The following is a 115,343-nucleotide window of genomic DNA, read 5'->3' as shown; positions in this document are numbered from 1 at the left end:
GAAGCGGAAAGTGCGGTGATTGCTGCACTACACCAACACCCATTAGGGAAAGATGCAGCCACGATTGGTTGTGTGACTGAGCAAAAACAAGTCAAATTGGTTGGGATCTTCGGTACATCAAGGTTATTAGATTTACCCCACAGTGAGCCTTTACCCCGTATTTGTTAATTGAAAATGCCCTATAGATAAAACCTATAGGGCGTTCAAATCTATTAACGTCTTAACATACCTTTATCGATAATAAACTCGATAATGGTTTCTAAGCCGACTTTTTTCTTTAAGTTAGTAAACACATAGGGCTTTACTGGGCGCATTCTTGCGGTATCGGCTTCCATCACTTCTAATGAGGCGCCGACATAGGGTGCAAGGTCAATTTTGTTAATCACCAATAAATCGGAATGAGTGATCCCCGGGCCGCCTTTACGTGGGATTTTTTCGCCTTCAGCAACATCGATAACATAAATAGTTAAGTCTGCCAGCTCTGGACTAAACGTCGCGCTGAGGTTATCGCCGCCGCTTTCCACAAACACGATATCAAGGTTTTTATGGCGCATGGCTAACTCTTCAACTGCCGCTAAATTCATTGATGCATCTTCACGAATAGCGGTATGAGGGCAGCCACCAGTTTCAACACCAATAATGCGATCTGCATCTAATGCTTCGGCACGGGTTAAAATTTTGGCATCTTCTTGGGTGTAAATATCATTAGTGACAACGGCAATTTGGTAAGTGTCGCGCATGGCTTTACATAACACTTCTAATAATGCGGTTTTTCCTGAGCCGACTGGCCCACCGACACCAATTCTTAAGGGTTGATTATATTCTTGCATAGCATTTTTCTCATGAACGAAAAAGTCGTGTGTATTGGGTTTCATGCCGACTACTGGCAATAATTTGTGCAGGTGTAAAACTGCCAATATCGTCTATTGGCCAGATTGCCGATTGCGTAACCACTTCGGGTATGCGCTCAGCAAGGGTAAATAAAATATTTTGCCCTGCGCTTTGCCCTAAAGGGATAAGCTTAACACCGGACATCACCGTGTTTTCTAGCCAACCCCATGCATACGCGGTGCACAATTTTTCAACGTCAATCTGCCAATTTACTGCGGCGAGAGCGAAAGCCATTAGCTGGGTTTGTTTCACGCAGGTTTGCAGGTTAGCATCCAGTTCAATACCTAGCTGAGGAAGTAGTCGGGCAAAAGCAATTCCTCGTTGCCGTTCTTCTTGACGCAATTCTTTGGTTTCACGGCTGGCAATCATAAATTCACACCAATATTTCACCGCTTCAATATCACCAAGGGAAAGGGAAGTATGAATTTGCCGTAAAACAGGGAGTTCCAATGTCGCAATCGCATGGGTCATTTGTGCGGTTAGCCAGCCAGCAAGGGTATCAGGTGTCGTTACCCAGCCTTTTTCAATCGCCCATTCTAGGCCTTGTGAATAGGTAAATGACCCAACAGGTAAAGAAGGGCTAACTAACTGGTATAAGCGTAGATCTGCTAACATAGGCAAACTCCCTGAACCCGATTAGTGGTGGTGATCATCGTGGCCGTGATGGTGGTGATGACCACCTGATGAGCCGCCATAGGCCCCTGGTTCTGGTTGGTATTTTTCTAAACCAACACTGACGGTAGCGCCTAATCCACGGGCCATATCATCTAGCACATGGTCATGAAAATAACGGCACCAGCCCGCTTCAATTTGCAATGGAACATGGCGGTTACCTAAGTGATAGCAAACGCGAGCAAGCAACAGAGCGTCATCACTGTAAACCGTAGAAACTTGCTCTTTCGCGGCTTCGATGGTGACTAACTCGCCGTCTTCAGTGGATAAAACATCGCCTTCCTTCAGGATGGTTCCGCGCGGCAAAAATAGCCCCGCTTCTTGCCCATCGCTTAAAGTGACTTTTAAACGGCTTTTGGTGCGCTCATCCATGGTTAAGCACAGGGTTAACGCGGTTGGTGAATGCGGTTGTGGAGCAACCACTTTAATAAATTTTTTCATTCTCAGGCTCTTTTAATTAGGGGTCAGAATAAAAAGTAACGTTGTGCCATCGGTAACTCAGTCGCTGGTTCACACACTAGTGGGATGCCATCGGCTTTGACAATATAAGTTTGTGGGTCAAGTTCGATGTGCGGCACATAACTGTTGTGAACCATTGAGGTTTTGCTAATGTTTCGACAGCCTTCAACCCGGCCAATTTTGCTCTGTAGGCCTAATTTTTCAGGAACACCTGCTTCAATACCGGCTTTTGACATAAAAATCATCGAGGTATGGTATTTTGCTTTACCTAACGCCCCAAACATCGGGCGGTAATGTACTGGCTGTGGCGTCGGGATTGCCGCGTTAATATCGCCCATTGGCGCATAGGCGACCATTCCCCCTTTCATGATAAGGGCGGGTTTGATACCAAAAAATGCAGGGTCCCATAACACGATATCAGCTAATTTGCCGATTTCTACCGAACCGACTTCATGGGCGATACCGTGGGCGATAGCGGGGTTAATGGTATATTTCGCCACATAGCGTTTGATACGGTTATTGTCGCTATCGAGAGTGTCGCCTTCTAACGTCCCACGCTGTAATTTCATTTTATGAGCGCATTGCCAAGTACGAGTAATCACTTCGCCAACGCGTCCCATGGCTTGTGAGTCTGAAGACATCACAGAAATTGCACCCATATCGTGCAAAATATCCTCCGCAGCAATGGTTTCACGGCGAATTCGAGACTCAGCAAAAGCCACATCTTCTGGAATCGATGGGTCTAAGTGGTGGCAAACCATTAGCATATCCAAGTGCTCATCAACGGTATTGATGGTGTATGGCATCGTTGGGTTGGTCGATGCAGGCAGGATATTCGGTTCCCCAACAGATTTGATGACGTCAGGGGCATGGCCACCGCCAGCACCTTCAGTATGGAATACGTGGATCACTCGCCCTGCAATAGCTTTCACGGTTTCTTCATAAAAACCACCTTCATTTAGCGTATCTGAATGGATAGCCACTTGCACATCCATTTCATCGGCCACATTCAAGCAGTTGTGAATAGCCATTGGGGTAGCGCCCCAGTCTTCGTGAATTTTTAAGCCTATTGCGCCTGCTTCGATCTGTTCGCGAATCGCTTCGGGCTGACTGACACAGCCTTTACCAAATAGCCCGACGTTGATCGGCAGTTCATCAACGGCTTCTAACATGCGGTACATATTCCAAATACCGGGGGTGACGGTCGTGGCATTAGTACCCGCCACAGGGCCAGTTCCACCACCTATAAAGGTGGTAACACCGGAAACCAGACCTTCTTCTGCCTGTTGTGGGCAAATAAAATGAATGTGAGTATCAACGCCACCCGCGGTGATAATTTTACCTTCACCAGCAACCACTTCTGTACCGGGGCCGATAACGATATCGACATTGGGTTGAACATCAGGGTTACCTGCTTTACCAATTCCCGCAATACGGCCGTTTTTAATTCCGATATCCGCTTTAACAATGCCCCAGTGGTCTAAAATAATGGCATTAGTGATTAACACATCGACACACTGGTCACTGGTGACTTGGCTTTGACCCATGCCGTCACGAATAACTTTACCGCCACCAAATTTGACCTCTTCACCATAGGTGGTGAAATCTTTTTCGATCTCTAGAAATAATTCTGTATCAGCTAAGCGCAAGCGGTCACCGATTGTGGGACCAAACATATCCGCATACGCTTGACGAGAGATTGTTTTCATTATTAATTCTCACTCTCTAACTTGCCCATGACTTTGCCATGGAAACCATAAATTTCTCGTTTGCCACTAAAAGCGACGAGCTCAACAGTACGACTTTGTCCAGGTTCAAAACGCACCGCCATACCCGCTGGGATATTCAAACGAAAACCCAGTGTGCCTACGCGCTCAAATTTTAGGGCGTCGTTGACTTCATAAAAATGATAGTGAGAGCCAATTTGAATCGGGCGGTCACCATGGTTGGCAACTTGTATTGTTTGGGTTTCTCGACCTGCATTGAGTTCGATATCGCCTAAAGCGTGGTTGACTTTAATTTCACCGGGGATCATGTTGTTACCTATACAATCGGGTCGTGAATAGAAACCAGTTTTGTGCCATCAGGAAATGTACATTCCACTTGAATGTCTTTGATCATTTCTGGCACGCCTTCCATTACCTGCTCTGCGGTTAACACGGTTCGGCCTTCGCTCATTAATTGGGCAACCGTCTTGCCATCACGGGCGCCTTCCATAATCGCACAACTGATCAATGCGACCGCCTCAGGGTAATTGAGCTTTAATCCACGGGCTAAACGCCTTTCAGCAACGAGGCCTGCCGTAAAAAGCAATAATTTATCTTTTTCTCTGGGGGTTAATTCCATTTTTTGCTCCTAAAAAACGTTTAAGTTGCCCAAATACGCGGCGGATCAGGGTAATAACCTAACCAGTATTGTCTTGTTGCCTGCCAAATATGGGCGAAGCAAGCCATCATGGGCTCGGTTTGAGAACCTAATAACCGCAATACTAAAATACCGTCTACATCAGTCAGTCCATACTCAAGCGGCTTCACTTCCGTAGAGAAAAACACGGCCAAACTCTCGTGAAGTTCAGCTTTTAATTCATCGCTGGCGGGGTAGATATACAAGGAACCTACCATAGGAAATTCACGCATGACGGCTGACTGTTTTTGTGAACCCTCGATAAATATGGATTCTGCCAAGGTGAGTTTGTCATCAATATAAAACTGCAAGCGGCCCCGAATATCACCGTTGTCGAATTGCTCGTTTAATACGGGTCGGCCTAAACATTGGATTTCCCAGCCGATAAATTTTGATGAACTTGCGATTCGAACATGAGTCTCTAAGCGAACTTGAGCCTCAGGGAAAAAAATATTTTCTTGAGGTAACCATTCTAAGAACCCATTGGGCGCGACGGTTAAGCTTTGTAGTTGTCGTGCAACGCCGCCCGCACTACGATAAAATTTTGTTGCACCAGGCGTGGTCAATAACGCATGGGCATGTGGTTGAACATCAATATTGATAAGGAGTTTATCCCCCCCGACAACGCCACCGGGTGGATGAAGTAAATACGTGTGTGCAATTCCTTGCTCGGGGTAGAATGGCCGCTGAACCATTAAAGGGCCGATATGTTGTTTGTCCGTTAAGCGGGTGACGCCACGTTTTAGTTCATATCGTAAAAAAATTTCAGCTAACCAGCCTGATCCTGAAAAATCAGACATACTTTCTCCTGCAACTCAGTCAACTAAAAATACGCGAACATGTTTAGCTATACCCCAGCAAAAATTGGGTATTTATGATGTAAAAGCTAATGCAAGTAGGGTAGGGTGTGAGTGAATACCAAAATCATTATTATTATGCAGTGTTGTTGGCTGCATGTGTCTGCCGCGCGATTCTACACCTTATATCGAAAATTGCCTTTCAATTAAACAGCATTTTATTTAGAAAATATAACAACCATCAAAATAACAGTAAAAAATGAGCGTATATCTATATTGCGATTTCAGCGTAACGGGACTATATTCTCATCCGCACTGATATGGGGTTGATATGCTTTTGCTACGTGGCTTTATATCTATTCAACAATCCCTTTTCTTGGGAAGTCATTCTGACATTAACTGCAGTTTATAGAGATTATGGAATATAAATTCTTTCTTTCGGAAAGCCAAATGGTGTTAAAAGCGTTTTATATTGAAAACGCGATGATAGCCATGTTAACTGGCGCGAAAGGAAATGTCGTGATCAACGGTCAATCCATTGAAATTGAAACCGATGTCACCTTAATTATTCCTAAATATAGCCAAGTTTCTTGCAATATTGTGTGTAACACCGTGAATCAGCCGCTTGAATTACACACCTTGTCGATGTCAGAAGAAGAATTACAATCGGTATTTTTATTACTAAAAACATTGATGAAGTCGGGTGCGCCACTGACTAGCCACCAACCCATTTACCATGTTTCTCCCCCTGAAACGGTGAGAGATAACTTTAGTTTATTAAAACAATGCTTACCATTAAAAAAACAGAGTGAATCCCAAGAAGCATTGTTAATGAAACAGAGCCTATATTTTATTTTAATGGCGGTATATCAAGAGGGTATCGATATTCTTAACCTGTTTCGTTTTAATTATGATGAACCGAAAAACCAAGCAATTACCCATTTGATAACCCAAGAACCGCAAAAAAAATGGCATTTAGACGATGTCGCGAAAGCGTTATTTACGACACCTTCAACTTTGCGTCGCCATTTGAACCGTGAAGGGGTGTCATTTCGTCAATTACTGCTAGATGTTCGAATGGGAATGGCGTTGAATTATTTAACATTTTCGAATTATTCTGTTTTTCAAATTAGTCATCGTTGCGGTTTTGGCAGTAATGCCTATTTTTGCGATGTATTTAAGCGAAAATACAATATGACGCCTTCTCAATTTCGGTTGCAATCAAGGCAGTCGAACGACCCGAATTTTATTACCAATTTGTCCTTGCACTCTAACCCAATTGAATTTGACAAAGAAATTGATGAGTAGTTGTTAAGGTAAGTCAAATAACGGCTTAATTTTGACGGTTTCTCGAATAAATTCGCTGTTCTATTGATGTAGCGCCTAGCAATCAGGGCGTTAAATTTAATATAACTCATATTGGTTACTCTACACATAGTGAATATCTCACCAATAGCGACATTAATGAAAATAACGTCATTAATTATATGAAATAAAAAATAAAATCTGTCTATAGAGGGATGTATGATTAAAAATATCGTTGCCGCAATGTGCTTGATGGGGCTCACACTGCAAGCACAGGCGGCAGAACCGGCTCAATCACAAACTTTACGTTTAGCGATTGGCTCAGAGCCAACAGAGGGTTTTGACCCCATGCTCGGGTGGAGCCACGGCAGCTACCTACTGTTGCATAGCCCATTACTGAAACAAAAGGCTGACCTTTCATGGCATAGCTATATGCTTGAAAGTTATCAACATAATGCAGATGGTAAACAGTGGACACTCAAGCTGAAAAAAGGCTTAAAATTTTCCGATGGCTCACCGTTAACGGCAAAAGATGTTGTATTTACCTATAACAATGCTGCGGCAAGTGGCGGTAAGGTGGACATGGGGAATTTTGCCAAAGCAGAGGAAATTGACCCACTCACCGTAAAAATCACCTTATCTTCCCCACAAAGTACCTTTATTAATGTACTTGGTTCGTTAGGGATTGTTTGTGCCGATAAATATGATGCGAAAACCTATGCACATAACCCAATTGGCGCAGGCCCTTATCGTTTAGTTGCATTCCAGCCGGGGCAGCAACTGATTGTCGAGCAAAATCCGTATTATGCAGGGCCAAAAAATGACTTTGGTAAAATGGTCTTTGTTTTCCTTGATGAAGATGCGGCCTTTGCGGCGGCACAAAGCAATCAACTGGAAATTGTTCGTATCCCTGCTGCGGTAGCGGCGAATGCTAATGATGTGAAAAACATGAAATTGGTTGAGCGCTATAGCGTGGAAAACCGCGGCATTTCTTTCCCAATTCCACCTGCCGGTGAGAAAGATGCTCAAGGTAACCCTATCGGTAACGACATCACTTCAGATGTTGCTGTCCGTAAAGCCATTAACTATGCTCTTGACCGTAAACTATTAGCGGAATCCGTGTTGGAAGGCTTTGCCGTACCGGCTTATACCGGCGTTGCAGGGCTGCCATGGAATAGCCCAGACTCCGCTTTTAAAGATGGTGATCTTGAAAAAGCGAAATCCATTTTAGAAGATGCGGGATGGAAGCTGAATAAAGAGGGCTTACGTGAGAAAAATGGCAAAGTGGCAAAACTGACATTATGGTATGCCAGTGGTGATACCACACGTCGTGACCTTGCGCAGGCAATCCGTTCAAGCTTAAAACCGATTGGTATCGAGATGGATTTAAAATCGGGGAGCTGGGAAACCGTTGAGCTACACATGCATGCTAACCCAACACTTTTTGGTTGGGGAAGCTTAGACCCGATGGAAATTGTCCATAATTACAGTAGTAAAGCAGCAGGTGTTGGCTTTTATAACCCTGGTTATTATAAAAATGCAGCCGTTGATGAGCTAATCGAAAAAGCGTTAGCACAAGCTGACCAAGACGCGGCGATTCCGTTATGGCAACAAGTAGATTGGAACGGTAGCACGGGAGTTGGTATTAAAGGTGATGCTCCGTGGGCTTGGTTGATGAACCTACAACATATTTATTTACTGAATAATTGTGTTGATTTAGGTACCAGTGCTCCTGAAATTCACGGATCTTGGTCGGTGTTAAATAATGTCGATGAATGGGCGTGGACCTGTCAGTAATGCGAACCGCACTTGGGCTTTTATTGCGATTTTTTGGTTTATTAACCGTAACGGCAGCGGGGATTTTTATCCTGCTGAGTTACTCGCCTATCGACCCAATAAAAGCCTATATTGGCAATGACTTACTGCACGTGCCTCCTGAGCAATATGCGCTAATTGCTGCGCGATGGGGGCTTGATCAGCCTTTATGGGTACAGTTCTGGCGTTGGTTTTCACAAGTATTACAGGGGGATTTGGGCTATTCCATGCTCTATAATACCCCTGTAATTCAAGTGATTGCTGACCGCCTTGTGCCTTCTTTAGCATTGCTTATTTGTGCTTGGTTGTTTTCTGGTATTGTGGGTTTTGCGCTAGGGTTAGTCGCTGGGCGTTATTTAAACCGCTGGCCAGACAAACTTATCTCAACATTATGCTATTTACTTGCTTCAATTCCTGTTTTTTGGGTCGGTTTGCTGTTGCTGTCTTTGTTCGCGGTGACATTACAATGGGCTCCAATATGCTGCGCTTGGCCGATAGGCTTGGATGAGCAAACGGCAACTTTTTCACAGAAACTTCATCACCTAATTTTGCCTGTAATTGCGTTGGGTATGCTAGGCGTGGGTAATATCGCATTGCATACACGAGCCAAAGTTGTTGAGGTGATGAGCAGTGAATTTATTCATTACGCACGGGCTCAAGGGGATAATGGCTGGTCAATGATGGGTTTTCACGTGTTGAAACATGCCATCACCCCCGCAATTTGTTTGCAGTTTGCTTCTGTAGGTGAATTATTGAGTGGGGCATTGCTAGCTGAAAAAGTATTTGCCTATCCAGGCTTAGGTCAGGCAACGATAGATGCGGGGCTACGTGGAGATATTCCCTTGTTGATGGGGATCGTCATGTTATGCGCTACGCTAATATTTTTAAGCAATACGGTAGCAGACAGCCTGCTAAAAAAAGTGAATAAGGGAGTGATGAGAGGATCATGACCTATAACCCTAATCGCGCCTTATTTAAGTTAGCTTTCTCATTACTTTTATTGGTCATCGTTAGTATTTATGCGTTTGGCCTCTCCCTTAATGATATTGAAATGAATTTACTCGATAGGCGCTTGCCACCTTCGTGGGCGCATCTATTTGGTACAGATAATTTAGGGCGTGATTTATTTGCCAGAACCTTTCAAGGTGTGGCAACAAGTTTGCAAATTGGCCTTATGGCTGCCATTACCAGTGGTTCCATTGCTCTTGTCATGGCGGGGTTATCTTCAATAAGCAAAGTTATGGACTACGTGGTGCGTGGCATTATTGATGCTATGTTGGCATTGCCGCATCTTTTATTACTGGTATTGATTTGTTTTACGCTGGGTGGTGGAAAAATGGGGGTGATTTGGGCCGTTGCACTGACACATTGGCCAAAATTAGCCTTAATTTTACGTTCGGAGTTACAACGAGTTAGTCAGTCAGATTACATTATGTTATCTCAACGTATTGGTAACAGTGCGTTTTATCGTTGGCGTTATCATTATTTACCCATGATTTTGCCGCAATGGATGGTAGGAACGTTGTTAATGTTTCCCCATGCGGTTTTACACAGTGCGGCATTAAGTTTCTTAGGTTTTGGTTTGTCGCCCCATGAACCCTCACTGGGTATTTTATTATCTGATGCATTGCGCTACCTCAGCACAGGTGCTTGGTGGCTGGTGGTTTTCCCAGGCGTTGCATTAGTCGGATTAGTGTTATTATTTGACCAATTTGCTAAAGCCTTGCAGCAGCTATGGTTGAAGGGGGGCGTATGTTGAGTCTTGATAATCTCACCGTAGATGTCGCGCAGTTTCGTTGGTTAGGGCGTAAACGTTGGGCTCCGTTACTACAAGGAATTTCCTTAGATATTCAGCCCGGTGAGATGGTTGCACTCGTAGGTGGGAGCGGGGAAGGTAAGAGCTTGTTATTACAGAGTGTTTTGGGGTTACTTCCCCATAATATGCGCTGTCGTGGCGGTATTCACCTTAATGGTAAAAGGCTGACGGAACAAAACAAAGCTCAGCACCGTGGTAATGCATTATGCTATATTCCTCAAGGGGTTAGCGCGCTTAATCCGCTAATTCGTATCGGCCCACAATTAGAACGTGCCGCAGTGTTAAGTGGGCAGCATATTAAAATGCACGATGTTGCACGGCACTTACAGCAATATAATTTGCAAAGCTCACTAGTGTATAGCTACCCAAACCAGTTATCCGGTGGAATGGCAAAACGGGTACTCGCCAGCAGTGCGACACTTTCCCGCGCACAATATATTTTAGCGGATGAAATCTCATCATGGTTGGATGACGACCATGCGATGCAACTGCTCGAAAATATAAAATCACTGTGTCACGTTGGCCGAGGTGTTTTATGGGTCACCCATGATTTATCCATGGCTGTGCGTTTTGCTGACCGCATCGCCTTATTACGTAACGGAGAGTTGGAAGAAGTGCTAAGCAGCCAACAACTGCAACAAGGCGGTGGTGGAAAATGGCTACAATCGTTGTGGAATGCGTTACCTGAACATCAATTTATGGCAAGTAAATGAGTATTACTGAACCTATTTTACAAGTAAATAATTTATGTATTGATCAAGGTGGGCAACGGCTGTGGGATGACTTTAGTTTGTCACTGGCTAGCGGTGAACGCCTTGGAATATCTGCGCCCAGTGGTTTTGGTAAAACTACGTTAGGCCGAGTATTAGCTCAGTGGCAAAAAGCATCCCAAGGAACCATTCTATTTGACGGCCAACCATTGCCTCGACATGGTTATTGTCCGGTTCAATTAGTCCCTCAGCATCCAGAGAAAAGTTTTAACCCATACCGTAAGGTCGGTGCGAGTGTATTTGATGCTTGGCAGCCAGACTCTCACTGGTTAGCGTATTTTTCGATTAAACCTGCATGGCTAGAAAGGCTTCCCAGTGAGTTATCCGGTGGTGAGCTTGCTCGTATCGCCTTATTGCGAGCACTTGACCCGCGAACGAAAATTTTGATTGCTGATGAAATCACCGCACAGTTAGACGCCAATTTGCAAAAAGAGATTTGGCAGTTGTTAGTGAGATTATCGGAAGAGCGCCCATTGGCGATGATTATTTTTAGCCATAACAAAGCGTTATTAGAAAAAGTGTGTAGCCGTGTTTTTAGCCCAGATAAATAAAAGGTTATGTTATGCCATCGGTTATGACGGCATAACTATAATTCAATTATTCAGTAATTTGGGCCAGTTTATCAATTTCTTTTAATAAATCATTGACATTCGGGCGATAGCCAATCCCATCGTTAACACCTTCCGTATAGGTCGATTTTCTTATCAGTTCGCGCATTCCCCAAGCAGATAAAATAATTTGATGTTGTTTAGCATAGCCTTGAAGTAATGCTAATGCGCCTGCACACAAAGGAGTCGCACTAGATGTACCTGAGTAATCTTTTGTGTAATTGCGTTCATTACCGGGGTATTTTTGTAGTGAGCCATACCCTGTGGTTGTAACACTCCAATCTCCCCATGAATTAATTAATGAACTTTTTTGATTGTAATTAGAAAAATAAGCACGACTTCCAGTCTGATTATTACACGCGCCAACTAACATACTGCCATTATCACCGAAATCAGTCATAACTCCGGGTTCACTTAAATCTAACCCACCATTACCGGCTGCCAATATAACCGTTGCACCTTTGTCGACCATAATTTTGATTCTTTCCCACCAATTACGCACAGCTGTGGCAGGAAGTAATTTTTCGCCAAAAGAAAATTGAATGTCTAAGCTTACAATATCACCAGGCTGGGCATCATTAGTAAGTTGATCGAGATCATCAGTATCATAGAAATAAAATTGACAATTGTGTGCAATGCCAGTTACACCAAATGCATTTTTAGTGGCAATAATACAGCCTGTTGATGCGGTACCATGATTACAATCTTGGGTTTCAGGGCGGCTACTAACGACGATCAGATTTGAATTTTTGAGATCTTCATGGTTTTTGTAAACACCAAAGTCTAAATGGCGTACTACGGCTTGCGAACCATCAATGTTTTTTTCCCATGCGTTTCTCACATTCATACCCATTGGTGCATCTAAATATTTTTGTAAATAAGTGAAATTAGGGGTTATCTCATTGCTACTGGTGTCTTCTTCTAGAACTTGACTATTTAAAGGGAGTTTTGGCGGAAGATAGCCGGTCGTGTCAGGACAAATACAGCAATAGCTGACATAATCTAATTGTTCAATCTTTTGTGATAGTTCAAGTAAACGATCAAAATTATCTTCTCCATAAAGGTTTAGGTATTCATATTGTTTAACAGAGGATTCAATATTTGATTTGATTAATATTAATTTTGAATTCATTAGTTCATTTGGTAATATATCCATAATCAAATGCGAACTTTTTATTTCAGATTTAATTTCTAAAAAATATTTATTAATTCCATCTATTTTATGATTTATTGTTTTTGATTTGGATTCTTTTTTAATATTTTGCTTGGTTTTCTGTTGGGCGAAGTAATAGCTAGCAGGGCTATCAATTAGGTGGTGAATGTTTTTATTGCTATCTATAAATGAAATGGTTACGTGGTAGTTCCCCGATTTATCTACCTTGAAAAGATAATGGTCATTATTAGTTGATATGGTTTCTATATTTTCATTATCTAAAAATAAGCTAATGGTGACTGTTTTTTTGTTTCTATTATCAAAGTTAACGACAATGCCATTTGAATATTTATCGATAAATTTAAAGGTTTTTATATTCATATATTCTCTTTTTATATAACATATATTGATATGCTTTTAATTATTTAAGCATTAAGTTGGGTATGTTATTTAAAAGGGAAATTGTATTTACGACAAGATTGATAATTTAATAGAATTTAATGGAAACTATAATTTTAATATAAATAATAAATTAATTTATTTTGGTTTTGACAAATGTCATAGGGATATCTATACCCATCCTCTATTTTAAATCCCTCAAATGAAAATGATAACCATTACTATTATTGGGGTGAATATATGTCTTATCGTTTAAAACGGCACCAATTGGCGCATTGTATTGCACTCACTTTAGGCATAGGTACTTTGGCGACACCAATTGGGTTCGCTGCACCAGCAGGCACACCAGACAAACTGATCGTCACGTCTTCAACAGGCCAAAGCCGTTTGTCACCGAGTGAACAGCAAGAAAAAGATAAACTTGAAAAAGTAGCTGGTGGAACCAATTTAGTTGTTATCGAAAAAGAAACTCGCCTTGCTACCTTACAAGACGCCTTGGATTACCAGCCTGGGTTGGTTATCCAAAATTTCTTTGGGGGGATTGACCAGCCGCGTTTAAATATTCGCGGCTCTGGCGTGCAAAGTGCACCGCTTGCTCGTGGTGTATTGCTGCTGCAAGATGGCTTACCCGCAACGGATGCAGACGGCAGTTTTCACATCAGTACCTTAGAAATGCGTGATGCGCGGATGGTGAGCGTACGCCGCGGCGCAAATAGCCTTAACCCACAAAGTAACAGCTTGGGCGGTGAATTGGATGTGCTCTCTTACACTGGCCGAAGTGAGCAAGGGCGCCTACGTTATGAGTACGGCTCCCATGGGCGCGAAGGGCTACAAACTGCCTTCGGTGGTGTTTCTGATGATGGGTTATTTGATGGGCGTATTAATTTCACTTATGACCATTTTGATGGTTATCGCAAACACTCTGCTTCCCAACGTAAAACGTTACGCAGCAACTTTGGTTATGTGACTGATAACTTTGAAAACCGAACTTGGCTGAGTTGGACAGATTTGCGCTTTGACGTTGCGGGGCCAGTTTCTGAAGAGGTATTAAATAATAACCCAACAGAGGTGTACCCAATGGTTTGGTTGCGTGATCCTCACCGTAATGTTGAGCAATTCCGAGTGGCTAACCGCTCTGACTGGCAAGTGGATAACCAAGCAATTGGTGCAGGAGTTTGGCACATTCGTACTCATGATAATTTTACTACTCCCGCTTACTACCGGTTTAGCCGCAGCCACAGTGAAGGGCTGCAATTTACCTATAATATTGAAACTGAGCCCGTGACATATCGTACAGCTCTTGCATGGGACCAAATGACCTTGCAGACTGAATTAATGCAAAATCGTAAAGGGACACCCGCAGACAAAACAAAAATAGGTAAATATGATGGCCGAGCTGAAAACCTCTACGGCAGTGTTGGGGTAGACTTACATATTACGCCAACAGTGACCGTTAATTTAGATGTGAAAGGCACACATGCGCGCCGTGATGTAGAAAAACGACAGAGTCATTTGTCGTTAGACCAAAGTTGGACATTTTGGACACCAAAAGCGGGAGTGATTTGGCGACCAACGGAAAGCCAGCGTTACTTTGCTAATATCAGTGCGAGTGAAGAACCTGCAACATTTTGGGAAATTATTAACTCCAGCAATGGAAAATTGACGAAACTCTCACCACAAAAAGCCATTACTTATGAAATTGGGGGAGAAGGCGATGTCACCGATGGGTTGAAATGGAGCCTTGCGCTGTACCGTAGCCAAATTAAAGATGAGTATATTACCACTTATGACAGTGCAGGAACTGTCGTTGGTGTGTTTAATTATGCCGCGAAAACTCGCCATCAAGGCTTAGAAGCTGGGCTTACAGGACGTGTTGGCGCAGGTCCGGGGGATATCAATTACCGAGTTTCTTGGACTTATAATGATTTCCGTTTCATGGGCGGTGAATATAATGGCAACTATATCGCGGGTATTCCACGTAATATTGTTGCTGCCGAGGTGTTATATGAAATTGGGGATTGGAGTGTTGGGCCTAATATTCATTGGGCACCTACGGATATGGCAGTTGACCACCAAAACAACCTTGATATTCAAAAACGTAAACATTATGCCGTACTGGGGCTGAAAGGTAGTTATAAGCCTACAGAGCAGTGGTCTGTGTATTTATCGATGGATAATTTAACCGATGAGCGCTATGCAACAACATCGGTTGCCAACCAAACCGTCACAGCAAAAGACAGCACTTTATTCCCCGGTATGGGGTTTAATGTGAATGGTGGCGTAACCTATAATTTCTAATAATAAATAAACGCATTAATATTGGTTAATGCGTGGTTGTTAAAATGGGCGCTGTGCAGAAATAGATAATTGCGTTAAGTAGTTTTCATTATGGATATGCACAGTGTCTTTCTCGATATCAATAAACCCTTTTTGCCGCCACCCTGAAACCAACCGGCTGAGTGTTTCGTAGCGTATGCCTAATTTAGCGGCGAGCTGGCCCCGAGATAAAGGTAAAACAATATCTGAAGTTAGTTGTTTATGTTTTAAATCAAGAATATAAGCAGCCAAGCGTTGTTCAGCAGAACTTGAAGTTAGCCAATCAATATGGTTAATGTTTTCATACAGTTTGCTACTAAAACGCATGAGTAGCTTTTCCATAATTTGTGGGCAGGCATGGCAAAGCCGTAAAATATCACGTTTATCGAGTAGCAAGGCTTCACCGTCGGTTTTTGCCCGTAAACTCATAGGATAGCGGTTATGTGGCATAAAAACGGCTGCGATGGCAACAATTTCCCCTGTGCAAAATAAACCAAAAATTTTTTCCTCGCCCAAATAAGTGTGGCGATACACCTCGATTTGCCCGCTTATCATCAAAGGGCAATGCTTAAATGGTTCTCCTTCATGGTTCAGGATTTCACCACTTTTAAAGCGAATATGGCCACAATTTTCCAGCAGTAATGCCAGTTTTTCATCTTCTATCCCATTAAACAGTAAGCACGATTTTATGGCATTGAGTGATTGTGTATGGGGGAAAACGTTTTTGACAAATGTCATAGGTCATCCTCTTACGCCGTCTTAGAATGGCATAAGTATAAATGATAATCATACACATTATCAATTGAGATCTTAGCAGAGAGCTGAATAACCCTATGATAAATAATGCTTTTAGACTCATCGCCGTTTTTCTGACCTTGTGGGGGATGGGCAACGTATATGCATCACAAGCCGTTGATTTCACAGATATGTCAGGGGATAAAATTCATTTGTCAGCCCCTGCAAAACGTATTGTCGTGATCCCAATCCCTGCCGCTTCGATGTTAGTTGGTATGGATGAAAGCAGTGAAAAATTAGTTGGAATGCATCCTTTTGCAAAGGTTGCTGCGCGAGATGGCATGTTAAGCCAAATGTTTTCTTCTGTTTTACAGGTGAATTCAAATGTCGTAGGTAACAACTTTACACCAAATATTGAAGCATTGCTTAATGTGGAGCCCGATCTGGTATGGCAATGGGGTCATCGAGGGGATGATATTATTTCCCCTATGCGTGATGCAGGGCTGACTGTTGCTACGTTAGATTATGGGCAAGAACGCTATACGCAAGAGTGGGTTCGCCTAATGGGACAAACACTTGGCCACAATGATAAAGCACAGAAGATGATCCAGTGGCGCCAAGAAGTTGTCGATACACTCTCAGCAACTACCGCTGAAATACCAGAAGCGCAGCAGCCTCGTGTTCTGTATCTCTCCCATTTTAACCAGAGTATTCAAACATTTGGCTCAACATCACACAACAACGCGGATTTTGCATTGGCGGGTGGAGTGAGTTTAAACCGCGACCTCACTGGGCCAAGAACGCTCAATATTGAGCAAATTCTTGTTTGGGACCCTGACATTATTCTATTGGGTAATTTCGAAGAGGGGTTATCGCCAGCTGACGTTTATCGCAATCCCATGTTAAGCGAAGTCACTGCAGTGAAAAACCAGCGCGTATATAAGCTTCCTATTGGTGGTTTTATCTGGGATGCACCAAACCAAGAAACACCGCTGTATTGGCAATGGTTATCAATGATTTTTCATCCAGAAACGATGAAAATGCCATTGCGTGAGGAAATTCGCCTGAGATATCAGCAACTTTATGGCTATGACGTGTCTGATGAGCAAATTGACGGCATTTTGCAAATGGAGATGAACAAAAATAGCCAGCACTACATCTCTTTAATGGGGAAACCGCATGCGTAAGCCCCAATATCTTTGGCTCGTTTTCGCCATTTGCCTATTGTTGACGTTTGTTTTGGCACTAAGTTGTGGCCGCTACCCGGTTTCGTTTTCTGCGGTTTGGCATATTCTCTATGACACCATTTTGGGTAACGAGATGATGGGGAACTATAGTCGTACGGAACAAAATGTCGTGTTAAATGTGCGCTTACCACGAGTTCTGATAGCAGGTACAGCAGGGGCTGGGGTGGCGGTTGCGGGGGCGGCTTTGCAAGGCATTTTCCGTAACCCATTAGTTGGGCCGCAAATTATTGGCGTCTCATCTGGAGCCGCATTGGGTGGCGCGCTAGCTATTTTGTTATTTTCTTCTTTGTTGATCACCATTTCATTGGCTTTTGTCGGTGGGTTGTTAGCTATCGTGCTAGTTTTTTTACTCGGCTTGAATCGCCAAGGCAGCCAGCTATTAATGTTAATCCTTGCGGGGGTGATTATTAATGCTTTTTTTGCTGCATTAATTTCGTTAATTACCTATTTTGCAGACCCTAATAATACTTTGCAAACCATTGTTTTTTGGCTTATGGGCAGCTTTGCCAGTGCGTCTTATCTTAAACTTAATATTGTTTTTCCTGTTGTTATGGTCTGTGTTTTAGTCATTTTTGCACTGCGTTTTCGTATCAATGTGCTCTCCTTAGGGGAAGAAAATGCACAAGCCTTAGGGATGAAAATTAATAGAACCCGTTGGGCCGTGTTACTCAGCGTGACTTTGATCACTAGTGCGACAGTGGCGGTATCCGGCACCATCGGCTGGGTAGGGCTGATTGTTCCGCATATTGCACGGCTAGTGGTAGGACATGATCACCGGATATTACTGCCCGCTAGTGCAGTTATTGGTGGGATTTATATGGTAGCTGTCGACACCTTTGCCCGCAGTATGACGAATGCGGAAATTCCATTAAGTGTGATCACCGCACTAATCGGTGCCCCCATTTTTGCACTACTGATCCATACATTAAATAAAAAGGTGGCCGATTTATGATCCAAGTTGAACACCTTAATTTCAAAATTGCACAGCGCCAGTTATTTACGAATTTAACTTTTCAGCAGCCCAAAGGCAGCATTGGCGCGATTTTAGGGCCGAATGGCCGTGGAAAAACCACCTTATTAAAACTCTTGCTCGGTTTACAAAAAGGATCAACAGGCAATATTTCACTAAATGCCCCCGTCGCTTATGTTCCACAGCTTAGTGGTTCACTATTTCATTATTCTGTTCGCACCATGGTGAGTCTCGGGCGTATTCGTCACTTGCCGTGGTATGCCTCACCCAATGAAAAAGATAACCAAATTGTAGAGCGGTGTTTAGCGTACTTAGGCATAAGTAATTTTGCGGACCAACCCTTTAACTGTCTCAGTGGAGGGGAAAAACAAATGGTTATGATTGCGAGAGCATTAGCCAGTGAACCAAAAATTTTGATTCTGGATGAACCGACATCCGCGTTGGATCTTGCCAACCAAGACAGTGTGCTCAGCGTTTTACGTGATTTAGCCATACATCGCGGAATGACCATCTTATTTACGAGTCATTATCCACAGCATGCGCTGCATATCGCTGACTATTCATTATTGCTGTTTAACAGTAGCGGCTGTTTATTTGGTGAAACTGAACAAATTTTAACGGAAGAAAACCTGACACAACTGTACCAATTACCTGTTGCAATTATGCCAATGGACTATCAAGGCCGGCAGACCCAAGGGGTCATTCCGCTATTTAGATAACTGAATGAAAATGATTAAATTAAGGAATATAAACGATGAGCAATAACACAATAACACCCGCAGAAGCGCTGATTATCAATCAGTTAATTAATTATACCGAACAAGGTATTGCAAGCCGTGTATTAGCGAAAAATGGTGGGGGGAATATCACCTTATTTGCTTTTGATAAAGGCCAAGCGCTCTCTGAACACAGCGCCCCTTTTGACGCCATTGTGATGGTTGTTGAAGGGAGTTTACAACTCACCATCGAAGGTAAGCCAGTGACGGCTAAACCTGGGGAAATTGTCAGAATGCCGGCTAATATCCCTCATGCGGTAGATGCACTTGAACCCGCAAAAATGCTGTTAGTTATGTTACGTGAGCCTGAAATGGCTTGTACACACTAACTTGGAGGTGCAAATGGACCAATCATTTACTGCCCATGAAGCAGGGCACAAATTTCTAGCTCGTTTGGGGAAAAAACGCCTACGCCCAGGAGGGAAAGAAGCAACCGAGTGGTTACTTAGCCAATCAGGATTACATAAGAACAGCCAAGTTCTTGAAGTTGCGTGTAATATGGGAACCACAGCTATTGAAATTGCCTCTCAATTTCATTGCCATATTACAGGTATTGATATGGACAAACAGGCGCTTGCACAAGCACAAAAAAACGTTGCGAATAAAGGGTTAACAGAATTAGTGACAATTCAAATGGCAGATGCATCGAAATTACCGTTTGAGGATAACAGTTTTGATGTGGTCATTAATGAAGCCATGCTAACCATGTACGCTGATAAAGCGAAAGCAAAGCTATTGCAGGAGTACTATCGAGTACTAAAGCCAGGCGGATGTTTATTAACCCATGATATTGCATTTAAGGATGCCCAAGCTGTCCAAAATGTCGTTTCTCAAATGCAACAAGCGATTAATGTCAAAGCGCAACCATTACCGGAAACACAGTGGGTGGAATTATTCCAACAAGTGGGCTTTCAGCAAGTGGTATCCCATACTGGCCCAATGACGCTATTATCGCCAAAAGGGTTAATTTACGATGAAGGTGTATTCGGTGCGCTAAAGATTATCCGCAATGCATTGAAGAAAGAAAACCGTCCTCAATTTTTGCGTATGTTCCGTCATTTTCGGCAAAATCGTGGAAAATTGAATTATATTGCAGTCGTTAGCGTGAAGTAACCTATAGGAAGATCTTACGCAGGGATGCGTGATTTGTATTTTTATGTTGAATAACCTTATATTTTATATTGCTAATAATAATAATTCTTATATTTATCTTGATTCTTAGTTACTGTTGATAATAATTATTTGATAAAATAATAAATAGTAATTTAATCATGCATTGTGATTTATTTTTTAGATTCAATAACAGCAATTCTAATAATGTAAAGGTTTAATTTAATGAAAATAAAGCATTTTTTTATTATCTCTCCTTGCTTTTTCCCTTTTATTTCCCCCTCCGTATTTGCCGCTGATAAAAAAGAAGAATCCATAACCGTATCCGCTACACGTGGTTATAAAACCGTTTCAGAAATGGCGCAAACCACATGGGTGATTGATAATGCTGAAATTGAACAGCAAGCTGAAGGTGGAAAAGAGTTAAAAGATATTTTAGCGCAGCTTATTCCAGGAATGAGTGTCAGTGGCCAAGGGCGGACAAACTATGGCATGAATATGCGTGGCCGTTCAATGATTGTGATGGTGGACGGGGTACGCCTTAACTCTTCTCGTAGTGATAGTCGCCAATTAGATTCCATCGATCCTTTTAATATCAATCATATCGAGGTTATTTCAGGTGCAACGGCGATGTACGGCGGTGGCAGTAGTGGTGGCTTGATTAATATCGTGACGAAAAAAGGCCAAGAAGAAAAACAGGTTTCTCTGCAATTAGGTGGAAAAACAGGCTTTAACAATGGTAAAGATCACGATGAAAATGTTGCCGCAGCAGTAAGTGGTGGTAATGAGAACGCTCACGGACGAATTTCTGTTGCTTATCAACGCTATGGCGGTTGGTATGATGGCAAAGGTAATGCGATTAATATTGATAATACCCAAACAGGGCTGCAATTTTCTGATCGTCTTGACGTGATGGCATCAGGTACTATCAAAATCGATGAAAAACAACAGCTTCAAGCCGTTTATCAGCATTATAAAAGTGAGTCTGATGGTAAACACGGCCTCTATTTAGGAAAAGACTTTTCCGCGGTTAAAGGACAAGGTGAAGCTTATAACAGCAGTAAATTAAGCTCTGATCGTTTGCCAGGAACTGAGCGCAATTTGCTCAATTTACAGTATTCAAATGCAGATGTGTTTGGGCAAGATTTTGTTGCTCAAGTTTATTATCGTGATGAATCACAAAAGTTTTATCCCTTCCCAACCTTGACTGGCAAGGATGTTACAAGTATCAGCTCATCGGATCAAAAAACCAATTTTTATGGAACCAAGCTGACATTCAATAGCCAACCTATCGATGAATTAACGTTAACTTATGGTGTGGATGCAGAGCATGAGCAATTTCGTGCGAATCAAATGTTTTTTGATTTAGATAAAGCGAAAGAATCAGGAGGAATGGATTTAACTAAAGCTTTCCAAATCGGCCGCTATCCAAGTTATACCACCACCAATATGGCGACATTTTTACAAAGCAGTTATGACATTACGCCGATGTTCACGTTAAGCGGTGGTGTGCGTTACCAATATACTGAAAATAAAGTGGATGATTTTATTGGTTATGCGCAGCAAGAAGCGATTGCTAATGGTAAAGGTAAATCAGCGGATGCAGTACCGGGTGGGAAAACGGATTACAACAACTTACTGTTTAATGCAGGGCTGCTGGTTAACCTAACTGAAGAGCAACAAACATGGTTTAATTTCTCTCAAGGCTTTGAAATTCCTGATATTGCTAAGTATTACGGAACAGGTGACTATGCGAAGACCCCAGATGCCAATGGCCACTACCATCTCAATAAAAGTGTTAACATTAATGATACCAAGGTAAAAGGAATTAAGGTTAACTCGTTTGAGTTAGGATGGCGTTACACAGGGGAAAACCTGCGCACACAAGTTGCCACCTATTATTCGTTGTCTGATAGAAGTTATGGCATTAATAAAGATGATATGACCATCTATATGAAAACCGATAAACGCCGTATTTATGGGGTTGAAGGCGCGGTGGATTACTTCTTTGCTGATTCAGATTGGAGTGTAGGAAGTAATTTCAATCTACAAAAATCAGAAACTAAAGTGGATGGTAGCTGGGAAAAATGGAGCGTTGACTTCGCGAGCCCGTCAAAAGTGAATGCTTATATTGGTTGGGAACCGAATGATTGGGCACTACGCTTACAAAGCCAACAAACATTCAATTTAACGGATGCGGCAGGTAAGAAACTTGATGGTTATAATACCGTTGATTTATTAGGAAGTTATATGCTGCCAGTGGGTAAAGTCAGCTTTGCAGTGGAAAACCTACTAGATAAAAATTACTCCACAATTTGGGGGCAGCGGGCACAAAGTTTATATAGCCCGAAATACGGAGCTGCAAACCTGTACGATTATAAAGGCCGTGGTCGAACCTTTGCCCTTAATTACAGTGTGACATTTTAATTAATTGAAAATAAGTCACTATGTATTAGTGACTTATTTCTAGCAGATTATTAGCAATAAAAAGTAATGAGATATTCCATGAAATCATTTCTTATAGGGTTATTTTGCTTGCTCAGTTTTTGGTCGCAGGCAAAAACATCAACGGTGATCACTGACTTACAAGGTCGTGAAGTTACTGTTAATCTTCCCGTCGAAAAATTATTTTTGGTGGATAGCCGTGATATTTTGCCAGTGGATATTGCTGCTGGTAAAGAAGGGATATCACGCATTGCGGGTTGGAGTGATTCGCTTACGCAATACGCACCAGATTTAAAACAAGCTTATTTCAGTGTGTTGCCTGAATTAGGCAAAATACCCACGTTAAAGAAAACACGTGAAGCCGGTCTCCAAGTTGAAAAATTGATCGAGTTAATGCCTGATGTGGTAGTTATGCATAAGGCTAATTATGGTGCGATGCGTGATAGTCAAATTTTACCGCAACTCGAAGCTGCGGGTATCCAAGTCATTTTTATTGATTTTCGAATGGATATTGCGAAAAATACGCCGAAAAGCATTTTATTATTAGGAGAATTATTAGGAACACAAGAAAGAGCGGGGCAGTTTGCAACGCTGTATCAAGAGAAATTAGAGGCCATTGAAAGCCAACTATCTCAGCCATTTCCAACTGTTTTGATTGAAGCAAATGCCGGGCTATTTGCGGATAGTTGCTGTCAGCTTTATGGGCGTTCAGGTTATGGTGTTTTAGCATCCTTGGCAGGTGGAAATAATCTTGTTGCAGATAGCTTTCCTGCAAAAGGGGCTGAAAGCTCCATTGAGAATATTATTACATTAAACCCAGAATTCTATTTACTGACTGGCGCTGATTGGCACAATTTTAATCGTCGCTCGCTCGCAGTAAGCTTAGGATATAATGCAGATAAAGCTAACGTGCAGAAGCAGTTATCGGTATTAATGGATAGGCAAGGGATTTCATCATTAACGGCAGTTAAAGAAAAGCGCGTTATGGCGATTTACCATAATTTTTACAACAATCCGATGAACATATTTGCCATTGAAGCTATGGCTAAATTTATGCATCCAGAGCGATTTAGCGCATTAAATCCAGAACAAAACTTAATTGACTTTCAAAAGCAGTTTACAGAGATCCGAGAAACGGGGGTGTTCTGGGTGAATCTATAAAAATAGGATCGCTAACTTTTTGTCGGGAATAGAAACTAACAAAAAGTTAGGCGGCTAGTTTATCTCTATATAGCTTTCCATTCATTAACAAACTCTCTGAAATCCCTTGTTCTATCTTATCTCCCAGTTTTTTTATAAACTGGGATTATTGCTATGTTAGTCATGGCAACTAAAAATTTGTTAGCTAGAATCAAGATATAGATCACAAATTGCTCAAATCTTGATTGAGTCTCCATTATGATCTAACTAATATTTAGTTAGGCTTAAAATAAGTTTGGTAGAAAATGAAAATTATCCAAGACAACTTTGAAATGTTATTGGCAGTTATGAAAGGGATTGCGGGCCAATTTGGCGACACTTGTGAAGTGGTATTACATGACCATAGTAAAGGGCTAGAAAGCAGTATTGTTGCAATTATTAATGGTCATGTAACGAAGCGAAAGGTGGGAGACCCAAGTAGTAATTTAGGGCTTGAGGTATTGCGCGGCACTGATGTTGATGGCGACAAATACAATTATTTTACCCAAACCAAAGATGGGAAAATGTTGCGTTCAACTTCAATCTATTTACGTGATGAAACTGGCAAAGTTTCTGGGGCACTTTGTATTAATCAAGATATTTCAGAATTTATTGCTGCAGAAAAAGCTATTCAAGGCATTACACAGCGCAATAGCATTGAGCAGGATACGGTTAAGGAAGTTTTTGTCACGGACGTTAATGAAATATTAGATCACCTTATTCAAGAATGTATGCAGGTTATTAAAGTCCCCGTCATCAATATGGGAAAAAAAGAAAAAATGGATGCAATTAAATTCTTTGATGATAGAGGTGCGTTCTTAATCAAAAAAGCAGGTGAGAAAATCTGTGAATTTTTAAATATTTCCAAATATACCCTTTATACCTATTTAGCGGAATTAAAAGGGGAAGACAATAATGAAGAATAAGAGAGGTTTTTATGCCAATAACGCCTTATGTTGCTTTAGATTTACAGCAACTTGAAAAAAATGTCAGAGGCATGATAGGCAAGCTAACACAGCAAGATATTGAACACTGGCCACATATAAAAACGCATAAATCAGTAGAATTAGCAAAATTTGAGATTGCCTGTGGTGCAAAAGGAATTACGTGTGCCACATTGCAAGAAGCGACAGTTATGGCGGAAGGCGGAATTGATCATATTCTACTTGCTTACCCAATGATCGGTGAACAAAAGTGCAAGCAATTTATTGAGTTAGCTAAAAAAATCAGATTAAGAACAATTATTGATAGCCTACAAGGTGCTGAACAATTATCAGCAGCAGCAAAGCAAGAAAACCAAATTATTGAGGTCTATATTGCTGTTGATTATGGTGCTCACCGAGAAGGAATTCAATTAGATGACTTAGAGCCATTTGCACTGGCAATACAAAAATTACCTAATTTGAAAATTATTGGTGTATTTACTTATGCAGGAACAATATACCAATACCGTACAGAGCCTGAAATACGTAAAGCGGCAAAAGCAGAAGCAGAGCTTTTATTATCTTGCCAAAAACGGTTAGAGAAATTGGGTATCGAAGCGCCTCGGACATCTGGCGGCTCAACATTATCTTCATTCTATGCTGATGAATTAAAAGGGATTACAGAGTCACGGGCTGGGAACTTTATTTTTGGCGATATGAATGCTATCTATGGTGGTATTTATACGCCTGAAGATTGCGCTTTAACAATAAGAACAACGGTTGTGAGTATTCCTATTGAGGGGTATGCAACAGTAGATGCAGGGACAAAAACATTAACTTCTGATCAATCCGCAGAACCAGGGTTTGGTTATATAGTGGAAGACCCAAATATAAAACTAGTTAAATTAAATGAAGAGCATGGCTATCTTCGCTATGACCCAAAACAAATTAAATTAAATATTGGTGATGTATTAAATATTATACCGAATCACAGTTGTGTTATTCCTAACTTAACAAACAAAATATATGCATTAAATAATAATGAAATAGACCATATTATTATACCAGACGCACGATATTAAATATCGGAGAATAAAATGTATAAATTAAATGAACAGCAACAACATGAGTTGCTAGAGCTTCTTTGTGCCTTAATTCGGCATAAATCTGAAAACCCACCAGGGGAAGAACAACAAGTTGCTAAATTTATATATCACTACTTTAAACAAGAAAATATTGATGTTGAAATGCAAGAGGTTGCTCCTGGACGTCCAAATGTTATTGCACATTTAAAAGGTTCAGGAAAAGGTAAACATTTATTATTCAACGGTCATATAGATGTTGTGCCTTGTGGTTGTGGTTGGAGCACCGAGCCATTCGACCCAGTGATTAAAGATGGCAAAGTTTTTGGGCGAGGAGCCGCAGATATGAAGTCTGGTGTTGCTGCAATGATGTATGCGGCAACATTATTAAAGCGTAATCAAGATGCATTTTCAGGTAATTTAACATTAGTATTTAATGTGGATGAGGAGAGAATTAATCTTGGCATGCTGCATTACATTAAAGATGGAATTTCTGCAGATTATGCCATTATTGGTGAACCAACGTCTCTTGGTGTTTGTATCGCACATAAAGGCGTTAGCCGTTATAACTTAAGTACTAAAGGCACCGCGGGTCATGCAGCAAAAACTCGTTATCCTGATAGTGCCATTTCTAAGATGGCCAAAATACTACCTGCGATAGAGCAACATCGCACTTCTGTTGAGGAAATTAGTCACCCACTATTAGGAAATGCTTCAATGATTATTACCACCATAAATGGTGGTACAGCTCCGAATATCGTTCCGCAGCATTGTGATATTGAAATAGATAGAAGACTCGTTCCAGGGGAAGAAAAGCAAGAAATAGAGGCGAGATTGCATCAAGCTATTGCGCAATATAATAAAGGTGAAGAGATAGATTATCACTTAGATAATTACTTATTTATTCCCGCTTCAGATATCCCAGCAGATCACGAATTAACTAAAGTTGCATTAGATACAGTGAGCCGTTTTACAGAAAAAACAGCGCAACCAGAAATATTTGAAGCGACATGTGAGGCGCCTTTTTTCTCGGTTACCAGTGAGATCCCTACACTTATTATGGGACCAGGGGGATTAGCTCAAGCTCATGTTAAAGATGAGTTTGTTGAAATAAAAGAATTATACCTTGCTGCGGAAATTTATTATGACATGGCTAATATCTTGCTCAATAAATAGGAAAATTGAATGAATATTGAAAAAAAATTAGAAGATAAAGGGATTAAACTTGCCACACCAGGGACGCCAAAATTTTCATATGTATCCATTAAGCAGTATGGGGATTTATTATATACATCAGGCCACGATTGCCAAAAAGATGGCGTCTTAATTTATAGCGGTACATTAGGTAAAGAATTAACAGTTGAGCAAGGCCAAGAAGCAGCAAAACAGTGCATTGTTAATATATTTTCCTCGTTGAAAGCATATTTAGGAGATTTAGATAGAATTGATGAATGTATAAAATTATTAGGTTTTGTACAAAGTGCTAATGATTTTAAAAACCAACCACAAGTCATGAATGGAGCTTCAGATTTTTTAATTGAAATACTCGGTGATAAAGGTAAGCATGCACGTTCAGCAATCGGTACGAATACATTACCTTTTGATACGCCAGTGGAAATAGAATTAATATTAAAGTTAAAGTCGTAAATAATAGATAAAAAATAAAGATTATTAATAAAATAAATCTGCGGAGTAAATATTATTCCGCAGGGTCCTGTTACGTCTTAAAGGTACTTAATTATGTCACTACATGCGAGTAAAAGGCTAAAGCGCTGGCAGCTTATTGCGCTTACATTTTTGTTGATAGCAGGTATCATTAATTTTTTAGATAGAGCATCACTCTCTATTGCTAACTCTACAATCAGTAAAGAATTAGGATTTAGTGCAACCCAAATGGGATTATTGTTATCGGTATTTTCATTTGGCTATGCGTTATGCCAACTACCTATAGGTATGGTAATGGAACGCTTTGGGGTTAAAAAGATCTATGGCTTCGGTTTGTTCTTATGGTCATTAGCACAAACCGTGACAGGTCTATTATCTTCATTTACCCATTTAATTATTGCACGGGTTATTTTAGGTATTGGTGAAGCACTGCATTTACCGACAGGCGTTAAAGTCGTTAATGATTGGTATAATATCCGTGAGCGTGGTCTGCCAATGGGGATTGTAAATATGTCCTCTACTCTAGCTCAAGCATTAGCGCCACCTTTGCTCATCGCATTAATGTTAGCTTTTGGCTGGCGTACAATGTTTATTATTATCGGTATTAGTGGGATTATTCTGTCTATACTTTGGTTTATTTTCTATCGTAATCGTGAACAATTAGAATTAACAGATGATGAATTAAACTATTTAAATGACGGTGCTCCACCATCTTCAACGAATAAAGTTTCTTTCAAGGAATGGGCGTCATTATTTAAACAACGTTCTTTATGGGGAATGATCATTGGGTTTAATGGTGTGGGTTATATGGTTTGGTTATACCTCACATGGTTGCCTGCTTATCTTGAAAACTCCAGAGGTTTAAGTCTAGAAAAAACCGGCTGGGTTGCAGCAATACCCTTTTTATTTGGTGCGCTGGGAATGCTGGTAAATGGTGTTGTTGCAGACTATGTGGTGAAACGTGGTGCTGACAAAATGAAAAGCCGTAAGTGGATGATTTGCTTAGGCTTATTATTCGCTGCGATGTTTACATTGCCTGCCGCTTATACTGACAGTACCTTTTCAGCCGTTGCGTGTATTAGTATGGCACTATTTTCTATTCACTTTGCGGGGACTTCTGCTTGGGGATTGATTTTAGTTTCAGTGCCTTCTCGCTTAATCACTTCTGTGAGTGGCATTCAAAATTTCGGTGGTTTTATTGGAGGGTCGTTTGCTCCGATTATTACCGGTATTATTATTGACCAAACACATTCATTTACCTTAGCCCTTGTGGTTTGTGCAACTGTCGCATTCCTAGCATCATTGGTTTATTTCTTCTTTGTTAATGAACCAATTAAAGATCCTGCTGAGATGGAAGTAAAAACAGTCTAATTAAATAATCATAGCCACTTTGTATAAGTGGCTTTTTTATAAAAAAATATATCGTATATTGATGGTCTAATTAAGTAATTGTTCATAGTTATTTGTTTTTATTATTTATTATTCGAATTTTTGACTCGGTATAAATTTAATCATCAAAATTAGAATATGTAAGTTCCATAAATAATATGCTAATAATATTCCGGCACATGATTCTGTGTTTTTAATTTTCAAAGGAGTTCAAAATGAGAAAGGTTATTATATCTAGCGTATTACTTGCTGTATCTACAATTTCATTTAACTCAATGGCGGCAGACAAAAATACGGTTACACCTGAAAATATGACTTGCCAGCAATTTATTAATTTAGACCCTCAGAGCTGGGCACCTATTGCGTTATGGGTAACAAATCAAGAAACGCAATTTAAAGGTGGAGATTATGTTGCGCTAACAGAGCAAAGTGTTGCCGAAGTCCCTCAGATTGTTGAGTTTTGTAAGAAAAAGCCGGAAGGCACTCTACAAGATTATTTAGCATCTAAGAAATAAACAAACTATTATGCCATGGAGGGCATAATAGCCATTTCCGATTAGGAAAATAGCTATTATACTGTGGTAGATTAGAAATCTCTATTTTAGAAACATTGAACCGACCTATCTTTATTTCTTTGCCGCTAATTTATCGGTTAAGAAATCGATAAATGCACGTGTCTTAGCCGGTAAAACAAAAGTATTTGGGTAAAGTAATTGAATATTTTGTTTCGGCAAACGGTATTCAGGTAATACATGAACTAAGCGTTCATACCGCAAGTCATCATCAACCATCCAAGCTGGGCATATTGCAATACCTAATGAGGCTAACACCATATGGTGAATAACGGCGGCAGAATTAGACTCATATTGGTTTTTAATTAAAGGTAAGTAATATTTTTCATTTTTTGAATTCTGTAAAAAATATTGAGGATCTTGCCAGTTTAATAGCGCATGGTTAATCCATGGAACATTTGCTAAATCAGTGAGTTGTTTGATTGGGTGTTTTTTTAGAAATTCAGGGGTGGCAACTAAGTAAATTTCATATTCACCCAGTTTTTTCATTTTATGGGATGAATTTTTTAAATTACCTAACCGAATAGATAAATCGAGTTTCTCTGTGATAAGGTCATCTAAGGATGAGTTAAATGAATACTGTAACCTTAGCTTAGGATAAAGGCGGCAAAATTCAGGTAGTAGTGGCAAAATAAAACGTTGGCCAAATTCACTTGTTGATGAAAAGCGCAGCAAACCTACAATATTAGTTCCTAAATTTTGGCTTTTTTCGAAAGCTTCATCTATTTGACTTTGAATACGTTTAAAGTCGTCATAAAAATGTTTTCCCACCTCTGTTAATGCAATATTTCGCGTATTTCGTGTTAGCAAGCTTACATTAAGCTGAGCTTCTAATTGTTTGATATCGACACTCACCATAGAACGGCTTAGCCCTAAAATATCTGCGGCTTTAGTGAATGAGCCCGAATCAACAACTTGTAGAAAACTGATAATCTTTTTGAGATTTTTTTGCATAATAACAATGATTGTTCTTATTTATTAAACAATCATGTTACCTCCCTTGTATCGACAAAGAAAGGACTAAAACTTATTCTTTGCCACCGGAGGAAGTCCATGACTTATCGATACAAAACTGCCACAGTATTTTTACTTGGTTTCTTTATTGATTGTATTAACATTTTTATGTCAGCGATAGCATTACCTGATATTGCATCGTCCTTTTCAGTAAGCCAATCTCAAGTTGCATGGGTTGCCAATGCCTATATTTTAGGTCTAGTTTTAGTGATGCCAATCAGCTTATGGCTAGCAGGTAGGTTAGGCAATCAAAAATTACTGTGTTATTCCATGTTACTTTTTTCTGTTGCTGCTTGGTTTAGTGGAAGCAGTGGTTCAATTTATAGCTTAATTTTTTGGCGCTTTATCCAAGGTGCAGCAGGAGGGTTATTAATTCCGGTAGGTCAGGCGTTAGTTTTCGCATTATTTCCCAATAATGATCGCCAGCGTATATCAACATTGATTATGACTGTAGCGTTAATTGCTCCCGCATTTTCGCCTGCAATTGGCGGCCTAATTATTGATTCTCTGTCTTGGCATTGGGTGTTTTATTCTAATTTGCCTTTCTCATTACTAACAGCAGTTCTAGCCTGGAGTTGGATAAAAAATGAAGGAGTAAAAATAAGAGAAAAACCAGATATTTTGGGATTAATAATGGTGAGTTTAAGTTTGTTAAGCCTATTATTATCATTCTCTTTTTATAATGATTATCACAATTTATTATTGGCTTTGGTGAGTTTTTTTACTTCAGCCCTCGTATTTATTGTTTACCTTAAATACGCTAAAAAATGCCGAGAACCTATTTTAAATTTTCAGTTATTAAAGAATTCCAACCTACGCAACGCTTTTATTGTTTACTATGCTGTTCCCGGTATTTTTACGGGAGTTAATTTACTCAATATTTTTAATCTACAAGAAAATATGGGGTTCAGTGCGGCACAAACCGGGCTATTTATGGTGCTATATGCATTGGGGGCAGTAATATCAATGCTAACCGGTGGACGCCTTTATTTGCAGATAGGAAAAAAGCGATTATTTATTATTGGTATTACACTGCATAGCTTTGGTATTTTTCTGCTTTATTGGGTTTCATCTTCAAACCAGCTCAGTTTATTAATAATCGCTTATTTATTGATGGGGATGGGGGGGGGATTGAGCGCCAATACTGCACAAATTAGCTCGTTAATGGATTTTAAAGACAAAGATTTACTTCAAGGTAGCGTATTGTGGAATATTAATCGACAAGTCGCATTTAGTGTTGGTGCAGTCGTATTTATTTCTATATTTAGCTTAACGACTTTCTCGAATGATTTAATACGTTATCAATATACGTTTTTTATCGCATCAATACTCGGGTTACTTTCATTAATTTCAGTGATCAAGGAAAAATAAATGAGTGAAACAATGAAAAGAGCGCTGCAAAGCGTAGTGGATTTACATGTTTTAATTGAAGATGTATTTAAGGGACGAAATAGCGATAAAAGCTTATCTCTTTTATTAAGCAGTTTTGATGACAACTTCAAAATGGTCACAATACAAGGCTATTGCATTGGTTTAAATGACGTCACCACGTTATTTAGCCAAAATATTGGGACTCGAGCATCATTTACGACAAGATGTACTAATCTGGTTCCATTAAGAGAGGATAATGGCTATTGCTGGATTCAATATCAAGAGAAACAGCAAATTAGTGATATAGAAACATTACGAACTTCCGTTGTTTGCATTAGAGTGGAAGCGGAGAAATGTTATTGGGTTTATCTACATGAAACTCCGGTACTTTCAACTCAAACGGATTAAAATAAGAATAAAACGGCTAAAGGCCGTTTTTTCAAAGAGTAAAAAAATATAAGTGATAAATGATATCTATTCTCATTTTTATTGACCGTCGGTCGGTCGAATATTATCATATTGCTATGATCGATGATGAGGTATAAAAAATGAGACGGCTTTTTTTGATCCTAGCAGTTTGCTTGGGTACCTTTATGGCAACGTTAGATATCAGTATTGTAAATGTTGCACTACCTGCTATTGGGCGTGACCTCAAGGCTCATATGTCAATGCTACAATGGATTATTGACGCCTATGCGTTATGTCTGTCAGCGTTGATCCTATCTGTTGGCCCGATAAGCGACCGTTATGGGCGTAAAAAAATTTGGTTAACAGGGATTGTTATCTTTACTCTAGGATCTGCAATTTGTGCATTTTCTGCGTCGCCACACATGTTGATAGCGGGGCGGGTTATCCAAGGAGTCGCTGCTGCTGCTTTAATTCCAGGGGCACTTTCTATTATTACGCAAGCTTTCTCGAATGATATCGAGCGCATCAGAATTATTGGTATTTGGTCAGCAGTGAGTGCACTTTCGTTAATTATTGGTCCTATTTTAGGGGGCTTTTTAGTCGATAGCTTCGATTGGACAACGATATTTTTAATTAATATCCCGATTGGACTACTGACATTACTGTTAGGCTGGTTAGGTATACAAGAAAGTGCAGATCCAGATAAAGCCGCATTAGATCCAATGGGACAAGTTTTAAGTATCATTGCGTTAGGTGGGTTAACTTTTGCTTTAATCGAAGCTGGAGAACACGGTTGGGGCAGTTACCTCACATTGAGTGGGTTAATCATTGCGATTTTTGCATGCTTAGGGTTTATTTGGGTTGAACTTCACGTAACTCGGCCATTATTACCGCTTTTTTTATTCAAAAAAAATCCTTTTTTCTTTCAATATAATATGGCGTCTTTTGCTTTGGGTTTTGCAACTTACAGTAATGTATTCTTCATCGCACTATTTTTGCAAAAAGGCCAAGGGTGGGGGGCATTTGAAGCCGGGATCCGCATGGCTCCTGAGTTTATTGCCATGGCTATTTTTTCATTTTCTTTTGGTAAACTGTCTCGCCGTTTAAGCGTGCGAAACCTCATGATTTTGGGTTTTATTTTAATTGCATTGGCTTCATTATTATTAACTCGTGTGAATACTGAAACACCTTATATTCCTATTGCGATAACCTTATTTATTTTGGGGGCTGGAATGGGGATGTCTACCCCAGCAATTGGGGCACTGGTTATGGCGAGTGTTGATAAGGCCTATTCTGGTATTGCTTCTGCGGTCATGAACGCATTAAGGCAAACAGGTATGACCCTTGGCATTGCTTTTTTAGGGACATTGATGACACATCGCGCTGTAGAGCAGCTATTACAGGATAACAAGCTGGCCATGATGTTGTCGGCACAGGAAATCGAACGTTTGATTCAAACTTCCTCGGTGATGCCATCAACATTTATTGAGCAGGCAACGCGTTCTGCTTTTGTTTCCGGTTTTAATCTGGCGATGTTAGGTGGCGCGATAGCGATATTGATAACGTTATGTCTGATGGCAAGGAATAAATCAGAGAATTAGCGAATATTGGGTAGTAAGCATAAAAAAACACCTGCCGGAGCAGGTGTTTTTAGATATAAATGAATCAATTATTCGTCAAGGAAGCTGCGTAGCACTTCTGAGCGGCTTGGGTGACGTAATTTACGTAACGCTTTCGCTTCAATCTGACGGATACGTTCACGGGTAACATCAAACTGTTTACCAACTTCCTCAAGGGTGTGGTCAGTATTCATGTCGATACCAAAACGCATACGCAGTACTTTTGCTTCACGAGCGGTTAAGCCTGCTAACACTTCGTGAGTTGCAGAGCGTAAGCTTTCTGATGTTGCAGAGTCTAAAGGCAGTTCTAAAGTGGTATCTTCAATAAAATCACCTAAATGTGAATCTTCATCATCACCAATAGGGGTTTCCATTGAAATCGGTTCTTTAGCAATCTTCAGTACTTTACGAATTTTATCTTCCGGCATTAGCATGCGTTCTGCCAGTTCTTCTGGCGATGGCTCACGGCCCATTTCTTGCAGCATTTGACGAGAGATACGGTTCAGCTTGTTGATAGTTTCAATCATGTGAACCGGGATACGAATAGTACGTGCTTGGTCAGCGATTGAACGCGTGATAGCCTGACGGATCCACCAAGTCGCATAAGTTGAGAACTTATAGCCACGGCGATATTCAAACTTATCAACGGCTTTCATCAGACCGATGTTACCTTCTTGAATCAGGTCAAGGAACTGCAAGCCACGGTTGGTATATTTCTTAGCAATAGAAATTACCAGACGTAAGTTTGCTTCAACCATCTCTTTTTTCGCACGGCGTGCTTTCGCTTCACCGATAGACATACGACGGTTGATATCTTTAACTTGTTCGATTGTCAGACCCGTTTCTTCTTCAATTTGGCGCAGTCTTTGTAGGCAACGCAGAATTTCTTCTTCAACTTCAAGTAATTTTTCTGACCAAGGCTTGTTCATTGCTTTTGCAGCAGTTAACCAAGTTTCACTGGTCTCATTACCACTAAATAAAGTAATGAAGTTTTTCTTCGGCATTTTACATTGTTCAACACACAGTTTCATGATGGTACGCTCTTGTAAGCGAACTCGGTCCATCATTTCACGCATGTTATTGACCAAATAGTCAAATTGCTTAGGAACTAAACGGAACTCTTTAAATACTTCGGAAAGCTGCTCGATAGCGGCAGCCGTTTTCGCGTCACTACGACCATATTGTTTAATATGTTGACGCGTTTTTTCATATTGCTCACGAAGATCAGAGAATTTTTGACGCGCTAATTCAGGATCGATGCTGTTATCGTCATCGCTATCGCTGTCATCGCCGTCTTCATCTTCTTCGTCTTCGTCATCGTCTTTATCAAGCTCTTCTTGTGGTAATTCAGAGCCAACGTGAGTCGCTGTTGGTGCGAGATCTTCTTCCGCGTTAGGGTCAACAAAGCCGGTGATTAAATCAGATAAACGGCTTTCTCCTGCTTCAACACGGTCATACTGCTCAAGAAGATAGGTGATAGCCTCAGGGTATTCAGCTACAGAGCACTGAACCTGATTTATCCCATCCTCGATACGTTTTGCAATGTCGATTTCGCCTTCTCGAGTGAGAAGCTCGACGGTTCCCATTTCGCGCATATACATGCGGACAGGGTCGGTTGTACGGCCGATTTCACTTTCAACACTGGACAGCACTTGTGCAGCGGCTTCAGCTGCATCTTCATCAGTATCGGAAGTATTTTCAGCCAAAATTAAATCATCGGCATCAGGTGCTTCTTCCATGACCTGGATGCCCATGTCATTAATCATCTGAATGATATCTTCGATTTGATCTGAATCGACGATATCTTCCGGCAGATGGTCGTTGACCTCAGCATAGGTTAAGTAACCTTGCTCTTTACCCTTGGTTACGAGTAGCTTAAGCTGCGACTGCGGGTTTTGCTCCATAAGACGGTATCCACACTTCTGAGTATTTAGATTGGTGTCGGTCGGCGAAACATTCGGCCAACAAGAACATACAAAGGGAACATTTATTATTTGCTACGCCCTTTATTTTTCGTAGCATTTTACAGGCATCTGCCTTGTGTTTATCGGCACTTAAGCCGTTTAAAATACTAATTCTGTTTTGGGTTGATACTATGTTTTCACTCTAGAAAGAGTGATTAAGCGGACTTCTTCGCGCTCTTCTGGGGTCAGCCCTTCAGTTCGTTCTTTTGCTATTAAGTAGTCAAAACGTTCGTCGAGTGCGCTGTTAAATAGATGGTTTAAGGCATCTATAAAAGTATTTTCCGCTATCTCCTCTATTTCTATATCGTTCCACGTTGCGAGTTTTTCAAGCTGTTTCGCAAATTTATTATCACGATAACGCTCTAGCAACTGCCCAGTTGACATTCCGGGGGTGGAACGGCAGACATCGACCAATTCCTGAAATAGAGAAAGCCCCGGCATTTGAATATGGGCAATTCCCTCTAATGAGGGAACAAGTTCCGAAAAGTTCGGATTCTGTACCAACAGCGCGATAAGTATTCGCATTGTGGTTGGTTTTAATTTGGGCGCCTGATAGTTAACTTGTTCTGTGCTCTCTCTATCAATCATAGCAAGAACTTGAGAAATATCCGGTATACCAATAAAATTTCCTAGCTCTTGTGCCATATAAAGGCGCAGTGTTTCACCAGGTATTTGTTTAATCAAAGGGATAGCCAGTTTACTAAATTTTGCTTTCCCTTCTTGTGTTTTTAAATCTACCTGTGGCACAAGTGAATCAAATAAAAAAGCAGAAAGGGTTTGAGCATCTTTCATACGTTGCTCAAAAGCGTCTTTGCCTTCTTTTCGTACTAATGAATCTGGGTCTTCACCGTCGGGTAAAAACATAAAACGCAATTGACGGCCGTCAGTCAGATAAGGCAGTGCTGTTTCAAGTGCTCGCCATGCCGCTTCTCGGCCAGCGCGGTCTCCATCATAACAGCAAATAACCGTATCTGTTGAACGATAAAGTAACTGAATATGTTCTGAGGTTGTTGATGTGCCAAGTGAAGCAACCGCATAGCGGATATCGTACTGAGCAAGTGCAACAACGTCCATATAGCCTTCAACTACCAGTAATTTTGATAATTCATTACTGTTTTGTGTTGCTTCATAGAGGCCAAATAACTGACGGCCTTTATGGAAAATATCTGTTTCGGGGGAGTTTAAGTATTTAGGGAGAGCATCTCCTAATACGCGCCCACCGAAGGCAATCACACGACCGCGCCTATCCCGAATTGGGAACATGACACGCTCTCTAAAGCGGTCATAGACTCGGCCATTATCATTTGTCACTAACATGCCTGCATCATCAAGCTGTTTACGACTTTCTGGGTTTACAGCGAATTTTTTGAGCAAATTGTCCCAGCCCGCAGGGGCGAAACCAATTGAAAAATGCTCAATAATTTCGGCACTTAAACCACGTTGGCTTAAATAATCTTTCGCTTTATTAGCTGAAGAATGACTTAAGGCAGCACAGTAAAATTGATTAATTTTTTCCATCAACTGATATAAATTTTGTCGTTGATGAAGTTCTATTTGGCTTGAACCCGTTCCTTTTTCGTAAGGAACATCAAGGCCATGTAGTGCAGATAATTCTTCAATGGCTTCAACAAAATCGAGTTTGTCATAGTTCATTAAAAAATCGATAGCGTTGCCATGAGCACCACAACCAAAACAGTAATAAAATTGTCTTTCACCATTTACGGTAAAAGAAGGTGTTTTTTCATTATGGAACGGACAACAAGCGTGATGGTTTTTACCCTGTTTTTTTAACGGGACTTTTGCATCGACTAAATCAATGATGTCGGTTCTTGCTAACAAGTCATTGATAAATGAACGCGGAATTCGTCCAGCCATAAGCCTCTTTTTCGCCTGTTGATGAACGATAATAAGCCGCGCTTCCTTTAGGAAAGCACGGCCTTTAACTGCTTAGCTATGTACTACTACAAAAACTGGAGTGACTACAAGAGAAACTAAAGTTTTGTATTAGCTATCGTCTACAATGAATGCGGCTTTCACCGCAAACAATTAATACAGACGAGTACGGCGTGCGTTTTCGCGAGCCAGTTTCTTAGCGTGACGCTTTACAGCTGATGCTTTAGCGCGTTTACGTTCAGTCGTTGGTTTTTCATAGAATTCACGACGACGAACTTCAGCTAAAACACCTGCTTTCTCACAGGAACGTTTGAAACGACGCAGTGCAACGTCGAATGGCTCGTTTTCACGTACTTTAATTACCGGCATGTGCCTCTCACCTCAATAGAAATCGGTTTGTTGCTGGTACTGATTCACCAGCCTTCATTTAAAATGGTGCGGAATTTTACTTCAATGAGTACGGGTTTGTAAAGTGCCGTATAAAATTGAATCACACAAGATTACCTGATTTGCAGTTCATTTGATGAAAAAGCAAACAAAACCAGATAATAATGAGAATTAGCCACACGAAATTTTTATTACAGGGGACTGATTATAGACTATACAGTCAGGAAAGTCAGCCTTTTGACAACATTAATTACGCGATTGAACGAAAATAGTGATAGACTTGCGGTTATGCAATAAACAAGGGTAGTGCAATGCGTGTTTTAGGTATCGAAACCTCTTGCGATGAAACTGGTATCGCAATCTATGATGATGAGCATGGCTTATTAGCCAATCAATTATACAGCCAAATTAAAGTTCATGCAGACTACGGTGGTGTCGTGCCTGAATTGGCTTCACGCGATCATATTCGTAAAACAGTGCCGTTAATTCAAGCAGCGTTGAAAGAAGCCAATTTAACAAGTCAAGACATCGACGCTGTAGCCTATACTGCAGGGCCAGGTTTGGTTGGGGCTTTAATGGTTGGTGCAACAGTAGGGCGTTCATTAGCTTTTGCCTGGAACGTTCCCGCCGTGGCCGTTCACCATATGGAAGGCCATTTATTGGCACCGATGTTAGAAGAGAAAAGCCCTGAATTTCCTTTTGTCGCGTTACTGGTTTCTGGTGGGCATACTCAGCTTATCAGTGTGACCGGAATTGGTGAGTATGAGCTGCTAGGCGAATCCATCGATGACGCAGCAGGCGAAGCGTTTGATAAAACAGCAAAACTATTAGGTTTAGACTACCCAGGTGGCCCAGTGTTATCTCGCATGGCGGAGCAGGGTACTGCGGGTCGTTTTGTGTTTCCTCGCCCAATGACCGACAGACCAGGGCTGGATTTCAGCTTCTCTGGGCTAAAAACCTTTGCAGCCAATACCATCCGTGAAAATGCGGATGACGACCAAACTCGTGCGGATATTGCGAGAGCCTTTGAGGATGCCGTGGTCGATACTCTGGCAATTAAATGCAAACGCGCTTTAGAACAAACAGGTTTTAAACGTTTGGTGATGGCGGGGGGGGTTAGTGCTAATCGCGCACTTAGAGCTAAAATGGAAGATGTTCTCAAGCAGCGTGGCGGTGAAGTTTTTTATGCTCGCCCTGAATTTTGTACGGATAACGGCGCAATGATCGCGCTGGCGGGGCTTATTCGCCTTAAAGGTGGAACCACTACAGGGCTTGGGGTGACGGTTCGCCCACGTTGGCCTTTGGCAGAATTGCCCCCGCTAGAAAAATAGTGTTGTTGGTGTATCTCTATTTTTGTAAAAGGGCTGGGATGACAGCCCTTTTGTTATTCAGTTAAGTACTAATGTAAAATAACGACCGCATCTTCCAGCCGGCTTGACCGTTCTTTTACCATTTTCGATGTCTCTGTGCTTTGTTCTACCAGTAATGTGCTTTGTTGTGTGATGGTTTCGAGCTCACTGACTGCTTGGGTAATATCGGCTATCCCTGCCGCTTGTTCAGAGGTTGCTTGGCTAATATGGGTGATCAATTGCGTGACGTTTTGTATTTGGTCAACAATCTCCTTCATGGTATCCCCTGCCGTATGGACTTGATTTTTCCCTGAATTGACTTTCTTTTCACAATCATTAATTAATTCACGAATATCATTTACTGCACTTGCACTACGGCTTGCTAGGCTACGAACCTCATTTGCGACAACGGCAAAGCCTTTGCCTTGTTCACCTGCACGTGCGGCTTCTACCGCGGCATTTAACGCGAGTATATTGGTTTGAAATGCGATGTCTTTAATCACGTCAGTGATGGAGTTAATTTTGCTGGTGCTACTGACAATTTCATCCATGGTATCCACAACGGCTTCCATCATGGCGCCCCCATTCACTGCTGTTTTGCTCGTTGTATTCGAAAGTTGGTCAACTTGAATCGTGTTATCAGCATTCATTTTTACGGAAACGGCCATTTGGTTCATTGTTGCAACGGTTTGTTGCATATAGCCGACGGTTTGTTGAGTGTGAGTGTCTAATTCATGACAATCGGAGACTAAAGATTCACTGCCTTTGCGAACGTTATCAACTTGTTCGGAGACATCTTTGATTAACCAACGGCAGATTAGCCCAAGTTGCCCGATAGAACGTAATATTAAGCCAATTTCATCTGTGCGTTGCATATGGTTAACGCTATGTCGATTTCCTCGTGCAATACCAAGTGCCTGTTTGGTCATGTTTTCCAGTGGAGTTGCTAGCATTTTTTCAAGTATCACATCACCGACCAATAGTATGATAAATGTACAGGCACTCATCAGCAGTAGAGGCACGCTTGGCTGCAAAATAAAGCTAGCCGTAATGAGCCAAAGGATAAATAACAGACTCATGATGAGTCGGATACGTGAACGTGTTGAATATGTTGAGAAGTGAAATGGTAATTTTTTAGAAAGCACAATCCCCTTGAAAATTTTTTGTTGGCTTTTATTTTCATTCATTGCTGCATAGAGTGGTTCTACCGTTGCAATTTCTTGGCGTGTTGCTCGAGTACGAATGGACATATAGCCTGTAATAACGCCTTTGCGTTCCACTGGGACAATATTAGCTCGAACCCAGTAGTGGTCACCATTTTTCCGACGATTTTTCACAATGCCAGTCCAGGGTTCTCCTTTTTTAAGTGTTGCCCACATGTCGGCAAAAGCTTCTTTGGGCATATCTGGATGGCGGATAATATTGTGTGGACGTGTTAATAATTCATCTAATTCATAACCACTAACCTGCACAAAGAAATCATTAGCGTGAACAATGTTTCCTTGTAGATCGCTGGTTGTCATTAATGTGATGTTTTCATCTAACACATATTCATTTTGAGTGATATAAGGGGTTCTGCTCATTATAAATACCATTATTATAGTTTAATTTTCCTTTTATATAGTCGACAGCTTTTAAATATTCCTTAGTAATAAATTTGCAATAATTTAACTTTTTTTTAAAAGTGTGCGCTAGTTATGGCAAAAATGTAACGTAGCACAAATTACTACTAGTACAGTTTTAAGGAGGGATATCACGCTGTTGTTATCAATGAGGATTTTTGGGAAATTTTAAACAAGGCAAGTAACATAAAAAAAGAGCTGAAATCAGCTCTTCTTAGAGAAAATCAAATGTCACCATTAGTCATCGAGTTCTTGTTCTTTAGCTTCTTGGGCTATTTCTTTATTGGTTTTTCGTTTTTTATTTTTCAGCTTTTGCCAAATACGACTTTCTTGACCACGCCAAAGGCGTTGTATATTACCGTGATGGCGAACTAACACTAAACAAGATAGCATAGCGACCGGAAAGGTGAATTCAGGTTTAAACCACCAAACATAAAAGGGAGCAAGTAAGGCGCTGACAATCGCTCCTAGTGACGAATAACCACTAAGTAACACCGTCAGTAACCATGTTCCTGCGACTAAACCAGAAAGATCCCAACCAATAGCGGCAATTGAACCAAATGCGGTTGCTACCCCTTTTCCGCCTTTGAAACGAAAGAAAATGGGATATATGTGCCCAAGACAAGCTGCAATTGCAACAAAGCCAAGATAGAATGGTTGCACATTTAAATAATAAGCAAGCCAAACTGGGATCATCCCTTTTAATACGTCACAAATGAGTACTCCGGCAGCGGCTGCTTTACCGCCTACACGTAATACGTTAGTTGCACCAGGGTTACCAGAGCCGTGTTGACGGGGGTCGGGTAGTCTCGCCAAACGGCAGATCAGTATCGCACTCGAAACTGAGCCGCAAAGATAGGCGAAGATTATCATGCCAAGCGCGGTTGCACTCATAGCTAGCTCCAAAAACGGTTAAGGCCATAAATTCACTTCAGTCTTGGATAATACGCATATTTTTGCTGAAGTGGTATCAATTCAGTACATAAATGAGAAAATGACGTGATGGATATCGTATTTATTGAGCAATTATCAGTCATCACCACGATTGGTGTATATGACTGGGAACAAGATATTGAACAGAAATTGGTGCTCGATATCGAAATGGGATGGGATAACAAACGCGCGTCTATGAGCGATAATGTTGAACATTGCTTAGATTATGCCAAAGTTAGCCAAGCTATCCTTGCTCATGTTGGGAATAATAAATTTGGTTTAGTTGAACGTGTTGCCGAAGAAGTTGCACAATTATTGCTAACACAGTTTGATAGCCCATGGGTTCGCATTAAAGTGGCTAAACCGGGGGCAGTAGCACGCGCTAAACAAGTTGGGGTTGTTATCGAAAGAGGCACGAAAACCGCTTAAATGTTGTCTGGCGGTGTTTAACCGCCAGTTTTGTATCTATTAGGCAACGACAACTATGATTTTTTGTCGCTGTTGCCAATTGCCGACCGCTTCTATACGTTGTCGAGTGAGTTCTTGACGAATTTCAGGGCCTTTAAACCCTTGCTCAACAATAGGTTTGACTTCAACAGCTTGCGCAATAGCAAAAGCTTGCCTGAAATATACCCCTTGTGGGTACGGCTGTTGTTCAAGACCTAACCGACCTCTGGCATCCGCTTCACTGATTAAACTTAGTTGTTCAACACGTTCTGGTTTACGCCAACTATCAAGTCCATCAAAAATCGCAATTAGATCATTAGCATGTAATTTATTGATAACATGGATTTTATCATGATATCGTGCCGCTAGACGAGCTAAGTCACGAGCCGTGGTTGGTACTTTTAATCTTACACAGAGTGTTTCTATTAATGGAATACCTGCTTCACCATGGTTTGGATGGCTTGGCCAAATATCGGGTGGTGTTAGAGCCTTGCCTAAATCATGGCACAATGCGGCAAAGCGAATATCCACATCCTTAGATAAGCGGGAAATCACTTTCATTACCATTAGAGTGTGGATACCTGTATCAATTTCAGGGTGCCATTTTTCAGGGGCAGGAACGCCAAATAGCGCATCAATTTCAGGAAAAAGTACAGCTAAAGCACCGCATTGGCGTAAGACATCAAAATACACCTGTGGGGAATTTGATTTCAGCGCTTTTTCTGTTTCGGTCCAAACTCGCTCGGCGGTGAGATGAGATAATTCCCCTGTAGCGGCCATCGTTTGCATCAAGGCGAGTGTTTCTGGTGCGATAGTAAAACCATGCTCAAAGTAGCGAGCGGCAAAACGAGCAACCCGTAAAACCCGTAAAGGGTCTTCAGAAAATGCATCGGAAACATGGCGTAAAATACGCTTATCGAGATCAATGACACCGTGGAATGGATCAATAATTTCACCTGACTCATCTTGAGCTATCGCATTAATCGTCAAATCACGACGCAGTAAGTCATCTTCGATAGTGACATCCGGTGCGCTATAGCAGCTAAAACCGGTATAGCCTGCACCAATTTTACGTTCTGTTCGGGCTAAAGCGTATTCTTCATGGGTTTTTGGGTGCAAGAAAACAGGAAAATCTTTTCCGACTTGTTGAAAACCTTGCGATAGCATTGCCTCGGGGGTTGCGCCAACCACCACGTAGTCTCTGTCTGAAATAGGCAGCCCAAGCAGTTGGTCACGTACTGCTCCACCCACGAGATATACTTTCATTCGAATGGCCTCAATTACATCCAGCCGTCATTACGTTTTTTACGACGTGGAATAATGTGCGGTAAAATTAGGCCTAAAATTAAGCCAACACCAGCAACACCACCACCATACATAAACCATTGTAAGATCAATTCGCGACGGCGATCGTCTAAGTTAACTTCTGCAATTTCGAGTTTCTTACCTGACTTGATCAACTCGTTTTTTAATTTTTCATTTTCAGCCTTCAGTTGGCTGACGATATTGTCATTATCAGCGACTTTTTGCTGCATATCAGCCGTTCGTGTATTCCACGTGCTGTCAATATTGTCGAGCTGTTGGCGTAATTTTTGGTTCTCAGCTTCAAGTTCTGGAATTCGGGTTTTCATACTTGGCGTATTGCTGAGTTGGTCAACAGGTAACCAGACCGTTCTGCCTTTTTCATCACGGACTTGTGCGAACTTGTTATCTGTGGAGAGCAATTCAACCGCTTCCCCTGCATTGAGCGTACCTACAATACGATATTTTGTGCCAGGTCCACTATGAACGTATGTGGATAAATCATCTGACACATAACGTTTTTCTGCTGCGTGTGAATTTAAGGAAAGGCCTAGCCCCATGATTGAAATTAATAATAATGGAATTTTTCGCATGGTATTTACAGTCTTTTGATGGTGAGTGAGTTTTATATTATTTGAATATTAATGAGTAAAGTGTATGGGTGCAAACCCTAAACGCAGATGTCTCTACACTCTAAAGGAGAATGAGAACTATCCTAACTGTCTAAATTACCCTTATTTTTACTCTATTTTCAATATAACTCACTGAAAGAAATATGACAGGTAGAATTTTTGATTACCATACAGTTTCTTTTCTCAGCTTAGCTCGATTGGGGTAATATGAGTGAAGTGAAATAATTAAATAAGGATATGTATGAGCCACGTAGAGGTTGAACTCAAACTTGCTGCTAAGAGTTCCGCAATAGAGGCTGTACGACAGTGTTTATCGACATTGTCTCACCAATACAGTGAGCCGACAAAGTTAACTAATATCTACTTTGATACGGCAAACAAGCAGTTACGTCAGTGGGATATGGGCTTACGCATCCGAGGTTGTGATGGGCGTTATGAAATGACCATGAAAACAGCTGGGCAGGCGATTGGTGGTTTACACCAACGGCCTGAATATAATGTTGACATTGATTCGCCAGAACTTGATTTGGCGGCATTACCCGCTGAAATTTGGCCCGAAGGAACTGATATTTCTCAGCTTCAGTCTGAATTAAATATCCTCTTTAGCACCAATTTTACCCGTGAAAAATGGTTAGTAACTTTTGAAGATAGCGAAATAGAAGTAGTTTTTGACCAAGGCGAAATTTCCTCAGGCGCAAAGGATTTGCCTATTCAAGAGTTTGAATTAGAGCTTAAAAAAGGCTTTATTGCTGATGTACTTAATTTAGCAAAGAAATTTGCAGATATCGATGGTCTGCATTTGTCATCACTTAGCAAAGCTGCGCGCGGATATTCATTGTTATCGCCGCTAAAAGAACCATTAACTCGCCCAGATTCGTTGTTTGACTATGAAGAGCAACCTCTCGAAAAGTCATTAACTCATATGCAATTACTTTGCCAGCAGCATGAAGCTTATTGGTTAGCCAATGGCAGCAATGCACGCCAAGGCTTTAGTGAATTTTTACGCTTTGTTCAGGCATTTTTAGTCCATTACCAAAATTCAGCGCCTCACTTTATTCATGACACTCCGCTAGAGCAATTACGTTCGGATATTGCCAATGAAGCGGTTAGTGCTGAGGATTTTTGCTATAGCAGCCAGTGGTTAAAATGTAAATTAGCCTTTATCCAATGGTTAAGTGCTTTAACCTATCAAGAAGCCCATTAAGGTACTGATAACATGCATGCTTTTCCTGAATTATTGCAAAGCCAAGGTGAACGCGTTTTAAGACAATTAGCAGAACAAGCGAATGAATTATTACCGTTAAATGAACAAGAAATTCAAGTGCTTACCTTTAGTGATTTTGTGTTAAAGCAGGTATTGGCACATTCACGGTTTTTACTTGAAATTCGCGCTCAACCACCCAAAGCCGATGAATGGAAAAGTTATGCGTCATGGTTAGCTCAAGACTTGTTATCTGTTAGCAACGAAGATCACTTGATGCAAGTGTTACGCTCATTTCGTCATCATATGTTAGTGCGCTGCGCCTGGATGCAAGTACTGGAAATAAGCACGCAAAAAGAAACGATTTATCAGCTCAGTGTATTGGCAGAAACCTTGGTTGTTGCGGCGCGAGACTGGTTGTATCAAGAATATCGTCAGTCATGGGGAACGCCTTGTAATGCAGAAGGCAAGCCTCAGCCGCTATTGATTTTAGGAATGGGGAAATTAGGGGGCAGAGAGCTCAATTTTTCTTCAGATATTGATCTGATTTTTGCATACCCAGAAAATGGAGTTACTCAAGGTGGCAGAAAAGAGTTAGATAACGCGCAATTTTTTACCCGTTTAGGGCAAAAATTAATTCGCGTACTCGACCAAGTGACTGAGTATGGTTTTGTCTATCGGGTCGATATGCGTTTGCGGCCATTTGGTGATAGCGGGCCGCTGGTTTTTAGCTTTTCCGCGCTTGAGGATTATTACCAAGAACAAGGGCGTGATTGGGAACGCTATGCGATGGTTAAAGCTCGTATTATGGGCGCTGATAGCCTCCATTATGAGGAGTGTTTACGAAAACTTTTGCGTCCTTTCGTTTATCGCCGCTATATTGACTTTAGCGTGATCCAATCCTTACGCAATATGAAAAATATGATTGAGCGGGAGGTTCGGCGCCGTGGTTTGGTCAATAACATCAAATTAGGGGCTGGAGGTATTCGTGAAGTTGAATTTGTTTCACAGGTTTTCCAGTTAATTAGAGGGGGACGGGAACCTGTTTTACAGTCACAATCCTTATTTTCAACGCTACAAGGTATCCGAGAGCTCGCATTATTAACCGAAGATCAAGTTAATATTCTGCAAAATAGCTACCTTTTCTTGCGTAGAGCCGAAAATTTACTGCAAAGTATTGATGACCAACAGACACAAACGCTCCCTGAAGAGGCTTTAAACCAAGCGCGTTTAGCGTGGGGAATGGGTTTTGCTGATTGGCCTGCATTTTATCAGGTTTTGAATCAGAAAATGTCGGCAGTGCATCAAATATTTACTGAGCAAATAGGCCAGGAAGATGACACCGAGAACACTGATGCATTTGATGAAATCTACATCACATTATGGCAAAGTGAATTGTCAAAAGAAGAATTAGCCACCTATTTGCCGTCTAAAAATGAAGAGATTGCACAACGTATTATCCACGGCATAGTGATGTTCCGTCATGACCTCAATAAACGCACAATTGGCCCTCGTGGACGGGATGTACTTGATGAATTAATGCCTAAATTATTGGCAAAAGTCGGTGAGCGCGATGATGCAGGGCAAGTCATTGAACGTATCACACCACTGTTATTGAGCATTGTTAGCCGCACAACTTACCTCGAGTTAATGCTTGAATTTGACGAGGTTTTGACGCACGTTATTCGCCTATGTGCGGCTTCACCAATGATAGCAGAGCAGTTAGCCCGTCACCCATTGTTACTTGATGAGTTGCTCGACCCTCAATCGTTATACCAACCTCTACCACTAACCGCTTACCGTGATGAATTGCGCCAATATTTAATGCGCGTTCCTGAAGATGACGAAGAACAACAACTGGAAGCATTACGTCAATTCAAACAAGCCCAGTTATTGCGTATCGCTGCTGAAGATATTTCAGGTGTTTTACCCGTAATGAAAGTTAGTGATCATCTGACTTACCTTGCAGAGGCGATTATTGATGCGGTGGTACACCAAGCATGGCAAAAAATGGTAAAACGTTATGGTGAGCCAGCACATCTAGCGCAAAGTGACAAAAAACAATATGGGTTTGCGGTATTAGGTTATGGAAAGCTAGGCGGCTGGGAATTGGGTTATGGCTCTGACTTAGATCTCGTTTTTCTTTTCGATTGCCCTTTAGATGTGGTTACCAATGGCGAACGCTCCATTGATGCACGCCAATTTTACTTACGTGTTGCTCAGCGTATTATCCATTTGTTTAGTACTCGAACACCTTCAGGCGTGTTGTATGAAGTTGATGCGCGGCTCAGGCCTTCCGGTGAGTCAGGAATGTTAGTCAGTACGATACAATCATTTGATGATTACCAAAAAAATGATGCTTGGACATGGGAGCATCAAGCGCTCATACGAGCCCGAATGGTATTTGGTGATGAGGATTTACAACGGCAATTTATACAGACTCGCCACGAAACTCTGTGTATGCCAAGAGACCCTCACACCTTGCAGCAGCAAGTGCGTGATATGCGCTTGAAAATGCATCAGCACTTAGGAAGCCATCAAGCCAATGAGTTCGATTTAAAAGCCGATCCCGGTGGGATCACTGATATTGAATTTATCGCACAATACTTAGTTTTGCGTTTTGCCACAAAAAATAATGTGTTAACGCGTTGGTCCGATAATGTGCGTATTTTCGAGCTGATGGCGCAATATGGCTTTATGCCAGAAGATGAAGCAAATGCCTTAACTCAAGCGTATGTTACGATGCGTAATGAACTTCATCACTTAGCATTACAATCATTGCCAAGCCGTGTTGAAATGACCCAATTTACTCAACAACGTGAACAAGTTTTAGCGAGTTGGCAAAAATGGCTTGAGGAATAAGGAATAAACGCATTTTATTTAGCTAAATAGCGCAATATGCTAGTATTGTTGCTAATTATTATCAGATTTCCTTTTTAAAACTGGAGTGCAGGATGAAAGTAACTCTTCCGGATTATAAACAAGCCGGTGTGCTGGTGGTTGGTGATGTTATGTTAGACCGTTATTGGCATGGTCCTGCAAACCGTATTTCGCCAGAGGCCCCTGTTCCGGTCGTTAAAGTCACGATGGTAGAAGAGCGTCCCGGTGGTGCGGCTAACGTCGCGATGAACATTGCCTCGTTAGGGGCAAATTCACGTCTTGTCGGGTTAACTGGGATTGATGACGCGGCAAAAGCACTGACTGAAAACTTAAATGCGGTGCAGGTGCGTTGTGATTTTGTCGCTATTCCAACCCATCCAACGATTACTAAATTACGTGTACTTTCACGTAATCAGCAACTTATCCGTCTTGATTTTGAAGAAGGTTTTGACAATGTTGATGTCGCACCTGTGTTGGAACGCATTGAACAGGCGTTACCTCATATTGGTGCTCTGGTGTTATCTGATTACGCGAAAGGGGCGTTAACTCATGTCGAGAAGATGATAGCGCTTGCCAACAAGGCCAATGTTCCCGTCTTGATTGACCCGAAAGGCAACAATTTCGAACGTTACCGCGGGGCAACATTACTAACGCCAAACATGTCTGAGTTTGAAGCGATTGTTGGGCCATGTAAAAACAATCAAGACGTTGAAGAAAAAGGCATGAAGCTGCTTCAGTCATTGGAGCTTAAAGCACTGTTAATTACGCGCTCAGAACAAGGTATGAGCTTAATTCGTCGCGATGAAGCACCATTGCATTTACCGACTCAGGCGCAAGAAGTGTTTGACGTAACAGGAGCCGGGGACACCGTAATCGGCGTACTTGCAGCGTCTATTGCATCTGGCCGCCCATTACATGAATCTTGCGCATTGGCTAATGCCGCAGCAGGCGTGGTCGTGGGTAAATTAGGAACCTCCACGGTTTCGCCAATTGAATTGGAAAATGCCATTCGTGGCCGTGCTGACACCGGGTTTGGTGTGATGAGCGAAAGCGAATTGAAACAAGCCGTTGCGAATGCAAGACAGCGCGGTGAGCGTGTGGTGATGACGAATGGTTGTTTTGATATTCTTCATGCAGGGCATGTGTCGTATTTAGCCAATGCACGTAAATTGGGAGACCGTCTGATTGTAGCTGTAAATAGCGATGCATCGACACGCCGCTTAAAAGGTGAAACACGCCCAGTCAACCCATTAGAACAACGCATGACCGTTTTAGGTGCTTTGGGGGCAGTGGATTGGGTTGTGGCTTTTGAAGAAGACACTCCGCAACGCTTAATCGCAGAAGTGCTGCCAGACATCTTAGTTAAAGGGGGGGATTACCGCCCTGAAGAGATAGCGGGCAGTGCGGAAGTGTGGGCCGCGGGAGGCGAGGTCAAAGTCCTTAACTTTGAAGATGGTATTTCCACAACGAATATTATTAAAAATATTATGAAAACGAGTTAATTTATCATTATTAATTAATTAGTTAGTTAAAAACCTCACGTGGGTATGTAAAAACGCCGTGAGGTTTTTATTTATCTAAAATTAAAGAGGTGTCACTTTTTCAATTTAATTACTCAGCTGTCTTTTCTTCTACATTTAAATGGGCTTCAAGTGCGCTAACGCGTTGTTCCATTTTCGCTAATTTTTCGCGGGTACGTAATAAAACTTGAGTTTGAATATCAAATTCTTCACGGCTGACTAAGTCTAATTTACCGAGCTGTGATTGTAACAGTGAACGCAGTTTTTTATCAAAATCTTCACCTAAATCACGTACGCCTTGCGGTAAAGCGCCTTGAATTTGGCGGGCAACTTGTTCAATTTTTTTCGGATCGAGCATTCGCGGGTCCTTCAGTTAATCAAGATATTATTAAGCGTAGTGTAATACCTCTTTTCGCCTTGTGCTAGCTCGAATTAGTTAGCAAAAAGGCCTCGTTGTATTATCTGTGACGAGAGCAGCTTGCTATTCGTCTAAGGTAGTAAAATTAACCGTGATAACTCTAAGTTTTTATTCATGTTTTTTGACTAAAAGTGTGAGTCATTCGCCAATTTTGATTATCATCGTTGCGAACTTGAATTATTGGCGTTATATTAATTGCGTATATCTCAGGGCGGGGTGAAAGTCCCCACCGGCGGTAAACATGCATCACGCATGAAGCCCGCGAGCGCTTTACCATTTTGTGGTAAAGGTCAGCAGACCCAGTGTGAATCTGGGGCCGACGGTTATAGTCCGGATGGGAGAGAATTAACAGTATCTGCATGTTTGTGCTGTTATGCACAATAGTGTTCTGCATACCTGAATAGGTAAATGCCTGTTGTTGGCTATTTATATATTCACCATTTCTCGTATTCCTAAGACTGCCTTGATTCTGGTAACTAGTTAATAACTATTTAAGAGGTTTTTTACCATGGATCATTCGCTACTTTCTGTATTCGGTAATCCTATCGAGCGTGTTGAAAATGCTATCGAGGCTTTACGCCAAGGTAAGGGTGTTCTTGTTCTTGATGATGAAGATCGTGAGAACGAAGGCGATTTAATTTTTGCTGCAGAAACCATGACTGCGGAACAAATGGCATTTACCATTCGTTATAGCAGTGGGATCGTATGTCTTTGTATCACTGAAGAACGTCGCAAGCAGCTCGAATTACCAATGATGGTGGAAAATAACACCAGCCAAAACCAAACTGGCTTTACGGTAACCATCGAAGCGGCAAAAGGCGTGACTACGGGGGTTTCTGCGGCGGATCGTATCACCACTATTCGTGCTGCTATTGCTGATAATGCAGTTCCTGCTGACCTAAATCACCCTGGCCATGTTTTCCCATTGCGTGGACGTGATGGTGGGGTATTAGCGCGTCGTGGACACACTGAAGCATCTATTGACCTTGCAACTCTAGCGGGTTTCAAACCTGCTGGTGTGTTGTGTGAGTTGACTAATGATGATGGCTCTATGGCTCGCACCCCAGAAGTGGCAGCATTTGGTAAGCAGCATGGTTTGACGGTTGTGACAATTGAAGATTTAGTGCAGTACCGTCTTCAGGTCGAGAAGAAAGCGAGCTGATCCTCATAATATTTTGAGGAAGAGCTCTAGATAGAGATTTTGATAAGTTTAAATATTAATAGGCTAAAATAAGCTAATTTATTTAAATTATTGATAGTACGTTAAGCATATAGAATGTTATTAAGGCCACTGAGTTGCACACCTCGTGGCCTTTTCAATTTTTTTGATGATCATACTCATAATTAGCCCACTGTGTTTTTGACAGGAAAGCGTATGCTGTAGGAAGAAACTAATTGAGTTGGAGTTGAAATCATCATGTCGCTAAATACTTCAGTGGTAAAAAATAAGATCCCTGCCATTTTTATTGGTCATGGTAGCCCCATGAACGCGATTGAGGATAATCCTTATACTCAAACGTGGGAGAAACTTGGTAAAGCTTTACCTCGGCCAAGTGCAATTTTAGTGATTTCAGCCCACTGGTATACGCGTGGAACCGCAGTTACTTCGATGTTAAAACCGAAAACGATTCATGATTTTGGTGGGTTTCCTGAAGCCTTGTACCAAATCGAATATCCTGCCCCTGGTTCTCCTGAATTAGCTCAGCAAGTTGCCTCATTATTAGCCCCTGAGCCAATTTACCTTGATGAACAAGAGTGGGGATTAGACCATGGCACGTGGGAAATTTTGGTACGTATGTATCCAGAAGCCGATATCCCCGTAATCCAATTGAGTATCGATGGTAGCAAGCCTGCTATTTGGCACTATGACCTTGGAAAAAAACTATCCGTTCTAAGGGATGAAGGTGTATTGATTATGGGGAGTGGCAATGTTGTACACAATTTACGAGCGATGAATTGGCAAAATTCCCATGCTGAGCCATACCCGTGGGCAATATCTTTTGAGAAATTTGTGTATGACAATCTGAAAAGCCATGAAACGCCACATCCACTAGCTAGCGGATTGGAACGGGAGGATGGCAAATTGTCGAACCCATCACCAGAACATTACTTGCCTATTTTACCTATTTTAGGCACTTGGGATGGTCAAGAAGAGATTAGTACACCGATTGAAGGAATTGTGTCAGCATCGTTAAGTATGTTGTCTATTCAGGTAGGATAAATTTTTCTGCGATAGCTTTGTTTCATAAAAAAGCCCAAATCATATTGCTATGTTTGGGCTTCATTTTTAGCTTTAAGTATGATTAGTCGATGATCGTATGTGGGTAAAAACGTGATAAATCTTGAGTGATCAATTCTTTATCTTCACGAATACAGATCCCCGCAGGTTGATCATTCACCAACCAGCTTCCGACTAAGGTGTAATTACCTTCAAATTGTGGAAGTGGGTGGAACTGTTGAATAATCATGCCTTCTTCGCCGTATGGGCCATCCGCGGCTGCAATTTCTTTACCGTTTTCGATAATACGGATATTAGCACCTTCGCGAGAGAATAGGGGCTTAATAACGTATTTTTCGAGTTCTGGTTGGGTTTTGCCATCTGCAAAATAAGCAGGCAGTAAATTTGGGTGATCTGGGAACATTTCCCATAACATTGGCAATAAAGCTTTATTAGAAATGATGCTCTTCCATGCAGGTTCTAACCAGCGTACACCAGCATCTTGCAATTTAGTCGAGAAAATTTCTCTTAGCATAAATTCCCACGGATATAGCTTGAACAGGTTACTAATCACCTGATCTTGTGTATCCGAAAATTCACCTTTTTCACCTAGACCAATTTCATCGATATATAAGAATTCAGTGGCAATACCGGCTTCATTTGCACAGTCTTGTAAATATTGAACGGTACCGCGATCTTCTTCTGTATCACGGCAACAAGACATATGCAACAAACGGAAACCATACTGATCTTTTAATTGCGTAAAGCGCTCGATCAATTGCTCTTGAATGCTATTAAATTGATCGGCGTTTTCAGGGAGTTTTCCTGCTTCAATTTGATCTTCTAGCCAGATCCATTGGAAAAATGCAGACTCATATAATGAGGTTGGAGTATCCGCATTATTTTCCAATAGCTTAGGTGGGTTAATACCATCGTAAGCGAGGTCAAGCCTGGAATATAAAGAAGGTTGTTCGCTTTTCCATGAACTGCGAACAAATTCCCAGCAATGCTTAGGGATCTGAAAACGTGCCATTAGCTCATCGCTTTCAACAACACGTTCAACCACTTTTAGGCACATTTGATGCAACTGCTCGGTTGCATCTTCGATTTCTTCAATCTGTGCCATAGTGAATTGGTAATACGCATCTTCTGACCAGTAAGGCTCACCATACATAGTATGAAATTCAAAGCCAAATTCAGAGGCTTTTTCGCGCCAGTTTGGGCGCTCTACTATAGGAACTCGTTTCATTACTTATCAACCACCCATCGAACGGGAAGAAGAGGTTGATTTTGCAGAAGAAGATGAACGTTGTGCCATCGCTTGTTTATTTACGGTGTCACCAAAACCACCACGGGTAACGGTTGAAGTTGTTGGTGGTTTAGGTGCCATGGCTGTTTTCGGTACGCTCATTGAACGACCACCTGCAACTGCAGGGCCATAGCTTTTACCTGATGCATCCACAAACTTACCGTTGGCTGGGCTAGCTGGGTTTTTTGAGCTGAATAATGGTTGTGATGCAGCGCTACCGCCCATCATACGGCCCATCATATAACCCATCATTAATGGCATCCACATGCTACCACCGCTGCTTTGTGCTTGGGCCGTTTGTTCACCATTGGTTGAACTATTGCCTGCAAGACCTGCTTGAGCTGGAGCTTGAGTACACATTGATTCACCAAACTCAGCAATGCAGTCAGCTTGAGTTTCATATTTAGGTGCAGTTTTAGCCGCTTCTTGTAGAGCATTATTGTAGGCGATGGTGCACTGTTCTGCTTGCGATGGGTTCGCTTGGCTACAATCTTGCGCATTGGTGTACAGTGATACGGTTTCATCGCTTTCTTCACAAGCGGAAAGCATAAATACAGCACTGACCGCAACAGCCACAGGTGCTAAACGGTATGAACGCCAAGACTTACGGAAGGCGCTCTGGTTAATATTTTTGGTACGCTTCATGGTCATGGTAATTACCCTGAATTAAATTAAGTAAGATGTTTTTAGATGTTAGCTCTAGGATAGGGGATAAACGCTGAAAATTAAAGCAGAAATATAGGAGAAATGAGCTGAATTTATCATTTTGATAACTTTCTGCTATTTTTCCCTAATTAGCATGGCGTTTCTTGAAGAGAAAATAATATTTTTATTTTATATCAATATATTAGATGTAGGTTGTTTTTTGCTCTAATGCGTAGTAATAAGAGTGAGAATTCACTGAATTTGTGCACGTGGCTAATGAAAAGGCGTTATAAACGGTTTAATTAGTACAAATTAGCAATTCTAAGTAGTTTGCAGGATTACCCTCAAAAAATAACCCGCTATGTAAGCGGGTCATTATGTCATTTTCACATGAGCTAAATATTTTAGTTCATTTTTGGCGCATTGGTATTACGGATAATACTACTTGCAGAGGTTGAAATCTCTTTACCTAAATTCGCATTCAGGCGTGCAATATCGTCTTCGTTCAATGTGCCGCGAGCAAATTCGATATTCAGTTGGTTAATCATGTAGTCATAACGCGCATTAGACAGATTCTGCTTCGCTTGGTATAGCGCTGTTGTTGCTGTCAATACGTCAACAATGGTACGTGTTCCTACTTGGTAGCCTGCTTCCATCGCATCTAATGAGCTTTGTGCGGAAACAACAACTTGTTTGTAAGCATTAATACTACTGATTGACGATGCTACGTTATTAAATGATGAGCGAACTAACTGAACCACATTGCGATAAACGCTTTCTAGTTGCTCACTAGCACCTTGGAAACCATATTGTGCTTGTTCGACCTGAGAACTTACTGCACCACCACTATACAGTGGAATGCTTAAATTTAAGCCAATGCTATTTTGGCCGTTGTAGCTATTGCTCGCACTACCGCCATATGGAGTATTATAACCACTGCCGTGTTGGTAACTATTTGTGACTGATGTTGAGGCATCAAGGCTAACCGTTGGCATGTGACCTGTTTCCGCTAAACGGATGTTTTCACGAGAAACGTCTTGTGCTAAACGTGCGCTTAACAGGCTGAGGTTACGCTCTTCCGCTTCTTTTAAGATAGCGTTGATATCGCCCAGTTCATTGGTTTTAAAACGGTCGATATTTAAAGAGGCAAGTTGGTTATAGTACACGCCGCTGACTTGACGCAATTTTTCAATCGCATTTTCTAACTCGTTACGGCCTGCAACTTCTTGTGCTATAACGCTATCATAGTTTGCACGGGCGTTTTGCACGTCAGTAATAGCAACAAGACCAACGTTAAAGCGTTGTGTCACTTGGTCTAATTGGCGATAAACAGCTTCTTTATTCGCTTCAATATAAGATAACGCGTCAATCGCTTTTAATACGTTAAAATACGCAATTGCAGTATCTAAAATTAATTGCTGCTGACTTGTTTGGTAAGTGACATCAGAAATACCCGCTGTTTTTTCTTGGATAGTTAATTGACGCCATTTAGACATATCAAACACAACTTGGGTTAGTTTCAGTGAAGCATTTAAACCTGTGCTTTCAGTGTTTCTTGCATCACGGTAACCGCTTCCGTAGCTAGCTCCTGCACCTAAACCTAATTGTGGCAATAATGGGCTACGAGATTCATTAATTTTTTCAAAAGCTTGATTACGTTCTGCTAATGATTTTCTTAACTCAGGGTTACTTTCTTTGGATTTTTGGTAAACCTGTAGTAAATCTTCTGCGTAGCTATTGGTACTGAGACCCACAAAACTCATCGAAATTAAAAGGGGAAGCAGTTTCTTCATTTTGATTCCTTGATTAAACAGCAAATTAAGTTGAGTCTGTTGCCTAAAACGTACCATGCCTAACTAGGCGATAGATATTAAATTATCCGTTTTAGAGACAGTTATTAAAAACAGACACTACGTTGCTCTTAGATTTGAATAATGGCGCTTATTGTAACAGAGTATCACTTCTATTAACGGTAGCCTTTTGTGCCATTTTGTCTCAATTTATTAAACATTACCTCATCTGAGGTTAAAAAACCTTAAAAACTGTTTTAATCCACAATTATTTCCTTAAGATGGAATAATTGGGTTTGGAGAATGCAATGACAAAACAAATAAAGCAGCCAATTAAATATGGCAAGAATGATGTTGAAATTATATCCAAGCGTAAATTATTTAACGGTTTTTTTCAAATGGTTGAATATCAATTTCGACATCGCCTTTTCGCGGGCGGATGGAGTAAAGAAATTCGCCGTGAAGTTTTTGAACGTGGTCACGCAGGTGTGGTTTTACCCTATGACCCGAAAACGAATAGTGTTGTTTTAATTGAACAAATTCGGTTACCTGCGATCGAAACTAGCGAAACACCTTGGCTGCTTGAAGCAGTTGCTGGAATGATTGAGCCAAACGAATCGCCCGAAGAGGTTATTCGTCGTGAAGCCGTTGAGGAAGCTGGGCTTATTATTGGTCGTACTGAAAAAGCAGTAAGTTATCTTTCTAGCCCGGGTGGTACGACTGAACGTATGCATGTATTTATCGGTGAAGTCGATAGCAGCCAAGCGAAAGGGGTGCATGGGCTAGCGTCAGAAAATGAAGATATTTGTGTGCATGTGGTTAGCCGAGAACAAGCTTATCAATGGGTTGAAGATGGCACAATTGATAATGCAGCAACCGTTATTGCTATTCAGTGGTTACAGCTCAACCAGCAAAAACTTTATGAAAAGTGGATGAAACAGTTTTAAATAACGATTAATCTGGTGAAGTGTGTGCTGATTATCAGAAAGTTAGAAAGTAAAGTTTTAAGATAGTTATAAGTGTGTTTAGCTTTTATATAGTTTTAATGAATAGATTAGGTACTAAATAATATTTAAGGAAAGGAATACTTTTGGACAGCCAGCTTGAAGTGACTGCGAAGAACTCTAAAATTGTGAGAATTTTACAGGTTACTGATACGCATCTTTTTGCTAATACAGAAAATACGCTTTTAGGGGTAAATACTTACCGTAGCTATCAGGCGGTACTTGATGCTATCACAGAGCAAAATCTTCCAATTGATTTAATTGTTGCGACAGGGGATCTGGTTCAAGACCAATCACCACAAGCTTATCAGCATTTTGCGGATGGTATTGCGCGTATTCCTGCCCCTTGTGTATGGCTTCCTGGTAATCATGATTACCCACCTGCTATGGTAGAAACACTGCGAGTTGCTGGGATTTCAAGTGCTAAACAAATTTTAATTGGCGATGAATGGCAAATTCTGATGCTTGATAGCCAACTTCAAGATGTACCTCATGGTGAGCTTTCTGAACAACAATTGGAATGGATGAAAGCCAGCTTAGATGCTGAACCTGAACGTACCACATTGATTATGCTGCATCACCATCCTCTAGCTTCGGGTTGTACTTGGCTTGATCAGCACAGTTTGAGAAATTCACATATTTTAGCTGACTACTTAAAAAACTACCCAAATGTTAAAGCGATGCTATGTGGCCATATTCACCAAGAAATGGATGAAAACTGGCACGGGATTCGGTTATTAGCTACGCCTTCTACTTGCGTACAATTTAAACCTCACTGTACTAATTTTGCCCTTGATACTGTCGCGCCGGGTTGGCGATATTTAGAATTAAGCATTAATGAGCAAAGTCAAAGGCATATTACAACCCACGTTCACCGTTTAGACACAAGAGAGTTTAGCCCTGACCTTGACTCTGACGGTTATTAATTCGCTTATGTCTACTCTACTTTATATTCATGGTTTTAATAGCTCACCTCAATCCGCTAAAGCTAATAACTTAAAGCAATGGATTGACGAGAATTATCCACATATTAATATGCTTGTACCGCAATTGCCGAACTACCCTCAGCAAGCTCAAGCGATGTTGGATGATATTATCCAACAGCACCAGCATGAAAAAATGGGGCTAGTTGGGTCTTCACTAGGCGGTTATTTTTCGATTTGGTTTTCAGAGCGTTATCAGCTCCCAGCTGTCGTTGTAAACCCTGCAGTGCGTCCTTTTGATTTACTGCAAGATTACTTAGGCGACAATACAAACCCATATACTCATGAACAATATGTGTTGGAAGAAAAGCATATCCATGAGCTAAAATCCTTATACATTGAAAGACTCGCATCTCCTCATCTTATCTGGCTATTACAGCAAATGGGTGATGAAGTACTTGATTATCGAGAGGCAGTTGCCTATCTTTCAAAGTGCAAACAAACTGTGGAACCTGACGGTAATCATGCCTTTATTGGTTTTGAAGCTTACTTTTCTCAAATTGTTGATTTCCTTCAATTGGCAGAGAAATAGTGTCAAAACGTATGAACACTGTTATTATCAACAGTAACTCACTGATTGAATAGTTCAATTAATCACCTATTACCGCAGAATGACAACATGACTCAATCTAGTTATAACGCAGAGGCCATTGAAGTCCTCAGTGGTTTAGAGCCTGTTCGCCGTCGTCCGGGGATGTATACCGACACCAGTCGACCGAACCATCTGGCTCAAGAAGTAATTGATAATAGCGTCGATGAAGCGCTTGCGGGGCACGCGAGCCACATCGAAGTTATTTTACATGCCGATCAATCCCTTGAAGTAATCGACGATGGGCGCGGTATGCCTGTCGATATCCACCCTGAAATGAAAGTGTCAGCTGTTGAGCTGATTCTAGGGCAATTACATGTAGGGGGAAAATTCTCCAATAAAAACTACCAATTCTCAGGTGGTTTGCATGGTGTCGGGATTTCTGTCGTCAATGCGTTATCAAAACGTATTGAAGTTACTGTTCGTCGTGATAGCCAAGTGTATCAAATTGCTTTTGAGAACGGCGACAAGGTTGAAGATTTGCATGTAATAGGGACTTGTGGCAAACGTAACACAGGTACTAGCGTGCATTTTTGGCCAGATGGCAGCTATTTTGATAGTCCAAAGTTTTCAGTAACTCGTTTAACTCATAACTTAAAAGCTAAAGCCGTTTTATGCCCTGGCGTGAAAATCACGTTTAAGGATAAGCTCAACAATACAGAGCAAAGCTGGTGCTACAGTGACGGGTTGACCGATTACCTAATGGAGTCAATTGACGGCCTTGAAGCGTTACCGCCAAAACCGTTTACAGGCGAATTTTCCGGGGAAACTGAAGCCGCACAATGGGCGTTGCTCTGGTTGCCTGAAGGCGGGGAATTACTAACAGAAAGTTATGTCAACCTTATCCCAACAGCGCTAGGTGGGACCCATGTTAATGGTTTACGCCAAGGGTTGCTTGATGCAATGCGTGAGTTTTGTGAATTCCGTAATATATTGCCTCGTGGTGTTAAGCTCTCCGCTGATGACATTTGGGAGCGCTGCACTTATGTGCTTTCCGTTAAAATGCAAGACCCACAATTTGCAGGGCAAACGAAAGAACGTCTGTCTTCGCGTCAATGTGCTGCGTTTGTTTCGGGTGTGGTAAAAGATGCTTTCAGTTTATGGCTTAACCAGAACGTGCAAGTGGCTGAACAACTCGCAGAAATGGCAATTTCTAGCGCGCAACGTCGAATGCGTGCAGCGAAAAAAGTGGTGCGTAAAAAACTCACCAGTGGCCCTGCATTACCGGGTAAATTAGCCGATTGTAGCTCCCAAGACCTGAGTATGACGGAATTGTTCCTTGTAGAAGGGGACTCCGCGGGAGGGTCTGCAAAACAAGCTCGTGACCGCGAATATCAAGCTATCATGCCGTTGCGCGGTAAAATCCTCAATACATGGGAAGTGTCTTCTGATGAAGTTTTAGCTTCCCAAGAGGTACATGACATCTCTGTTGCTATTGGGATAGACCCCGATAGCGAAGACCTTAGCCAATTGCGCTATGGGAAAATTTGTATCCTTGCGGATGCGGACTCCGATGGCTTGCACATTGCTACACTGCTATGTGCATTATTTGTCCGTCATTTCCCAACATTAGTAAAAGCAGGGCATGTCTATATGGCAATGCCACCGTTATATCGTATCGATTTAGGTAAAGAAACGTTTTACGCCCTTGATGAAAGCGAAAAAAATGCTGTGCTTGAACGTCTTAGCCGCAAGCGCGGTAAACCCAATGTTCAACGTTTTAAAGGGTTGGGTGAAATGAACCCACTGCAATTACGTGAAACGACATTAGATCCAAATACTCGTCGTCTTGTACAGCTAATTATCGATGATGAAAACTACCAAGAAACACTTGCTGTCATGGATATGCTTCTTGCTAAAAAACGCTCTGAAGATCGCCGTAATTGGCTGCAAGAAAAAGGCGATATGGCTGAAATTGATGTCTAATATTCGAATTGCGATGAGAAAGGAACGAATTGAATGAGTGAAATTACTCATGATGGTGTAGAGCGTTTACCGCTGCATGCCTTCACTGAAAATGCCTATCTGAACTATTCGATGTACGTCATCATGGATAGGGCATTACCATTTATTGGCGATGGGCTTAAACCTGTTCAGCGCCGTATTGTGTATGCGATGTCAGAACTTGGCTTAAGCAACACTGCGAAATACAAAAAGTCCGCCAGAACGGTGGGCGATGTTCTCGGTAAATATCACCCACATGGTGATAGCGCTTGTTATGAAGCGATGGTGTTGATGGCGCAGCCATTTTCTTACCGCTACCCGCTGGTGGATGGTCAAGGGAACTGGGGGGCACCCGATGACCCTAAATCATTCGCAGCAATGCGTTATACAGAATCACGTTTATCAAAATATGCTGAAATTTTACTCAGCGAACTTGGCCATGGCACAGTTGATTGGGTACCAAACTTTGATGGTACGCTAAACGAGCCAAAAATGTTGCCGGCACGTTTACCGAATATTCTGCTAAACGGTACAACGGGAATTGCGGTTGGGATGGCGACAGATATTCCACCCCATAACGCCCGAGAAGTGGCTCAAGCGTTAGTTGCTTTACTGGATAAACCGACACTAAATCTTGATGACATCATGGCATTTGTACCGGGGCCTGATTATCCAACTGAAGCAGAAATTATTTCTTCCCGTGATGATATCCGTAAAATTTATCAAAATGGGCGCGGTTCTGTACGCATGCGTGCTGTGTGGGAAAAAGAAGATGGTAATGCGGTTATCACGGCTCTACCTCATCAAGTTTCTGGGGCGAAAGTCTTAGAACAAATTGCCAGCCAAATGCGTGCGAAAAAATTGCCGATGGTTGAAGATTTACGTGATGAATCAAACCACGAAAACCCAACTCGTTTAGTGATTGTTCCGCGCAGTAATCGTGTTGATCTTGAACAAGTCATGACACACTTATTTGCGACAACAGATTTAGAGCGTAGTTACCGTGTTAACCTAAATATGATTGGTTTAGATAACCGACCAGCGGTAAAAGGGCTTGTTGAGATCTTAAATGAGTGGATTGCTTACCGTCGTCAAACCGTACGTAATCGCTTAAATCATCGGTTAGAAAAAGTATTAAGACGTTTACATATTTTAGATGGTTTATTAATTGCCTATCTGAATATTGATGAAGTCATTGAAATTATTCGTACAGAAGATGAACCGAAAGCGGTTTTAATGTCACGTTTTAATATCAGTGATACCCAAGCTGAAGCTATTTTAGAGCTAAAATTACGCCATTTAGCCAAGCTTGAAGAAATGAAGATTCGTGGCGAGCAAGATGAGTTGGCTAAAGAACGCGATGATTTACAAGCGATTCTCGGGTCTGAAAGACGTTTAAATACGTTGATTAAAAAAGAGATTCAATCTGACGCCAAAGATTACGGTGATGACCGTCGCTCCCCGTTGCATGAGCGGGAAGAAGCGAAAGCAATGAGCGAGCATGAAATTTTACCGTCAGAACCGATTACCGTTGTGCTTTCTGATATGGGATGGGTGCGTAGTGCTAAAGGGCATGATATCGAACCGACTAACCTAAATTATAAAGCAGGAGATGGTTTTAAAGGAGCAGCACGAGGCAAGTCAAACCAAGCGGCGGTGTTCCTTGATACGACAGGGCGCAGCTATTCTGTGGACCCACTGGAATTACCTTCAGCGCGTAGTCAAGGTGAGCCTCTAACGGGTAAATTAACTCTGCCTCCAGGTGCGACCATTGAGCATGTATTAATGGCGCCTGACGAACAGAAATATTTAATGGCTTCTGATGCAGGTTACGGTTTTATTTGTACCTTTAATGATTTAGTCACTAAAAATAAAACAGGTAAGGCCTTAATCTCCTTACCTGAAAACGCCAAAGTATTAGCACCAATTGAACTGCATAATGAACAGGAAGATTTGCTATTGGCAATTACCAAGGCAGGGCGTATGTTGATATTCCCTGTAGCGGATTTACCTCAACTTTCAAAAGGTAAAGGTAATAAAATTATCAATATTGCTGGCGCGCAAGCGGCAACGGGTGATGATTTATTGACTTGGTTGATGATCTTGCCTGTGGGGGCATCAATGACCTTGCATTTTGGTAAGCGGAAACTGAAATTTAAAGCAGAAGATTTGCAAAAATACCGTTCAGAACGTGGCCGTAAAGGGACGTCATTACCGCGTGGAATGCACAATATTGAGCGTATTGATATTGAGCCAGTAGATACTGAATAATTAACAAAAACAAACCTTATAAATCTTGTTGAGTATGAAGTTCAAAAGGTTTATAAGCAGACAATATTCATCATGGGGCTGCGAAGCCCCTTACAATTTGGGGTTAGTATGTTAGCGCTGATTAGAGCGATCATTGTCATTATCTACACTATTTTTGTGTGCATAGGCGGCGGTATTTACTGCTTGTTTAGCCCACGCAACCCAAAACACGTAATGACATTTGGCCATATGTTTGGGCGGTTATCCGTCGTGTTTGGGATTAAGGTTATTAATCGTGTACCTGAGAAAGCCAAAAGTTATGGCCCAAGTATTTATATAGGGAATCACCAAAACAATTACGACATGGTGACTATGTCAAATGGGGTATTACCGAGAACAGTTACAGTCGGTAAAAAAAGCTTGGTTTACATTCCATTTTTTGGTTTTTTGTATTGGATCACCGGTAATATTTTGATTGACCGTGCGAATCGTTCTAAGGCGCATAATACGATCACGCAAGTCGCAGACCAGATCAAAAAACGTAAAATATCCGTATGGATGTTCCCTGAAGGAACGCGTAGTCGCGGTCGTGGTTTATTGCCATTTAAAACAGGGGCATTTCATGCGGCTATTGCAGCAGGGGTACCTATTGTGCCTGTTTGCGTTTCGAGCACACAAGGTAAAATTAAGCTAAACCGTTGGAATAACGGTAGCGTAATTATTGAAATGTTAGACCCTATTGATACATCACTTTATACCCGTGAGCAAGTGAGGGAATTATCGGAACATTGCCATGCTTTAATGGAAGCAAAAATTAAAGAACTCGATCTTGAGGTTGAAGAGATGGCAAAACAGGGTAAATAGCCTAACCGATTGAATTTATTTTAATAATAGGCAATATGTGAATATTGCCTATTATTTTAGATTGAACATAGCATAAACTGTCTTTATTGTTATCGACTGCCTGACTTTCCTTTTCTAATTACTTACCCTTACTATTTATAATCTTATTAATTAAATTTTAATGTATTGGATAGATATTTTTAGAATTTAGCCTTTTTTCGCGATATCATGGCTCACAAATTATTGCGGTCTTAAATTGTTGTATCTAAGTAGTTATATTGCTAGCGCCAACCTAAAATTAGCCATATCATTGGCTGAATATTTATAATATCAAATAATAAAATGCGCTGGAATTTTGTTTAGCGGAGAATTTATGTCATTCAATCGATGCCAAACCCTAATAGCGGCAGGGATGGCTCTATGTTTGTCCTATGCGCCTATTTATGCAAATGCAGAAGGGGCAACAGCTTTACCTGTACCACCGTTATTAGAATCACGGTCTGGACAGCCATTATTTTTAACATTACAAAAAATTCATTGGTCTTTTGATGGAAAATATTCAGCCGATATTTGGGGAGTTAATGGTTCTTCTCCTGGCCCGACTGTCAAAGTAAAAAATGGCGATGATATTAAGCTTATTTATAGTAATCGCTTACCTGAAGCCGTTTCGATGACTATCAGTGGCTTGCAAATACCAGGAACACAAATAGGTGGAGCCGCACGGTTAATTTCACCTAATGCGGACTGGTCTCCGGTGATCCCGATACGCCAAAATGCAGCTACGCTCTGGTATCATGCGAATACTCAAGGGAAAATGGGCGAACAAGTCTACAATGGTTTATTAGGGATGTGGATCATTGAAGATGATGTGACGAAAAACCTGCGTTTACCGAAACACTATGGTGTTGATGATTTTCCGGTCATTATTCAAGATAAGCGCTTAGATAATTTTGGCGTTCCAGAATACAAAGCGGATGAAAATGGTTTTTTAGGCGATACATTACTGGTTAACGGCGTGCAAAATCCATACATTGAAGTTTCTCGAGGATGGGTGCGCTTACGGTTATTAAATGCGTCGAACTCCCGTAATTATGTAATGAAAATCAGTGATGGCCGCCCATTTTCGTTGATTGCATCTGACCAAGGTTTACTAACTGTCCCTGTGAGTGTTCAAGAACTACCGTTAGCGCCGGGTGAACGACGCGAAGTCTTGATTGATATGGCTAAAACGCAAGAGTTAACTATCACGGCAGGTGAGTCGGCGACCTTTATGGACCGCTTAAAGGGGTTATTCGAGCCATCGAATAATTTAATTTCAACTAATGTGCTAACTATCAAAGCGACAGGGTTAATGTCATTAGTAACAGACGGCTTACCGACACAATTAGTTGAAGATAAAACGCAAGTCACATCCAGTATTACACAACGCAATATTCACCTTAATGATGGTTTTGGTATTAACAATGCGACCATTGATACAAATAGGGTCGATTTCTCAAGTCTCCAAGGTAATTGGGAGCGTTGGGTTGTGACGACGAATGAACCGCAAGCGTTTCATATTGAAGGTGTGCGTTTTAAGGTTTTAAACCGTAATGGTAAACCAACTCCACCAGAAGACTATGGCTGGAAAGATACGGTATGGGTTGATGGTCGCGTTGAATTATTAGTGGAAATGATGCAGCCATCCTATAACCACTTTCCTTTTTTATTCTATAGTCAAAACTTGGAAAAAGCGGATTTAGGTTCAGTGGGGCAGTTGGTTGTTGCACCGCAAGACACAATGCAATAATTCGTATTACAACAATATTGAATATTTAAAAAGCAGGCATTTAGCCTGCTTTTTTGATGGGAGCTAATAAGGCTAGCTTAGCGCCACTCGAACACCAAAGGCGATTAATACCACTCCGAGAACCTTATCAACATAGGTTTGTACTTTTGCTAGGCCTTTTCTGACAGGGGCACTTTGGATCAAAAAGACTAATATTGGCCAATAAATGACAGCTAAGCCCCAAATAATAAAGGCAAACCATAGTTTTTCACCGACGGTAGAATTAACATCTAATACTTGAGTGAAGACTGCTAAAAAGAATAGCGTGGCTTTTGGGTTTAATACATTGCAGAGGAAACCTTGCATAAAGGCTTTCTTGAATGAAACAATTTCGTGTTTGCTGGTTGTGAGATCAACGCTATGGCCGGATTGCGGAAGTAAGCTTTTGACACCGATCCAAATTAAATAGGCCGCACCTGCGTATTTTAAGATATTAAACAGCCAAGGTGTGGTGGTAATTAAAACAGCTAGGCCCGCAACGCAGTAGGACATATGCAACGCGATAGCGACTATCACACCACATGCAGACATTAATGCCGCAGAGCGTTGATAGCGAGCTGAGTTTTTGACAATTAAAAAGAAGTCAGGCCCTGGAGAAAGCATACCGAGTGCCGCGATGGTCGCAACCATAATACTCGTTTCGTACATTTTTGATCTCTTTTCCCGTTCAATGTTGGTAAATAAAAATGACCGACTAAATACTCGTATTTAGGCTGATATCAGAGGGTTCATTTTGTTTTTTCATGTTATTTTTAGTCGTAAGTTTATCAATTTGAGTATAAGTGATTCAAACCTGTTTAAGGAAGCTTAAATTTAGTCGACGAAACAATTCTCTTTCCGTATAGTGTGCTCAATTTTTATATCTTGTTTCTAAGGTGAATAGATGAATATTAGCTTAATCGCAGCAATGGCGATCGATCAGGTTATCGGCATGGAAAAAGCGATGCCTTGGAATTTGCCGGGGGATCTAGCGTGGTTCAAACGAAATACGTTAAATAAACCGGTTATCATGGGGCGTGTGACCTATGAATCTATTGGGCGCCCATTACCACAACGTGTAAATATTGTATTAAGCAGTGTTCCTGGCACTGATTCTGATGTGATTTGGGTAACGTCAATTGAAGAAGCGTTAGCCGCGGCACAAGCAATTGAAAATGTTGATGAAGTGATGGTGATTGGCGGTGGTAAAGTTTATCAACAATTTTTACCATTAGCGAATAAACTCTATTTGACTCATGTTGATGCCGAAGTTATTGGTGATACCCATTTTCCAACTTATGAGCCTGATGAATGGGATTCTATTTTTACGGAATACCATGAAGCTGATGAAAACAATACCCATGGTTATTGTTTTGAGATCCTAACCAAAAGAGCTTAATTTTTGGTTTGATCACAAAATGGCGCTTAATTGCGCCATTTTGCTATAACTTACAGTTGATCATATAAAAAGTTATTCTTTGCGGCGTTTTTGATATGACTTTTGGCGGTGATACTGCTTGGTTTCCCAATGGAATAGCGTCAAGTCTCCTCCCCAGCAGCACCCAGTATCTAAAGCATAGACGTTATCGGGGGTACATTTTCCTTCGAGCGATGCCCAGTGACCAAAAAATACCGAGTAATCATCAGGAATTTGGCTTGGTAGATCGAACCACGGTTTTAGTGGGGCAGGTGCCTTTTTGGGGTTTTCCTTGCAAATCATATCTAATTGCCCGTTCGGAAAACAGTAGCGCAGACGTGTTAAGGCATTGGTACTAAAACGCAAGCGTGCTAGCCCCATTAGGCTTTCAGACCAGTTATTTGGCATATCACCATACATGGAGTCGATAAATAGTGGATATGCATCACTGGAAAGCACTGCTTCAACTTCTCTTGCACACATGCGTGCTGTTTTGATATCCCATTGCGGAGTCATACCGGCATGGGTCATCAAGATCTTTTTTTCTTCATCAATTTGTAATAAAGGTTGGCGACGTAACCAATTGATCAGTTCGTCAAGATCAGGGGCATGTAATAACTCATCGAGGTGATCTTTGGGTTTATTGCGACTGATCTTACAGTAAATTCCCAACAGATGGAGATCATGGTTACCAAGCACTAGACGTACGGCTGAGCCAAGGCTTTTTACATAGCGTAAAACTTGCAGTGATTCAGCTCCGCGAGCAACGAGATCGCCTGTTAACCATAATGTGTCTTTGGTTGGATCAAAATGAACACTTTCCATCAAGTCACGGAGTTCACGATAGCAACCGTGAATATCACCTACTAAATATGTCGACATAATTAATTAATCAGTGTTGGGATGGCAAGACGAAAAGCAGGGATATCAACGTGGAAACTGTCCCCTTGCGTACTTATCATCACATAATAACCTTCCATCGTACCCATTGGTGTTTCAAGGATTGCGCCACTGGTATAACGATATTCTTTTCCTGGCTGAATAAGGGGTTGTTCACCCACTACTCCTTCACCTTGAACTTCGGTTTTATGGCCATCACTGTTAGTAATGAGCCAATAACGGCTCATTAATTGGATAGGTTCCCGCCCTAAATTACGAATGCAGATTGTGTAAGCAAACACATATCTCGCAATATCGGGTTGAGATTGGCTTTCTATATAGACACTCTGAACTTGGATGCTAACATTCGGCTCATTAAGCATAGTGCCTCCTTCAACAGACTATTCTGAACGGTTAGAGAGATAGTTTGCCATTTTACAATATTGTTCAACAGAAATATTTTCTGCTCGAGTGCTTAAATCAATACCCAGTTCTGTTAACTCTTCAACGCTGAATAAATCCCCAAGACTGTTACGAACAGTTTTACGGCGTTGATTGAAAGCTTGTGTGGTAATGCGACTTAAAAATTTAATGTCTTTTACCGGATATGGGTTTTCACGATGAGGAATCAACCTAACAATGGCAGAATCTACTTTTGGTGCGGGTGTAAATGCAGTCGGCGGTACTTCTAACACAGGCACCACATTACAGTAATATTGTGCCATGACACTCAAGCGGCCAAAGGCTTTGCTGCCAGGGCCTGCGACCAGACGATTCACCACTTCTTTTTGCAGCATGAAATTCATATCAGCAATGGAGTTGGTGAATGTGAATAGATGGAACATTAATGGTGTAGAGATATTGTAAGGCAAGTTACCAAAAACGCGCAGGGGTTGACCTGCTTGTTTGGCTAATTCACCAAAATCTACTGTCATTGCATCTTGCTGAATGATAGTTAATTTATCTTTTAGCTGAGGGTGAACGTGTAAGCGTGCTGCAAGGTCACGGTCAAGTTCAACTACAGTCATTTTATCGATTCGGCTACCGACAGGTTCGGTTAAGGCACCTAAGCCGGGACCAATTTCTACAATGGACTGACCTGGCAGCGGGTTCATGGCATCCACGATGCTGTCGATAATAAATTGGTCAGTTAAAAAGTTCTGCCCGAAGCGTTTGCGGGCAAAGTGCCCCTGATGGACTCGATTATTCATGTATTCTTAGATGTCATTTGGATAGCTAACTTTAATGCGGTGATAAAACTTCCCACATCAGCATGACCCGTACCAGCGAGTTCAAGGGCTGTGCCATGGTCGACAGAGGTACGGATAAAAGGCAGGCCGAGAGTAATATTTACTGCTCTGCCAAAACCTTGGTATTTTAACACAGGAAGGCCCTGATCGTGATACATTGCTAACACTGCGTCTGCATGGTCTAAATACTTAGCTTGAAATAGGGTATCTGCAGGCAATGGCCCAATCAAATTAATCCCTTTTGTGCGCAGGTTTTCGAGCGCGGGCTCTATCGTATCAATTTCTTCGGTACCCATGTGCCCGCCTTCTCCTGCATGTGGATTTAAACCACAAACATAGATGGCTGGTTTTTCAATACCAAATTTTGTTTGTAAATCATGGTGTAAAATCGTGATGACTTCATTCAGGCTTTGTTGAGTGATGGCAGCTGACACGTCTTTGAGTGGCAAATGCGTTGTGGCTAATGCAACACGCAGTTCTTCGGTAGCTAGCATCATAACAACGCGTTCACAGCCACTTCTTTCTGCAAAGAATTCAGTGTGGCCGCTAAATGGTACGCCAGCATCATTAATGATGCTTTTATGTACAGGCCCTGTGACTATGGCTGAGAATTCACCCTTTAAACAGCCGTCACAGGCTTTTGCTAAGCTTTCTACGACATATTGGCCATTATCAACGTTAAGTACACCTGCCTTTGCAGCCGTTGCTAAATGAACAGGTAGAACGGATAAACTACCCGCAGGTTGTACTTTAGTGACGGTATTGGGGATATATTCGGTTAATGTCAGTGGCAAATTCAGCGCTTTGGCACGCTGGCGTAACAATTCAGGATCAACACAGGCAACCAGCTCAACAGGCCATTGCTGTTGAGCAAGCTGAATCAGTAGGTCAGGACCAATCCCGGCAGGTTCGCCGGGAGTGATGACAATAGGCTTAATTTGATTTTTCATCTGTAGACTGGCTGTCACGGCCATCAACCATTTTCACATAAGCGGAAGCACGTTGTTCTTGCATCCAGCTCTGTGCTTCTTCATTAAATTTACGGTTGAATAGCAGGCGGTACGCTTGGTCTTTTTGTGCCGCATCTGTTTTATCAACGTTACGAGTGTCTTCTAATTGGATTAAGTGCCAACCAAAATTTGATTGAACAGGTTGGCTTAATTCGCCTTTATTCAGTCTCATTAATGCATCACGGAAAGCCGGGTCGTAGACATCAGGCATATTCCAACCTAATTCACCACCTTTTAATGCGCTACCTGGATCCTCAGAATTCTCTTTTGCTGCATCTTCAAATGAAACTTTGCCTGAACGAATTTCCTGAGCAATTTTGGTTAATTTTTGTCTTGCTTGTGCATCATCCATAATTGGTGATGATTTAATCAAGATGTGACGTGCTTTCACTTCTGTGACAGAAATTGGTTGGCTGCCACCACTTACATCATTTACACGTAAAATATGGTAGCCGACACCGGAACGAATTGGGCCAGCAATATCGCCTTTTTTCGCATTTTTCAGCTGCTCAGCAAAGACAACAGGCAATTCTTGTAGGCGTGACCAACCCATATTACCGCCTTTCAGCGCTTGAGGGTCTGCTGAATAAGCGATAGCTAACTTACCAAAATCTCCGCCTTTTTTCAGTTCAGCTAAAATTTTATTCACTAATGCTTCAGCGTTTTTTAGTTGTTCTTGCGTTGGGTTTTCTGCCAACGGGATCAAGATATGGCTTAGATTAACGCCCATTTCATAATTGGCTTGTGAGCTCATTTGCTCTGCAAGAGAATCAACCTCTTGAGGTAAAATGGTAACGCGGCGGCGAACTTCATTGTTACGCACTTCAGCGATCAGCATCTCTTTACGAATTTCGCTACGATATTGATTCATATTGATGCCATCTGCGGTTAAGCGTTGTTGCATTTGCTGCAGTGTTAAACCGTTTTGACGAGCGATATCCGTAATAGTTGCATCCACGGCTTCATCTGGAATATTGATTTGCATTTGGCTAGCCATTTGCAAAATGATGTTATCCATAACGAGACGCTCGAGGATCTGATGACGCAGAGTTTGATCATCAGGCACTTGTTGACGTGCGTTCTGAGCGTTCAGTTTTACTGTGTTGATCATATTCTGGACGTCACTTTCCAGCACAACACCGTTATTGACGACCGCAGCGACTTTATCCATTTGCTGAGGCGCAGCCAAAGCAGTGGAGCTTGCGAACATCAGTCCCAGAATAAGCGTTCTCCAATTCTTCATAATGGTCCTATAAATATTGACTTTGATTCCGCAAAAGCGGGCTAATCTCTTTTTTACTCGTCATACTTCAAGTTGCAGTGTTGTTGACTGCGTTCATTCGCACTAGTCACATACTCATGTATGCTCCTAGCGACTCACTTGCTTGTCGCCTAACTGCAACTCGAATTATTTAGAGTAAATTTATGTTATTTTTATCAGAAAGCACGTTGATAAGGCATAATGCCACTTTCTAACATTTTCTGACTACCTAAACTATGATTGTTATTTAGGCCTCTAAGTTCCACATTGATTGACCATTTATTGTCATATTCACTGCTAAACTTCTCTTTTTGCCAACCAACTATCTTACGTTCATAGCCAAGATTGACTGCCCAGCAACAAGTATTGTATTGCAAACCAACCAGTTGGCTCGCAGGTTGCTGTTGTTTGGTATCATAATAATATGAACCTACAAAGCCCCAACGCTCGCTTAATGGCCAACTCATGACAGCACCCACTTGTGAAATGCCGCGTTGGTATTCAGGCAGTGTATAGGTATAGCCACCATTCGCAGTATCTTCACGACGGAAGGTTGCTTGAATATAATCGCGGTCAACGAAACGGTAGTTCAACTGAACTAAACGATCGGCATCTAAACGGTATTCTGCAACCGCATTCCCCATTGTGACATTACCGAGACGGCGGTCATATTGTAACCCACCACGCAAGCCCCAGTTATCATCAATTCGCCACATAGAGTCAGTGGCCCACAATAATGAACCTGTGTTGCTTTTATCATCTATTGGGCGATTTGAATCACCAGCACGTGGGCGTTCAAAGTAATAAATTTGCCCCACAGAGAAGTTAAAGCGCTCAGCTAAAGTATCGTCATAAACACGTGTTGTGACACCTGTGGTGAACTGGTTTGCAGAGGCGATACGGTCAAGGCCACTGTAAATCCGGTCACGGAATAAACCGCTATAGTCTGACTGCAGCAATGAAGAGTCAAAGTTATTGATATTATCTTGATCTTTATACGGAATATACAAATATTGGACACGTGGTTCTAATGTTTGAACGAAATCGCTGCCTTGGAAAAGGTCTCGTTCGAAGACAACTTTTGCATCGCTTTTAAACATGGGTAGAACACGCGTAACATTTTTTTCTAAGCTAGTATCCGTATTCGAGCGAGGAATATCTTGGTCGTAATGAGTCGCATACAATTTGATGCTGTTATTCATATTTGCCCAACCATTAGACAATGGCAGGTTTACTTCTGGCTCAATGTGTAAGCGAGTTGCGTCTGGGTTATTTTTACCCACACTCGTAAAACGAGCAGCTTGTGCGTAAGTATGCACGTCAAAGGCACCTAAATTATTTTTATAATAATTGAAGTCCACTTGTGGCTCTGCTTTATAAGCGCGCTTGTTGGGGTTATCCGCAAAAATTTGGAATTGCTTGTGAGTGACTTTCGCATTCCAGTTTGTATCTGAATAACCTGCACTGAATTTTTGCGTAGCGTAGCCATCAGTGGTGCTACCGTACTGGGAACTAAAGTCAGTAAAATAGCTAGGGTCGCTCACTTTGGTATAGTCAGAGCTGAAGTTCCAATGCCCCGCGTAAGTCCCAGAATGGCGCCAGTAGAATAACCAACGGTCATCGCTATCACGATCTTCACGCTTACCACGTTCTTTGTCTTTGATATAAGCACGGTCATGATTTAGAAAATCAAAGGCCACGGTGCCTGTACCTGGAGCAATAAGGTAGCGGAATTCATTATTTAATTTTACACCACGGTGGGTCATAAATTGCGGTGTAATTGTGGCATCGTAGTTTGGTGCAATATTCCAATAATAGGGTAATGAGAACTCTAGCCCATCGTTACTTGAATAACTTCCCGTCGGAATTAAAAAACCTGAACGGCGCTTATTGCCAATCGGTAATTGCATATATGGGCTATAGAAAATAGGCACGTCACCCACTTTAAAGCGCGCATGCCAAATTTCAGCGACTTCTTCTTCGCGGTCGATAATGACTTCAGAGCCCGCGACGCTCCAGCTATTATTACCGGGTAAACAGGTTGTGAATGTACCGTTTTCCATAATAGAGTAACGGTTTTCACCACGCATTTTCATTTTCGTCGCATCACCACGCCCCTGACGGCCTACCATCATGTAGTTACCGTCATTCACATCAGTGTTTTTATTATCTAAGTTAGACCACGCAGAAGGGCCTTTTAAGATAATTTGTGGGTCATCGTAGTGCACATTACCAGTGGCTGTTACTTCACGCACAGGGAGTTCACCCGCTGTTTCTGTTTGGGTGAGTTTAACGTTATCAGCGGTTAATGTTTGGTTCCCTTGTTGAATATCGACATTACCTTCATATTCAACAAAATTAGGGTATTCACCACGGACATCTTCAGCGGTAATGTGAATCGGCAGGTTATTAGGGTCACCTTTTACAATCGGTTTGGTGTAAACAGGGACACCCAGCATACACTGCTGTGCAAGGTCAGCATGCGCTTGCTGACTATAAATTGCCGCCCATACCATGGTGGCGAGTAGTGTTGGATAGCTTTTTTTCATCATTAAATATGGGGTTCCGTCATCATTGGCATCGCCAGCAAACGCTCAAAGACTAACTTAGCCAACCACTTTGCGCCAGTATAATGTAAGAAACTTTACGCGCGGGTAGTTATGCATAGAGCTGAATGAATAGTATGATAATGCAAAATTGCATTTTGAGCATTGAAGAATTGAGGGATATATGCACTATTGGGGCAAAATTATTGGCGTTATACTCGCAATCGTCTCTGGATTGGGCTTTTGGGGAGCGCTAGTTGGGTTAATTATTGGGCATGGTTTTGATAAAGCATCGATTCAACGTAAATTTGCAGGGAGAATGAATAAGCGAGATCGCCAAATCATTTTCTTTGCGAGTACCTTCCAAATTTTGGGGCATTTAACGAAGTCCAAAGGCCGTGTAACCGAGACAGATATTCAGCTTGCGACCAATTTAATGGACAGAATGCAATTACATGGAGAAACACGAAAAGCGGCTCAACAAGCATTTAGAGAAGGCAAATCCCCTAACTTTCCATTGCGTGATGTATTAAAACAATTACGTATGGCCTGTTATGGCCGTTTTGACTTGATTCAGATGTTTCTGGAAATTCAATTACAAGCTGCTTTTGCTGATGGACAATTACACCCGAACGAACGAAAAGTGTTGTTTATTATTGCCGAAGAGCTCGGTATTTCTAAGGTTCAGTTTGAACAGTTCTTGGATATGATCCAAAGTGGTCGCCAATTTGGCCAAGGATACTCTCAGCAGCAATCAGGAGGGTATTATCAGCAATCAAATGGCCCAACCCTTGAAGATGCTTGTAAAGTGCTTGGCGTGTCTCCTAGTGATGACCCAACAAAAATTAAGCGAGCCTATCGTAAACTGATGAGCGAACATCACCCCGATAAACTAGTTGCGAAAGGTTTGCCGCCAGAGATGATGGAGATTGCGAAGCAAAAGGCGCAGTCTATCCAAGCCGCTTATGACTTAGTTAAGAAGGAGCTCGGCTTCAAATAAATTTCCCCGTCATATTTCGCGCCGCAGCGTTGTTGGCTGCGCTCGCGCACCCTAGTCACATACTACTGTATGCTCCTAGGGATTTGCTCTCTTGCCGCCTAGCTGCAACACGAACTATTTAGGGGAAATCAGGCTAACGAAGAAAAACCAAAAAATCTCGCTTTGTTGTCTTCATTCATGAACCCTAGTCACGTAGTAATCTACGCTCCTAAGGATTTGCTCTCTTGCCACCTAGCTGCAACACGAACTATTTAGGGGAAATCAGGGGAATAATTAAAATGGATTATTTCGCTTCCGTTTTTTGTTGGCTGCGCTCGCGCACCCTAGTTACATAGTTATGTATGTTCTTAGGGTAAAACAAACGGGAAAATAATCAGCGCAAAAACAGAGTGAGTTAATTTTTGCACTGGTAATATTGAAATCTAATCAATCGATTAGAGACCGTTAAAAATCCGGTGGGCAGGTAAAATGCATTGGTGTGCCATATTCAGGATGAGTGATGTATAATTCCTGTGCATGTAATTGTAAGCGAGGGGCGAGCGCTTTGGCTTCATCGTGAGCATAGAAACGGTCGCCTAATATTGGGTGGCCTAAAGCTAACATATGGACTCTCAGTTGGTGAGAACGACCCGTAATAGGTGAAAGCTTCACGCGTGTCGCTTGTTCTTCGTATTGTAATACTTGGTATTCAGTTTGTGCCGATTTCCCTGTTTCGAAACACACCTTTTGCTTAGGGCGGTTTGGCCAATCGCAAATTAGCGGCAAATCAATCAAGCCTTTTTCTTTTTCTAAATGTCCCCAGACACGAGCAATATAGAATTTTTTGGGCTCACGCTCCCTAAATTGGCGTTTGAGCTCACGCTCAGCCTTTTTGTGCAGTGCCACAACCATGACGCCACTGGTTGCCATATCTAAGCGATGTACGGATTCAGCAGCAGGAAAATCACGTTGAATACGGCTCATAATGCTATCGTGGTGCTCAGGGGCTTTTCCGGGAACAGAAAGTAGTTCGCTTGGCTTGTTGACGACAATGATATGGTCGTCTTGATAGAGGATGTGGAGCCAAGGTTCTAGCGGTGGATTGTACGGTATCATTCAATTACCCGTCATACTTCAAGTTGTAGGGGTGTTAGCTTCACTCAGCTACTCGGGTCACGTACTTATGTATGCTCCCCAAGATATCTTCGTTTGCTGCCTACCTACAACTCGAATTACTTAGGGTAACCCTATTTTTATTACGCAAAAGTACGAAATAAAATAATTAGTTCGAGTTGTAGATTTTAAATTAATTATCAAACCATATAGAACAATATGGTTTGATTATCATAGTTTACTGATGAGTCACCACAACTAAGCGAATGGCATCTAGGCGCCATGTGGCTTGGTCGATATTGGTCATCAGTTGCTGGCGCTCTTCTTCAATAATATCAAGCTCTTCATCACGGATGTTTGGGTTGACCGCTTTGAGTGCTTCTAAACGAGAAAGCTCCAACGTCAGCGCTTTATCAGCCGCTTCTTTTGCATTTTCTATCAATGCTTTGGCTTCTTTTTCGATCATCGGCTCAGATAAGCGTAATACCGAATGAACCTCATTTTGTACTGCATTTACCAGTTTGCTCGCCATATGGCGGTTAATGGCATTTAATTGGCGGTTAAAACTTTCAAACTCAACTTGAGATGATAAGTTATTACCTTTTAAATCAATTAATAAGCGTACCGGGGTTGCTGGTAAGAACCGGCTGATTTGCAGGTTCTTAGGCGCTTGAGCTTCCACAACGTAAATGAGTTCAGTCAATAAGGTGCCAACAGGCAGCGCTTTGTTTTTCAGTAAAGAAACCGCACAACTGCCTGTATCGCCAGATAACACTAAATCTAAACCATTACGAATAATAGGGTGTTCCCAGCTGATAAATTGCGTATCTTCACGGGAAAGCGCTTGCTCTCTATCAAACGTGATGGTGCAGCCATCTTGAGGAAGTCCTGGGAAATCAGGTACTAACATATGGTCAGATGGCGTTAGGATAATTAAGTTATCACTTTTGTCTTCTTGATTAATGCCAACGATATCAAAAAGATTGAGCGCAAAGTTAACCAATTCAGTATCGTTATCGCCTTCGCTAATTTCTTCAGCTAACTGATTACCTGACTCGCCACCGTTTGAATGCATTTCAAGTAAGCGGTCACGGCCTTGTTCTAATTGCAATTTTAAGCTGTCATGCTCTGCGCGGCAGGTTTTAATAAAATCATCAAAACCTTCAGTGACTGTCGGTTCAGCCATAAATTGCAGCAATGGTTGGTAGTATTTATCGTAGATAGCTCGGCCTGTTGGGCAGGTATGTTCAAAGGCATCTAAGCCTTCGTGATACCAACGGATCAATACAGATTGAGCGGTATTTTCTAAATAAGGCACATGAATGCTGATATCACGGCTTTGGCCAATACGGTCTAAACGGCCGATGCGCTGCTCAAGTAAGTCTGGATTAAACGGCAGATCGAACATCACCAACTGGTTAGCAAATTGGAAGTTACGCCCTTCAGAGCCGATTTCAGAACACAATAGCACCTGTGCCCCTTCTTCTTGAGAAGCGAAATAGGCAGCTGCTCGGTCACGCTCTAATAGTGATAACCCCTCATGAAACACGGCAGCACGAATCGCTTCGCGTTCGCGTAACACTTGCTCCAATTGTAGTGCGGTTGCGGCTTTCGCGCAGATCACTAACACTTTTTCATGGCGGTTTGCGGTCAAAAAGCCCATTAACCATTCAACACGTGGGTCAAAGTTCCACCAAGTGGCATTTTCACCTTCAAACTCTTGGTAAATTTGCTCAGGGTAGAGCATTTCTTTTGCACGTGTTTCAACGTCTTTTTTACTGCCCATAATACCTGCCACTTTAATTGCAGTTTGGTATTGGGTGGGCAATGGCATTTTTAGTGAATGCAACTCACGGCGAGGGAAACCTTTGACACCATTACGGGTATTTCTGAACAACAGTCGGCTGGTACCATGGCGATCCATTAACATGTTGATCAGTTCTTGGCGTGCGGCATTGCCGTCTTCACTTTCAAGGTTTGCAGCCTTTAATAGTGGTTCGATATCTTGTTCTTTGATTAGCTCATTAAGTAAATTTTGCTGGTCATTAGTTAGTTTATCACCTGACAGTAACAGCGAAACCGCATCAGCAACAGGGCGGTAGTTTTCTTGCTCAGCAATAAACTCCTGGTAATCATGGAAGCGGCTAGGGTCAAGTAAACGCAGGCGAGCGAAGTGACTTTCTTGGCCAAGTTGTTCCGGTGTTGCCGTTAATAGCAAAATAGACGGGATATTTTCAGCTAATGTTTCAATAACTTGATATTCGCGGCTCGGGGCAGTTTCGCTCCACTGTAAGTGGTGAGCTTCATCGACAACCATCATATCCCAGCCCGCTTCAACTAATTGGTCAAAACGCTGCTTATTACGGCGGACAAAATCCAGTGAACACAGAACGAGTTGTTCTGTTTCAAATGGGTTATCGCTATCATGTTGTGCTTCACTGTAACGGCTATCATCAAACAAAGAAAAACGCAGATTAAAGCGGCGCAGCATCTCAACCAGCCATTGGTGTTGTAAGCTATCAGGAACGATAACTAAGACGCGCTCTGCACGGCCTGCCATTAATTGCTGGTGGATAATCATCCCCGCTTCAATGGTTTTACCTAAGCCCACTTCGTCAGCGAGTAATACGCGCGGATGGTGGCGTTTTCCCACTTCATTGGCAATATGTAATTGGTGTGGGATCAGGCTTGCACGAATACCGCGTAGGCCTGTCGCTTGGTGTTTGACTTGCTCACTTTGAAATTTGCGCGCACGAAAGCGTAAAGCAAAGCGATCCATACGGTCAATTTGCCCAGCAAATAGACGATCTTGCGGCTTATTGAATGTGAGCTTGCTGTCGAGGAACACCTCTCTAAGGCTCACACCGGTTTCTTGCGTATCTAAACGTGTGCCGATGTAAGTCAATAATCCTTTATCTTCTTCAATGCTTTCAACTTGAAGTTGCCAGCCTTCGTGGCTGGTAATGGTATCACCTTCATTAAACATCACTCGGGTAATAGGGGCATCGCTGCTAGAGTATAGGCGGTTTTCGCCACTGGCAGGGAAAAGCAACGTTACCATACGGGCATCAATTGCCACGACGGCACCTAATCCAAGTTCGCTTTCTGTATCGCTGATCCAGCGTTGACCAAGAGTAAATGGCATAGATTTAACTTAATTCCATAAAATTGAGAGTTTATTTTTTAGATTTTTTAAGACAATTTTTATCAGTGTCTTCGCCCAGTGTTGGTGTAACTCATTAATAGTTACACAAGGAAGAGTTCGAATTATTTTAAAAATAGTCGTTACCTGATGATTAATTATACACATTTAATCATTCAAATTGCAGCAAAGTGAGCACTAAGGCGTTTGCTGGGCTTGTGGCCGGGACAATGAGTCAGTCTATTTGAATTATAATGAGTATTGTTGATTATCACGCATAATTTGTGTAGCCAGACGTGCGAGACACCAAAGGGGCGATATATTAATTCAACCGAAGGCTATCGTCACCTGTTAAAAAAACATCAAAGGTAGAATAAATTTTAAAACAAAAGGGTAATTTGCCCAGTTAGCAGGGTATCAAAGTCATCCTGTAAGAAAGGCAAGATAGCATCTGCTATCGGTTTGATTTGTTTGGATATATAATGTTCGTAATCCGGTTTTGCCGTGATGATTTCCAATGGTTCAGGCCCCGCCTGAGTAATAATATAGTTTATCCAACCGCCATTTTGGTACTGCAAAGGGCGCTGTAATTTTAAATTATAGTCATCAGCAGTACGAGCGGCTCGAACATGCGGAGGAACATTTTTTTGGTAATCAGTCAATTTTCGGCGCAGACGCTTACGATAAACTAAACGGTCATCATATTGGCCCGAACGAATATTTTGGACATACTCACGAATATATTCACGGTAAGGTTGGTGATAAAAAATACGGGTATAGAGCTCTTTTTGGAATATTTGTGCTAATGGTGTCCAGTCTGAACGAATGGTTTCCAGCCCTCTAAATACCATGGTGTCTTTACTCAATCCTGCATAGCGCTTTTTGCTCCCCATTTCGGCACCACGTACGGTGGGCATCAAAAATCGGCGGTAATGGGTTTCATACTCGAGCTCTAAAACACCGTCTAATTGCCATTCTTCTGCTAAATGTTTTTTCCACCAACTATTTACGTAATCACGTAAAGCAAAGCCAATTTTTTGTGCTTGTTCTTCATTGTGGGCATCACGTAACCATACAAACGTGGAGTCGGTATCTCCATAAATAACTTGGTAACCCTGTGACTCAATCAAGCGTTTGGTTGTACGCATAATTTCATGGCCACGCATGGTGATTGATGCGGTCAGTCTTGGGTCAAAAAAACGGCATCCTTCAGCTCCTAATACTCCAGCAAATGCGTTCATAATAATTTTTAGCGCTTGGGATAGTGGTGCATTATGCTCTTTTTTGGCTTTATCCCGCTCTTGCCAGATATGGCTGACAATATCGGGTAAACAGTGGGTTGTGCGAGAAAACCAAGCTTGGCGAAAACCGGGAACCGAATGTGCAAGGTTAGGGTGTGCTAACCCGTCAATCATACCTGCAGGGTCGATGAGAAAAGTTCTAATAATTGAAGGATATAGGCTTTTGTAGTCCAAAACTAATACGGAGTCATATAACCCGGGTTCGGAGTCCATGACAAAGCCCCCGGGGTTCAGTTGCATTTTTTGTTCTGTGAGGTTGGGCGCAACGAAACCAAGTCGGTGTAAGCGGGGAATATAAAGGTGTGAGAATGCAGCTACAGAGCCCCCCATTTTATCAACAGCAAGACCTGTTACCGTTGAACGTTCCTGCAAGAAAGCCATTAAATCGGTTTTTTCAAAGATTCGATGGACTAAAATACAGTCCTGAATATTGTAGTGAGCTAAAGCAGGTTTATCGTGAGCGAAACGACGGTTGATCTCATCCATTCGGTCATAAGGGGTATCAATCGCTTTACCTTCACCAAGTAGCGCTTGGGCGACAGACTCTAAACTAAATGATGGAAAACTCCAGGTTGCTGCTTTTAATGCATCGATACCATCAATAATTAACCGGCCTTCAGCAGCGGCAAAAAAGACGCCTTGTTTAAATCCATGCTCTCGCCATTCCAGCTTTTTGCTTTGCCGGCCAAACAATAAGGGGATGCCATAACGCTCTGCATGTTTTTGTAATACTTGTAGGTCGAATTGGATTAGGTTCCAACCAATGATGGCATCAGGGTCGTATTGGTGAAGCCATTCATTGAGTTTATGAAGTAATTGCGGGCGGCTATTCACATAGATTAAGCGATGTTCAGCGCTCAATGCAGGCCCTTGTTCTGGCCCCAACATAAATACCACGTTGTCACCACAGCCAGACAGCCCTATAGAATAGAGTTCACCATGTTGGCTGGTTTCGATATCAAGGGAAACGGCCTTGACTAAGGGGCGGTAGCCTTCGCAAGGTTTTAGTTGAAACTCCCCTTGCTGATTTCGAGAAAACCAGACAGAGGCCGCGATAAAGCGTTCCATTAGATACCGTTCACTTGGGCGAATATCGGTTTCTAATAATTCAACACCCAATTCGTTGCAGTTTTTTTCAAGGTTCTGTAATTGTCGATATTGGTGGCAATAAATCGCATAGACCTTTTCACGTTTAAAATCAATTAATTCAAGAAGCCGATAGGTAATATTGGGTTGTTCATCTAATAGGTGTTTTACTCGAGGAAATTGAGATTCAGCTAAAAAACCAATCGCTTTTTGATATGGAACAGTGACCTTTTGTGGTTGGTTATCAGTGAGTAGCCAATAAGAGACCTCGACACCGTGACGGGTGTCTCTCCAGTGCCGGCTAAGAATAAAGCCTCTTTCCGCTGGGGCGATGAGTTGGGTCATTAGACTACTCGCATAAAAATAGTTAGGATAAATATACGCGAATAGTGTGAATTTATACAGTGCTAATTATTAGAAACGGCTGTAATACTCAATAAAGCAGATGCTGCACTTTGCCCTTGTAATAGGCTTTGGGTATCGCCATCGTAAGCAATTTTGCCCTCTGCAATAACCAGTGTTCTCGGGGCAATTTGTAGGGCATCATCAACATTATGAGAAACCATTAACAGTGTGATTGATTTCTCCGTACAAATTTCCTTGAGTAATAGTAGCATTTCTCGGCGTAATGCAGGGTCGAGAGCAGAAAAGGGTTCATCGAGCAGTAAAATCGGTTGATTACGGATCATGCAGCGTGCTAATGCCGCACGTTGCCGTTGCCCCCCCGACAGTTGCGCCGGTAACCTATCTAAACATTCACTCAGGCTGACACGACTCGCCATTTGCTCAACTTGCTGAATTTGCGTTTTATTGAGGCGCAAATTGGGTTGTAACCCAAGGCCAATATTTTGCCGGATCGTCAGGTGTGAAAATAAATTATTTTCTTGAAATAGCATAGAAACAGGGCGCTTAGCGGGTGGGCTAAAGGTATGGTCTTCGCCATTAAGCTCAATCGTACCATTATTGGGGAATTGAAAGCCGCTAATCAAACTTAATAGCGTACTTTTCCCTGCACCACTAGGCCCCATAACAGCAACAGATTCACCAGATTGAACAGAAAAATCAAACGACATTGTCAGGTTGTCGTATTGGTAATCTAGCTGAGTCAATTTAATCATGATGTTTTCCTGAAATACGTTCAATCAAGCTAAATAAGCAAAAACAAAGCAATAACAATAGCATGGCTGTCACTGCACCATCGTTTGATCGGTAAGCCCCTATTTGCTGATAAAGATAATAAGGGAGCGTGCGGAAGTTATCATTGCCAAATAACGCGACGACACCAAAATCACCAATTGAGATAACACAGGCAAACGCAAGAGCTTGAGCGATTGGTTTGCGTAGTGCTTTCAGTTCAATAATTCGCAAACGATTAAAACCCGAAATATCGAGTGATTGGCATAACGGGTTATAGCGTTCAGCACTGTCTCGCATAGGGTTTTCTAATACTTTTAACGCATAAGGAATGGCCAACAAAGCGTTAGTCATGATAACTAATGGGTAAGGGGATTCAGGTAAGCCTATCGTTTCATTAAAAAAGATAAAAAAACCTGTCGCGAGGACGATACCCGGCATGGCTAAAATAATTAACCCGCTAAGCTCTATGGCTTGCCCTAAACGAGCTGCTTGGCGTAAGCGCAATTCGCGGCTGCTCCATAACAACATTAAGGTTAGTACCACACAGACAGCGCCAGCACACAGTGCAATAAACACTGAGGTTGCCGTGGCTTGCCATAAGGCGGGTTGCTGCAATACCGCCCAAAGTTGCCCATTTAATCCATCGAAAATAACCGCGAACAGCGGGGGGAGTAGTGATAGTATGGCAGCGGCGATGAGCAAAAAATCACGAATGCGGCGAAACGTGTTATCAGCAGGATCAACCCATTGGGACTGATGACTAAAACCAACAGAAAATACACTATTTACTCTGTGGCAGATAAACATCAAACCGACACAGAAGAAGAGTTGAATTAATGCTAAAATAGTGGCTCGCCCTAAATCAAAATCATAATTAAGTGCTTGGTAAATAGCTAATTCGATGGTCGTAGCTGCTGGGCCACCCCCCAACGCGAGAACAGTCGCAAAGCTGGCAAAGCACAGCATAAAAATTAACGCAGCAGTGGGTAATATTTGTCTCCGTAAATAAGGCCATTCTAAAATGGTAAATTGCTGCCACTCATTAAACCTCAGCTGTGCTGCAATTTGCCGTTGCTCAATAGCGATATTTTCTAAAGATTGTAATAGCATACGCGTTGCTAGCGGCATATTAAAGAAGACATGTGCTAGCAAAATCCCCTTTAGGCCATAAGGCGAAAAACTGTAATTAAGCCCCAATAATTGGCACAGTTTAGCCAGCCAACCCGTTTGCCCGTAAACCGATAAAATACCAAATACGGCAACTAACACAGGAAGAACCAACGTCATTGCACATAAGCGTAAAAATAGAGTTCGCCCAAAAAAACGACGGCGATGCAATGCTCTGGCGAGAAAAATAGCAGGGACTACAGAAAAAATAGCGGATAAAAAAGCCTGCCAAAAGGTAAAACCAATCACATGCCACAAATAGCTATCGCTGATAATATCAGCCATTGAAATTTCAGGCGCAAAAAACCACAGAGCACCAAAACTAATGAGTGCAACGGTAATCAGTAATCCGGAGGCCAACGCCCCCGGTAATAGAGATAAATTAATTAGCGACTGACGGCGGTTTGCCATAAACGAGTCCAATTTTGGCGTTCTTTGGCCACTTCTTGAGAACTAAATTGTAAGGCTTTTTCAGGTAGAGGTAACTGGTTATAGACCTCTGGCAATGGAATATCAATGACCGGATACATCCAGTTGGTTGTTGGTAAAGTATTTTGGAATTCAGGGGTTAAGACAAACTGTAAAAATTGTTTTGCCAATTCAGGCTCTGGACTGTTTTTTAACCTTGCAGCCACTTCAACTTGCATATAGTGCCCTTCATTAAATAAGGCGGCAGCATAGTTATCTTTTTGGTCATTGAGCATTTGATAGCCCGGCGATGAGGTATAACTGAGTACAAAATCACCTTCTCCTTTTAAGAACAGGCCATAAGCTTCACTCCAACCTTTTGTTACGGTAAGCGTTTTGCCTGCCATTTTTTGCCATGCATCAGCAGATTTGTCGCCATACAGCTTTTCAATCCACAGCATCAAGCCAAGTCCAGGGGTACTGGTTCGAGGGTCTTGGTAAATAATTTTCCAATTATTTTCACTATTTAATAATGCATCCATGCTGGCTGGTGGTTGTTTAATTTTATTAGTGTCATATATAAATGCGAAGTAACCATAGTCATAAGGAATGAAAGTTGAGCTATCCCATGAAATAGGGAGTTTTAATGCGCTGGTATTAATGTCAGCAGGGGCAAACAGGCCTGTTTTTTCAGCAGAATCTAATAAATTATTATCTAACCCTAAAATCACATCCGCTTTGCTTTTTTTTCCTTCCATTCTGAGTCTGTTTAGCAGAGCTACGCCATCCCCCAGTGCGATTATTTTTAACTCACAATCGCACTGCGCTTCGAAATTCTTTTTAATTTGTGGGCCCGGTCCCCATTCTGCTGCAAAGGAATCGTAGGTATAAACAGTAAGCGTTGGTTTATCAGCCCATGCCAATTGACTTAAACTGAGTGCACTAAAGGTAAGAATAGATGCTATAATTTTGTTTTTAAACATGCTTTTTCCTGCGCTAAAAGATAGTGACACAGGATTTGAGGAGGAACCGGTGCAGATATGCAGGCGGTGGCTCAAATCCCTACGCCGGTATTAACCGGATCAGGTTCTACGGGTTATTTCTCAGCCTAAATAAATTCGGCACCCCGTTGAGATGTTCACTATTGTAGTGACTTCAGGCATATCTGCAAACTGTATTGATATAGGTTTACCAGTTTAGGTATGTGTGAAACAATTAGGCATCTTTCAAATTTGGTTATTGAGGTAGTCTGTGATTGATGATGATGGCTACCGCCCGAATGTAGGAATTGTAATTTGTAATCGGCAAGGGCAAGTTTTATGGGCCCGCCGCTATGGTCAGCACTCATGGCAATTTCCTCAAGGAGGCATCAATCCTGGGGAATCGCCGGAACAGGCGATGTATCGTGAGCTATACGAAGAAGTCGGGCTACAGCGTAAAGATGTCAGGTTATTGGCATCTACCCGTAATTGGTTACGTTACAAATTACCCAAGCGTTTGGTGCGTTGGGATACAAAACCTGTTTGTATTGGGCAGAAACAGCGTTGGTTTTTACTCCAACTTCAATGCAATGATGCCGATATAAACGTGCAGCGCAGTAAATCGCCAGAATTTGATGGCTGGCGATGGGTCAGTTATTGGTATCCTGTTAGGCAGGTCGTTTCTTTTAAACGTGAAGTTTATCGGCGTGTCATGAAAGAATTCGCCCCCGTAGTAATGCCTTTACAGGAACAAAAATTACCACAACGACCCACTTTTAATAACCGTAGGCGTGGAGCAAAGTAGCCTATGTTGATGCGTTTACGTGAAATTGTCGAAAAAGTTGCAATGGCGACAAGTTTGACTGATGCGCTAGAAGTGTTGGTGAATGAGACTTGCAAAGCAATGAGAACAGATGTTTGTTCCATTTATTTAGCCGATCACCTTCGCCAATGCTATTACTTAATGGCAACCCGCGGGTTAAAAAAACCTAGCGGGATTGCTATTCGTCTAGGTTTTGATGAAGGTGTCGTAGGGGCTGTAGGGCGCCAGTCTGAGATGCTCAATCTAGCCGATATTCGTGAACACCCTCAGTATAAATTCCTGCCTCAGCTTAAAGAAGAACGCTTGAGAGCTTTCTTAGGTGTTCCCGTGGTCTATCGTCGCCAATTATTAGGCGTGCTGGTGGTACAGCAGCGGGAAAAGCGGTTGTTTAATGAAACCGAAGAATCTTTCATGGTCACATTGTCAATGCAACTGGCTGTGATTTTGTCACAAGCGCAAGCGAAAGGTATTTTTGGGCAATATCGGCAAAATAGAATTAAAGCGATTCCGGTATCACAGGGAATTGCAATGGCTTATGGGTGGCAAGATAGCTCCCAACCTTCTTTAGATAGTATTTTCCAAGCGAGTGCTATTGATATCGATAAAGAAAAACAACGCCTTGTCGCCGCTCTTGAAAGTGCCACAGCAGAATGTCGTCGTATTAGTAAGCGTTTTATGGCTAGCTCAGCAAAAGAAAGTGCTGCGATTTTTGATCTCTATAATCATCTACTTAGTGACCCTCAACTAAAAAAACACCTGTTTGCCGCTATTAATGACAATGCAACCGCTGAATGGGCGGTTAAAACGGTTATTGAAAATTATGTGGAGCAGTTTTCTCGCCTGCGTGACCTTTATCTAAGGGAAAGAGGGGCAGACTTAAAAGCATTAGGTCAACGCTTATTGTTTCATCTTGATGATTCACTTACCGCAAATGAACAATGGCCAGAAAGCTTTATTTTAGTTGCTGATGAGCTAAGTGCTAGCGTGTTGGCTGAGTTGCCTATTGAACAACTTGCCGGTGTGGTCGTGCGTGACGGAGCAACACATTCTCATTCTGCGATTTTAATCAGAGCCATGGGGATCCCTGCAATTATGGGGGCTGATATTGAGCCTTCGTTATTACATAACCGCCATTTAATATTGGATGGGTACCGTGGTGAGGTCTTTATTGAACCTGAAAATTTAATTGTTCAGGAATATCAGCAAATTATTGAAGAAGAAAATGCCATTAGCCGCTTAGCTGAAGGGACTCTTGAGCAAGATGCAATACTTAAAGATGGCGAAAAAGTTCACATTTACCTTAATGCAGGTTTAAGTCCGCGTTACGAGCAACAAATTAACACTGGGGTTGATGGTGTTGGTTTGTATCGTACTGAGCTGCCTTTTATGCTGCACAATGGTTTTCCCTCGGAAGATGAGCAGAAACAGCTCTATAAGGAAGTTTTGCAACTTTTTCCTACCAAACTGGTTGTGCTAAGAACTCTTGATATAGGGGCAGATAAACAGCTGCCTTATATGCCAATTAGCGAAGAAAACCCAAGCTTAGGTTGGCGTGGTATTCGTATTATGTTGGACCAGCCCGAGATCTTTTTGATTCAGCTAAGGGCTATGTTACGGGCGAATACGCTTTCGGGTAATTTACGTATTTTATTACCGATGGTGACAAGTGTTAATGAGATAGACGAAGCAATTTTGCTGGTTAAAAGAGCAAGAGAAGAAGTGAGTGTTTTATTAAAAATGCCAGTTGAGATGCCTCAAATTGGTATTATGCTTGAAGTTCCTTCTTTACTGTTTTTACTACCTGAAATTAAAAAACGTGTTGATTTTATCTCTATCGGGACTAATGACTTTACACAATATTTACTTGCTGTTGACCGTAATAACACCCATGTAGCAGCGCTATATGATAATCTTCATCCCTCAGTTGTGCGCTTTTTAGCAAAGGTAAGTGAAGAGTGCCAACGCCTGGAACTCCCTGTAAGCGTTTGTGGGGAAATGGCAGGTCAACCACTTAGCGCAATGGTATTAATTGCACTTGGGTATCGCTCTTTAAGTATGAGTGGGCGTAGTGTTCCTCGCATGAAATATTTAATCCGCCAGCTTGACCCTGCTTTGATGTCACAGTTAGTACCGAAGTTATTGGCTGCAGAAACTTGTGATAGCGTTAGGCAAGAAGCCAGTGAGTTTATGGAACAGCACCGTTTAGGTGGTTTTGTGCGTGGTGGAATTTAATTTACAACAAGATGTAAGCATCTAATTTGGTTAAGGCCTAAAAATATCAAGTATAAATGGTGATACTTTTTGTTGTATGCTTCAGGGTGCTTCACAAATTGAAGCCTGTTGAATACGTAATAGTCGACGAGTAGTTGGCTTAATGATTAAAAAGTGGGGAACAATGAGTAACAACTACTTAGCATTTCCGGAAATAGATCCTGTTATGTTTTCGATTGGGCCAGTGTCGTTACACTGGTATGGTTTTATGTACCTTGTTGGTTTTGTTTTTGCCCTTTGGCTTGCAGGGCGTCGTGCCGCAAAACCAAATAGTGGCTGGACAAAAAATGAAGTCGAAAACTTGTTATATGTTGGCTTTGTTGGCGTATTTGTTGGTGGTCGGCTAGGTTACGTTTTCTTCTATAATCTTCCTGTTTTTCTTGATGATCCTCTATACCTCTTTAAGGTTTGGGATGGCGGTATGTCCTTCCATGGGGGCTTAATCGGTGTGATATGTGCCATGATGTGGTTTGCTCATCGTACTCGCCGTCGTTTCCTGCAAGTTTCTGACTTTGTTGCACCATTAATTCCATTTGGTTTAGGCATGGGGCGTATTGGGAACTTTATTAATGGGGAGCTATGGGGACGAGTTACACTTGATACGCCATGGGCATTTTTATTTCCACATTCACGCAGTGAAGATATTCAGCTTGCCGCCCAAGACCCTTCGTTACTACCCATATTAGAGCAGTATGGTGTGCTACCAAGACATCCATCACAACTTTATGAAATGTTCTTAGAGGGAATTGTTCTGTTTCTCATCTTGAACTTATTTGTGCGTAAGCCCCGCCCTATGGGGAGTGTTTCTGGGCTATTCTTGATTGGTTATGGTGCATTTAGGATTATCGTTGAATTCTTTAGGCAACCGGACGCACAGCTTGGTTTATTTGGTGGTATTAGTATGGGGCAAATTCTATCAATCCCAATGATTATTATTGGCATTCTAATGATTGTCTGGGCTTATAAATATGGTAAGAATGTGCCGGCTCATAAGCCACTAAAAGAGACTAAAAAGAGTTAATTAGTCCATTTATTGGGGCTAACTTAGTCTGTTGAGTATAACTATTTTGTAAATAAAACAATGAAATACAATAAGGCGAAGGTTAGCCACTTAAGTTATTTTTGAAAAAGAGAGTCACTATGAAGCCGTATCTTGATTTATGCCAGCGTATTATTGATGAGGGTCAATGGGTTGAAAACAAACGTACAGGTGTTCGTTGTTTAACCGTTATTAACGCTGACCTTGAATATGATGTTGGTAATAATCAATTCCCCTTGATTACGACTCGTAAAAGTTTCTATAAAGCGGCGATAGCTGAACTTCTCGGTTATCTCCGTGGCTATGACAATGCAGCTCAATTTCGTGAAATTGGTTGTAATACTTGGAATGCAAATGCAAACGAAAACCAAGCATGGCTGAATAATCCCCATCGCAAAGGTGAAGACGATATGGGGCGCGTATATGGTGTTCAAGGGCGCTCATGGCAACGCCCAGATGGAACACATTTAGATCAGCTGAAAAAAGTCGTCAATAACTTAAAGAATGGTATTGATGACCGTGCGGAAATTATCACTTTCTATAACCCTGGTGAATTTGAAATGGGCTGCTTGCGTCCTTGCATGCATACTCATACTTTTTCACTATTAGGTGATACGCTACATTTAACATCTTACCAGCGTAGCTGTGATGTACCTCTTGGTTTAAATTTCAACCAAGTACAATGTTTTGTTTTACTCGCTCTAATGGCTCGTATTACAGGACATAAAGCAGGTAAGGCTTATCATAAAATTGTGAATGCACATATCTATGAAAACCAATTACCTTTAATGCGTGATGTCCAACTAAAACGTGAGCCTTTTGCTTCTCCGTCATTGATTATTAACCCCAAAATTCAGTCATTAGAAGATCTCGAAACATGGGTAACTTCAGATGATTTTATCCTTGAAGGGTACCAGTGCCATGAGGCTATCAAATATCCATTTACTGTTTGATTAGTGAATAAATTTTTAACTAAGATGGTTTTATCAAAAACCATCTTAGTATTGTTTTTTAATATCTTATTAATTTTCCTCCTTTATCAATCTCATCATCCTTGACGAAATTTATCTTGGCTCATAAGCCATTTACTTTCGTGTATTTATTTTGACTGAACTATTTCTTTGCGAGGCTCTTCGCAAATTGAGTTGTATTGCTCTGAATCTATCTATTTTTTTGCGAAACGTTATGCAGTTTGTAATCACAAAACTCGCTATACCGTTTTTTTTGGGCAATCTCAGGCTTGTGTATGAAAAAGTGGAGTCACAACAAGATGAGAGTTGATTCAAATACAATACAGCGTGGTTTCACCTTAATTGAAATTCTTATTGTTTTATTTATTTGCTCTTTCATTATGTTGTCCGGTTTATATCAATGGCAACAGCAGGTAGAAAGACAACGGTTAATCGATGCTGCTAGGCAAGTATCTGAGTTTATTTATAGCCAAATGATAGAAGGGGTCTATTTAAATAGGTACCAAATATTATCGGTTAAGGTTGGGAAAGGTGATTGGCAGCTTATTGTTAAGGATGCAAATAACAAGCAGCAAGTTGGCAAGCTAACAGCAGAAAGGCACCAAGGAATAACTCTTAGCAAAGCAAGCCGTACTTCAATCCAGCTTTATGGAAAACAGGGAACTATTCGTGCTTTTAGCATAGAGCTAAAAAATCAACATGAGCAAATCACAATTTATATTTCTTCATTAGGTCGTATAAGAAGTTGTAGCCATAAAAAAATGGCCGGAGTACCGAAATGTTGACCCTCTTAACTAACGATAAATTAAAAAAGCAGCAAGGATTTACGCTAATTGAAATGTTGATGGCAATGGCTATCAGTAGCATTGTGTGTGTATCAGCGATGAGCGCTATTCCCACATTATTTAAACAAACTTATCGGTCTTACATTCAATATCAAATAGACAGGGATATAAGACAAACATTGATAAACATGGAAAAAGATTTTAGAAGGATTGGTTATTGCAGTAGCCTGAATTGTGGAAAGGAGCCTTTAAAAATTGCATCTAAGGCTTTAAGCCAAGGGAACAATTCATGCATTATTTTTGCTTATGACCAAGATTTATCAGGTAACTGGGAAAATATTAAATCTAAATCGATAGATTCTGATTATTTCGGTTATCGCTTAAATAATGAAAAATTAGAAACCAATAGGAATGTCAGGGATTGCAATGGAATACGTTGGCAATCGCTATTTGATGAGAAGCTAATCAAGGTTAAAAAATTAGTATTTAATTGGCGGGAAAATGTGCAATTACTTGAAATGGAAATTAGCCTTAGAACAGAGTTATTACCTAATCAAACATTTAATTACCGAATAGCGGCCTTGGTTAGAAATTTATGAAGCGTATAGAGCAACAACAGGGAAATGTTTCTCTATTGATGGTTATTATTTTTATCACAATAGGCACATTATTGATTAAATCTGTGCATTTCTTCCAAGAACGAGCTAGAGATGAGCAGCGTAATGAAATTAAGTATTTCGATGCTTTTAATAAAGCAGAATCAGCCCTTGCATGGGGAGGAACATTGCATTGGGATAGTAAACATAGAGAACTAAGGCATTGGGTTTGCCAGAAAGAGGAAACTCAACAATGGAAAAGTTGCTTAAAACATTACAAAGGGGCGACTTTCGTACTTTCGGGACAAAGTCATTACCGCTCTGAAAATGAAATTAAAGTTTACCGGTGGATGGTATTGGATGTAAATAAACGACAGTTTTTTCCTCGTGAAAAAGGGTGGTTAGATTATTGTCCAGTGATTAAAAAAGGGTTTTGCGAGTGAGAATAAAGCAGCAAGGGTTTGCATTAGTTGAAGCGATGATTGGCGTGGTTATTTTTGCTATTTCACTGGTAGCTTTGGTAAACTATTCTCAATATATCATATTGAATTTTAATCAATTGTATATGAATTCTTCGGCAATTAGAGTGCTGCATAGCACATTAGAAAAAAGCGTAATGTCAGGGAAACCAATATCAGGGGAGAAAAATTCTTCCATAGGGCCAAATTTGCGTTACCCTGAATGGAAAATGCAAACAGTTCGCATACCACGGGTCGATAACTGTACTGAGTTAATGGTATCGTTAACGGTAAAAAAACAGCCATTTTCATTGAGTCGTTGGTATTGCTCAACAGGAGAGCATCATGTTTCAAGTGTATCATTCTAATCAATTAGATTTATTAAAAGATCTAATGACTCATTTAATGAAAAATGAACCACTTTCTCATCCTTTTGAGCAAGAAATAATTTTAGTACAAAGTCCTGGAATGTCACAGTGGCTACAAATCGAACTTGCTAAGCAGTTTGGTATCGCTGCAAATATTAATTATCCCTTACCTGCAACATTTATTTGGGATATGTTTAGGCGGGTCTTACCGAAGATTCCAAAAGAAAGCGCTTATACCAAACAAGCAATGACATGGAAATTAATGACAATATTGCCAACCGTCATTAACGAAGAAGAATTTGAACCTTTAAGGCATTATCTTCAAGAGGATACCGATAAACGTAAGCTGCATCAACTTGCAGGTAGGATTGCTGATTTATTTGACCAATATTTGGTATATCGCCCACAATGGGTTGAAATATGGCAAAAAAATGAATTAATAGAGGGGCTAAGTGAAAATCAATTGTGGCAAAAACGTTTGTGGCAATGCCTTGTTGATTATTCAAATGAATTAAAACAGCCGCCTTGGCACAGAGCTAATTTATATCAACATTTTATTGATACATTATCATCGAATCCTGATTTAGGAATAATGCTGCCAAAGCGTATTTTTATTTGCGGTATCTCATCTCTTCCACCTGTTTATTTACAAGCTATCAATGCAATAGCAGAACATACAGATGTTCATTTAATGTTCACTAACCCATGTCGTTATTATTGGGGAGACATTCAAAGTGCATCATTTTTAGCTAGGTTGCAGCAAAGGAAACTTCGGCATTATCTTGACAAACATGAAATTTCTCGTTTTAAACTTGAGGATCATACTCCTAATTTATTTAATGAAAATGGTGAGCAGGATATCGTAAATCCACTGCTTGCATCGTGGGGAAGGCTAGGACGAGACAACCTATACTTTATTTCTCAAATCGATAGTGCTAATGAAATTTCAGCTTATGTTGATACTGAACGAGCCAATTTATTAGAGAATATCCAGCAGGATATTTTAGATCTCGAAAACCATGCTCAATTAGGAACAACATTAGAAAATTATGAAACGAGTGTGGGTAAGCGGCCAATCAATGAGCTAGATGATTCGATAACATTCCATTTATGCCATAGTGCACAGCGGGAAGTCGAAGTATTACAAGATCATCTACTTTCTCTCTTTGAGCAAGACCCATCGTTAACCCCGCGTGATGTGATAGTCATGGTTGCCGATATCGACAGCTATGCTCCCTATATTCAGGCTGTTTTTGGTAATACAGCATCAGTTCGTTATATCCCTTTTTCAATATCCGATAGGAAAGCGCTACAGGCTCACCCTATTTTACAAGCATTTATTATGCTACTCGATTTACCTCAGAGCCGCTTTTCAACGGAGCAAGTTCTCAGTCTACTTGAGGTTTCTGCTTTTTCTCAACGTTTTGGTATTGATGAAAGTGAATTAAGTTTATTACGCCGCTGGGTTAATGAATCAGGGATTCGCTGGGGGCTTGATGATGATAATGTACGCTCCTTCGCTTTGCCGGTGATAGGGCAAAATACATGGGAATTTGGCTTAAGTAGAATGTTGCTTGGCTATGCAATGGACAGTAGAAATGGCCCGTGGAATGGTATTTTACCTTACGATGAGTGTAGTGGCTTAGCGGCTCAGCTTGCCGGGAAATTAGCATTATTAATCAATACACTAAGAGAGTGGCGCGCTGTACTAGCACAGGAACGTCCACTTGCAGAATGGAAAGAACTTTGCCAGCAATTACTTGATAGCTGTTTTATGGTTGATGGTGAAACTGAACTGGTTCTCGCACTATTGACGGAACAGTGGCATCAAATAATTGATAACGCGATAACTTCAGGATATGAAGAGCAAATTCCATTACGATTAATTCGTGATGAACTTTCAGTTCGTTTTGATGATGAAAAGATTAGTCAACGTTTCTTGGCTGGAGCCGTTAATTTTTGTACTTTGATGCCAATGCGCTCGGTGCCATTTAAGGTTGTGTGTTTACTGGGGATGAATGATGGGGCTTACCCTCGGAATATACCGCCTTTAGGGTTTGATTTGATGGCTGAAAAGCCTGTGCGTGGAGACCGAAAACGCAGGGACGATGATAGATATCTGTTTTTAGAAGCATTGAATTCAGCATCTAAACAACTTTATGTTAGCTATATCGGGCTTTCTATTCGCGATAATCAACCTTGTAATCCATCAGTATTAGTAACTGAATTAATTGATTATATATGCCAAAGCTTTTGTTTAGTTGGCGATGAAACGTTGACCATTGATGAAAGTGCTAAGCGGTTAAGCGAGCATCTGGTCATTCAACATAATAGAGTCCCATTTGCAAAAGAAAATTTTTTACCAGAAACACCTTTTCAGAGCTTCGCGAGCGAGTGGTTACCTGCCGCAAAAACAACAAATAAAGTTGATGAACCATTTTGTTCAGTACTTGAAACTCGTGAACCCATTACGGAAATTTCTTTAGAACAATTATTACGTTTTTATCGTCACCCGATTAGGGCATTTTTTCAACAACGTTTGAAAGTACATTTTTCTATTGAAGAAACTGAACTACCAGAAGAAGAGCCATTTAACTTAGGTAGATTACAACGATATAAAATTAATGATCAAATTTTAGATTTACTTGTCAAAGATAAGAATATTGAGCCTTTTTATTCTGCTTTAAAAGCATCGGGCCAGCTGCCTGCTAGGCAATTTGGTCAACTTTTTTGGGAACAGCAGTTGAACGAAATATCGCCATTAGCCGAAAAAGTTAAAGAATATGATATGCAGCTATTTGATTATCCGTTTGATTTTCAGTTAAATGGGATAAAAATCACAGGGTTACTGAAAAATATTCATGAAACAGGAATGGTACGCTATCGTCCTGCTTACTTAACCGCTAATGATGGGGTGCAGCTATGGGTGGAGCATTTGCTATTTAACTCACAAATTGGTGAAGGGGAAAGCCTTGCACTAGGAAGAGATAATAGTATTTGGCAGTTTTCCGCTATTAACAAAGAAGATGCATTGGTTTATCTACAAGATTTAGTCGTAGGCTACTGTGAGGGGTTTAATTCTCCGTTAATTCTTCTTTCTCAAAGTGGTTGGAGTTGGGTTAAGGCTTGTTTTGATAAAAAGACGAAACAGTACGATTTTTTGAGTGAAGAAACTCAGCAAAAAGCATTATCTGCTTTGCTCCAAAACTTACAAGGAAGTCAGATACAAAGAGGCGAGATGGAAGATGATTATGTGTCAAGAATTTGCAGAAGCATTGATGATGTGATGATTAAAACTTTATTATCAAATACTCAGCGGTTTTTATTACCGATGACAAAATACTTGAAATGACAGGAGAGCACCAAAGGATGCAATATTTATCCAAAAATATCGCTCATCTATTTTTATTACTGGTAATTTTTTTCGGTGGCCAAGCGATTGCAGCACAACCACTTTGGCAAATTTTGCCTGAAACAGTAAATAAAAGCGAAAGTGACCCTAGGGAATATAAAGCCATCAAACTCAGTAATGATATGACGGTTTTATTAGTATCAGATGCCAAAGCGACAAAATCATTGGCTGCTGTATCGATACCTGTTGGTAGTATTGAAAACCCAAATAGCCAATTAGGGCTGGCCCATTATTTAGAGCATATGGTTTTAATGGGTTCTAAAAAGTACCCCGAGCCAAGCAGTTTCTCTGAGTTTTTACAAAAACATGGTGGTAGCCATAATGCAAGCACGGCATCTCACCGCACTGCTTATTATTTTGAAGTTGAAAATGGCGCATTAAAAGAAGCAACGGACAGGCTTGCAGATGCATTGGCTGAGCCACTTTTAGACCCGATTAATGCAGATAGAGAACGTAATGCAGTTAATGCAGAACTTACAATGGCACGTTCTCGTGATGGGATGCGTATATGGCAAGTACGTTCTGAAACATTGAACCCATTACACCCGAATTCGCGTTTTTCGGGAGGGAATTTAGAGACTCTAAAAGATAAACCTAATAGCAAACTACAAGATGAGCTAGTGGGTTTTTATAAGCAGTATTATTCTGCAAACCTAATGAATGCAGTACTTTACGGCGACCAGTCTATTGAGTCATTAGCGAATATCGCACAGGAAACATTTGGGCGTATACCTAATTTTAATGCAAGTGTTCCTGCTGTTAATATCCCCGCAGTAACGGAGAATGAAAAAGGTATTATCATCCATTATGTGCCGGCTCAACCGCAAAAAGCCATACAAATTGAATTTAGTATTAAAAATAATATGGCAGATTTTCGCAGTAAAAGTGATAACTATATTAGTTACTTAATTGGCAATAGAAGTCCAGGGACACTAGCTGATTGGTTAATATCACAAGGACTTGCTGAAGGTATCAGCGCTTCTGCATCCCCAAATTTAGATAGAAACTATGGCTCTTTCTCTATTTATGTCACGTTGACAGATAAAGGCTTACAAGAAAGGGACGAAATTATTGCAGCTATTTTTTCTTATCTTGAGTTAATTAAGAACGATGGAATCAATAAAAGTTACTTTGATGAAATAGCAAAAGTTCTTAATTTATCATTCCGTTATGGTTCAATTGTTAGGGATATGAACTACATTGAATGGTTATCAGACCAAATGATTGATGTTCCTGTTAATCATGTTCTGGATTCAGATTATATTGCTGATAAGTATGATCCTGAGGCGATTAAACAGCGTTTATCAGAGCTCAGCGCGCAAGAGGCAAGGATTTGGTTTATTAGCCCAAATGAACCGAATAACAAAAAGGCGTATTTTGTTGATGCGCCGTATCAAGTTAACAAAATTACAGCAAAACAATTTAAATCGTGGGCAAGTTTAGAATCTAAAATGAATTTTAAATTACCCGCTTTAAACCCGTATATTGCTGATAATTTATCATTAATTAAAACTAGTAAGGCTTATAAACACCCTGAATTCATCTATCAAGATGGCAATACGCGTGTGTTATATATGCCAAGTCAATATTTTGCTGATGAGCCAAAAGCAAGTATCACTTTATCATTACGTTCTAATCAAGGGGATAAAGATGCCAAGGAACAAGTAACGGGCTCTTTATTACAATATATCGCTTCATTGAAAATGGATGAGCTGCAATATCAAGCATCGGTAGCGGGTATGTCAGTCTCTGTTTCTCAAGGAGTTGGTCTGCAATTAAATGCCAGTGGTTACACCCAACATTTACCTGAACTCTTTTTATCCATGACTCAGCTATACCTGAATTTTGAGCCAACGGAACAAGAGCTAGCCCAAGCAAAATCTTGGTATAAAGAGCAAATTGAAGTTGCTAATAATGCGAAAGCTTATGAGTTGGCTATGCAACCGCTTCAACGTATTAATAGTGTGCCTTACTTTGAGCAAGAACAGCGTTTAGCGGAGCTAGATAAAATTTCACTGCAAGACATCACTAGCTACCGTGAAATGATAGTTAAAAGCGCAGCATTACAAGCGTTGGTCTTTGGTAATATGACTGAGTCACAAAGCATTAAAACTATTAAAGATGCACAGCAATTATTAAAGAGCGAAGGTACCAATTGGTGGCGTGGTGATATTGTCGTTATTGACAAAAATTATCTAGCCGATTTCCAAAAGCAGGGAAATAGCTCAGATAATGCGCTTGCTGAAATCTTTATTCCAGACGGTTATAGCCGCATTGATGGTGCAGTATTATCAGGTATTCTTTCTAAAGTGATTCAGCCTTGGTTTTATGATCAACTAAGAACTAATGAGCAACTGGGTTATGCAGTATTTGCTTTTAAAACTGGGCTGGGTGATCAGTGGGGTATGGGCTTTTTGATTCAAAGTAATGCCAAAACACCGAGTTATTTGAATACACGTTACCAACAATTTTATCTTCAAGCATTAGAGAAACTGAAAAAACTACCGATAGATGAATTTAATCAATATAAACAATCTATTATCACGGAAATGAGCCAACCACCTCAAACATTCTATGAGGAAGTTGGTCGTTATTCATCTGATTTTTCTAGAAATATTTTCAGTTTTGATACTCGTGAAAAAGTTATTGCAACTTTAGGTAGTGCAACGAAAGAACAAGTCATTGAGTATTATGAAAATGCAGTTATAAAGCACAAAGGGTTAGCCGTTAGCTCCCAAGTTATAGGCCGAGGAGTTGACACTAAAGTAGGATATGCGCATCTGAAAGATTGGGTGCTTTACCCAACAGCTTCTCAGTTGCAAAAGATTTTACCAATAAAGGAAGATGCTGAGTGAATAAAGTGCAGGTAGAGTCCCAATTACTGAATGTTTTTTCCTTGCCACTGCGTGGACAGCGGTTAATTGAAGCATCAGCAGGAACGGGTAAAACGTACACAATTGGTATACTTTATCTGCGGCTTTTATTAGGTCTGGGAGGCGTTAATGCGTTTCCTCGGCCGTTAAGTGTTGAAGAAATCTTAGTTGTAACATTTACAGAAGCTGCAACGAATGAGTTACGTGGGCGTATTCGTCAACGTATTCATGATATGCGCTTAGCTTGCTTAAGAAATGGTGTTGGTTTCGAGTCGCAGCCTGAGTATCTTGAATTATTAGCCGAGCTTTCGGGGGAGTCTCAAAGAGAATTCGCTGCGCGATGGTTGCAGGCTGCGGAAAGGCAAATGGATGAAGCAGCAATATACACTATCCATGGTTTTTGCCAAAGAATGCTAGTTCATAATGCATTTGAGTCAGGAGTGCTATTTGAACAGACCATGATTCAAGATGAATTTCCGATTCAGAAACAAGCCTGTGCAGATTTTTGGCGCCGCCATTTTTACCCTTTAAATTACTCCATGACGAAAGTCATTCAGTCACTGTGGAGTGGTCCTGAAGCATTGCTCTCGGAGATTAAACCTTTCTTACAAGGTGATATTCCTTTAATTATTAACCAACCAAAGCAAATTGAATCTCTAGAAGAACGGCATCAGCGACTAATCTTGTTAATTGAGTCTGTAAAAGCGGCATGGTTAGAAAATTCAGCAGATTTTGAGAAGCTTATCGCTGATTCCGATGTTGATAAACGAAGTTATAGTACTCGTTTTCTACCTACATGGTTGATAAAAATCGGTGAATGGGCTCAAGAAGAAACAGAAGATTATCAGCTACCTAAAGATCTTGAACGCTTTTCACAAACGGTACTACATAAAAAATCAAAAAGTGGTTCGGGGCCAGAGCATGTTGTTTTCCAAAGAATAGATGAGCTACTTTCTCAATCATTAACCCTAATAGATCTGATTATTCCACTGGCTATTGCAGAGGTGAGGGAGGCTATCACTTTTGAAAAACATAACCGAGGTGAGATGGGGTTTGATGATTTGTTGACCCGTTTAGACAGTGCTCTTGCTCAAGAAAGCGGAAAATTTTTAGCTCAAGCTATTAGCCAACGTTTTCCCGTTGCAATGATAGATGAGTTTCAAGATACAGATGCACAGCAATACCGTATTTTTCAACGCATTTATCGGGAAGTTAATGACAGTGCATTACTTTTTATCGGCGACCCTAAACAAGCTATATATGCTTTTCGAGGCGCTGATATTTTCACCTATATCGAAGCAAAAAATGAAGTTAGTGCTCACTATACATTAGAGACTAACTATCGTTCATCGCAAAATATGGTTGAAGCTATTAATCATCTATTTTCTCGTTGTCAGTCCCCATTTATTTTTGAGCAAATTCCTTTTCAACCCGTTAATTTTGCTAAACAAAATAGTGATAAAAAACTTATTCATGATGGTGAAAAAGTCAAATCACTTACATTTTGGCAACTTGAAGCGGAAGGTATCTCCGTTGCTGAATATGAACAAGCAACAGCTTCACAATGTGCGGTGCAAATAGCACAATACTTACAAGGCGGGTTGCAAGGTAGTAGCTATTTTGACAATCAAGGGGCGCATACACCTGTTGAAGCTTCTGACATTACAGTGTTGGTGCGCAGCCGACGAGAAGCCGTATTAATTCGTGATGCTTTAAATCGGTTAAATATCCCTTCTGTATTTCAATCTAATCGGGAAAGTGTATTTTCAACACCAGAAGCGAGAGATTTACTGTGGTTGCTACAGGCAGTTTTAACACCCGAAAAAGAACGTGTTTTGCGTAGTGCATTGGCGACAGGGATATTGGGTTTAACCGCTAAACAAATTGATGACTTAAACCATGATGAAAAATCGTGGGAAAAAATTGTAGATGAATTTGCTCGTTATGCCATGGTTTGGCAAAAGCGTGGCGTGCTTCCCATGCTTAGAATGGTCATGGCGCAGAGGCAGATTGCAGAAACGTTATTATCAGGCACTGATGGAGAACGCCGCTTGATGGATGTGATGCATATTGGTGAGCTATTACAAGAAATGTCATTACAGCTTGAAGGTGAGCACACACTAACACGTTGGCTAGCACAACAAATTGCCCATCCTGACCATCAATCTGACGTACAGCAAATGCGTCTTGAAAGTGATAAACACTTGGTGCAAATCAGTACCATTCATAAATCTAAAGGCCTTGAATACAAGATTGTTTGGTTACCTTTTGCGAGCAATTTTTTACCTCAATCTAAAGGCTTGTATCACGACAGAACAGATTATGGGGTACGTCTAGATTTAAATGATAGTGAAGAAAATGTCGCTTTAGCTGATGAAGAACGTCTAGCAGAAGACCTGCGTTTATTGTACGTGGCACTTACAAGAGCCATCTATCACTGTAGTGTTGGTATTGCACCATTAATTAAAGGTAATAGGAAAAAAAGTGGTGAAACAGACTTACACTTATCTGCGCTGGGCTATGTTATCCAAAAAGGACAAGCTGGAGACTGCTTACTATTAAATGACATGTTGGCTGAGATTAGCAATGACGTTATTGATGTTATCGTGATTAATCAACCTAAGTCGGAACGTTTATTATTAGAACAAAATGACAGCGTAAACTTGTCTGCAAGAACGGTGACTCGTCATTTTAATGATCATTGGCGTGTTACTAGTTATTCGGGGCTAAGTTACGGCTCAAGCCATACAGAGGCAGAACAATCAGTTTCAGCATTGCAATTTGCGAATTCATTAGCCCCTAATATGGATATTGAGGCCAGTATTGATGTGGAGCAGCAGGAAGGTGAGTCTTTTACTCTAACCCCTCATCAATTTCCTAAAGGCGCATCTCCGGGAACATTTTTACATAGCTTGATGGAGGAAATTGACTTTAGTGAGCCGGTTTCTCAAGAGTGGTTGTCTGAGAAACTTGAATCCTCAGGGTTTGACTTACATTGGGCATCAATGCTGCAAGAATGGCTACACGCAATTGTACAGGCACCATTATCAGAAGACGGGCTATGTTTGTCTGCATTACAGGTTCAAGACCAATTAGATGAGATGCAGTTTTATCTTCCTATTGAGTCAATATTGAGTGCAAGCCACTTAGATAAGATAACGCATCAATATGACCCATTATCACAACGTTGCCCCCCGCTCAATTTTGAGAAAGTTCAGGGGATTTTAAAGGGCTTTATTGACCTCACCTTTTACTGGAAAGGTAAATTTTATCTTCTTGATTATAAGTCAAATTATCTAGGGAAGGATGCTAGCTTTTATACCCAAGAGGCCATGGCTGAAGCGATGATAGACCACCGCTATGATTTACAATATCAACTATATTCGTTGGCGTTACATCGTTACCTAAAGCAAAGAATGCCTAATTATGACTATGAAGCCCATTTTGGAGGCGTTTATTATTTATTTTTAAGAGGAATAGATAATGTCAATTCAAGTAATGGAATTTTCTTTTGTCGCCCAATAGGCGCTTTTATTGAAGCGTTAGATAGCTTATTTAAAAATGCTCAACAAGGGGAGTCAGCTTAATGAAATCCCTATTTAATCAGGCTATTGAGGAATATATCTTTACACCTCTAGATGTGCAATTTGCTTACAGTATTTCTGACAATAAGCACCCTATAGTGCTTACTATTGCCGCACTTCTTAGTGCAGAAACCATGGCTGGACATGTTTGTTTAGCGCTGGCAGATGTTATACCTGAAAAATTATTTGCAGGAAGGCACCCAGAGTTAGCCGCTGAATTTTGGCAAAAAATGGGAGAGCCGAGCGAACAAGAACTTTATCAAACGCTAAAACAAGCAAATGCAGTGTCACTATCAACAGAAAACAAAATCTCTCCTTTGGTGCTTTCGGGGGGATACTTATATTTTCAACGAATGTGGCAATATGAGCAGTATGTCGCAAACTTTTTCGCTAGTACATCAGTAGACAAACAAAATAATGCTCAAATTAAGAGTGTATTGGATAGCCTATTTCCCATTACTGATGAAATAGATTGGCAAAAAATTGCCGCAGCAGTTGCTGTAACCAGTAAGGTATCAATTATATCAGGGGGGCCGGGGACAGGAAAAACGACAACAGTTGCGCGTATCCTTGCGGCATTAATTAAACTTGAAGCCAGGCATCACCATAAAATTAGAATTGAGCTGGCCGCTCCAACAGGTAAGGCTGCTGCTAGGTTGACAGAGTCCCTCGGTGAGGCGATGAAAAAAATTCCTTTAACTGATGAAGAACGCGCTGTTTTACCTAATCATGCAAAAACATTGCACCGTTTATTAGGGGCTCAACCTGAGAGCCAGCAGTTTCGCTATAACCGTGATAATCGTTTATCTCTTGATGTACTCATTGTTGATGAAGCCTCAATGGTAGATTTACCTATGATGAGTAAATTACTTGAGTCATTACCTGAAAATGCAAAGTTAATATTTTTAGGTGATAAAGACCAATTAGCCTCGGTCGAGGCAGGGGCAGTATTAGGGGATATTTGTCAGTTTGCTGATAATGGTTATAGTGTAGAAAGAGCGTCTCAGCTTTCGGAACTAACGGGGCATTCTATCGAATCTTATGCATCACCAAGCGGCCCTGCTATTCGTGATAGCCTATGTCTACTACGTAAAAGCTACCGTTTTTCTGCAGACTCAGGGATTGGCCAACTCGCTTTTGCTGTAAACGAAGGTAATGTTTCTCAAGTTCAACAATTACTAAACCAACAGCGGCCGGATGTACATAGTTATATCCAAGAAACTGCGGATGATTACGCGAAAATTTTATTAGATGCCGCTGAAAATTATAAGGAATATCTGCTTGCGGTAAAAGATAAAGAAGACCCTGAGCAGGTTTTGAAAAAATTTAACCAATATCGGTTACTAACGGCTCTGCGAGAAGGACCTTTTGGCGTTATTGGCCTAAACGATAAATTGGAAAAATTGTTTCATAGACAAGGGATAATAAACCGCCCATATAATTTATCGAATAAACACTATGCAGGCCGGCCAATTATGATTAGTCGTAATGATAGCCCTCTAGGACTCTTTAATGGGGATATCGGTATCATTTTACCTGATGAAGAAAATGCACTTAGAGCTTATTTTCAATTTCCTGATGGGACTATACGTGGAGTGCAACCTAACCGACTCCCACAACATGAAACAGCTTATGCGATGACAGTTCATAAATCACAAGGTTCGGAGTTTGCTCATACCGCATTGGTTTTACCAAATGTATATTCTCCCGTAATGACCCGTGAGCTAGTGTATACGGCGATAACTCGAGCTAAAAAAGAGCTATCTCTTTATGGCAGTCCAAAGGTATTACGTCGAGCAGTTGAAACGCCAACCAAGCGGCGAAGCGGTTTAGCGACCCAATTAATGTGACTAGTTTATATGTAAGTTACGTGAATATTTAACCCTAAAGTAAAGGTAATGAGATGGATAACCAGCAAGCAATGACGGCAATTACAGTAACATTAAATGCAAGGCTTGAACCGATTAGACGTGGCGATTTAGAAGACGCATTTAATGAAGTCATGAAAAGCATGGGTAAAAATATCCATGTCACAGGTGGTGGAACACTATTAGCTGATAATGGTGAAGCGCAGGAATGCGATATAGAAATAGCACTTGAAGAGGCCAGTGACGAAAATATCAGTTTAATTATTCAACTTTTTTCTTCAATGTTAGCTCCAAAAGGTTCTCGTTTATTTATTCATGGCGAAGATGTGCGAATTGATTTTGGCTCAGATGAAGGTATGGCTATTTATTTCAACGGGACAGAGCTCGCAGATGAGGTTTATGAAAATGGGGATATCAATGAGGTGTTCGATATCCTAGATGAAGCAGTGGAAGACATCGGGAGTATTCACGGAGTTTGGGATGGCCCGACAGAAACCGCATTTTATTTTTATGGTACTTCTTTCGCTGAGATGAAAGCTGCAATACAGCCACATATAGACTCCATTCCTTTGTGCGAGAAAGCCAGAGTTATTCAGATAGCTTAGTGGCTATTCCGTGGTTTTAAAGTCACAACCCAAACTATACATCCTTGTATAGTTTGGAGTTAAAGCAGGCGACTAAACAGTCATTATTTGACGATTCTAATGTTTATTTATCCGGTTGGTTTTTTAAATCTAAAATCAATATCTTAGAACGGCGCTGGTAGTTATATAAAGCCTGTTTTTTCATTGGTAACATCTCAATTTCCGCGGGGGTAAAACCACGCTCTTGAAACCAATGGATGCTACGAGTTGTCAGAACAAATAGTTTATCTAGGCCAAATTGTTTCGCTTGTACGGCAATACGGTGCAGAAGTTCTTCTCCTCTAGACGAACTGCGGTAATCAGGATGAACAGCGACACATGCCATTTCACCTAATTTTTCTTCTGGATAAGGGTAAAGCGCTGCACAAGCGATGACTAAGTTATCACGTTCAATAATGGTAAATTTATCAATTTCCATTTCTAACTGTTCACGTGAACGTCTAACTAAAATCCCTTGCTGCTCTAATGGGCGAATAAGCTCTAATATTCCACCAATATCATTAATGTTAGCACGGCGAATTTGTTCCGCACTTTCCATGACGATTTGTGTACCAATACCATCACGTGAGAACAATTCTTGAATTAAAGACCCATTTTCTTGATAGCTCAATAGATGGCTACGGCGGACGCCTCGGCGGCAAGCTTTTGCTGCTCCACGCAGGAAACGCACGGTTCCTGAATAGAAATCACCTTCAGATTCCAGCTCTTGAATGCGGTTTTCTGCTTCATTCGGAAATAATTCAGATAAAATATTGCCGTTTTTATCTGCAACACCTTGAGAGGAGCAAAAGCCAATCAGCTTTTCTGCTTTCATTTTAACTGCCAATTGGGTGGCAATTTCTTCAGAGGTCAAGTTAAAACTTTCCCCTGTGACTGAGACAGCAACCGGCCCAATTAGAACGATAGAACCATTATCTAACTGATTATTAATAGCTTCTTCATTAATACGACGGATCCTTCCGCTGTGGCAATAATCAATGCCATCATCGACCCCGAGAGGCTGGGCAATAACGAAATTGCCACTAACCACATTAATATGCGCCCCTTGAAGTGGGGTATTTCCTAAGCTCATAGATAACCGAGCTGTAATATCTAATTGTAAAGCTCCAGAAGCTTGTTTTACATATTCAAGTGTATTCGCATCGGTTACGCGAGTATGTTTATGATAAACCGCCTCATATTGGTGCTCAGCTAAGATATCCTCGATTTGAGGTCTTGCGCCATAAACGACAATAATTCGGATGCCTAAACTATGCAATAACCCTATATCATTGACAATACTGGGAAAATTTTCATGCGCAATCGCTTCACCACCAAGCATAATAATAAATGTTTTGCCGCGGTGGGCGTTTATATAAGGGACCGAATGGCGAAACTCATCAACCAACTCGGTGCTGCGCTCTTTCATAACAACCCTCTTAATTGAATTTTTATTCGTTAATAATGTATTTTTATTCTTTTTGTTGGGAAATATCAAGTAAAAGATAGGATAAAAAAAGTAACATTTTTATTTTTTACATTTACATATCTCTAAACTTAACTGGATATACTCTACGAAATCTGAATTGCATAAAATTGACACAGAAAGTTACTCACAAATATTTTCTCTTAGTATGATTAAGTTATACTCATTACTGTAACTCTATAGATGCTTTGATATATTCTTAATGACAGAGTGCAAATGATTAGTTAGAGTGCGTGTTTCAAGTCTAATTATTAGCAATTATCCTAAAATCACTTTATTTCTCAGTTCTAGGTTCGGAATTATTGATGAGTCACCAAGATCACAACCCATCTAAGCGTCGTTTTATTCAAGGCGCAGCTGCAGTTATGTTACTGAGCATTAGCCCATTCGGTTTTTCTGCGAGTAGCAGTGTGGTGGCTGTGCGTATTTGGCCAGCATCGAGCTATACTCGAGTTACATTGGAATCTAGCACTCCATTGAAGTACCGTCAGTTTGTGCTTAATAACCCTGAACGTATTGTGGTCGACCTTGAAGGGGTGCAGTTAAATAATGTGTTGAAAGATATGGGAACTCAAATTCAAACACGTGATCCCTATCTAAAACTAGTTAGAGTTGGGCAATTTGATCCAAAAACGGTTCGCTTGGTGTTTGAGGTTAAAAATAAAGTCAGTCCTCAATTCTTTTCGATGGCACCTGTCGCGGAATTTAAACACCGCTTGGTTCTGGATTTTTATCCAGGCAAAGGTGTTGATACCAATGATGACCCACTATTGGCATTGCTTGAGGATTACAATAAAGGTGATCTTGAAGAAAGTATGCCTGCTCAAGCGAAGAAGCCTGGAAAGGCGGGAACGGATCGTCCAATTATTATTATGATCGACCCAGGACATGGTGGCGAAGACCCTGGTGCGATAGGTAAATATAAAACGCGTGAAAAAGATGTGGTTTTACAGATTGCCCGTCGCTTAAAAGCGTTGATAGATAAAGACCCTAAAATGCGCTCCTATATGACACGCAATGAAGATGTCTTTATTCCGTTAAAAGTCCGAGTAGCGAAAGCACGTAAAATGCAGGCAGATTTATTCGTTTCAATTCATGCAGATGCATTTACTAATCGTTCAGCCCGTGGTTCTTCTGTTTTTGCACTATCAACGAAAGGGGCTACTAGTAACACGGCTCGCTACCTTGCACAAACACAAAACGAAGCGGACTTAGTGGGGGGAGTGAGTAAAAGCGGTGATGTGTATCTTGACCATACGATGTTTGATCTCGTGCAAACCGCGACGATTAATGACAGTTTGAAATTTGGTGATGAAGTGTTAAAGCGGATGGGGAAGGTTAATAAATTGCATAAGAATAGAGTTGACCAAGCTGGATTCGCGGTACTGAAAGCACCAGAGATCCCATCTATTCTAGTCGAAACGGCTTTTATTAGTAATTTAGAAGAAGAACGGAAATTAAAAACAGCTAAATTCCAACAGCAAATGGCGGAATCCATTTTTGAAGGAGTAAAAGCTTACTTCCGTAATGGCGGTGCATTAGCAATTCGCAACTAATTGATTAAAATCAGATTAAGATAAAGAAAGGTGATAAGCGAGTGTGTGAATCGCCTTTTTTATTGATGATTAAAAATAGAAGATCTTATTGTGAAGTTATAAAAGGAATTGAATCAGAAATGATATTCGAAAGAATTGGTTGCGGGGGCTGGATTTGAACCAACGACCTTCGGGTTATGAGCCCGACGAGCTACCATGCTGCTCCACCCCGCGACTGAAGAGGTAAAAAATTGGTTGCGGGAGCTGGATTTGAACCAACGACCTTCGGGTTATGAGCCCGACGAGCTACCAAGCTGCTCCATCCCGCGACTGAATTTTTACGACTTTATACTGCAGATTTTTTGTTACTTTACTGATTTAATCAGTAATTGGTTGCGGGGGCTGGATTTGAACCAACGACCTTCGGGTTATGAGCCCGACGAGCTACCATGCTGCTCCACCCCGCGTCCGATGCGGGCACTATACTCGGGATGAGATCTGATGCAAGTTTTTTCGTGTTTTTTTTACAAAATTTAGCATTTACAGAACAAAATATGTTCTGTCTGGCTGTTTTTTACACTTTGATGAGTAGGGAAAGGAAAATAACCTCTCTAAATATATTTACACGTTTCATTCCCTAATTGGGTTTGCTATTGTGCGCTTCATATTGGATTGTTGGATTTATCTGGGTGGTAGAGCATGAATATAGGGCTAACAAAAATCGTCAATAAACATACAGTAAAAAAATGGTTAGTAACCAGCGTATTTCTTTCTTTATTGGCTGGATGCCAAACCCATCCAACGGATAAAGGCCAACAATATAAAGATGGTCGCTTAGTTCAGGATTTACAGAAAGTAAATCAGGTGAATGTAAATGGGCGACCTATAAATGCGCCAGATTTTAATCAACAGGTTAATGAAATTAAAAATGCATCACCGCGGTTGTTTAAAAATAATAACGACACCTACCATGCTATAGAGAATTGGTTGATGGCGGGAGGAAATCCGGCTCAATTGGCTAATTTCAATTTAACCGCTTTCCAAATGGAAGGCGCCGATAATTATGGAAACGTACAATTCACAGGGTATTACACGCCTGTTATTGAGGCCCGCCGTATGGCTCAAGGGGAGTTTCGTTATCCGTTGTACGGCATGCCACCAAAAGGAAAAACTCGTTTACCTAGTCGAGCAGCTATTTATAACGGTGCCCTGAGTGATAATTTAATTTTAGCTTATAGCAATTCACCGGTTGAAAATTTTATGATGGAAGTTCAAGGAAGTGGCTATGTTGATTTTGGGGATGGTAGCCCACTGAATTTCTTTGGTTATGCAGGTAAAAATGGTCACGCATACAAAAGTATTGGAAAAGTACTGGTGGATCGTGGCGAGGTTCCTCTGAGCCAAATGTCATTACAAGCTATTCATGATTGGACTAATCAGCATAGCGAGCAAGAAGTTCGCCAGCTTTTAGAAGAAAACCCGTCATTTGTATTTTTTAAACCACAATCATTTGTTCCTGTTAGAGGGGCAAGTGCTGTTCCTTTAATCGCTAAAGCATCCGTTGCATCAGATAAAACCCTTATTCCACCGGGTACAGCCTTGCTCGCAGAAATCCCTGTATTAGATAATAACGGGAAATTTACGGGGCAGTATGAAATGCGTATGATGATAGCCTTGGATGTCGGTGGGGCGATTAAAGGGCATCATTTTGATATTTACCACGGTATAGGCCATGAAGCTGGAAAAATGGCCGGTTTTTATAACCATTACGGGCGAGTTTGGGTGCTGAAAAAAAGCCAGCCGCTATTTGGTTCACTGTAGTTACAGGTTTAACTGAGGTTGTTCGTTATTATGCAAGCTAAGCTTTCTGATGCTTGGATGCAGCGTTTTGCTGGGATCGGGCGTTTATATGGGCAACATGCTCTTCATCTTTTTGCACGTTCCCACATTTGTGTCATTGGTATTGGTGGGGTAGGTGTCTGGGCCGCTGAGGCACTTGCTCGTTCAGGTATTGGGCATATCACATTGATTGATATGGATGATATCTGTGTGACTAATACTAATCGGCAATTACATGCCATCAAATCGACCGTTGGGCAGCCAAAAGTTGATGTGATGAAAAATCGTATTTTAGAAATTAACCCCGAATGTGTAGTGAATGTTATTGATGATTTTATTACGGTTGATAATGTCGCTCATTACCTTGATGCGGGGTTTGATTATGTTATTGATGCGATTGATAGTGTAAGGCCTAAAGCTGCGCTGTTAGCGTATTGTAGGCGCTTTAAAATACCCGTTATCACCACAGGCGGTGCTGGTGGGCAAATCGACCCAACAAAAATTCAAGTAGTGGACTTGGCTAAAACAGTTCAAGACCCATTAGCGGCTAAGTTACGAGAACGCTTAAAATCCGATTTTAACGTCGTTAAAAATGGAAAAGGAAAGCTTGGGATTGATTGTGTTTTTTCTACCGAACAGCTTGTTTATCCACAAAGCGACGGTACTGTGTGTGCGGCAAAAAGCACTGCGGATGGTTCAAAGCGAATGGACTGCGCTTCAGGCTTTGGTGCGGTTACTATGGTTACGGCTAGTTTTGGGTTTATTGCTGTTTCACATGCACTTAAAAAGATGATAGCAAAATCACAACGGGAAATGGAAAAACAGTAAAGTGAATGAGGCTATTGCAATAGATAGCCTCATCCAATGAATTATGCAGGCGTCATTTCATTAGCAATATTTTGAATTGCAGTAATGAGTGACTGAATACCATTTTGGCGCGATTCACTGAGCTGCCCAGGTAAGCCGGTTTGAGTTAGTAAGTGATTAAAATCAATTTCCATAATCTCTTTCGCTGTTTTTTGCTCAACTGCAGCTAACAAAATGGCAAATAATCCTTTCACTACTCGGCCTTCACTATCCCCATAAAAATGAAATGTTTCATCATCATTCAGTAGTGCGCCTATCCAAACACGGTTTTCACAGCCTTTAACTTCTTGAGTTTGCAGCTTTTCATCATCAGACAATGCTGGCAACTTTCTCGCCAATTGAATTAATAAACGATATTTATCTTCCCATGCTTTATGTGTGGAAAACTGTTCAACTATTTCTTGAATTTTAATCTCTGTACCGAATGGGTGCGGAGCAAGTTCATGGTTAGTCGAAGTCATTAGGCTTCCTTTATTGATTTATTCATTGAGTATAGAAAGTGAAACAGTAACTGCATCGATAAATTTATCGACATCTTGCTGGTTATTGTAAGGCATCATTGAGATGCGCAAGCAGCCACTTATATTTAATGCATCCATTAATGGTTGGGTGCAATGTTGACCATAGCGTAATGCAATATTTTGCTCGGTCAAGAGGGCTCCCAGATCACTATGGTGAACATCTTTGAAGTTAAATGATAGCAAAGGAGAATGAGGTACACTATAGCTAATAAAGCCGGGTAGCGCCGACAGTTTTTTAGCTGCATATTCGATTAATGAGCAAGTATATGTTTCTGCTAGTGTTAAATTTATTTTTTCCAGCCACTCTAGAGTAGCCGAAAAGGCAATTACCCCTGCAATATTCGGTGTTCCTGCTTCGAATCGTTGGGGAATAGGGGCAAGAGTGAAATTATCAAATGTGACGTGAGTCAACATTTTTCCTCCACCATGCCAAGGAGTCATTTGCTCTAAAAGTTCTGCTTTGGCGTAGCAAACCCCAAGCCCAGTCGGCCCATATAACTTATGTGCTGAAAATACATAGAAATCGATATTTAGCTCACTGACATTTATAGGACTATGAACGACACCTTGTGCTCCATCAACAACGACTAGCGCCCCTACTTGGTGAGCAAGCTGAGTCACCATCTGTATATCTGGCTGATAGCCAGTTACATTAGACATTTGTGTGATAGCGATGACTTTCGTTTTTTCCGATAATTTAGATTTGAGAACATCAAGGTTCAACGTCAGGTTTTTTTCAACCGGCCATTTTATAATTTTGGCACCAGTTTGCTGTGAAAGCATAATCCAAGGTAATAAATTTGAATGATGTTCTATTTCGCTGACAATAATTTCATCGTTAGGCTGTAATCTTGAGCGAAAATAACCTTGTGTAATTAAATTAATTGACTCTGTTGTTCCGCGAGTCCAAATAATATTTTTTTCACTTGAAGCATGAATATATTTCGCCGCACGAATTCGACCTAGTTCATAGTCACGGGTTAATTTTAATGATTCAGGTGATTGCCCGCGATATACCGAACTGCCTGACAAGCGATAATAGTCATTTGATGCATTGATCATGGCAATGGGCTTTAATGCTGTAGCTGCACTATCAAAAAATAGTGTTGGTGAGTCTATCGCTGGAAAAGCGAGACGAAATGTGGCGGCGCTGAAATGATCCATGAGTATTTTCTTTTTAGTCAAAATTTCAATGTGATTTGATATTACTGAGTGCTGTATTAATGGATTGTACATTTATTAGTACATTTATGGTTATTTCTGATTAATTTAAACGCATCATTTTTTAATCTAATCATTGAAATATTTTGTTACGTTTGGTATTAATTGTTAGCATTATTCTCGATGTGGTTTCAAGATGATTCAGTGTTTTGCATTACAATACAATGCCTTTAACTTATAAAGTTATTTTTTTCAGCACTTAGTAAATAATTTTCAAGATTTATCTTAAATATCTTACTGATAGTTTTTTCGGTACACTAGTAATTATCTATAGATATCTGTATTTGTTAAGTTAAATTGTTTAAGTAAATACCATTAAAATATTAAAAAAAGAGTAAAAAAAAGCACCGCGCGTTGGCGGTGCACTATATAAAATCACTATGGACAGACAGGGTAAATGTACAGGAAGTGAAAAAACAGTAGCTAAAGCTACAAAGGTCTGGTTCAACCAGACAACTTGCAAACACAACATCACAACCACAAAGCCAAAAGTTTCAAAGTAACTAAACTCTGTAACTTTTCGTTCCGGCTTAGGAAGTGTGCATACTATAGGTATTTACTAGCGTATCCTCAAGGGACAAATTATAATGCTTCGGATGAAAAAAACTAATGCATAACAAGATGCCAAGTAGAAGTGATTATGTCTAAAAGATTACCGCCCCTAAATGCTCTGAGAGTCTTTGATGCTGCAGCTCGTCATTTAAGTTTTACTAAGGCAGCAGAAGAATTATTTGTAACTCAAGCGGCCGTTAGCCACCAAATGAAAAGTTTGGAGGATTTCCTTGGGTTGAAATTGTTTCGCCGACGCAATCGTTCATTGCTATTGACAGAAGAAGGTCAAAGCTATTATCTTGATATTAAAGAGATTTTCTCTTCTTTGAACGAGGCGACACGTAAATTACAAGCTAGAAGTGCAAAAGGGGCATTAACGGTGAGTTTATCCCCAAGTTTTGCGATTCAGTGGCTGGTACCAAGGCTTTCTGGTTTTAATCAAGCCTATCCCGGAATTGATGTGCGGATCCAAGCTGTAGATAGAGAAGAAGATAAATTGGCAGATGACGTTGATGTCGCTATTTTCTACGGTAAAGGTAATTGGCCTGGGCTAAGAACAGACAGGCTTTATGCTGAATATTTAATGCCAGTATGTTCACCATCTTTATTAACAGGGGATCGCCAACTAAAAAATCCTGAGGATTTAGCAAAACATACGTTACTTCACGATTCTTCACGAAGGGACTGGCAAGCATATGTTAAGCAACTAGAGTTACAAAATGTAGTTAATGTACAGCAAGGTCCTATTTTTAGTCATAGCGCTATGGTTATTCAAGCCGCGGTTCATGGCCAAGGAATTGCACTAACGAATAATGTGATGGCTAAAAATGAAATTGATGCAGGGCGCTTAGTTTGTCCCTTTAGTGAGGTATTAGTTAGTAAAAATGCATTCTACTTAGTTTGCCAAGAAAATCAGGCTGATTTAGGCAAAATAGCTGCATTTCGCCAATGGATTCTTGGGCAGGCTGCAAGTGAACAAGAGAAATTAGGCTTTATTACGGGTGACCAAGATGTGGCGCTTATTCAGTAATCAAGTAGTTAAATAAAAGGTGTTACTGTGAATAGTCGTTTGATGTTAATTTTCGCTGGAATTAGTGGCTTCTTTACTGTTGCTTTTGGGGCTATTGGTTCACACGCGTTATCGTCAATTATGAGTGTCCACCAAATGGACTGGATTGAAATCGGGCTACGTTATCAAATGTTGCATACTGTTGCATTGATGGTGCTCGGGGCAATTCTATTACGTAAAATTATTCTGTGGTTCTACTGGTCAGGTGTGTTTTTCTCTGTTGGGATACTTCTTTTTAGCGGTAGCCTTTATTGTATGGCACTATTGCAGGTAAAATACTTTTCTTATTTTACGCCAATAGGTGGTGTATGTTTCCTAATTGGTTGGCTGTTAGTGGTTATTGGCGCTATGCGTCTAAGGAAATCGGCGTCACGCAATGAGTAATAAAATTGCACTATATTGCCGTCCAGGCTTTGAAAAAGAATGTGCAGCAGAGATTACAGATAAAGCTGGGCAAAAAGAAATTTATGGTTTTGCCCGCGTAAAAGAAAATAGTGGTTATGTTATTTTTGAGTGCTACCAAGCAGAAGATGCGGATACACTCGCACGAACGTTACCTTTTCGAGAATTAATTTTTGCTCGTCAAATGATTGTAATAGGGGACTTACTTAAGGATTTACCGCCTGAAGACCGTATTACCCCGATTGTAAATGCATTGAGTCAGCAAGTTGTGCGGGCAGGAGATCTCCGTGTTGAAGTTGCTGATACCAACGAATCGAAAGAATTGCTAAAGTTTTGCCGCAAGTTTACGGTACCTTTGCGTAATGCATTACGTAAAGAAAAAATCTTATTACCACTTGAAAATTTTAAGCGACCAGTTATTCATGTATTCTTTATTGCTCCAGGTTGCTGCTATACCGGGTATTCATATACTAATAATAGTTCGAATTTCTATATGGGGATCCCAAGGTTAAAATTCCCATCAGATGCCCCGAGCCGTTCAACCTTAAAACTTGAGGAAGCTTTCCATGTCTTTATTCCTTATGAAGAATGGGAGGAGCGTCTAGCAAGTGGAATGAAAGCTGTAGATCTTGGAGCATGTCCAGGGGGATGGACTTATCAATTGG

At 41.1% G+C, this 115,343-nt stretch carries 96 protein-coding genes, 3 tRNA genes and 2 riboswitches (2 of these 101 running past the window's edge); of the genes, 59 read left to right on the top strand and 40 right to left on the bottom strand.

Annotated elements, in window-relative coordinates:
- On the top strand, positions 1 to 168 hold the end of the coding sequence (gene hypE, locus P3L37_RS15460; RefSeq protein WP_071524532.1) for a hydrogenase expression/formation protein HypE. 858 nt of this gene lie to the left of the window's left edge; the window shows 168 of its 1,026 coding nt (coding positions 859-1,026); its start codon lies beyond the left edge, outside the window; the stop codon is at positions 166 to 168.
- Between the two features lie 44 nt (positions 169 to 212).
- On the opposite strand, the gene ureG is transcribed toward hypE, so the two are convergent.
- Genes ureG through P3L37_RS15425 form a run of 7 tightly spaced genes read right to left on the bottom strand, consistent with a single transcriptional unit; the run spans position 213 to position 5,225 of the window.
- A complete protein-coding gene (gene ureG, locus P3L37_RS15455; protein WP_004908472.1) occupies positions 213 to 830 on the bottom strand; it encodes an urease accessory protein UreG in 618 nt (205 codons plus the stop codon).
- Positions 831 to 840: 10 nt separating this feature from the next.
- The gene (locus P3L37_RS15450; RefSeq protein ID WP_109911747.1) at positions 841 to 1,506 is read right to left on the bottom strand and encodes an urease accessory protein UreF; all 666 of its coding nucleotides are present in this window, start codon (positions 1,504 to 1,506) and stop codon (positions 841 to 843) included.
- A gap of 21 nt (positions 1,507 to 1,527) precedes the next feature.
- Positions 1,528 to 2,004, bottom strand: coding sequence for an urease accessory protein UreE (gene ureE, locus P3L37_RS15445; RefSeq protein ID WP_109911748.1), 477 nt, complete (start codon positions 2,002 to 2,004; stop codon positions 1,528 to 1,530).
- Between the two features lie 23 nt (positions 2,005 to 2,027).
- Positions 2,028 to 3,731 carry an urease subunit alpha gene (gene ureC / locus P3L37_RS15440; RefSeq protein WP_222959909.1) on the bottom strand — a complete coding sequence of 568 codons (1,704 nt, stop codon included), beginning with the start codon at positions 3,729 to 3,731 and terminating at the stop codon, positions 2,028 to 2,030.
- Between the two features lie 2 nt (positions 3,732 to 3,733).
- A complete protein-coding gene (locus tag P3L37_RS15435) occupies positions 3,734 to 4,057 on the bottom strand; it encodes an urease subunit beta (RefSeq protein ID WP_004908481.1) in 324 nt (107 codons plus the stop codon).
- 8 nt (positions 4,058 to 4,065) lie between these two features.
- Positions 4,066 to 4,368 carry an urease subunit gamma gene (locus tag P3L37_RS15430; protein ID WP_004908484.1) on the bottom strand — a complete coding sequence of 101 codons (303 nt, stop codon included), beginning with the start codon at positions 4,366 to 4,368 and terminating at the stop codon, positions 4,066 to 4,068.
- Between the two features lie 20 nt (positions 4,369 to 4,388).
- Positions 4,389 to 5,225 (bottom strand): urease accessory protein UreD, encoded by an 837-nt coding sequence (locus tag P3L37_RS15425; RefSeq protein ID WP_109911750.1) that lies wholly within the window; start codon positions 5,223 to 5,225, stop codon positions 4,389 to 4,391.
- 447 nt (positions 5,226 to 5,672) lie between these two features.
- Here P3L37_RS15425 and P3L37_RS15420 point away from each other — a divergent pair, with 447 nt between their 5' ends.
- From P3L37_RS15420 to P3L37_RS15395, 6 genes are all read left to right on the top strand, one after another.
- The gene (locus P3L37_RS15420; RefSeq protein WP_004908486.1) at positions 5,673 to 6,530 is read left to right on the top strand and encodes an AraC family transcriptional regulator; all 858 of its coding nucleotides are present in this window, start codon (positions 5,673 to 5,675) and stop codon (positions 6,528 to 6,530) included.
- 240 nt (positions 6,531 to 6,770) lie between these two features.
- A complete protein-coding gene (locus P3L37_RS15415) occupies positions 6,771 to 8,324 on the top strand; it encodes an ABC transporter substrate-binding protein (RefSeq protein WP_272575798.1) in 1,554 nt (517 codons plus the stop codon).
- Positions 8,324 to 9,292, top strand: coding sequence for an ABC transporter permease (locus P3L37_RS15410; RefSeq protein ID WP_004908492.1), 969 nt, complete (start codon positions 8,324 to 8,326; stop codon positions 9,290 to 9,292). Before P3L37_RS15415 ends, P3L37_RS15410 begins: the two co-directional genes overlap by 1 nt.
- A complete protein-coding gene (locus tag P3L37_RS15405; protein WP_272667398.1) occupies positions 9,289 to 10,101 on the top strand; it encodes an ABC transporter permease in 813 nt (270 codons plus the stop codon). The genes P3L37_RS15410 and P3L37_RS15405 overlap by 4 nt, the downstream gene beginning before the upstream one ends.
- On the top strand, positions 10,095 to 10,871 hold the full coding sequence (locus tag P3L37_RS15400) for an ATP-binding cassette domain-containing protein (RefSeq protein ID WP_109911752.1): 777 nt from the start codon (positions 10,095 to 10,097) through the stop codon (positions 10,869 to 10,871). The genes P3L37_RS15405 and P3L37_RS15400 overlap by 7 nt, the downstream gene beginning before the upstream one ends.
- Before the next feature lie 14 nt (positions 10,872 to 10,885).
- Positions 10,886 to 11,479 carry an ATP-binding cassette domain-containing protein gene (locus P3L37_RS15395; RefSeq protein WP_262417033.1) on the top strand — a complete coding sequence of 198 codons (594 nt, stop codon included), beginning with the start codon at positions 10,886 to 10,888 and terminating at the stop codon, positions 11,477 to 11,479.
- 46 nt (positions 11,480 to 11,525) lie between these two features.
- Here P3L37_RS15395 and P3L37_RS15390 read toward each other — a convergent pair whose 3' ends face one another.
- Positions 11,526 to 13,070 carry a S8 family serine peptidase gene (locus P3L37_RS15390; RefSeq protein ID WP_109911754.1) on the bottom strand — a complete coding sequence of 515 codons (1,545 nt, stop codon included), beginning with the start codon at positions 13,068 to 13,070 and terminating at the stop codon, positions 11,526 to 11,528.
- Between the two features lie 258 nt (positions 13,071 to 13,328).
- Here P3L37_RS15390 and P3L37_RS15385 point away from each other — a divergent pair, with 258 nt between their 5' ends.
- Entirely contained in the window at positions 13,329 to 15,386 is a 2,058-nt protein-coding gene (locus tag P3L37_RS15385; RefSeq protein ID WP_109911755.1) for a TonB-dependent receptor family protein, read from the top strand.
- A gap of 39 nt (positions 15,387 to 15,425) precedes the next feature.
- Here the strand turns inward: P3L37_RS15385 and P3L37_RS15380 are convergent, their stop codons facing one another.
- The gene (locus P3L37_RS15380; RefSeq protein WP_109911756.1) at positions 15,426 to 16,142 is read right to left on the bottom strand and encodes a Crp/Fnr family transcriptional regulator; all 717 of its coding nucleotides are present in this window, start codon (positions 16,140 to 16,142) and stop codon (positions 15,426 to 15,428) included.
- 95 nt (positions 16,143 to 16,237) lie between these two features.
- Between P3L37_RS15380 and P3L37_RS15375 the strand changes: the two genes are divergently transcribed.
- The 13 genes from P3L37_RS15375 to P3L37_RS15315 all read left to right on the top strand — a co-directional run bounded on the left by P3L37_RS15375 (position 16,238) and on the right by P3L37_RS15315 (position 29,440).
- Positions 16,238 to 17,326: an ABC transporter substrate-binding protein gene (locus P3L37_RS15375; protein ID WP_109911757.1), complete on the top strand. Its 1,089-nt coding sequence runs from the start codon at positions 16,238 to 16,240 to the stop codon at positions 17,324 to 17,326.
- Complete coding sequence (locus tag P3L37_RS15370) at positions 17,319 to 18,338, top strand: FecCD family ABC transporter permease (RefSeq protein ID WP_272667397.1); 1,020 nt, start codon at positions 17,319 to 17,321, stop codon at positions 18,336 to 18,338. The genes P3L37_RS15375 and P3L37_RS15370 overlap by 8 nt, the downstream gene beginning before the upstream one ends.
- Positions 18,335 to 19,075 carry an ABC transporter ATP-binding protein gene (locus P3L37_RS15365; protein ID WP_109911759.1) on the top strand — a complete coding sequence of 247 codons (741 nt, stop codon included), beginning with the start codon at positions 18,335 to 18,337 and terminating at the stop codon, positions 19,073 to 19,075. Before P3L37_RS15370 ends, P3L37_RS15365 begins: the two co-directional genes overlap by 4 nt.
- Before the next feature lie 35 nt (positions 19,076 to 19,110).
- On the top strand, positions 19,111 to 19,461 hold the full coding sequence (locus tag P3L37_RS15360; RefSeq protein WP_004908515.1) for a cupin domain-containing protein: 351 nt from the start codon (positions 19,111 to 19,113) through the stop codon (positions 19,459 to 19,461).
- A 13-nt stretch (positions 19,462 to 19,474) separates the two neighbouring features.
- Complete coding sequence (locus P3L37_RS15355) at positions 19,475 to 20,245, top strand: class I SAM-dependent methyltransferase (RefSeq protein ID WP_109911760.1); 771 nt, start codon at positions 19,475 to 19,477, stop codon at positions 20,243 to 20,245.
- Between the two features lie 222 nt (positions 20,246 to 20,467).
- Complete coding sequence (locus P3L37_RS15350; RefSeq protein WP_109911761.1) at positions 20,468 to 22,669, top strand: TonB-dependent siderophore receptor; 2,202 nt, start codon at positions 20,468 to 20,470, stop codon at positions 22,667 to 22,669.
- A 78-nt stretch (positions 22,670 to 22,747) separates the two neighbouring features.
- Positions 22,748 to 23,848, top strand: a complete 1,101-nt coding sequence (locus P3L37_RS15345) for an ABC transporter substrate-binding protein (protein ID WP_004908526.1) — start codon at positions 22,748 to 22,750, stop codon at positions 23,846 to 23,848.
- 284 nt (positions 23,849 to 24,132) lie between these two features.
- Positions 24,133 to 24,792, top strand: coding sequence for a transcriptional regulator (locus P3L37_RS15340; protein ID WP_109911762.1), 660 nt, complete (start codon positions 24,133 to 24,135; stop codon positions 24,790 to 24,792).
- Between the two features lie 11 nt (positions 24,793 to 24,803).
- Positions 24,804 to 25,871 carry an alanine racemase gene (locus P3L37_RS15335; protein ID WP_109911763.1) on the top strand — a complete coding sequence of 356 codons (1,068 nt, stop codon included), beginning with the start codon at positions 24,804 to 24,806 and terminating at the stop codon, positions 25,869 to 25,871.
- Positions 25,872 to 25,886: 15 nt separating this feature from the next.
- Entirely contained in the window at positions 25,887 to 27,047 is a 1,161-nt protein-coding gene (locus P3L37_RS15330; protein ID WP_110731722.1) for a M20 family metallopeptidase, read from the top strand.
- A 9-nt stretch (positions 27,048 to 27,056) separates the two neighbouring features.
- Positions 27,057 to 27,518: a RidA family protein gene (locus P3L37_RS15325; protein WP_110731723.1), complete on the top strand. Its 462-nt coding sequence runs from the start codon at positions 27,057 to 27,059 to the stop codon at positions 27,516 to 27,518.
- A 93-nt stretch (positions 27,519 to 27,611) separates the two neighbouring features.
- Positions 27,612 to 28,907, top strand: a complete 1,296-nt coding sequence (locus P3L37_RS15320) for an MFS transporter (protein WP_272667396.1) — start codon at positions 27,612 to 27,614, stop codon at positions 28,905 to 28,907.
- A gap of 233 nt (positions 28,908 to 29,140) precedes the next feature.
- A complete protein-coding gene (locus P3L37_RS15315) occupies positions 29,141 to 29,440 on the top strand; it encodes an HdeA/HdeB family chaperone (RefSeq protein ID WP_004908543.1) in 300 nt (99 codons plus the stop codon).
- Positions 29,441 to 29,551: 111 nt separating this feature from the next.
- Here P3L37_RS15315 and P3L37_RS15310 read toward each other — a convergent pair whose 3' ends face one another.
- Positions 29,552 to 30,451 (bottom strand): LysR family transcriptional regulator, encoded by a 900-nt coding sequence (locus tag P3L37_RS15310; protein ID WP_004908546.1) that lies wholly within the window; start codon positions 30,449 to 30,451, stop codon positions 29,552 to 29,554.
- A 99-nt stretch (positions 30,452 to 30,550) separates the two neighbouring features.
- Here P3L37_RS15310 and P3L37_RS15305 point away from each other — a divergent pair, with 99 nt between their 5' ends.
- The 3 genes from P3L37_RS15305 to P3L37_RS15295 all read left to right on the top strand — a co-directional run bounded on the left by P3L37_RS15305 (position 30,551) and on the right by P3L37_RS15295 (position 33,891).
- Complete coding sequence (locus tag P3L37_RS15305; RefSeq protein ID WP_109911766.1) at positions 30,551 to 31,882, top strand: MFS transporter; 1,332 nt, start codon at positions 30,551 to 30,553, stop codon at positions 31,880 to 31,882.
- Positions 31,883 to 32,290, top strand: a complete 408-nt coding sequence (locus tag P3L37_RS15300; protein ID WP_109911767.1) for a hypothetical protein — start codon at positions 31,883 to 31,885, stop codon at positions 32,288 to 32,290.
- 140 nt (positions 32,291 to 32,430) lie between these two features.
- Entirely contained in the window at positions 32,431 to 33,891 is a 1,461-nt protein-coding gene (locus tag P3L37_RS15295; RefSeq protein WP_109911768.1) for an MFS transporter, read from the top strand.
- A gap of 68 nt (positions 33,892 to 33,959) precedes the next feature.
- Here P3L37_RS15295 and rpoD read toward each other — a convergent pair whose 3' ends face one another.
- The 3 genes from rpoD to rpsU form a co-directional block, all read right to left on the bottom strand.
- The gene (rpoD, locus tag P3L37_RS15290) at positions 33,960 to 35,900 is read right to left on the bottom strand and encodes an RNA polymerase sigma factor RpoD (protein ID WP_109911769.1); all 1,941 of its coding nucleotides are present in this window, start codon (positions 35,898 to 35,900) and stop codon (positions 33,960 to 33,962) included.
- 102 nt (positions 35,901 to 36,002) lie between these two features.
- On the bottom strand, positions 36,003 to 37,748 hold the full coding sequence (gene dnaG / locus P3L37_RS15285) for a DNA primase (protein WP_004908557.1): 1,746 nt from the start codon (positions 37,746 to 37,748) through the stop codon (positions 36,003 to 36,005).
- 171 nt (positions 37,749 to 37,919) lie between these two features.
- Entirely contained in the window at positions 37,920 to 38,135 is a 216-nt protein-coding gene (gene rpsU / locus P3L37_RS15280) for a 30S ribosomal protein S21 (protein WP_001144069.1), read from the bottom strand.
- A gap of 329 nt (positions 38,136 to 38,464) precedes the next feature.
- Between rpsU and tsaD the strand changes: the two genes are divergently transcribed.
- Positions 38,465 to 39,484 carry a tRNA (adenosine(37)-N6)-threonylcarbamoyltransferase complex transferase subunit TsaD gene (gene tsaD / locus P3L37_RS15275; RefSeq protein ID WP_004908561.1) on the top strand — a complete coding sequence of 340 codons (1,020 nt, stop codon included), beginning with the start codon at positions 38,465 to 38,467 and terminating at the stop codon, positions 39,482 to 39,484.
- A gap of 68 nt (positions 39,485 to 39,552) precedes the next feature.
- On the opposite strand, the gene P3L37_RS15270 is transcribed toward tsaD, so the two are convergent.
- Together P3L37_RS15270 and plsY are read right to left on the bottom strand one after the other, a co-directional pair.
- A complete protein-coding gene (locus P3L37_RS15270) occupies positions 39,553 to 41,085 on the bottom strand; it encodes a methyl-accepting chemotaxis protein (RefSeq protein ID WP_109911771.1) in 1,533 nt (510 codons plus the stop codon).
- 276 nt (positions 41,086 to 41,361) lie between these two features.
- Positions 41,362 to 42,018, bottom strand: coding sequence for a glycerol-3-phosphate 1-O-acyltransferase PlsY (gene plsY / locus P3L37_RS15265; protein ID WP_004908566.1), 657 nt, complete (start codon positions 42,016 to 42,018; stop codon positions 41,362 to 41,364).
- Positions 42,019 to 42,126: 108 nt separating this feature from the next.
- Here plsY and folB point away from each other — a divergent pair, with 108 nt between their 5' ends.
- Positions 42,127 to 42,486, top strand: coding sequence for a bifunctional dihydroneopterin aldolase/7,8-dihydroneopterin epimerase (folB, locus tag P3L37_RS15260; protein ID WP_004908569.1), 360 nt, complete (start codon positions 42,127 to 42,129; stop codon positions 42,484 to 42,486).
- 39 nt (positions 42,487 to 42,525) lie between these two features.
- Here folB and P3L37_RS15255 read toward each other — a convergent pair whose 3' ends face one another.
- Both P3L37_RS15255 and P3L37_RS15250 read right to left on the bottom strand, forming a co-directional pair.
- A complete protein-coding gene (locus P3L37_RS15255) occupies positions 42,526 to 43,770 on the bottom strand; it encodes a multifunctional CCA addition/repair protein (protein ID WP_004908571.1) in 1,245 nt (414 codons plus the stop codon).
- 14 nt (positions 43,771 to 43,784) lie between these two features.
- A complete protein-coding gene (locus P3L37_RS15250; protein WP_036958005.1) occupies positions 43,785 to 44,399 on the bottom strand; it encodes a TIGR04211 family SH3 domain-containing protein in 615 nt (204 codons plus the stop codon).
- Positions 44,400 to 44,679: 280 nt separating this feature from the next.
- On the opposite strand from P3L37_RS15250, the gene P3L37_RS15245 reads away from it, so the two are divergent.
- The 3 genes from P3L37_RS15245 (at position 44,680) to hldE (ending at position 50,021) form a co-directional block, all read left to right on the top strand.
- Positions 44,680 to 45,642, top strand: coding sequence for an inorganic triphosphatase (locus tag P3L37_RS15245; RefSeq protein ID WP_117162530.1), 963 nt, complete (start codon positions 44,680 to 44,682; stop codon positions 45,640 to 45,642).
- A gap of 12 nt (positions 45,643 to 45,654) precedes the next feature.
- Entirely contained in the window at positions 45,655 to 48,501 is a 2,847-nt protein-coding gene (gene glnE / locus P3L37_RS15240; RefSeq protein ID WP_109911773.1) for a bifunctional [glutamate--ammonia ligase]-adenylyl-L-tyrosine phosphorylase/[glutamate--ammonia-ligase] adenylyltransferase, read from the top strand.
- A 92-nt stretch (positions 48,502 to 48,593) separates the two neighbouring features.
- A complete protein-coding gene (hldE, locus tag P3L37_RS15235) occupies positions 48,594 to 50,021 on the top strand; it encodes a bifunctional D-glycero-beta-D-manno-heptose-7-phosphate kinase/D-glycero-beta-D-manno-heptose 1-phosphate adenylyltransferase HldE (RefSeq protein WP_004908578.1) in 1,428 nt (475 codons plus the stop codon).
- Positions 50,022 to 50,130: 109 nt separating this feature from the next.
- On the opposite strand, the gene ubiK is transcribed toward hldE, so the two are convergent.
- The gene (gene ubiK, locus P3L37_RS15230; RefSeq protein ID WP_004257742.1) at positions 50,131 to 50,397 is read right to left on the bottom strand and encodes a ubiquinone biosynthesis accessory factor UbiK; all 267 of its coding nucleotides are present in this window, start codon (positions 50,395 to 50,397) and stop codon (positions 50,131 to 50,133) included.
- Between the two features lie 258 nt (positions 50,398 to 50,655).
- Positions 50,656 to 50,807: riboswitch (FMN riboswitch) on the top strand.
- Positions 50,808 to 50,965: 158 nt separating this feature from the next.
- On the opposite strand from ubiK, the gene ribB reads away from it, so the two are divergent.
- Both ribB and ygiD read left to right on the top strand, forming a co-directional pair.
- Positions 50,966 to 51,619 (top strand): 3,4-dihydroxy-2-butanone-4-phosphate synthase, encoded by a 654-nt coding sequence (ribB, locus tag P3L37_RS15225; protein ID WP_004908582.1) that lies wholly within the window; start codon positions 50,966 to 50,968, stop codon positions 51,617 to 51,619.
- Positions 51,620 to 51,874: 255 nt separating this feature from the next.
- Entirely contained in the window at positions 51,875 to 52,678 is an 804-nt protein-coding gene (gene ygiD, locus P3L37_RS15220; RefSeq protein WP_004908585.1) for a 4,5-DOPA dioxygenase extradiol, read from the top strand.
- An 82-nt stretch (positions 52,679 to 52,760) separates the two neighbouring features.
- Here the strand turns inward: ygiD and P3L37_RS15215 are convergent, their stop codons facing one another.
- From P3L37_RS15215 to tolC, 3 genes are all read right to left on the bottom strand, one after another.
- Positions 52,761 to 53,924 carry a glutathionylspermidine synthase family protein gene (locus tag P3L37_RS15215; RefSeq protein WP_004908587.1) on the bottom strand — a complete coding sequence of 388 codons (1,164 nt, stop codon included), beginning with the start codon at positions 53,922 to 53,924 and terminating at the stop codon, positions 52,761 to 52,763.
- A 6-nt stretch (positions 53,925 to 53,930) separates the two neighbouring features.
- Positions 53,931 to 54,635, bottom strand: a complete 705-nt coding sequence (locus P3L37_RS15210) for a DUF1190 family protein (RefSeq protein WP_109911775.1) — start codon at positions 54,633 to 54,635, stop codon at positions 53,931 to 53,933.
- A gap of 398 nt (positions 54,636 to 55,033) precedes the next feature.
- On the bottom strand, positions 55,034 to 56,422 hold the full coding sequence (gene tolC, locus P3L37_RS15205; protein ID WP_042851530.1) for an outer membrane channel protein TolC: 1,389 nt from the start codon (positions 56,420 to 56,422) through the stop codon (positions 55,034 to 55,036).
- A 305-nt stretch (positions 56,423 to 56,727) separates the two neighbouring features.
- Between tolC and nudF the strand changes: the two genes are divergently transcribed.
- The 7 genes from nudF (at position 56,728) to ftsP (ending at position 65,821) form a co-directional block, all read left to right on the top strand.
- Positions 56,728 to 57,366 carry an ADP-ribose diphosphatase gene (gene nudF / locus P3L37_RS15200; protein ID WP_004908597.1) on the top strand — a complete coding sequence of 213 codons (639 nt, stop codon included), beginning with the start codon at positions 56,728 to 56,730 and terminating at the stop codon, positions 57,364 to 57,366.
- Between the two features lie 143 nt (positions 57,367 to 57,509).
- On the top strand, positions 57,510 to 58,349 hold the full coding sequence (gene cpdA, locus P3L37_RS15195; RefSeq protein ID WP_109911776.1) for a 3',5'-cyclic-AMP phosphodiesterase: 840 nt from the start codon (positions 57,510 to 57,512) through the stop codon (positions 58,347 to 58,349).
- 7 nt (positions 58,350 to 58,356) lie between these two features.
- Positions 58,357 to 58,938 carry an esterase YqiA gene (gene yqiA, locus P3L37_RS15190; protein WP_004908603.1) on the top strand — a complete coding sequence of 194 codons (582 nt, stop codon included), beginning with the start codon at positions 58,357 to 58,359 and terminating at the stop codon, positions 58,936 to 58,938.
- Between the two features lie 87 nt (positions 58,939 to 59,025).
- Positions 59,026 to 60,921, top strand: coding sequence for a DNA topoisomerase IV subunit B (gene parE, locus P3L37_RS15185; RefSeq protein ID WP_272667395.1), 1,896 nt, complete (start codon positions 59,026 to 59,028; stop codon positions 60,919 to 60,921).
- Positions 60,922 to 60,954: 33 nt separating this feature from the next.
- The gene (gene parC / locus P3L37_RS15180; protein ID WP_004908608.1) at positions 60,955 to 63,210 is read left to right on the top strand and encodes a DNA topoisomerase IV subunit A; all 2,256 of its coding nucleotides are present in this window, start codon (positions 60,955 to 60,957) and stop codon (positions 63,208 to 63,210) included.
- 108 nt (positions 63,211 to 63,318) lie between these two features.
- Positions 63,319 to 64,053, top strand: a complete 735-nt coding sequence (locus tag P3L37_RS15175) for a 1-acylglycerol-3-phosphate O-acyltransferase (protein WP_004908611.1) — start codon at positions 63,319 to 63,321, stop codon at positions 64,051 to 64,053.
- Positions 64,054 to 64,405: 352 nt separating this feature from the next.
- Positions 64,406 to 65,821 carry a cell division protein FtsP gene (ftsP, locus tag P3L37_RS15170; RefSeq protein ID WP_109911778.1) on the top strand — a complete coding sequence of 472 codons (1,416 nt, stop codon included), beginning with the start codon at positions 64,406 to 64,408 and terminating at the stop codon, positions 65,819 to 65,821.
- A 72-nt stretch (positions 65,822 to 65,893) separates the two neighbouring features.
- On the opposite strand, the gene P3L37_RS15165 is transcribed toward ftsP, so the two are convergent.
- Entirely contained in the window at positions 65,894 to 66,508 is a 615-nt protein-coding gene (locus P3L37_RS15165; RefSeq protein WP_004908618.1) for a LysE family transporter, read from the bottom strand.
- 235 nt (positions 66,509 to 66,743) lie between these two features.
- Between P3L37_RS15165 and folA the strand changes: the two genes are divergently transcribed.
- Positions 66,744 to 67,238 carry a type 3 dihydrofolate reductase gene (folA, locus tag P3L37_RS15160; protein ID WP_004908621.1) on the top strand — a complete coding sequence of 165 codons (495 nt, stop codon included), beginning with the start codon at positions 66,744 to 66,746 and terminating at the stop codon, positions 67,236 to 67,238.
- 72 nt (positions 67,239 to 67,310) lie between these two features.
- Here folA and apaH read toward each other — a convergent pair whose 3' ends face one another.
- The 6 genes from apaH to lptD form a co-directional block, all read right to left on the bottom strand.
- A complete protein-coding gene (apaH, locus tag P3L37_RS15155; protein ID WP_004908624.1) occupies positions 67,311 to 68,138 on the bottom strand; it encodes a bis(5'-nucleosyl)-tetraphosphatase (symmetrical) ApaH in 828 nt (275 codons plus the stop codon).
- A gap of 2 nt (positions 68,139 to 68,140) precedes the next feature.
- A complete protein-coding gene (gene apaG / locus P3L37_RS15150; protein ID WP_004908625.1) occupies positions 68,141 to 68,518 on the bottom strand; it encodes a Co2+/Mg2+ efflux protein ApaG in 378 nt (125 codons plus the stop codon).
- 18 nt (positions 68,519 to 68,536) lie between these two features.
- Positions 68,537 to 69,346, bottom strand: coding sequence for a 16S rRNA (adenine(1518)-N(6)/adenine(1519)-N(6))-dimethyltransferase RsmA (rsmA, locus tag P3L37_RS15145; protein ID WP_004908627.1), 810 nt, complete (start codon positions 69,344 to 69,346; stop codon positions 68,537 to 68,539).
- Positions 69,343 to 70,335 carry a 4-hydroxythreonine-4-phosphate dehydrogenase PdxA gene (pdxA, locus tag P3L37_RS15140; protein WP_109911780.1) on the bottom strand — a complete coding sequence of 331 codons (993 nt, stop codon included), beginning with the start codon at positions 70,333 to 70,335 and terminating at the stop codon, positions 69,343 to 69,345. Before pdxA ends, rsmA begins: the two co-directional genes overlap by 4 nt.
- The gene (gene surA, locus P3L37_RS15135) at positions 70,319 to 71,638 is read right to left on the bottom strand and encodes a peptidylprolyl isomerase SurA (RefSeq protein WP_042851532.1); all 1,320 of its coding nucleotides are present in this window, start codon (positions 71,636 to 71,638) and stop codon (positions 70,319 to 70,321) included. Before surA ends, pdxA begins: the two co-directional genes overlap by 17 nt.
- Before the next feature lie 194 nt (positions 71,639 to 71,832).
- Positions 71,833 to 74,208: an LPS assembly protein LptD gene (lptD, locus tag P3L37_RS15130; protein WP_042851533.1), complete on the bottom strand. Its 2,376-nt coding sequence runs from the start codon at positions 74,206 to 74,208 to the stop codon at positions 71,833 to 71,835.
- A 178-nt stretch (positions 74,209 to 74,386) separates the two neighbouring features.
- Between lptD and djlA the strand changes: the two genes are divergently transcribed.
- Positions 74,387 to 75,202, top strand: a complete 816-nt coding sequence (gene djlA / locus P3L37_RS15125; RefSeq protein ID WP_004908636.1) for a co-chaperone DjlA — start codon at positions 74,387 to 74,389, stop codon at positions 75,200 to 75,202.
- Positions 75,203 to 75,646: 444 nt separating this feature from the next.
- On the opposite strand, the gene rluA is transcribed toward djlA, so the two are convergent.
- The 6 genes from rluA to thiB all read right to left on the bottom strand — a co-directional run bounded on the left by rluA (position 75,647) and on the right by thiB (position 85,518).
- On the bottom strand, positions 75,647 to 76,297 hold the full coding sequence (rluA, locus tag P3L37_RS15120; protein ID WP_004908638.1) for a bifunctional tRNA pseudouridine(32) synthase/23S rRNA pseudouridine(746) synthase RluA: 651 nt from the start codon (positions 76,295 to 76,297) through the stop codon (positions 75,647 to 75,649).
- A gap of 235 nt (positions 76,298 to 76,532) precedes the next feature.
- Complete coding sequence (gene rapA, locus P3L37_RS15115; RefSeq protein WP_110731769.1) at positions 76,533 to 79,439, bottom strand: RNA polymerase-associated protein RapA; 2,907 nt, start codon at positions 79,437 to 79,439, stop codon at positions 76,533 to 76,535.
- A 377-nt stretch (positions 79,440 to 79,816) separates the two neighbouring features.
- The gene (locus P3L37_RS15110) at positions 79,817 to 82,168 is read right to left on the bottom strand and encodes a DNA polymerase II (protein ID WP_109911782.1); all 2,352 of its coding nucleotides are present in this window, start codon (positions 82,166 to 82,168) and stop codon (positions 79,817 to 79,819) included.
- A gap of 62 nt (positions 82,169 to 82,230) precedes the next feature.
- Positions 82,231 to 82,941 (bottom strand): thiamine ABC transporter ATP-binding protein ThiQ, encoded by a 711-nt coding sequence (gene thiQ / locus P3L37_RS15105; RefSeq protein ID WP_004908647.1) that lies wholly within the window; start codon positions 82,939 to 82,941, stop codon positions 82,231 to 82,233.
- On the bottom strand, positions 82,934 to 84,538 hold the full coding sequence (thiP, locus tag P3L37_RS15100) for a thiamine/thiamine pyrophosphate ABC transporter permease ThiP (RefSeq protein WP_238562562.1): 1,605 nt from the start codon (positions 84,536 to 84,538) through the stop codon (positions 82,934 to 82,936). The genes thiQ and thiP overlap by 8 nt, the downstream gene beginning before the upstream one ends.
- Complete coding sequence (gene thiB, locus P3L37_RS15095) at positions 84,514 to 85,518, bottom strand: thiamine ABC transporter substrate binding subunit (protein ID WP_109911784.1); 1,005 nt, start codon at positions 85,516 to 85,518, stop codon at positions 84,514 to 84,516. Before thiB ends, thiP begins: the two co-directional genes overlap by 25 nt.
- Before the next feature lie 58 nt (positions 85,519 to 85,576).
- A riboswitch (TPP riboswitch) is annotated at positions 85,577 to 85,674 on the bottom strand.
- 112 nt (positions 85,675 to 85,786) lie between these two features.
- Between thiB and rppH the strand changes: the two genes are divergently transcribed.
- The 13 genes from rppH (at position 85,787) to P3L37_RS15030 (ending at position 105,168) form a co-directional block, all read left to right on the top strand.
- Positions 85,787 to 86,320, top strand: a complete 534-nt coding sequence (gene rppH / locus P3L37_RS15090) for an RNA pyrophosphohydrolase (RefSeq protein ID WP_004908658.1) — start codon at positions 85,787 to 85,789, stop codon at positions 86,318 to 86,320.
- A 3-nt stretch (positions 86,321 to 86,323) separates the two neighbouring features.
- Positions 86,324 to 88,570: a phosphoenolpyruvate--protein phosphotransferase gene (ptsP, locus tag P3L37_RS15085; RefSeq protein ID WP_004908660.1), complete on the top strand. Its 2,247-nt coding sequence runs from the start codon at positions 86,324 to 86,326 to the stop codon at positions 88,568 to 88,570.
- A gap of 163 nt (positions 88,571 to 88,733) precedes the next feature.
- On the top strand, positions 88,734 to 89,630 hold the full coding sequence (lgt, locus tag P3L37_RS15080; protein WP_110731770.1) for a prolipoprotein diacylglyceryl transferase: 897 nt from the start codon (positions 88,734 to 88,736) through the stop codon (positions 89,628 to 89,630).
- A gap of 119 nt (positions 89,631 to 89,749) precedes the next feature.
- Entirely contained in the window at positions 89,750 to 90,601 is an 852-nt protein-coding gene (locus P3L37_RS15075; protein WP_004908666.1) for a thymidylate synthase, read from the top strand.
- A gap of 293 nt (positions 90,602 to 90,894) precedes the next feature.
- The gene (locus P3L37_RS15070; protein ID WP_051128879.1) at positions 90,895 to 91,404 is read left to right on the top strand and encodes a prepilin-type N-terminal cleavage/methylation domain-containing protein; all 510 of its coding nucleotides are present in this window, start codon (positions 90,895 to 90,897) and stop codon (positions 91,402 to 91,404) included.
- Entirely contained in the window at positions 91,398 to 92,003 is a 606-nt protein-coding gene (locus tag P3L37_RS15065; RefSeq protein ID WP_109911785.1) for a prepilin peptidase-dependent protein, read from the top strand. Before P3L37_RS15070 ends, P3L37_RS15065 begins: the two co-directional genes overlap by 7 nt.
- A complete protein-coding gene (locus P3L37_RS15060; RefSeq protein ID WP_004908674.1) occupies positions 92,000 to 92,443 on the top strand; it encodes a DUF2509 family protein in 444 nt (147 codons plus the stop codon). The genes P3L37_RS15065 and P3L37_RS15060 overlap by 4 nt, the downstream gene beginning before the upstream one ends.
- The gene (locus P3L37_RS15055; RefSeq protein ID WP_004908676.1) at positions 92,440 to 92,826 is read left to right on the top strand and encodes a prepilin-type N-terminal cleavage/methylation domain-containing protein; all 387 of its coding nucleotides are present in this window, start codon (positions 92,440 to 92,442) and stop codon (positions 92,824 to 92,826) included. The genes P3L37_RS15060 and P3L37_RS15055 overlap by 4 nt, the downstream gene beginning before the upstream one ends.
- Complete coding sequence (gene recC, locus P3L37_RS15050; protein ID WP_110731771.1) at positions 92,804 to 96,178, top strand: exodeoxyribonuclease V subunit gamma; 3,375 nt, start codon at positions 92,804 to 92,806, stop codon at positions 96,176 to 96,178. The genes P3L37_RS15055 and recC overlap by 23 nt, the downstream gene beginning before the upstream one ends.
- A 17-nt stretch (positions 96,179 to 96,195) precedes the next feature.
- Positions 96,196 to 99,093, top strand: a complete 2,898-nt coding sequence (ptrA, locus tag P3L37_RS15045) for a pitrilysin (protein WP_109911788.1) — start codon at positions 96,196 to 96,198, stop codon at positions 99,091 to 99,093.
- Positions 99,090 to 102,698: an exodeoxyribonuclease V subunit beta gene (recB, locus tag P3L37_RS15040; RefSeq protein ID WP_272667393.1), complete on the top strand. Its 3,609-nt coding sequence runs from the start codon at positions 99,090 to 99,092 to the stop codon at positions 102,696 to 102,698. The genes ptrA and recB overlap by 4 nt, the downstream gene beginning before the upstream one ends.
- Positions 102,698 to 104,545, top strand: coding sequence for an exodeoxyribonuclease V subunit alpha (gene recD / locus P3L37_RS15035; protein WP_109911790.1), 1,848 nt, complete (start codon positions 102,698 to 102,700; stop codon positions 104,543 to 104,545). The genes recB and recD overlap by 1 nt, the downstream gene beginning before the upstream one ends.
- Before the next feature lie 53 nt (positions 104,546 to 104,598).
- Positions 104,599 to 105,168 (top strand): hypothetical protein, encoded by a 570-nt coding sequence (locus P3L37_RS15030; protein ID WP_109911791.1) that lies wholly within the window; start codon positions 104,599 to 104,601, stop codon positions 105,166 to 105,168.
- A gap of 103 nt (positions 105,169 to 105,271) precedes the next feature.
- Here P3L37_RS15030 and argA read toward each other — a convergent pair whose 3' ends face one another.
- Positions 105,272 to 106,615: an amino-acid N-acetyltransferase gene (gene argA, locus P3L37_RS15025; RefSeq protein ID WP_109911792.1), complete on the bottom strand. Its 1,344-nt coding sequence runs from the start codon at positions 106,613 to 106,615 to the stop codon at positions 105,272 to 105,274.
- Between the two features lie 362 nt (positions 106,616 to 106,977).
- Between argA and amiC the strand changes: the two genes are divergently transcribed.
- On the top strand, positions 106,978 to 108,228 hold the full coding sequence (gene amiC / locus P3L37_RS15020) for an N-acetylmuramoyl-L-alanine amidase AmiC (protein ID WP_004257585.1): 1,251 nt from the start codon (positions 106,978 to 106,980) through the stop codon (positions 108,226 to 108,228).
- Between the two features lie 136 nt (positions 108,229 to 108,364).
- On the opposite strand, the gene P3L37_RS15015 is transcribed toward amiC, so the two are convergent.
- The 3 genes from P3L37_RS15015 to P3L37_RS15005 form a co-directional block, all read right to left on the bottom strand.
- Positions 108,365 to 108,441, bottom strand: a tRNA-Met gene (locus tag P3L37_RS15015).
- Positions 108,442 to 108,459: 18 nt separating this feature from the next.
- A tRNA-Met gene (locus P3L37_RS15010) sits at positions 108,460 to 108,536 on the bottom strand.
- 61 nt (positions 108,537 to 108,597) lie between these two features.
- Positions 108,598 to 108,674, bottom strand: a tRNA-Met gene (locus P3L37_RS15005).
- A 232-nt stretch (positions 108,675 to 108,906) separates the two neighbouring features.
- Between P3L37_RS15005 and mltA the strand changes: the two genes are divergently transcribed.
- Both mltA and tcdA read left to right on the top strand, forming a co-directional pair.
- Positions 108,907 to 110,028: a murein transglycosylase A gene (gene mltA, locus P3L37_RS15000; RefSeq protein WP_004908700.1), complete on the top strand. Its 1,122-nt coding sequence runs from the start codon at positions 108,907 to 108,909 to the stop codon at positions 110,026 to 110,028.
- Between the two features lie 30 nt (positions 110,029 to 110,058).
- Positions 110,059 to 110,874 carry a tRNA cyclic N6-threonylcarbamoyladenosine(37) synthase TcdA gene (gene tcdA / locus P3L37_RS14995; RefSeq protein WP_004908703.1) on the top strand — a complete coding sequence of 272 codons (816 nt, stop codon included), beginning with the start codon at positions 110,059 to 110,061 and terminating at the stop codon, positions 110,872 to 110,874.
- A 41-nt stretch (positions 110,875 to 110,915) separates the two neighbouring features.
- Here the strand turns inward: tcdA and csdE are convergent, their stop codons facing one another.
- Positions 110,916 to 111,374 (bottom strand): cysteine desulfurase sulfur acceptor subunit CsdE, encoded by a 459-nt coding sequence (csdE, locus tag P3L37_RS14990; RefSeq protein ID WP_004908705.1) that lies wholly within the window; start codon positions 111,372 to 111,374, stop codon positions 110,916 to 110,918.
- Between the two features lie 18 nt (positions 111,375 to 111,392).
- On the bottom strand, positions 111,393 to 112,598 hold the full coding sequence (csdA, locus tag P3L37_RS14985; protein ID WP_272667392.1) for a cysteine desulfurase CsdA: 1,206 nt from the start codon (positions 112,596 to 112,598) through the stop codon (positions 111,393 to 111,395).
- Between the two features lie 697 nt (positions 112,599 to 113,295).
- On the opposite strand from csdA, the gene P3L37_RS14980 reads away from it, so the two are divergent.
- The 3 genes in view from P3L37_RS14980 to rlmM are tightly spaced (at most 27 nt apart) and all read left to right on the top strand, a layout consistent with a single transcriptional unit that may run on beyond the window.
- Entirely contained in the window at positions 113,296 to 114,237 is a 942-nt protein-coding gene (locus tag P3L37_RS14980) for a transcriptional regulator GcvA (RefSeq protein ID WP_004908711.1), read from the top strand.
- Between the two features lie 27 nt (positions 114,238 to 114,264).
- Complete coding sequence (locus tag P3L37_RS14975; protein ID WP_004908716.1) at positions 114,265 to 114,660, top strand: DUF423 domain-containing protein; 396 nt, start codon at positions 114,265 to 114,267, stop codon at positions 114,658 to 114,660.
- Positions 114,653 to 115,343 carry the 5' portion of a 23S rRNA (cytidine(2498)-2'-O)-methyltransferase RlmM gene (gene rlmM / locus P3L37_RS14970; protein WP_109911794.1) on the top strand. The gene runs 413 nt beyond the window's last position, so 691 of the gene's 1,104 nt are visible here — the first part of the coding sequence; it begins with the start codon at positions 114,653 to 114,655; the stop codon falls past the right edge of the window. The genes P3L37_RS14975 and rlmM overlap by 8 nt, the downstream gene beginning before the upstream one ends.

The organism is Providencia sp. PROV114, from assembly GCF_032704305.1.
In the GTDB taxonomy this organism is placed as follows: domain Bacteria; phylum Pseudomonadota; class Gammaproteobacteria; order Enterobacterales; family Enterobacteriaceae; genus Providencia; species Providencia rettgeri.
Note: the sequence above shows the minus strand (reverse complement) of the source record. Positions and strands in the feature narration are given on the sequence as shown.

Excerpts from the sequence above, each read along its gene's own strand:
- ureG (WP_004908472.1), bottom strand. The coding sequence starts at position 830 with ATGCAAGAATATAATCAACCCTTAAGAATTGGTGTCGGTGGGCCAGTC.
- P3L37_RS15450 (WP_109911747.1), bottom strand. The coding sequence starts at position 1,506 with ATGTTAGCAGATCTACGCTTATACCAGTTAGTTAGCCCTTCTTTACCT.
- ureE (WP_109911748.1), bottom strand. The coding sequence starts at position 2,004 with ATGAAAAAATTTATTAAAGTGGTTGCTCCACAACCGCATTCACCAACC.
- ureC (WP_222959909.1), bottom strand. The coding sequence starts at position 3,731 with ATGAAAACAATCTCTCGTCAAGCGTATGCGGATATGTTTGGTCCCACA.
- P3L37_RS15435 (WP_004908481.1), bottom strand. The coding sequence starts at position 4,057 with ATGATCCCCGGTGAAATTAAAGTCAACCACGCTTTAGGCGATATCGAA.
- P3L37_RS15430 (WP_004908484.1), bottom strand. The coding sequence starts at position 4,368 with ATGGAATTAACCCCCAGAGAAAAAGATAAATTATTGCTTTTTACGGCA.
- P3L37_RS15425 (WP_109911750.1), bottom strand. The coding sequence starts at position 5,225 with ATGTCTGATTTTTCAGGATCAGGCTGGTTAGCTGAAATTTTTTTACGA.
- P3L37_RS15420 (WP_004908486.1), top strand. The coding sequence starts at position 5,673 with ATGGTGTTAAAAGCGTTTTATATTGAAAACGCGATGATAGCCATGTTA.
- P3L37_RS15415 (WP_272575798.1), top strand. The coding sequence starts at position 6,771 with ATGTGCTTGATGGGGCTCACACTGCAAGCACAGGCGGCAGAACCGGCT.
- P3L37_RS15410 (WP_004908492.1), top strand. The coding sequence starts at position 8,324 with ATGCGAACCGCACTTGGGCTTTTATTGCGATTTTTTGGTTTATTAACC.
- P3L37_RS15405 (WP_272667398.1), top strand. The coding sequence starts at position 9,289 with ATGACCTATAACCCTAATCGCGCCTTATTTAAGTTAGCTTTCTCATTA.
- P3L37_RS15400 (WP_109911752.1), top strand. The coding sequence starts at position 10,095 with ATGTTGAGTCTTGATAATCTCACCGTAGATGTCGCGCAGTTTCGTTGG.
- P3L37_RS15390 (WP_109911754.1), bottom strand. The coding sequence starts at position 13,070 with ATGAATATAAAAACCTTTAAATTTATCGATAAATATTCAAATGGCATT.
- P3L37_RS15385 (WP_109911755.1), top strand. The coding sequence starts at position 13,329 with ATGTCTTATCGTTTAAAACGGCACCAATTGGCGCATTGTATTGCACTC.
- P3L37_RS15380 (WP_109911756.1), bottom strand. The coding sequence starts at position 16,142 with ATGACATTTGTCAAAAACGTTTTCCCCCATACACAATCACTCAATGCC.
- P3L37_RS15375 (WP_109911757.1), top strand. The coding sequence starts at position 16,238 with ATGATAAATAATGCTTTTAGACTCATCGCCGTTTTTCTGACCTTGTGG.
- P3L37_RS15370 (WP_272667397.1), top strand. The coding sequence starts at position 17,319 with ATGCGTAAGCCCCAATATCTTTGGCTCGTTTTCGCCATTTGCCTATTG.
- P3L37_RS15365 (WP_109911759.1), top strand. The coding sequence starts at position 18,335 with ATGATCCAAGTTGAACACCTTAATTTCAAAATTGCACAGCGCCAGTTA.
- P3L37_RS15360 (WP_004908515.1), top strand. The coding sequence starts at position 19,111 with ATGAGCAATAACACAATAACACCCGCAGAAGCGCTGATTATCAATCAG.
- P3L37_RS15355 (WP_109911760.1), top strand. The coding sequence starts at position 19,475 with ATGGACCAATCATTTACTGCCCATGAAGCAGGGCACAAATTTCTAGCT.
- P3L37_RS15350 (WP_109911761.1), top strand. The coding sequence starts at position 20,468 with ATGAAAATAAAGCATTTTTTTATTATCTCTCCTTGCTTTTTCCCTTTT.
- P3L37_RS15345 (WP_004908526.1), top strand. The coding sequence starts at position 22,748 with ATGAAATCATTTCTTATAGGGTTATTTTGCTTGCTCAGTTTTTGGTCG.
- P3L37_RS15340 (WP_109911762.1), top strand. The coding sequence starts at position 24,133 with ATGAAAATTATCCAAGACAACTTTGAAATGTTATTGGCAGTTATGAAA.
- P3L37_RS15335 (WP_109911763.1), top strand. The coding sequence starts at position 24,804 with ATGCCAATAACGCCTTATGTTGCTTTAGATTTACAGCAACTTGAAAAA.
- P3L37_RS15330 (WP_110731722.1), top strand. The coding sequence starts at position 25,887 with ATGTATAAATTAAATGAACAGCAACAACATGAGTTGCTAGAGCTTCTT.
- P3L37_RS15325 (WP_110731723.1), top strand. The coding sequence starts at position 27,057 with ATGAATATTGAAAAAAAATTAGAAGATAAAGGGATTAAACTTGCCACA.
- P3L37_RS15320 (WP_272667396.1), top strand. The coding sequence starts at position 27,612 with ATGTCACTACATGCGAGTAAAAGGCTAAAGCGCTGGCAGCTTATTGCG.
- P3L37_RS15315 (WP_004908543.1), top strand. The coding sequence starts at position 29,141 with ATGAGAAAGGTTATTATATCTAGCGTATTACTTGCTGTATCTACAATT.
- P3L37_RS15310 (WP_004908546.1), bottom strand. The coding sequence starts at position 30,451 with ATGCAAAAAAATCTCAAAAAGATTATCAGTTTTCTACAAGTTGTTGAT.
- P3L37_RS15305 (WP_109911766.1), top strand. The coding sequence starts at position 30,551 with ATGACTTATCGATACAAAACTGCCACAGTATTTTTACTTGGTTTCTTT.
- P3L37_RS15300 (WP_109911767.1), top strand. The coding sequence starts at position 31,883 with ATGAGTGAAACAATGAAAAGAGCGCTGCAAAGCGTAGTGGATTTACAT.
- P3L37_RS15295 (WP_109911768.1), top strand. The coding sequence starts at position 32,431 with ATGAGACGGCTTTTTTTGATCCTAGCAGTTTGCTTGGGTACCTTTATG.
- dnaG (WP_004908557.1), bottom strand. The coding sequence starts at position 37,748 with ATGGCTGGACGAATTCCGCGTTCATTTATCAATGACTTGTTAGCAAGA.
- rpsU (WP_001144069.1), bottom strand. The coding sequence starts at position 38,135 with ATGCCGGTAATTAAAGTACGTGAAAACGAGCCATTCGACGTTGCACTG.
- tsaD (WP_004908561.1), top strand. The coding sequence starts at position 38,465 with ATGCGTGTTTTAGGTATCGAAACCTCTTGCGATGAAACTGGTATCGCA.
- P3L37_RS15270 (WP_109911771.1), bottom strand. The coding sequence starts at position 41,085 with ATGAGCAGAACCCCTTATATCACTCAAAATGAATATGTGTTAGATGAA.
- plsY (WP_004908566.1), bottom strand. The coding sequence starts at position 42,018 with ATGAGTGCAACCGCGCTTGGCATGATAATCTTCGCCTATCTTTGCGGC.
- folB (WP_004908569.1), top strand. The coding sequence starts at position 42,127 with ATGGATATCGTATTTATTGAGCAATTATCAGTCATCACCACGATTGGT.
- P3L37_RS15255 (WP_004908571.1), bottom strand. The coding sequence starts at position 43,770 with ATGAAAGTATATCTCGTGGGTGGAGCAGTACGTGACCAACTGCTTGGG.
- P3L37_RS15250 (WP_036958005.1), bottom strand. The coding sequence starts at position 44,399 with ATGCGAAAAATTCCATTATTATTAATTTCAATCATGGGGCTAGGCCTT.
- P3L37_RS15245 (WP_117162530.1), top strand. The coding sequence starts at position 44,680 with ATGAGCCACGTAGAGGTTGAACTCAAACTTGCTGCTAAGAGTTCCGCA.
- glnE (WP_109911773.1), top strand. The coding sequence starts at position 45,655 with ATGCATGCTTTTCCTGAATTATTGCAAAGCCAAGGTGAACGCGTTTTA.
- hldE (WP_004908578.1), top strand. The coding sequence starts at position 48,594 with ATGAAAGTAACTCTTCCGGATTATAAACAAGCCGGTGTGCTGGTGGTT.
- ubiK (WP_004257742.1), bottom strand. The coding sequence starts at position 50,397 with ATGCTCGATCCGAAAAAAATTGAACAAGTTGCCCGCCAAATTCAAGGC.
- ribB (WP_004908582.1), top strand. The coding sequence starts at position 50,966 with ATGGATCATTCGCTACTTTCTGTATTCGGTAATCCTATCGAGCGTGTT.
- ygiD (WP_004908585.1), top strand. The coding sequence starts at position 51,875 with ATGTCGCTAAATACTTCAGTGGTAAAAAATAAGATCCCTGCCATTTTT.
- P3L37_RS15215 (WP_004908587.1), bottom strand. The coding sequence starts at position 53,924 with ATGAAACGAGTTCCTATAGTAGAGCGCCCAAACTGGCGCGAAAAAGCC.
- P3L37_RS15210 (WP_109911775.1), bottom strand. The coding sequence starts at position 54,635 with ATGACCATGAAGCGTACCAAAAATATTAACCAGAGCGCCTTCCGTAAG.
- tolC (WP_042851530.1), bottom strand. The coding sequence starts at position 56,422 with ATGAAGAAACTGCTTCCCCTTTTAATTTCGATGAGTTTTGTGGGTCTC.
- nudF (WP_004908597.1), top strand. The coding sequence starts at position 56,728 with ATGACAAAACAAATAAAGCAGCCAATTAAATATGGCAAGAATGATGTT.
- yqiA (WP_004908603.1), top strand. The coding sequence starts at position 58,357 with ATGTCTACTCTACTTTATATTCATGGTTTTAATAGCTCACCTCAATCC.
- parE (WP_272667395.1), top strand. The coding sequence starts at position 59,026 with ATGACTCAATCTAGTTATAACGCAGAGGCCATTGAAGTCCTCAGTGGT.
- parC (WP_004908608.1), top strand. The coding sequence starts at position 60,955 with ATGAGTGAAATTACTCATGATGGTGTAGAGCGTTTACCGCTGCATGCC.
- P3L37_RS15175 (WP_004908611.1), top strand. The coding sequence starts at position 63,319 with ATGTTAGCGCTGATTAGAGCGATCATTGTCATTATCTACACTATTTTT.
- ftsP (WP_109911778.1), top strand. The coding sequence starts at position 64,406 with ATGTCATTCAATCGATGCCAAACCCTAATAGCGGCAGGGATGGCTCTA.
- P3L37_RS15165 (WP_004908618.1), bottom strand. The coding sequence starts at position 66,508 with ATGTACGAAACGAGTATTATGGTTGCGACCATCGCGGCACTCGGTATG.
- folA (WP_004908621.1), top strand. The coding sequence starts at position 66,744 with ATGAATATTAGCTTAATCGCAGCAATGGCGATCGATCAGGTTATCGGC.
- apaH (WP_004908624.1), bottom strand. The coding sequence starts at position 68,138 with ATGTCGACATATTTAGTAGGTGATATTCACGGTTGCTATCGTGAACTC.
- apaG (WP_004908625.1), bottom strand. The coding sequence starts at position 68,518 with ATGCTTAATGAGCCGAATGTTAGCATCCAAGTTCAGAGTGTCTATATA.
- rsmA (WP_004908627.1), bottom strand. The coding sequence starts at position 69,346 with ATGAATAATCGAGTCCATCAGGGGCACTTTGCCCGCAAACGCTTCGGG.
- pdxA (WP_109911780.1), bottom strand. The coding sequence starts at position 70,335 with ATGAAAAATCAAATTAAGCCTATTGTCATCACTCCCGGCGAACCTGCC.
- surA (WP_042851532.1), bottom strand. The coding sequence starts at position 71,638 with ATGAAGAATTGGAGAACGCTTATTCTGGGACTGATGTTCGCAAGCTCC.
- lptD (WP_042851533.1), bottom strand. The coding sequence starts at position 74,208 with ATGATGAAAAAAAGCTATCCAACACTACTCGCCACCATGGTATGGGCG.
- djlA (WP_004908636.1), top strand. The coding sequence starts at position 74,387 with ATGCACTATTGGGGCAAAATTATTGGCGTTATACTCGCAATCGTCTCT.
- rluA (WP_004908638.1), bottom strand. The coding sequence starts at position 76,297 with ATGATACCGTACAATCCACCGCTAGAACCTTGGCTCCACATCCTCTAT.
- rapA (WP_110731769.1), bottom strand. The coding sequence starts at position 79,439 with ATGCCATTTACTCTTGGTCAACGCTGGATCAGCGATACAGAAAGCGAA.
- P3L37_RS15110 (WP_109911782.1), bottom strand. The coding sequence starts at position 82,168 with ATGACCCAACTCATCGCCCCAGCGGAAAGAGGCTTTATTCTTAGCCGG.
- thiQ (WP_004908647.1), bottom strand. The coding sequence starts at position 82,941 with ATGATTAAATTGACTCAGCTAGATTACCAATACGACAACCTGACAATG.
- thiP (WP_238562562.1), bottom strand. The coding sequence starts at position 84,538 with ATGGCAAACCGCCGTCAGTCGCTAATTAATTTATCTCTATTACCGGGG.
- thiB (WP_109911784.1), bottom strand. The coding sequence starts at position 85,518 with ATGTTTAAAAACAAAATTATAGCATCTATTCTTACCTTTAGTGCACTC.
- ptsP (WP_004908660.1), top strand. The coding sequence starts at position 86,324 with ATGTTGATGCGTTTACGTGAAATTGTCGAAAAAGTTGCAATGGCGACA.
- lgt (WP_110731770.1), top strand. The coding sequence starts at position 88,734 with ATGAGTAACAACTACTTAGCATTTCCGGAAATAGATCCTGTTATGTTT.
- P3L37_RS15075 (WP_004908666.1), top strand. The coding sequence starts at position 89,750 with ATGAAGCCGTATCTTGATTTATGCCAGCGTATTATTGATGAGGGTCAA.
- P3L37_RS15070 (WP_051128879.1), top strand. The coding sequence starts at position 90,895 with ATGAAAAAGTGGAGTCACAACAAGATGAGAGTTGATTCAAATACAATA.
- P3L37_RS15065 (WP_109911785.1), top strand. The coding sequence starts at position 91,398 with ATGTTGACCCTCTTAACTAACGATAAATTAAAAAAGCAGCAAGGATTT.
- P3L37_RS15060 (WP_004908674.1), top strand. The coding sequence starts at position 92,000 with ATGAAGCGTATAGAGCAACAACAGGGAAATGTTTCTCTATTGATGGTT.
- recC (WP_110731771.1), top strand. The coding sequence starts at position 92,804 with ATGTTTCAAGTGTATCATTCTAATCAATTAGATTTATTAAAAGATCTA.
- ptrA (WP_109911788.1), top strand. The coding sequence starts at position 96,196 with ATGCAATATTTATCCAAAAATATCGCTCATCTATTTTTATTACTGGTA.
- recD (WP_109911790.1), top strand. The coding sequence starts at position 102,698 with ATGAAATCCCTATTTAATCAGGCTATTGAGGAATATATCTTTACACCT.
- P3L37_RS15030 (WP_109911791.1), top strand. The coding sequence starts at position 104,599 with ATGGATAACCAGCAAGCAATGACGGCAATTACAGTAACATTAAATGCA.
- argA (WP_109911792.1), bottom strand. The coding sequence starts at position 106,615 with ATGAAAGAGCGCAGCACCGAGTTGGTTGATGAGTTTCGCCATTCGGTC.
- amiC (WP_004257585.1), top strand. The coding sequence starts at position 106,978 with ATGAGTCACCAAGATCACAACCCATCTAAGCGTCGTTTTATTCAAGGC.
- mltA (WP_004908700.1), top strand. The coding sequence starts at position 108,907 with ATGAATATAGGGCTAACAAAAATCGTCAATAAACATACAGTAAAAAAA.
- tcdA (WP_004908703.1), top strand. The coding sequence starts at position 110,059 with ATGCAAGCTAAGCTTTCTGATGCTTGGATGCAGCGTTTTGCTGGGATC.
- csdE (WP_004908705.1), bottom strand. The coding sequence starts at position 111,374 with ATGACTTCGACTAACCATGAACTTGCTCCGCACCCATTCGGTACAGAG.
- csdA (WP_272667392.1), bottom strand. The coding sequence starts at position 112,598 with ATGGATCATTTCAGCGCCGCCACATTTCGTCTCGCTTTTCCAGCGATA.
- P3L37_RS14980 (WP_004908711.1), top strand. The coding sequence starts at position 113,296 with ATGTCTAAAAGATTACCGCCCCTAAATGCTCTGAGAGTCTTTGATGCT.